Below are 81,943 nucleotides of genomic sequence, written 5' to 3' on the forward strand. Positions count from 1 at the left end.
CGGCGCCGAACACGACGCGGACCGCATGCGCCTCATGGATGAATGGTTGCGACGATTGCATGGCTTCCTTCAGGTCTTGGTACGGATCAGCAGAACGCTATCTTTCCGTGCGCAGAAAGGAAATAGTCCGTCCGGAAAACACTCTTCAACAATGCGGAAGAATTGCCTGGCAGAACGAAGCCGTGGCGGTTGAGCGTGTCTTCGGTCGACTTGGAGTTGTTGTGGCCCGGGGGCAGGCCCAGGTTAACCCTGGGTGCCGCCGCGCAGTCCGATGCGGATGTGAGCGCCGAGGTGGCGCCGCCGCTGGCCGATCTGCGCACCGCCGAGCACCTGGACGCCCGCGTGGCCGAAGTGGCGCAGCAACTGGTCGCCGGCCGGCGCGTGCTGGCGGAGCTGAAAGAAGCCGCCTAAGAAGCCTGCCAAAGGTGCCGTTTCCCGCATACGCCAAGGCTCACGAATATGAGCTCGCTCGGCCGCATCATTATTCCTATAGTCGTATGGGGCACCAGGCCGAGCCTTCGTGGCATCGGTTGATGCACGGGCCGCTCCGCCGAAGACCCACGGCGTGCCGCCATGATCGGCGAGCCGTATTCATCCACGAACAGGAGTCCAGGTCATGAGCAACAAGCCTACGGTTGTGTTGGTGCACGGGTTCTGGGGCGGCGCCGCGCATTGGCGCAACGTCATCATTGAGCTGGCACGCAAGGGCTATACGTCCCTGCGCGCCGTAGAGCTCCCGTTGACCTCGCTGGCTGACGATGCCGAGCGTACCCGCAAGATGATTGCCCAGCAGGCAGGCCCTGTCCTGCTGGTGGGGCATTCATACGGCGGCGCCGTGATTACCCAGGTGGGTGACCAGCCGAATGTGGTCGGGCTTGTGTATATCGCGGCCTTTGCTCCCGACGCGGGAGAGAGCCCCGGCGCAATCACGCAGCAGCATCTTCCTGCCGCAGCGCCGAACCTGGTGCCCGACAGCGATGGCTACCTGTGGCTCAACCCCGACAAGTTCCATGAGAGCTTCTGCCAGGATCTGTCGCCCGACGAAGCCCTGGTGATGGCGGTGACGCAGAAGGCGCCGCTTGCCAGCACCTTTGGCGATACCATCACCGCGCCGGCGTGGAAGAAGAAGCCGTCCTGGTACCAGGTCTCCAGCGAAGACAGAATGATCGCCCCGGAGAACCAGCAGAAGATGGCGGCCCGGCTCAATGCCAGGAAAGTCATGACCCTGGCGGCAAGCCATGCTTCGCTGGCGTCAAAGGCAGCAGAAGTCGCGGCCTTGATCGACGAGGCTGCAAGCGAGACCATCAAGGCGTAGCCACTGCCGACTCTCCTTGTGCACGTATGGGGCGCTTGCCGCCCCTTCAGTCGCTACAGAGAAGAGGTTTCCCGTACAATCAAGGCTCACTTCGGAACACCGCGCCACCGATCCGGACCTACCCGATCCCGGCTACAAGGTATGTGTCCAATATGCTGCAAGGTCTACACCACAGCACTGCGCCGGACCTGGTTGCAGTCGACAAGTTTCTTCCCCCTCGCGGCCCGGCCCGCGTCCTCGCGCGTGAACGGCTGCTGACCCAACTGTTCGAATCACGGCACAAGCGTTGCCTGGTCTTGCAGGGTCCCGCCGGCTGCGGCAAGAGCACCACGCTGGTGGCCTGGCGGCAGGCGCTGCTGGGGCTGAATTTCGACGTTGCCTGGCTGACCCTCACCGAGGACGACAACGAGCCGGGGCGCTGGCTTGACAGCCTGCTGGCCAGCCTGGAACAGACCGATCCCGCCATCACGCGCGAAGCGGCCCTGCTGGCGGGGCGGGCCACCAATACCGAGGCCGTGGAATGCGCCGTGATTTCGCTGCTGCACGGCATTGCCGCCCATCAGCGCGATGTGACGCTGGTCCTGGACGACTTCCACCATTTGACCAGCGCCCGTATCCACGAAGCCTTGCAATGGCTGCTGGACTACGCCCCACCCAATTTCCACCTCGTGCTGCTGTCCCGTGCCGCGGTGCCGCTGTCCCTGGCCCGCCTGCGCGACCAGGGACTGGTGCTGGAACTGGACCAGCGCGACCTGCGCTTCACGCTGCCGGAGTCCGAGCAGTTCCTGAACGCCCAGCTCGACCACATCAGCCCGCGCGATGCCCGCACCCTGCATGAACTGACCGATGGCTGGGTGGCGGGCCTGCACCTCTTCGCCGCGCACTGGAAGCGCAGGAAGCAAGCCACCGGCGGGGCCTCGCTGGCTGACAGCATGGTGCGCGCGCATGTGCAGAACGCCGGGGCGTTCACGCAATACTTCGAGCGCGAGGTGCTGTCGCGCCTGTCACCGAGCGAAACCGCGCTGCTGATCCGCGTGGCGAGCAGCGACCGCTTCTGCACCGCGCTGTGCGCAGCGCTGACCGAGCCACCGCAGCCGCTGGCCGAGGTGGCAGCGCTGCTGGCGCGCCTGGAATGCGACAACCTCTTCATCGTGCCGGTCGAGGGCGCCGAACCCGGTTCGTGGTACCGGCTCCATCCCTTGCTGCGCGAGACCCTGCTCGAACGCTTCCATGCCTGGAGCGAGATCCAGCAGCGACAGGTCCACGTAGCCGCCTGGCATTGGTTCCGCGCGCATGGCCATATCGAAGAGGCCGTGCGCCACGCCGTGCTTGGCGGCGAAGCCGACGCGGCTGCCGACCTGGTGCTGCAAAGCGCCCGGAACCTGTTCAGCCGGGGCGAACTGCGCCGGGTGGTGCAGCTGGTGCGGCTGTTGCCGCCCGAGCAGATCCAGGCGCGCATCGGCCTGCGGCTCTGGAAGCTGCGCATGCAGCTCTACGCCCGCGAGTTCGATGCGGCCGCGGCCGCCATGGATCGCCTGCAGGCCGAGATCCCGTCCGACGATACCGAGTCGCGCGTCACGCTGACCGTGCTGCGCGGCGTGATGGCCTTGCAACGGGACGACACGGATGCGGCCATGTCGATCCTGCCGGAGCTGCTGCAGGCGTCCTCGCATGACGATGCCATCGTCACCGGCACGCGCCGTGCGCTGCTGTCCTGGCTCTATATGCATCGGGGCGAATACGAGCGCGCGCGCAGCTTCCAGTGCGACCAGCCGCCCCTGCTGCTCGACGGCACCCCACTTACCGGCTCCACCGCCGGCAGCCTGAGCGGGCGCAGCCTGATGGGCTTCAGCTACGCGCTGGAAGGCCAGATGCTGCAGGTCGAGCGCATCAGCCGCGATGTGCTGCGCGAGGCCGAACAGCAAAGCAAGCTGTGCTCGGAGGCCGCCTATTTCTCGGCAGCGCTGCTCGCCGACGTGCTGTACGAGCACAACGACGCCGCGGGCGCCATCCGGCTGCTGGAAGAGCGGGTCGATGTGCTCGAGCGCGTGTCGATCCCCGACTCCGTGCTGAAGGTCCTGGCGACCCTGTCGGCCGCGCACTGGGCCTGCGGCCACCCGTTGGACGCGTTCGCCTACCTCGATCGCCTCGAAGACTATGCCACGCAGCTGGGCCTGGACCGGCTGCTCGCGCATGCGCTGGCCGCGCGGGTCTCGCGCCATCTGTCAGGCGGCGAGCTGGATGCGGCCGACGCCTGCCTGGCCCGGCTCGATGCCATCGATGCGCGCTACGACCAGCCCGGCCCCAGTGCGCTGGACGAGATCCGCGCAGTCACGCAGCAGGCCCATATCCGCCGCTGCATCGCGCATGAGGACTTCCACGGCGCGCATATCCGGCTCACCTCCCTGATTACCCGCTGCGAGGCCCGCGGCTGGCAGCGGCAGGTGGCACAGTTGCGCTTGCAGAATGCCCTGGTCGAGAGCCGCCGCGAACGCCCGGACGCGGCGCGCGAAGAAGCCCTGGCCGCGCTGCGCCTGGGCCATCGGCTCGGCCTGGTGCGCAGCCTGCTCGATGCCGACCCGGCGGCCATGCCACTGATCGCCAGGCTCCTGCAGGACATGTCGCAGCAGCAGCAAGACCCGGTGCTCAGCTTCTATGTGGCGCGCCTGCAGGCCGCGCAGCAGGCCAGCTCAGCCGCGCTGGCAGCTGCCGGCGACCGCCAGGGCGCGCTGCGCCTGCCGGCGCTGGACCTGAGCGAGCGCGAAGCCGACGTGCTGCGGCTGCTGGCGCAAACCATGCCGAACAAGAAGATCGCGCGCGCGCTCGGCCTGTCGCCCGAGACGGTGAAATGGCACCTGAAGAAGATCTACGGCAAGCTGGGCGTCACCACGCGCGATGAAGCCGTGGCGCGCGCGCGCCACCTGGAGCTGGACCTCGGCTCGCCGGCCGGGGCACCGCAGCCGTAGCCGTGCCCGAGGCGCTCGCCTCGGGCGTTGCCGTCAGGCCGGCGTGAACATGGGAACCATGTGGCCGTCTTCGGCGGGCTTGAAGCAAACCCTGACCCGGTCGCCGATGCGCACCGCATCGAGGTCGGCATCGACGATATTGGTCAGCATCGTCACCCCCTCTTCCAGCCGGACATAGGCAATGGCATAGGCGATGGGCCCGGCCTTGCGCGTCACGCTGATGCTGTAGACCGTGCCGTGGCCACTGGCCTGCTGCCATTCGGTATCGCTCAGGCAATAGGGGCAAAGCGGACGGGGATACCAGTGGTGCTTGCCGCAGGCCGGGCAATGCCCGATCAGCAGGCTGCCTTGCGCCGCCGCGCGCCAGAAGGGCCCGTTGGCGGCATCGATGACGGGCGCCCCAAGCGGGCGGTCCTGATAGATCGTGGTCATGCCTTAACCCTCCCGTTCCAGGATCAGCGTCGCGCTGCCATGCCGCGACCCCAGCAGCCCGCCGGTTCCCTGCGCCAGTGCCAGGCGGCAGTCCGGCACCTGCACTTTCGGATGCGCTTCGCCGCGCAGCTGCCTGACTGCCTCGATGACCTTGGTGATGCCGCCCCGGTTGGCCGGGTGGTTGTTGCACAGCCCGCCCCCATCGGTGTTGAACGGCAGCTTGCCGACGCCGGAGATCAGGTTGCCGTCGGCAACGAAGCGACCGCCTTCGCCCTTCTTGCAGAAGCCCAGGTCCTCCAGCTGCATCAGCACGGTGATCGTGAAGCTGTCATAGATAGACGCGTACTGGATGTCGGCGGGCGTCACTCCCGCCTCGGCAAAGGCCAGCGGCCCGGACACCGCCGCGCCCGAATAGCTCAGGTCCACCTGCCCGTTGCTCTGGCCCTTGACGGTCTCGCCAGCGCCCAGGATGTTGACGACCGGGCGCCCGAGCGAGCGGGCGATCTCCGGGCGCACCACCAGCAGGGCCCCGCCGCCATCGCTGACCACGCAGCAGTCGAGGCGGTGCAGCGGGTCGGACACCATGGGCGACGCCAGCACATCGCTGACGGTCACCGGCTCGCGCAGCATGGCATTGACGTTGTGCTGGGCATGCGCGGCGGCGGCGACCTTGATCCAGGCCAGCTGCTCGCTGGTGGTACCGAACTCGTACATATGCCGTGCCGCGGCCAGCGCGTACATGTTGACGGTCAGCGGGCCGTAGGGCCTTTCGAAGGCAACGTCCGGCGTGGCCGTGCTGGCGGTGCGCGGGACCAGTCCGCTCGATCCTTCGCTCCTTGGCCGTCCGGCGAGCGTGATCAGGGCGACATTGCACTTGCCCGCCGCGATCGCCTGCGCAGCATGGGCAACGTGGATCAGATAGGACGACCCGCCGGTTTCACTGGAATCGACATGCCGCACGCGCAGGCCGAGATAGTCGACCATATTGAGCACGCCCAGGCCCGGCGCATCGCCCGCGCAGAAATAGCCGTCCACGTCCTGCAAGGTCAGGCCGGCATCCGCCAGCGCGCCCCTCGCGCATTCCGCGTGCAGCTGCGCCACGGTCTTGTCCGGCGCCTTGCGGGTCGGGTGTTCGAATGCGCCTGCGATGCAGGCACGTCGCTTGATGCTCATTCAGCAGTTCCTCCCGTCTGTTCCACAATGCCGCCTCAGATCGCGGTATCGCCGGCGAGCAGCCGGCCGGCCACCGTGCGGCGCTGGATCTCCGCCGTGCCATCCGGAATGCGCATGGTCCGCGCCAGCCGGAAGCCTGCCTCCAGCCGCAGCTCATTGGTCAGACCCATGGCGCCATGGATCTGGATGCAGCGGTCCATCACGCGATTGAGCATCTCGGTGGCGAATGCCTTGGTCATCGAGACCTCCTTGGTGGCAGGCTCGCCGGCATCGACACGGGCCGCGCAGTTCTGGGCCATGCATTTGGCGGCATAGATGTCCATGGCAGACTCCGCCAGCATGAACTGGATCGCCTGGTGGTCCGCGATCGGGCGCCCGAAGGTCTTGCGCACCTTGGCATACTCCAGCGCCTGGTCCAGCGCCCAGCGCGCCAGCCCGACGCAGGTTCCGGCCATCGACAGGCGGCCCACGCTGACGCCGCCCAGCGCCACGGCCAGGCCCTTGCCTACCTCTCCCAGGCGATGGCTGTCGGGCACGCGCACCTTGTCCAGCGTGACGATGCCGATCTCGGCGCCAAGGTGCCCCATGGTCGGGATCACGCTAGGCACGCTGAAGCCCGGCGTGCTGGTCGGCACCAGGAAGCCGGAGATGCCGCCCTTGCGCTCGCGCGCCAGGGCCTCGTCGGTGACCGCGAAGACCATGGCCAGGTCGGCATAGGGGGCATTGGTGATCCATTGCTTGGTCCCGGTCACCTCCCAGTGGTCGCCGTCCCGCACGGCACGCGTCTTCATGGCGAAGACGTCAGAGCCCGCGTCCGGTTCGCTCAGCCCGAAGCACATGGTCTGCTCGCCCCGCGCCAGGCCGTCGCGATACAACGCCAGCACCGCGGGATCGAGATGGCGCAGCACCGGCGACAGCCCGTTGGTGAACGAGGACGGCAGGATCACGTTCTGGATCAGCGTGCGTGCCGGTCCGTACCGGGCGTTCACCGCCTCCTGGATCGCCAGCGCGGCCTGGGCGCCAAGCCCGCCGCCGCCGAGTTCCTCCGGCGCGAACAGGTTGTAGAAGCCCAGCTCCGCCGAGCGCATGCGCACCTGCCGGCGCAGCGCCACCACGGGCGCGGTGAAGCGGCCGTCGGCACCGTAGATGGTGCGTTCGCTGGCCAGCAGTTCCTTGTGCTCGCGTTCGAGCGGCAGCACCTCGCGATCGATAAAGCGGATCAGCGAGTCGGCAACGACCAACGCCTCTTCTTGCAGTTCAGTATTCGTCATGTCGGTTTCCGATGGTCAGACCGGGTCCCAGGAGAAAACGTCGGACGAGCGGTCCAGCGGCGCAAACGAGGCCTTCAGCGCGGGCAGCATGTGGTCGGCCAGCGTCTCCGGCGTCCAGCCCTCGCCGCGGTGCATGGAGCGCACCGGCCGGGGATGGTTGATCAGGAACACTTCATTGCGGCGCACCGCGAAGATCTGCCCGGTCACGTCGCGTGCCGCGTCGCTGGCCAGGAACACCGCCACCGGGGCGATGGTTTCCGGCGACAGCTTCTGCGCCTTCTCCAGCCGCTTCTCCTGGTCGCCGGTATTGGGGATGCTGCCGACCATGCGGCTCCAGGCAAACGGCGAGATGCAGTTCGAGCGCACGTTGTAGCGGGCCATGTCGAGCGCGATCGACTTGGACAAACCCAAAATTCCCATCTTGGCCGCGGCATAGTTGGCCTGGCCGAAGTTGCCCACCAGCCCGGAGGTGGACGTCATATGCACGAAGCTGCCGCCCTTCTGCTCCTTGAAATGGTCGGCCGCGGCGCGGCTCATGTAGAAGCTGCCGAACAGGTGCACCTTGAGCACCGACTCCCAGTCGTCCTCGGTCATTTGGTGGAAGATGCGGTCGCGCAGGATGCCGGCGTTGTTGATGACGCAATCGATGCGCCCGAAGGTGTCCACCGCCGCCTCCACGATGTGCCGGGCACTGTCCGATTGCGCCACGCTGTCGCCGTTGGCCACGGCTTCGCCGCCGGCCTCGCGGATCAGGCCGACCACCTCGTCGGCGGGGTTCTCCGCACCGGCCTCGCCATTGACCGACACCCCGGCGTCATTGACCACCACCCTGGCGCCATGCGCCGCCATCAGCATGGCAATCGCGCGGCCGATGCCGCGGCCTGCGCCCGTCACGACGACGACCTTCCCTTCCATAGTCTTGCTGGTCACCTTGATGTCTCCCTCATGGATTGATGAATTGCCGGCAGGCGGGTCGTGGCGACCGGCTGCCGTGTGAATGCGTATCGCGCAGGCACGGCGATGCAGGGCGCCGCTATTTCTGCAGCTCCAGCTCCTGCAGCTCGCGCCACGCGATCTTCCCGGTCGCCGTGCGCGGCAGCGCGTCGACGATCTCGACGATGCGCGGTGCCTTGTAGGTGGCCATCCGTTCGCGGCACCAGGCCAGGATGTCGGCGTCGGTGGTGTCGCGCATGGCCGGCATCAGCACGACCACGGCCTTGACGGTTTCGCCCCGGCGCTCATCGCGGCTGGCGATCACGCAGGCTTCGCGGATGGCCGGGTGGCCGTGCAGCATGGCTTCGACCTCGGCGGGCCAGACCTTGTAGCCGGAGGCGTTGATCATGCGTTTGAGCCGGTCGCGCATGACGAAGTAACCGTCCTCGTCGACATAGGCCAGGTCGCCGGTGCGGAAGAAGCGCTTGCCGTCGATCACCACGAAGCTCTCTTCGTTGGCGCGCGGCTTGTTCCAGTAGCCCAGCATGATCTGCGCGCCATGGGCGACGATCTCGCCGGTCTCGCCCTGCGGCAGCTCCTGCAGCGTGGCGGGGTCGACAATGCGGGCATCAACGCCAAAGGTGCGTACCCCCAGGCAGCCGGGCTTGAGCCGGTGCAGCGGGTTGGCCAGCAGGAACGCCGCAGTCTCGGTCAGGCCATAGCCCTCCGCGTACTCCAGGCCGTACTGCTCGCGCATCAGCCGGGCCGTACCCTCCGGCATGGCCGCGCCGCCGCCGGCCACCAGGGTCAGGCTGCTCAGGTCGCGCTGCGCCAGGTCCGGTTGCGAGAAGAAGTCGACCATCATCGGCGGCGGCCCGCCGAACAGCGTCACCCGGTAGCGTTCGATCAGCTGCGCGGCGGTCACCTTGTCCCAGCGGGGCAGGATAACGACCGTGCCGCCGGCATAGAACACGCCGTTGATGCTCCCCTGCAGTCCGAGCAGGTGAAAGAACGGCGCGGAAGCCAGGGCGGTCGATTCGGCGTTGATGTGCCGCCACAGGCGCGAACCCGCCACCGAAGACATGACCGTCCGGTGGGTGTGCATGCAAGCTTTCGGCGCCCCGGTCGTGCCGGAGGTATAGGGCAGCAGGCACAGGTCGTCCGGCTGCGCCTGCGGCGCGGCCGGCACTTGCCCCTGCGCCAGCGCGTCGTGCCAGCGCGTGCCGGGCAAGGTGCCCGCGGCCGGCAGGCGTTCGCGCACGGCGTCGGGAATGTTAAAGCCCCCGGCATCGTCCGGCAGCGCATCGCCATAGGCGTGCACGATCAGGTGCCTGAGCGTGGTCTCGCCGACCAGCGGTGCGATCTCCCCGGCCAGTTCATGCGCACAGAAGGCCGCCACCGCGCCGCTGTCCGTCGCGATATGCCGCACTTCCTCGCGCCGCAGCATGGCATTGACCGGCACCACCACCGCGTCGGCGCGCAGGATGGCGAAGTAGGCGGCAATGAACTGCGGGCAGTTCTGGCTGAACAGCAACACGCGGTCGCCGCGCTGCACGCCGCAACTGCGTTGCAGGTAGCCCGCCATGCGCTCCACTTCCTGCAGCAAGGCGGCATAGCTGACCGCTGCGTTGTAGAAATAAATGGCCGTCTTGTCGGGAAAGCGCCGCGCCGACATCTCGAGGTTGTCGAACAGGGTCGTCTGCGGCACGTGCAGGTACTCGGGCACGCCGTTGCGGGCATATTGCCTGTCGAGCCTGAGCGGGCTCTGCGGCCGTTCGACCACGCCAGCGTTCGTCGGGAAACCTGACTCCATCGTCTACCTCCTGGTCTGCTTGTTATCGGCGCCGCTCCGGACCATGGCCTGGCGGGAGCCTGCTGCGCTCCGGGGCGCCGGTGTCGTTTGACTGAAGTAAAGCAGCCACCGGTGGGCGCAGACGCCACCCGTCTCGGGTAGCGCCCCCCACGCCTGGCCTGCCATCGGGTCGGCGCCACCCGCCGCGGGTGGCTCGACGCGCGCACCGGATGGCTACCTTTGACAGCATGCAGCGCCTGACCGCTGCCGACGCCATACAGGAACAGACCCCATCCTATCCGGAGCCTTCCATGCAAATCACCCGCAGCATCTTCCGCGACGATCACGAGATGTACCGCACCACCGTACGCCGCTTCCTGGAGCGTGAATGCGTACACAAGCAGGCCGAATGGGACAAGGCCGGCAAGGTCGACCGCGAGACCTGGCTCAAGGCCGGCCGCGAGGGCCTGCTCTGCGTCACCCTGCCGACCCGCTACGGCGGCGGCGGCGGTGACTTCGGCCATGCCGCGGTCTTTGCCGAGGAGTTCGCCCGCACCGGCGTCAGCGGCCCGGGCTTCCGGGTCCACTCGGACATCATCGCGCCGTACATCAACCGGATCGGCAACGAAGAGCAGAAGCAGCGCTGGCTGCCCAAGGTCTGCTCCGGCGAATACATCCTGGCGATTGCCATGACCGAACCCGGCACCGGCAGCGACCTGAAGGCCATCCGCACCACCGCCGTACGCGAAGGCGACGAATACGTCATCAACGGCAGCAAGACCTTTATCAGCAACGGACTCAACGCCGACCTGATCATCGTGGCCTGCAAGACCGACCCCGGCGCCGGCGCCAAGGGCGTGAGCCTGATCGTGGTGGAAGGCGACCGCCCGGGCTTCCGCCGCGGACGCAACCTGGACAAGGTCGGGTGCGCGGCACAGGACACCTCCGAGCTGTTCTTCGACGACGTGCGCGTGCCGGTGGCCAACCGTCTCGGCGAGGAAGGCATGGGCTTCTCCTACCTGATGGGAGAGCTGCCGCAGGAGCGATTTGCCATCGCGGTCACGGCCGCCGCCAAGCTGGAGGTCTGCCTGGAGCACACGCTGAAGTACGTGAAGGAGCGCAAGGCCTTCAACCAGACCGTATGGGACTTCCAGAACACCAAGTTCAAGCTGGCCGACATCAAGGCGCAGGCGATCGCGGTGCGGCTGATGATCGACCACTACCTCGGCGAACACATGCGCCGCCGCCTCACGCTGGAAGAGGCCGCGGTCGCCAAGCTCTTCGCCACCGAGACGCTGGGCAAGGCGCTCGACGAGATGGTGCAGCTGCATGGCGGCTACGGCTACATGCTGGAGTACCCGGTGGCCCGCGCGTTTGCGGACTCGCGCGTGTCGCGGATCTACGGCGGCACCAGCGAAGTGATGCGCGACCTGATCTCACGCAAGCTCTGATGCGACCTGGCGCGCCGTGCGCTCATGTGCCGGCGCCCCCGTCGAAACCCGAACTTCATCTCTATCTCAAGAAGGAAAACTGACATGACAAGTCGCGTCTTCGTTGCCGGCGTCGGCATGATCCCGTTCCGCAAGCCAGGCACCAGCGAGCATTACGACGTGATGGGCGCCCAGGCGGTCGGGCAGGCGCTGGCCGATGCCGGCCTGGACTACGCCGAGGTGCAGCAGGCCTATGCCGGCTACGTATACGGCGATTCCACCTGCGGCCAGAAGGCCCTGTATCACGTCGGCATGACCGGCATCCCGGTCATGAACGTGAACAACAACTGCGCCACCGGCTCGTCGGCGCTCTTCCTCGCGCGCCAGGCAGTGCAGAGCGGCGCCGTGGACTGCGCGCTGGCGGTGGGCTTCGAAGAGATGGGCGCGGGCGCGCTGAAGTCGGTCTGGACCGACCGCCCCCGCGCCACCGAGCGCGCCGGCAAGCTTTCCAATGAGCTGATCGGCCGCCCTGACCTGCCCGGCGCCATCCGCCAGTTTGCCGGCGCCGGCCAGGCCCATATGCAGAAGTACGGCACCCGGCTCGAGACCTTCGCCAGCATCCGTGCCAAGGCGAGCCGCCACGCCGCCAACAACCCGCTGGCCGTGTTCCGCAACGTGCTCACCACCGAGGATGTGATGGCCGCGCCGATGCTGTGGGATGGCGTGATGACCCGCCTGATGGCCTGCCCGCCCACCTGCGGCGCCGCCGCGGCGATCGTGGTGTCCGAGCGCTTCGCGCGCAAGCACGGGCTGCGCACCGACGTGCTGATTGCCGGTCAGTCCGTCACCACCGACACGCCGAGCAGCTTTGAGACCCGGGACATGATCCGCGTGGTGGGCTTCGACATGACCCGCGCGGCGGCGGCCCAGGCCTATAAGCAGGCGGGCGTCGGCCCCGCCGACGTGGATGTGATCGAGCTGCACGACTGCTTCGCCCAGAACGAGTTGCTGAGCTACGAGGGCCTGGGCCTGTGCGACGAAGGCGGCGCCGAGAAGCTGGTCAACGATGGCGACAACACCTATGGCGGCAAGTGGGTGGTCAACCCTTCGGGCGGCCTGCTGTCCAAAGGACATCCGCTTGGCGCGACCGGCCTTGCCCAGTGCTACGAGCTGACCCAGCAGTTGCGCGGCACCGCGGCGCAGCGCCAGGTCGACGGCGCCAGGGTTGCGCTGGCGCACAACGTCGGCCTGGGCGGCGCGTGCGTGGTGACCATCTACCAGGCGGCCTGAGCCTGGGCCAGCGCCTGACGGCATACACACCGGACACAGACATGATCGACAAGAAATACATTGGCATGGAGCTTCCCGCGTTCCAGGCCACGGCGGAGGCGGGGCAGCTGCGCTTCTTCGCCAAGGCGACCGGCGAAAGCAACCCCGTCTACTTCGACGAAGCCGCGGCGCTTGCCGCCGGACACCCCGGCATCCCGCTGCCGCCCACCTTCCTGTTCTCGCTCGAGATCCAGCAACCGGCGCGGAGCTGGCGTGCCGAGATCGGGATCCAGCCGGCGCGGGTGCTGCACGGCGAGCAATCCTTCACCTACCACCGCATGGCCTATGCCGGCGACGTGCTGCGCTTCGAAAGCCGCATCGCCGATATCTATGCGCGCAAGAACGGCGCGCTGGATTTCGTGGTGCGCGAGACGCGCGTGACCAACCAGCGTGGCGAGCACGTCGCGGACCTGCGCGGCGTGCTGGTGCATCGCAACTGAGCAAGAGAGAACAAGCATGCACCCACTGAACTTCAACGACATCGAGGTTGGCCAGACCCTGCCGGCCCTGACGCTGGCACCGGTCAACCGCACCACGCTCGCCCTGTTCGCCGGCGCCTCCGGTGACCATAACGCGATCCATATCGACCTGGACTACGCGCGCCGCGCGGGCATGCCCGATGTGTTCGCGCACGGCATGCTGTCGATGGCCTGGCTGGGCCGCCTACTGACCCAGTGGGTCGACCAGCGGCAGTTGCGCCAGTTCGGCGTGCGCTTTGCCGGCATCACGCATCTCGGGCACCAGATCACCTGCAGCGGGCGCGTCGTCCGCAAGTATGAGCAGGACGGCGAGCAGCGCGTCGCCCTGGAAGTCCTGAGCGCGAACCAGTATGGCGAAACCCGGGTCCTTGGGGACGCTGTGGTCGCGTTTTGAATCCAATTACATCCACGGAGGAAGACATGGGAAAGCTTGACGGCAAGGTTGCCCTGGTAACCGGCTCGGGCCGCGGCATCGGCCAGGCCATTGCAATGAAACTCGCCAGCGAAGGCGCACGGCTGGTCATCAACGACCTCGATGCCGAACCGGCGCATGAGACGGTGGAACTGCTGAGAAAGGAAGGGACCGAGGCCGTTGCCTGCGTCGGCAACGTGACCGCGCCCGACTTCGCCGAGCGCTTCATCGGCACGGCGATGCGCACCTTCGAGGGCATCGACATCATCGTCAACAACGCCGGCTATACCTGGGACGATGTCATCCACAAGATGACCGACGAGCAGTGGCACGCCATCGTCGATTGCCATATGACCGCGCCGTTCCGCATCCTGCGCGCCGCCCACCCACATATCAAGGCGCTGCACCAGGCGGATGTTGAGGCCGGGCGCGAGGTGTATCGCAAGATCGTCAATATCTCGTCCACCTCGGGGCTGAACGGCAATGCCGGCCAGGTGAACTACTCGTCGGCGAAAGCCGGCGTGATCGGCATGACGCGCGCGCTGAGCCGCGAGTGGGGCCGCTTCAATGTCAATGTCAACTGCGTCGCATTCGGCCTGATCCATACCCGCATGACGGCCGCCGACGCGCACGCCGGCGCTACCATCAACATCGAAGGCCGCGATATCCGCGTCGGCCTGAACCCGGAGCGGCTCAAGACCGTGGCCCAGCGCAATCCGCTCGGACGCGGCGGCACCACCGCCGAAGCCGCCGGTGGGGTCTACCTGTTCTGCTCGCCCGAGTCGAACTACATCACCGGCCAGATCATCGCCGTGTCCGGCGCGCCGCAATAAGCAGGCCGCCCGGCCCGCCGGCCGGGCGCACCGCCCCATACCAGTAGAGGCCATCTTCATGCTTACCCGAAGCCTGATTGCCGTCGCCGCACTCGCCGTCCATGCCTCGTGTTTCGCCCAGGCATACCCGGCGCGGCCCATTACCTTCGTCGTCCCGGCGCCGCCGGGCGGCGCGCTGGACAGCCTTTCCCGCACCCTTGCCGAGGAGATGGGCAAGCGGCTGGGACAGCCCATCGTTGTCGACAACAAGCCCGGCGCAGCCGGGATCCTGGCCGTGCAGACCGTCACCCGCGCCGCCCCCGATGGCTACACCGTGCTGGTGACGCATGCCGCGCCGATCATCAACACCCCCCATCTGTCGCCGAAGGTGCCCTATGACGTGCGCCGCGACCTGGCCTTCGTGTCGCAGGTTGCGGTCGGGCCGGTCATGCTGGCCGTCAGCCGGGACGTGCCGGCCAGGAACATGAAGGAGTTCCTGGCGTGGGCGGCGCAGAACAAGGGCAAGGTCAGCTACGGCTCCTATGGTGTCGGCACCTTCGGGCACCTGGTGGGCGTCCAGCTCAACAAGACGCGCGGGCTCGACATGGTCCACGTTGCCTACAAGGGTGAGGCTCAGGTGGCCCAGGACGTGCTCGCCGGCAATATCGCCTGGGGCGTGATCTCGCTCGGCACGCTCAAGCCGCAGATCGAGAGCGGGCGGATACGTCCGCTGGCCGTGTTCGGAGACCGCCGCGCGCAGGCCATGCCCGATGTTCCCACCATGGCCGAGGCCGGACTGGACGATCCCGCCTACCGCCCCGCAGGGTGGATCGGGCTGCTGGTCCGCTCCGGTACGCCGGCAGCCGTGGTCGGCCGGCTGGAGCAGGAGGCGCGCGCAGCGGCCTACTCGGCGCCGATGACGAAACGTCTCCAGCTTTCTTCGTCGGAGCCGGTCGGCGGCACCTCCGCGCAGTTCCGGCAGGAATTCGAAAAGACCGAACCCGTAGTCAGGCACCTGATCGAGACCTCTGGTGTGAAGGCGGAGTAAGGCAACCCGGCCAGTTGGCCGGCGCATGCCAGCCAGCATGGCCTTCATCAGTCAGAACAAAAAAAGAGGAGACATAGTGAAGTTTGCAGATCGCATCAAGGCGCACCCCTGCGCGCTCGCCGTCGCCGGGGTCATGGCCACCGGCACCGCATGCGCGCAGTCGTCTGTCACGCTCTATGGCGTGGTGGACGTGAACATGGAGTACGTCAACAACATGTCCTCCACCGGCGCCACCGTCCCGCCCGGTGCGCCCACGCACCGCTTTGCGATGCTGTCGGGCGGCGCCGGCGGCTCGCGCTGGGGCCTGCGCGGGGTGGAGCCGCTCGGCGGCGGGCTTGACGCCGTGTTCGTGCTGGAAAGCGGCTTCGCTGCCGATGACGGCAAGATCGCCAATGCTGGCCGCATGTTCGGCCGCCAGGCCTACGTGGGCCTGGACGGCGCCTACGGCAAGGTCAGCTTCGGGCGGCAGTACACGTCCCTGTTCGATGTCTTCGCCAACTTCCAGGCTGCTGCCTACCAGCCGCAGTATGAGCCGGTGGTGGCATTCCTCGGCCGCTTCTACCGCGAAGACAACATGCTCAAGTACACCGGCAAGTTCGGGCCGCTGACCGCGGTCACGCACTGGTCTACCGGCGCAGATACGGCCACCACCGGAAGCGCCGGCGAGGTGCCCGGCAACTTCCGCTCGGGAACGGCCTGGGGCGCCGCGACCAGCTATGTGACCGGCCCGTTCGGCGTGGCGCTGGGCTATGACGAGGTCCGCCCGGCCGCCACGGCGCTGGGCGCTCCCGGCAAGAACCAGCGCGCCAGCGCCGCGGCCATGTACGCCGCCGGCAAGGTCAAGCTGGTGGCAGGCTACCGCTGGGGCCGCACCACCAACGCAGCGGACGTCGAGACGCTGCGCGACAACTACTACTGGATCGGCGGCAGCTACAAGTTCAATGCGGCCATCGAATCGACGCTGGCCTACTACTATGACGATGTCACCCAGGTCACCAATCCGGTGAACGGCAGCCGGCTGGGCAACATCAGCAATCCGTGGCAAGTCCTGTTCGTCACCAAGTACTTCCTGTCGAAGCGAACCAGCCTCTACCTCACCACCGCGTTCTCGAAGAACGCCGGGCTCAACTTCGACACCTCGGTGGGCGGCCTGGGCACCGGCTACTACCTTGGTGCGGGGAAGGATCGCCAGATCGGCGCGGCGCTGGGCATCCGGCATATCTTCTGACGATCGGTGCGGCGTGACGGAGCACGCTTGCATGTCTCCGTCACGCCAGTCGACTACGGCAGTTCACTCCACCGTCAGCCCGATCGAACGGGTCATGGCCTGAAACGTGGGCCAGGTCCGATTGATGAAACTCTGCAGGGCGGCGCCCGTCAACGGCACGTCTTCGCTGCCCAGCTGTTCGCGCACCGTCCGCACCCGTTCCGACTGGGACACCGAATCCGTCACCAGCATGGCCAGCCGCGAGACGATCGGCGCAGGCAGGCCGGCGGGGCCGAGCAGCATATTGCACTCAGTCAGGTTTTCGAAGGCCGGGCCCTTGATGCCTTCTTCCGCCCAGGTCGGGATGCCGGGCAGCTTGGCCGACCGCACGCCATTGATCACCAGCAGCGGCCGCATCCCGCCGCTGGCAATGCCGCCCGCCAGCCCCAGCAGGGACCCCGCCCCGATATCGATATGGCCGGCCAGCAGGTCGCCGACCATGGCACCGGTGCCCTTGTAGTTGATGATGTCGAACTGCGCGCCGGTGTCCCGGGCCAGCTGCGTCACCATCAGCTGCCAGCCAGACCCGATGCCGTAGTTGCCCACGCTGACCGGCCGCTTGCGCGCCAGCGCCAGCAGTTCCTTGAAGTTGCGCGCGGGCAGGCCCTTGGTGGCCACCATCACGCCGACGCCGGTACTGGTCGCCGCGATCGGCACCAGGTCCCGGGACGGCGAAATGGGGGGCTTCTTGAGCAGGACCGGCGCCTGGGCCAGCTGGCTCTGCAGGGTGAACAGCAGCGTATAGCCGTCGGGCGCGGAACGGGCCACGGCTTCGGCCGCGATCATGCCGACCCCGCCGGGCTTGTTCTCCACCACCACCGAGACGTTCAGTTTGTTGGCGAAGTACTCGGCCAGGGCACGCGCGGTGGAGTCATTGGAAGAGCCGGGCGCCTGCGCCGCGACGATGCGGATCGGGCGGTCAGGCCATGCTGACGCACGCGCCGCGCCGGGCAGCCAGGGCAGCACGGCAAGGCCGGCGCCGGCCGCCAGCAGGCGGCGGCGCCGTGGGTCGATGTGAGCGATGGGGGATTGCTGCGGTGTATCCATGATGGCGTCTCCAGCCGTGTCGGCGCCCTGTGGATTGCAGCGGCGGGCGCGCTTGTGAGAGGTGTGCCGGGCAGTTGTCCCGCTGCGGCATTGCCCGCCTTCCAACGTCTTACATGCCGATCTGCGTGGCGCGCTCGACCAGGTTCCGGACAATGCGGACCGAGGCGATGTCGATCATCTTGCCGTTGTACTGGACGGCTCCGAGACCCTGCGCCAGGGCTTCGTCGTAGGCACGGATCATCTCGCGCGCCTGCGCGACGTCAGCCGCGGCCGGCGAGAAGGTCTGCTGCGCAAGTTCCACCTGCGCCGGATGGATCGCCCATTTGCCCACCATGCCCAGGATCATCGCGCGACGGGCTTCTTCCGCATACGCCTGCGGATTGCGGAAGTCCGCGAACGGCCCATCCACGGCATCGAGCCGGTTGGCCCGCGCGGCAATGGTCAGCCGGTGGCGCTGGTAGTTCCAGATGTCGCCCGGATAGCCACCCGTTCCACCGATGTCGCGGATCGAAACCCCCTGGCTCGCGGAGTAATCGCCCATGCCGAAAATCAGGCATTCCAGCCGCGGCGTGGACGCGGCGATCTCCTCGACATGCATCATCGCCTCCACCTCCTCGATCAGCACGTCGATGCCGATGCGGCGGCCCAAGCCAAGCTTCTTCTCCATCATGCCCAGCAGCTTGTCGACAAACAGCACGTCGGCGGCACTCATGGCCTTGGGCAGCATGATGACGTCCAGATTGGCGCCGGCGCCTTCGACCACTTCGATGATGTCTTCGTAGGCGTATTCGGTAGTCAGGTCGTTGATGCGCACGCATCGCGTGGTCTTGCCCCAGTCGTGCCCGTTCAGGGCTTCGATGATCTTGCGCCGCGCAGGGCGCTTCTCGGCCGGGGCGACGGCATCCTCCAGGTCGAGGAACACGAAGTCCACGTCCATGGCCGCGGCCTTCGCCATCATCTTCTCGCTGGAGCCGGGCACGGAAAGCTGGCAGCGTCGCAGTCTCTTCACTCGTTCTTGCATGATCTGGATCTCCTCCTGGGATTGGGTGTACTTACTGAATGACGCAATCGGTGCGCAGCGCCGCGATCTCGCGCTCGTCAAAGCCGAAATCGGCAAGCGTGCTGTCGGTATGCTCGCCGGTCATCGGCGCGCGGCGCCGCACGCCGCCCGGGGTGTCGCTCATGCGCACCGGGCTGCCGGCGATCGTCAGGGGGCGGGCGGCGCCCGGCTGGTCGACATCGACCAGCATTTCCCTGACACGGAAGTGCGTGTCGCTGAAGATCTCGTTGGCGCCAAAGACCGGGCCGAACGGGATCTCGCCGCCGAGCATCCCGGCAAGCTCGCGCTTGGTATGACGTGCGGTCCAGGCACCGACTGCGGCTTCGACTTCTTCGCGATGCGCGACCCGTGCCTCGTTGGTGGCAAAACGCGGATCGGCCGCCAGTACCGGGTCGCCCATCTGCGCCACCAGCAAGCGCCAGAAGCGGTCGTTGGGCACCCCCAGGCTGACAAAGCCGTCGCGGGCCGGGAACAGGCCGAACGGGCACAGCAACGGATGGCCGTTGCCTTCGGTGCCCGGCACCTGCGCCGTGGCGCTGTACTGGAACACCACCCGCTCGCAAACGGCCAGGATCGCATCGACCATGGCCACGTCGACAAACTGCCCGCGGCCGGTGCGCTGCGCCTGCCAGCACGCGGCCGCGACGCCATAGGCCAGGAACATGGCCGGCACGATGTCGCCCACGCCCGGCCCGATCTTGGTCGGGGGGCCGCCCCGGCTGCCGCCGGTGATGCCCATGATGCCGCCCATCGCCTGCGCGACCGGGTCATAAGCGGGCCACGACGCATAGGGGCTCTCGCCGCTGCGCGGATCGCCAAACCCCCGCAGCGCCGCGTACACCAGCCTGGGGTTCTCGGCCGCCAGGGTCTCGTAGCCCAGGCCGAGCCGGTCCATGACGCCGGCGCGGTAGTTCTCCACCAGCACATCCGCGCCCTGCACCAGGCGCAGCAGCACGGCGCGGCCGGCGGGCTGCTTCAGGTCCAGGACCACCGACTCCTTGTTGCGGTTGATCGAGCCGAAGTAGCTGCCAAAGCCGCCCTCCGCCATCTTCACCGAGCCATCCAGGTGCGGCCCGGTGCGCCGCGTCTGGTCGCCGCCCGGCGGTTCGACCTTGATGACGCGCGCGCCCTGGTCCGCCAGCATCATCGACGTATAGGGCCCGGCCAGCATCTGCGTGAGGTCCAGCACGACCAGGCCGTCGAGCGCACCCGCCACGCGTTCCGTGGAACTCATGGCGCGCTCCGCTTCGGCCGGCGGCGGATCAGCGCGGTGCGCTCGGCCTGCACGCACAGCTTGTCGTCCTGGTTCAGGCCATAGTGCCGGAAGCAGACGATGCCGGCGTCGTCCTGTTCGGCGTCGCGCTTCTCCAGCACCTCGGTATAGGCGTAGAGCGTGTCGCCGTGGAAGACGGGATGCGACAGCCGGATCTTGTCCAGCGTCAGCTCGCGCAGGCACTGCTCGGCCGTGTCCTGCGCGGCCAGCCCGAGCACCATCGACAGGTTGATGCCGCCAAAGACCACGCGTTGAGAGAAGATGCCGCCCGGGCTCTGGCGCATCACGTCCTCGTTGAAATGGCCCTCCGCGGTGTTCATCACCATGTTGGTGATCAGCACGTTGTCCATTTCCGTCACGGTCTTGCCGCGCGCATGGCGGATCAGCATGCCGACCTCGAAGTCCTCGAAGTACCCGTCCGGGCTGGTCAGCGTGGCGATGTCGGTAGTCATGCCGCCTCCCGTTGCTTGCCCGCCTGGCCGGCAAAGGCGCGTTCCGCGATCATCGCTTCGACTTCGGAGCGGCCCAGCAGGCTGGTGGCAATGACACGCTGCTGGATCTCGGAAGTGCCTTCGAAGATCTTGGTCAGCCGCGCATCGCGCCAGTAGCGTTCAATCGGGAACAGGGTGGTGTAGCCCGCCCCGCCGAAGATCTGCAGCGCGGTGGAGGTCACGCGCTCGGCCATCTCCGAGGCAAAGTACTTGACCATCGACGCTTCCTTGTCGCAGCGCCGGCCGCTGTCGATCTCGTTGCAGACGTAGTAGAGCAACTGCCGTGCCGCCTCGATCTCGGTGGCCATGGTCGCGATCTTGAAGCGGATGGCCTGGTACTCGGCGATCGGCATGCCGAACTGCTTGCGCTCCGTGGCATAGGCAATCGCGTCTTCCAGCGCGCCCTGTGCCAGGCCGATGGCGCGGGCCGCAGTGTGTGCGCGTGCACCTTCCAGTCCCTTGCTCATCAGCAAGAAGGCCTTGCCCTCTTCGCCCATCAGGTTGCGCTTCGGCACTCGCACGCCGTCCAGCGCCAGCTCAAAGGTCTTCCAGCCGAAGTAGCCGATCTTGGGAATCGGCTTGCCGATCATCCCGGGCGGAAACTTGCCCCGCTCCTTCTCGATCAGGAAGCTCGATATCCCCTGCCACCGCTTCTCAGGGCTGGGCGGCGCCGAGGTGCGCGCGAATACGGTCAGGTAGTCCGCGCCGTCGGCAAACGTGCACCAGTACTTGTTGCCGGTCAGCACCCATTCATCGCCTTCCAGCACGGCGCGGCACGAGATCGACGCCAGGTCCGATCCGGTATCGGGCTCGGACAGCGCGCTGGCGCCGAGAAACTCGCCGCGCACCACCCGTGGCAGGTACTCCCTGCGCATCTCCTCGGGCATGGACTTCTGGATCCACCCGCCCTGCGCACGCGCCACGATCGACGCCACCGACATCCAGCCGCGCGAGAGCTGCTCGCAGATCAGGCAGTACTCGAAGATGCCCAGCCCGAGTCCGCCGTAGGCCTCGGGGATGGTGATGCCGAAGTAGCCCATCTCGGCCAGCTTCTCGCGCAGCGCCATCGGGATCTCGCCGTCCGGGCCATCGAGCGCGTTGGCGACCGGCAGCACTTCCTTCATCGTGAACTCGCGCGCGGCGTCGCGAATCATGCGCCGCTGCTCCGTCATGTAACCCAGTCCGTCTTGCGACATGCTTGTCCCCTTGTTTGGTCTCTGTTACTGGTTCCTGGTCCTGACCAGGTTCGAGCGCTTGAACGTGATCACCTCGTCGCCCTGCTGGTTGGTGCCGCGCGTGTGCCACGTGACGATGCCGTAGCCGGCCCGGTTGGTGGCCGGCCTGGCCGACACCACGACCGAGCTTGCGTACAGCGTGTCGCCCGGATAGACGGGCTTCAGGTAGGTCAGCTCATCCACGCCGAGGAACGGGCCGCCGCCTTCCGACAGGTCCTCGACCGACAGTCCGAAGACCGTGTTGAAGACCAGCAGTGGATTGACCGGCGTGTCCGGGTGCCCCTGCGCCGTGGCCAGCGCGGCGTTGGTGTACTGCGGGTTGTAGTGCAGCGTGAGCACGCAGAACAGCGTGTTGTCCGCCGCGGTCACGGTGCGTCCCCAGTGGTGGGTGTACGACTGCCCCGCCTCGAAATCCTCGAAGCGGTGGCCGCGCGCGCGCAGCTTTGCCTCGGACTTGAGCCGGGCAACGGTCATGGCATCTGATGTCATTGCATTGCCTCGAACAAGGAATTGACGGAGGGCGAACGGTCCAGCGCTTCCACCGCCGCCATGAGTTTTCCGAAACGGCCCGGCCCGATCACCGGCGTGACGATGGCGCGCGACTTGGCCACCAGCCGCTCCCATTGCGCGCCGAGATCCGTGGCCGGGATGGCCACATTGGCCTGCTCGCTAAGCTCGCGCCCGTCACGGGTGCGGATGGTCACCGTGGCGGCATTGCGGTCCCCGCCCGGTTCGACCACCAGCGCGATGCGCTGGCGCGCACGCACGTAGCGCGGGTCCAGCGCGGTGCTGTCGGCATAGAGTGCAAGCGATGAGGTCGCTGCACCGTCGAGCGCGAGCGCGGCAAGGTGCTGCACGGCAAACTTCACCGCCAGGCCGGTTTGCGGGTTCGGGTTGTCGCAGACCCCGCGGTGCTGGCCCGACACGACGATGGTCACCGACTCCATGTCATCCAGGCCCACGCCGTGATTGCGGCGGGCCTGGCCGATCGCCTCGATGGTCGAATGCGTGAGATAGCAGGAGGCGTGATATTTGAAGAGGGTGCGCTCGATCGCCATGCCGCGCCCGGTGTCCAGCGTCGTGGGAAATGCATTGGGCGCCGGGGCCTGCGTGCGCGCAAAGCCTTGCTCGCACTCGATGGCGTCCGCGTGCGCCGTGAAGCCGCGCGCCGCAAGCTGGGCCGCCATCAGCCCGTTCATGGCCGCCTTGCCGGCGTGCAGCGGCTTGGCCATGGTGCCGAACATGCATTTCAGGCCGGCCGCCTGCGTGGCCGCAAGACCCAGTGCATGCGAGGTCGCGGTGGCGTCAAGCTGGCGCAGCGCCGCACACGCCGCGGCGGCGCCGAGCGTGCCGACGGTGCCGGTGACGTGGAATCCCTGCTGGTAGTGGCTGGCGCCAAGCACTTCGCCGACCCGGCTTTCAATCTCATGGCCGACGATCAGCGCGCGCAGCAGCGCCCGTCCGCTGGCGTTCTGCACCTGGCTCTGGGCCAGCGCAGCCGGCGCCACCGGCACCGTCGGGTGCCCGTACATGGACGAGGCGACATCATCGAAATCCAGCGCATGGCCCGCCGCGCCGTTGATCAACGCGGCCTCGAGCGGGTTCGCGCGCGCAGTCCTGCCCAGCAGGCTGCAGGGCAAGTCGCGCGAGCCGGCATACTCCGCCGCCAGCATCTCCACCAGCGGCTCGTTGGCGGCGGCCAGGCTGACTGAAATCCAGTCGAGCATGACGTGCCTGGCCCAGATGAAGGCATCGGGACCGATGGCTTCGTCGTCCACCGCGCTGATCCACTGCGCCAGCATTTGCGTGAAGCCGGCGGCCTCACTCCCACCCTGATTCCTGTTTTCCACTCGGTTTTCCGCCTGGCTTTCCCCGGCGGTCCTCGGTTCCTGTGAACCAAGTATCGGGCAGGCTTCCGGGCCATGGCATCACATATGTGATTATTCCGGACACGGCGGATCCATCACGTACGTGATTTAAACCAGGGCGCGGACAGCGGAGACTGCTGACGTGCGCTGCGCTACCGGCATGCCGGGCATCCCGCGCCAGATACCCCCACCTATCCATCAGATGCCATGACAGAAAAGCAGAGACCCCCACGCCGTTCCGTCCTCTACGTGCCGGCGAGCAATGCGCGCGCCCTCGGCAAGGCGCGCAGCCTGCCGTGCGACGCCATCGTGTTCGACCTGGAGGAGGCGGTGGCACCGGCCATGAAAGACGCGGCCAGGCGCAACCTGATCGAAGCGTTCGCCGCCGGGGCGTTCGCGGGCCAGGAGGCCGTGATTCGCCTCAACGCCCTTGGCACCCGCGAGTTCGCATCCGACCTGGAAGTCGCCGCCCGTTGCGGCCCGGATGCCGTGTTGCTGCCCAAGGTCAACCGCGGTGCAGACATGGAACGCCTGCGCACGGCGTGCAGCGCGCACACCTGGACGCGCGCTTGCGGCCTGTGGGCCATGATCGAAACGGCCGACGCGATCCATCATATCGACGACATCCTCTGCGCCGGCCGTGCGGCGAAGCCTGCACTGGATTGCCTGGTGATCGGCACCAACGACCTTGCCAAGGAGACCGGCGTCTTTCCGGGCGACCAGCGCCAGTACCTGCTGCCGTGGCTGATGTCGGTCGTGCTGGCGGCCAGGCGCCACGGCGTCGCCGTGCTGGATGGCGTGTGGAACGACTTCGCCGACCAGGCGGGTTTCGGCCGGGAAGTGGAACAGTCCGTGAAGATGGCGTTTGACGGCAAGACGCTGATTCACCCGTCGCAGGTGGAACCGGCCAACCAGGCCTTCGCGCCGTCGGCGCTCGCGGTGGAAGCTGCGAGGCAGATCGTGGGCGCCTTTGCAGCACCGGAGCATGCCGGCGCGGGTGTGATCAACCTGAACGGCCGCATGGTAGAGCGGCTGCACTTGGAGCAGGCCACGCGCCTGCTGGCACTGCACGACGCCATCCAGGCGCGCAACGCATCGCGCGCCGCATAGGCCACGCAGCAGGGACTCAGTGGTCCTTGCCGACCGCCAGCACCGCCGTCACCAGCTTCTTGCGACGCTCATGCAGGCGGGCCACCGGCCCGCCGACGCCGATGCCCATCCATTGGCCGCGAATCGGGGTCGCCAGCAGTGTGGCGATCACGCCGGCCCCTGCCGTCGCAAGACTGGCCGATTCATAGTAACCCCGCTCGCGCGCCGACTCGACGGCGCGCATGACTTCGGCAGGCTTGGCCGGCGGCGCCCCGTCCTTTGCGTGCTCGGCGTTGTAGCGGCGCAGCAGCCGGCCGATGTCGTCATCATCCATCTTGCTCAGCAGCATGATGCCGATCGCCGCCCGGTGCATCGGCCGCAGCGTGCCGGAAGACACCGCCAGCCGCAGCGCATATTGCGACTCGACCACGGAAAGGTATTGCAGCATGATGCCGCTGCGCCGCCCCAGCAGCACGGTCTCGCCGGTCTCGCCAGACAGGCGCCGCATGGCATCGCGCACGGTATTGCCCGGGCCCTGCCTGCGCGTGGCCCATTCGTTGAGGAAAGAAACGCGGACCGACGGACAGTACTCGCGCGTTTCTGCGTCGAATTCCATATAGCCGCGCGCGACCAGCGTCTGCAGCAGCATGGATACGCTCGATTGCGGCAGGCGCAGCATGGCGACGATTTCCACGGCCCGCAGCGGCCGGCGCTCCTTTTCAAAGAGCTCGAGCAAATCAAAGACCCGGGTCGCCGACTTCACCATGCCGCGCTCCATCTGCCTGCCTCCTGTCTGGCGCAAATCCTGTCTGGGGAGCATACAGGATCTGGCCGCCTACCTTGAGTCCGGCGCGGAAACCGGCAGCACCAGCGCATCCAGCGCGATCGCGCCTTGCCCTTGCGGCATCAATAGCAGCGGGTTGATATCCACCTCGCCGACGACATCGCGCTGGCTGTCAGCGAAGGCGGACAAGCACACCAGAACGCCAACCAGGGCTTCCACATCGGCCGGCGGGGCACCACGTACCCCGTTGAAGATGGCCTTGCCACGGAGTTCCTGCACCATCGAACGCGCCTCATCCCGATCCAGCGGCACCAGGCGCATCGCGACATCCTTCAGCACTTCCACGTGCACGCCGCCCAGGCCAAACATGAGTACCGGCCCGAACACCGGATCACGGAACACGCCGCAGAGGGTCTCTATGCCGCCCCGCCGCATCGGCGAAACCAGCACGCCGTCCACCCGCGCCGCGGGCAGTTGGCCGCGCACCCGCGCCAGCATGTCGCGCGCGGCTGCCACGGCCAGTTCCGGTGTGGGAATATCCAGGACGACGCCGCCCACCTCGGTCTTGTGCGTGATGTCCGGCGACACCACCTTCAAGGCAACCGGGCAGCCGATGCGCGCGGCGGCCTCTCCGGCGGCTTCGGCACTAGCGGCAAGCACCTCGTCCAGTACGGGAATGCCGGCCGCTGCCAGCAGCGCCTTGGCGCCTTGCTCGTTCAACCCTTCGATGTCGCCCCGCGACAGCGCGTATGTCCTGTCGGCGGATGCCGGGGCATCGACAGGGCTGGTGGCTCCGCGCCGGAAGCTGCGTGCGAAAGCGGCCAACGCGCCGATCGCGCGCACCGCCCGGTTCGAATCCTCGAACACCAGGTAGCCCGCTGCCTCGAACGCCCTCACCACTGCCTGCGGTGCGACAAAGGACAGCACGACCAGACGCCCTGGATGGCGCTGGCGCATCTCACCGAGCACGACCAGCAGCCGCTGCGCGAAGTCGGGATCGGCCGGCGCGCTGGTGACAAAGAGCACAACCGCACCGAAGCTGCCCTCGGTCATCACCACTTCCAGGCATCGACCTAGCAGGCTCTTGTCGTTGGCGGCCTGCGCCGTCACGTCGATCGGGTTGGTCACGCCCGCAAACGGGATCATCGCCTTGATGCTGGCCTGGGCGTCGGGCGGAAGCAGCGGCGTTTCCAAGCCGTACTCGGCCGCGGCATCGGCCATCTGCACGCCGACCCCGCCTGAGACGGTCACAATGCCCAGGCTGCGATCCGCCGGATAGACGCCGTGTGCGCAGACATAGGCGATATCCAGGAGTTCCTCGACGCTGCCTGCACGATAGACGCCATACTGCCTGAACACTGCATCGTAGACCGCGTCCTCCCCCGCCAGGGCCCCGGTATGCGACGCTGCCGCGCGCGCCCCTGCAGCCGAGCGCCCGACCTTCAACACGACGACGGCCTTGCCATGCGAGCGCGCCAGCTTCAATGCCTTGACGAAGCTCTCGCCATCGCGAATGGCCTCGGCATAAGCCACGATCACCCGTACGGTCGGGTGTTGCGCGAGCCACGTAATGCACTCAGGCAAGCCAATATCCGCCTCGTTGCCGGTGGTGATCCAGTAGCCCACGCCGATCCCGCGCTGCCTGCAGAGGTAGGCCAGATGCCCGCCGCACGCGCCGCTCTGGCTGGCGATCGCGACGCCGCCGGGTGCCAGGAAGCCATGCTTCAGCGCCTGGGTGAAGGTGCCCATGAACCCGGTATGCGCATTGAATGCCCCAAGGCAGTTAGGTCCCAGGACACGCAATCCCAGGCGCCACGCCATCGCGAGCATGTCGGCCTGAAGGGACGCGCCGGCCTCATCCGTTTCCGCGAATCCCGCCGAGAAGATGATGGCCGCCTTGACGCCCTGCTCGGCACAGGAAGGCAGTACCGACAGCACCTGGTCGGCTGGCAATGCGATGATGGCCAGGTCCACTTGCACGGGAACCGCGCGGATATCCGGATAGGCTGGTATGCCCTGGACCTGCTCCCGGTTGGGGTTGACTGGATAAATGCCCCCTGCGAAGCCGGCGTCCAGCAGGTAGCGCAGCGGGCGCCCGCCAATCCGGGTGCTATCGTCGGAAGCCCCGATGATAGCAACCGACTCAGGCTCGAAGAGCGCGCTCAGTGTTTCGCTTGGCTTGCCATCTTCCTCAGGCTTGTGCATGTCTCTTCCGTCAGTGAACAGGATCGGGGCGCGGCCGGTCAATCGATCCGGGCGTTGCTTTGTTTGACGACCTCGCCGAACTTCTGCAGGTCGCGGCGAATCAGCGCATCCACGATGTCCGGACTACCGTACCTGGGCGTTGCGCCCTGCGCCCGCAGCCGCTCGCCCCCGTCCGGGGATTGGATGATCGCCTGCAGGGCAGTGCTGACACGCTGCACGATGTCTCGCGGCGTACCCGCCGGAGCAACAATGGCGCTCCACCCCTCAAAAGCAAAGCCGGGAATCGTCTCCGCCACCGTGGGCACGTCCGGGTATTCCGGCGACCGTTTCTTCCCGGTCATGGCCAGTGCCTTGAGCTTGCCCGTGCGGATGGGCTCGCGCGAAGTGTTCATGACATCGAACATGAAATCCACATTGCCCGACATCACACCGAGCATCGCAGCAGCACTGCCCTTGTAGGGGATGTGGTTGAAGCTCAGCCCGCCCATGCTAGACAGCATGGCCCCGGTGAGATGATTGGACGACCCGTTCCCCGCCGAGCCATAGCTGACCACGCCAGGCTGCGCGCGCGCGGCGGCCAGCAAGTCGCCAAGGGAGCGATAAGGGGACTTGCTGTTGACCACCAGGACATTCTCGTACTCACTGATCTGTGCGACCGGTGTGAAGTCCTTGAGCGGATCGTAGCCAACACTCGCGTAGAGATGGGGGCTGATGGCCAGCACTCCGACGTGGGCAAGCCCGATCGTATAGCCGTCTGCCGGCGCATGCGCGAGACGCCGCAATGACAGCACGCCCCCCATGCCCGGCACGTTCTCCACCACCACGGCCTGGTTCAGGCGCTTTGCCAGCCCGTTGCCGAGATAGCGCGCCATCATGTCGGCGGCACCACCAGGCGGAAACGGCACCAGCAGCCGGATCGGGCGAGCCGGCCAGCCTGTGCCCTGCGCCCAACCCGGTGCGGATACGGTCATGGCAATGACGGCAAGCAACAACGCAAGCCTGCGCCCATAGCGAACAGTTGACATCCAGCTCCCCCAAACGGCCTTCCATTTTCGATATGCCTCACTGGCAGGCATCGCGCGGTACTCGGCGAGTGCTGTCCAATTTGCCATACGCGGTGGTCGTGATGAAACCTGTGCCGGCAAATATCACGTATGCGATAGGGCTCGGGACGTGTCGGTTATTTGGCAGGCATTGCGGATTGAGGCGGCGCGAATGTCCGTAGTGTTGCAATTTACTCAACGATTTCTCTTCACCGCTGTCATGGCTTCGGCAAGCGCTTGCGTGGGAAAATTCCGCGGCCGACTTCGTTCGGCTACAGCCAGGCCCCGGCCCATCCTCAGCAATCGGCGGGCACCGCAGCAGGCCGTTGTCACAGCATCCTTGCGCGGGATGCAGCAGGAAATGAAAGGAAACGTCTTTACCCGGGATCAGCTCGATGCCTATTTTTCTTCTTATGTGGGCATGGACGGGGGAAACCCGGCCGCAGCGGTCTGGATATGCGATCCTGCACCCGCCACGGCGGGTTCGCCGCTAGCGGCGCCGCTGGCCCCAGCGCATGTGCCGCAAGCCTGGGACGCCAACTTTCGTGCCGTTCATGCACGAGACATGGCAAGGTGGCAGACACACCAGCGCATTGCTCGCATCATGTCTGCAGCCAGGGAAATGGTGCTGTCGGGCCAGCACGATCAAGGCGACTGGCAGCGCTATCTTGCCGAGTATCTCTACCGTGCGCGCGGATGGGAATTCAAACTGAGCTTGTTCCCGCTGCCGATGCGCCCGGACCGGGGACCGCCCTGGAAGCAGCTGTATGGCATGCAGCCTGAACTCAAACGCAAGGACAACTACCTGGCACTGTGCCGCGACGGCGGGCGCTTCCGCTTCATTGAGACCTTGCGCAAATGCCACCGCCCCAAGGTGGTGGTCTGCCTGGGCGAGCGCCACGAGGCTGACTATCTGCACGCCTTCGGCATGCGCGGCCTGCCATGCACCGAGCATGTTCTGAAGCCGGCCGATCAGACGCGGATGCTCCGCGTCTATCAGGACCAGGGCACGCACCTGGTGGTTTGCCCTGCGGTGGCGGGGGCCGCCGGCCTGGCATCGGACGTCCTGCTGAATGCAATGGGGAGGTTCATCAGCCAGTGGCTGACGATGGCTGACTTTCCGATGCTGCCGGAAGAGCCGGATCGACATCCGCGGAATCGCCCGAAGTCATGGTTTGATGGCGATCATGCGCCGCGGCAGAATCTTCCTCACGCGATATTCGCAGTCCAGAGCGAAGGCACTTCAGCGCTGCGGTTCGAGTGGACGGCTGCCGCGCTTACATGACTTTGTTGCAGAAGGACGTTCGACTTTATTGCGGATGCACGGATGTCATGCGGAAGCAGAATCCTGCAAAGAATGGTATCCCAGCGGATCGCTGGTTCAGAATCCCAGTATTGACGCGGCTTTCCGGACGAAGGGGCGCAACACACCCCCTCTTGAAGAGGGTGAGTTGGCGCAAGAATTTTCGTCTGGAGGCAAACCTCTCGTTGGCGGAACATAATTCTGCAAACGCTTGTCGGCCGCTTTTGGCGCCCGGGCGCGCGGGCTGACGCCCGCCATAGCCAATTCCTGTGAGTGTTAATTCGCCCCTGTTCATAGGGCGGCCAGGTACTTGAACACCGCTCACAGACGGCCCGCAGTTTTCCCCTTACGGGTCTTGTATGACTGCGCGCTACCCGGCCTTAACGAAAGCTATGGACGCAAACCACGGACTGTCGAGCGTGGCTGAGCCGCTGTGAGAGGTGTGTTCAGCACCATTGACTAGGCTAGGCAACAACTCTTCCGCCAGCGACCACCGATAAGTGCACGCACCATCGCGACAACCAATGGCTCTTTGTTGGCCAGGGGGAAAAGGGACAGATCCAGGCTCTGCCTGATGTGCGGTTCTATGTTTTCGCCAATGCGAGTTCCCGCGCCGCGCGTGAGTTGATCGCCGCGGTGGGAGCATCCGGCAAACAACGCAGGTTTCATGCGCCGACACGTGGGTGGGCTGAACCGCTAGCCGGCACTCGTCTATCATTGACCAGCCTGTTTACCGTTGACCGCGAGCTGTGTGGCGGTTCGCCAGCAATCACGAGATAGCCATGTCCCGATACGTTGCCTTTCTTCGCGGCGTCAGCCCGATGAACGCCCGGATGCCCGAACTCAAGCGCTGCTTCGAGGCGGCCGGCTTCTCCGAAGTGAAAACCTTGCTCTCCAGCGGCAATGTCATGTTCGACGCGCGATCGTCGTCACTGGCCAGCCTGGAACGGCGCGCCGAGAAGGCGATGCAGTCTGAACTGGGCCACAGCTTCGACACCTTCGTCCGGCCGGCCCGCTATCTCCAGGACATCATCGACTCGGACCCTTTCGCCGAGTTCGGCCTTGCGCCTTCGGCCAAGCGGGTTGTCACCTTTCTCCGCAGCCCGGTGCCGCCAGACGTGAAGCTCCCCATAGAGCGCGACGGCGCAAGCATCGTCAAGGCCAATGCCACGGAGGTCTTCAGCGCCTACGTGCCCGACCCGAAGAAAGGCCCGGTGTTCATGCGCCTGCTCGAACGCTCGTTCGGGAAGGACATCACCACTCGCACGCTGGATACAGTCATCAAGTGTGCCAGGGCGTAGGCTTCATGCGTAAGGTGATCGGCCGAACACTCGCACCGACTGGCTGAATCCGCAGTCGAAAGACCTCTTTCGTCCACGCTGCTACTCCAGGGGCGGTTTAGTCCGTACCACCAGTTCCATGAATCCTGTGCTCTGGTCGTACTCCCGGGCGAAACGATGTTCGGGAAGCAGCGCCAGCAATACCTCCGCAGTGGTACGGACCGTGCAACCGCGTGCCACGTGACCACCGAACACTCGACCGCGCGAGTCCGCAACCGACATGTGCAGGTGCGCTCCATCCGATGACAGGGATCCGGCGAGGGTCAGGATTTCCAGGTTGTCACGCAGTTCGGTAGGGTCTTCGGCCCCGGCAAATCGCAATTGGGCAACGCTGAGGCTCCCGATGCCCTGGATGACGAAGGCCGCGTGCAACTTGAGCTGACTCAGCACGTCTTCGAGTGCGACACGCAGATCGTCGCCGGGAGAGAGGCGTAAGGGATGTGCTTGCATCGCGCGGTTCCAGGTTGGGGCTCCTTGACAGGTTAAGGCGAATTGAGATCGATCGCAATTGAGCACCAGCTTTCGCTCATTAGCGTCTTGCTCTGCACGGCACCATGGTTTCGACAGCCTCCGACTTCCGGCCGGGCTAGGCCCAGGAACACGTTACGTTACACGTAACACCTCCCCGCGGCTGCCGGCCGTCCGCAAAGGCCGCGTCAACCTCCCGGAAACCCGCAGCGGGCCTGGCTCCCGCGCTTGCGTGCGATGGCACGAGGCTGCCTTGCCAGAGCTGGCATTGCCCTTGCTGGTTCTGGTGCAAGGCGCTGGCCACGCAGCCAACGCCGGCAAACCGGAGGAGATAAGGATGAGCTGGACGAACCGTGGAGCGGCCGCCTGGGAGCAAGTCCTGGGACGCAGCCGCGAGGCACATACCGTGGTGATCGACGACTGCCGGTGTACCGGCACGGGGTCATGCGCCTGCTCGGCGAAATGCCGGGCATTGGCCGGGTGGAACTCGTGGAAACGGACGCCCTGGCGGCACGCAATGCGCGCCTGCCGGCTCCGGCATTGCTCGTGTTCGGCATGCCGCCGGATCTTGCCGACGGCTGGCACCTGCTGCGCCTGGCCAGCCTGGTGCTGAAGCCAAGGCGCCTGCTGCTGGTCTCGGGCAATATGTGGCTGCGTCTGCCGCCAGGCCTCGACAGCCGGTTTGCCCGCTCCCTGTCCAGGTCCGCTTCGCTCGCAACGGTCGAACGGGACGTGCGCGCGCTGCTGGACCTTCCGCCCTCTGCGGAAGCCCCGCCCGAGCAAGACGCCGGGTCCGTAGCCTTCCAACGCCCGTTCCACGTGCTAGCGTAAGCGCTTCACGCGGCCAAGGACTACCGGGGTTCTCCTCCGGAGACCGCGGCTAACTTCGTCGTTGCCCCCGCTTTGGCACGCTGTCTCCAACAACGGCTATTTGTCGCACCTTCCCCTGTCTGCTGGTTTAGTGTTGCGCCACCGCGTCGGCGTCATCCCGAACTGCGCCGTGAACCAACGGACGAACGAGCCATAAGAGGAGTATCCGAGCGACTCGGCAATGCGGCCCAGCGAGAGGCTTCCGTTGTCCATATAGTGGATGACAAGGTCGCGCCGTACGCTATTGACCATGTCGGAGAAGACCTCTCCGGTGCTTTCGAGCTGGCGCTGCAGCGTGCGCACGTTCATTCCCACGCCTTGAGCAACTTGCTCGATGGTGGCGCGCCCTATCGGAAGCATCAGATAGATCGCCTTGCGCACCTCGAGCACAACTGACGGCTCGTTAGCCCCCGGCAACCCTTCAAGCAAGCGTTGGGCATGGCGTGCCATGACGGGGTCGGCAATAGGGTTGGGAATCTCCAGGTCGGCAGCTCGGCAAACCAGACCGTTGAACGAGCTTGCGAACTCCAGCTTCCCCCCGAAGATACGGCGGTGCAGCCGCAGATCAGGTGGGGCGTCATGGGTGAAATTGACGCTAAGAGGGCACCAGGAGGTGCCCAGAAGCGTGCTACACATGCGTGACAGTGTGCCCAGTGCCAGCTCAACTGACTGTATGGATGGGCCGGCGTCATCCGCGACGACGTCCTCCCGGACGAAAACCTTCTTGCCGACCTCCTCGATCCGGATGACCAGGAACTCATTCATCAGGTGCCGAAACTGAATCAACGTTCCAACAGCGTCGCGCAGGGTCCTTTGATGCGTGAGCAAAACGCTGACGACACCGAGATCAGACAGTTGCCACAGGTCCGCCATACGCAGCCCGAATGTCGGACATTGCGTGATCCGCGCTGACTCTTCCAGCAAGGTAACGGCACCACTCCCGGAAATCCAGTGGTCCGGGTCCGCAAGCATCTCGCTGCTCAACCGCAATTTCCGTAGCAACGGCTGCGGTTCCAGGCCCAATTGCTGCGCAACCTTGAAGTAGTTCCTTAGCACGCCAGTGCGAATCAATGTGCCCATCGTTTCTCCTTTACCCGGGGAGTCACCCGGATCCGTTCGTTCAGGGGAAACCCGGGTATTCCAAATATTCTGTCATGAAATGAGACATGAATGTCATGAAATGAGAGAAAGCGACCGCCCCGGGATTACTAGACTAATCCCGGTTCGACCTCAACAATTCGTTGCGGCGCCGATAGCTAAACCCCCTATCAAGGAGAACGAAATGCAATTTCTGGATGATTCGCTACACCCGGAGAACATGGACAAGGTCGTGATCACGGTGGCCCCCTACGGTCCGGAGTGGATGCCGGAAGATTTCCCCGAAGACATCCCTGTGACCATGGAAGCGCAAATCCAGAAGGCCGTCGATTGCTATGAGGCCGGCGCCAGCGTGCTGCACCTGCATGTGCGCGAACCGGATGGCAAGGGCTCCAAGCGTCTGTCCATGTTCAACGAACTGATCGCCGGCGTGCGCAAGGCGGTGCCGGACATGATCATTCAGGTCGGCGGCTCGATTTCGTTTGCACCGGAAGACGATGGCCAGGCTGCCAAGTGGCTGTCGGACGACACCCGACACGCACTGGCCGAACTGGACCCGAAACCGGACCAGGTGACGGTAGCGCTCAACACCATCCAGATGAACATCATGGAGTTGATCTATCCCGAATTCTACGAAGGCACGTCCCTCGCCAATCCGGCTACGTACGATGCCTACCGTGAAATGATCGTTCCGGCAGGCCCGACCTGGGCGGAAGAACACTTGCGCCGCCTGCAGAATGCCGGCATCCAGCCGCACTTTCAGTTGGTTGGCATGCACGCGCTCGAAACGCTGGACCGCATGGTGCGCAAGGGGGTCTACAAGGGCCCGCTGAACCTGACCTGCATCGGCATCGGTGGCGGCCACCATGGACCGCATCCGTACAACCTGCTCGACTTCATCCAACGTGCACCGGATGGCTGCACCGTTACCGCCGAGTCGTTGTTCAAGAACGTACTTCCGTGGAACACGATGGCGTTGGCGATGGGTATGCATGTGCGCTGCGGCATTGAGGACACCCTCATCGATCAGCATGGCAAGCGCTTCACCTCGGTGCAGCAGGTTCAGCAGCTCGTGCGAATCGCCAAGGAGTTGGGCCGCGAGATCGCCGATGGCAAGGAAGCGCGGGAAATCTACCGTATTGGCACCTGGTACAACGATGTCGATGAAACCCTGGCCGCCAACGGCATGACCCCGAACCGCAAGCCTGGTGTCAAGAACGTGCCGCTGCGCCGCGCAGCCTGAGTCGACTACGGCACAGACGAGAAGTCGGTCCAGTTGATGTGTGCACTCCAGCCTGGATCGCGACAACTGGATCGATCTGCTTTGTCTTGTTCGCTCCTGCTGACGTCAGTCATGAGGAGCAAGTCTGAGCGCCCCTGCTCATGCCAGACACACCTGTCATTCGCACAGCCACCGCATACGACGCCGTAACAACACATACGCAAAGGGCCAAATGACCTCGAACATCATCCGACTTGCACGCCGTACCTGCCTTGCAACGCTGTTGTCCGCCCTGCCCCTCTCCAGCGCGCTGGCGGAAGGGGATTGGCCCAATCGCCCCATTCGCATCCTCGTTCCAGCTCCGGCGGGAGGCGCAACCGACATGATCGCACGTACGATTGCGGAGAGCATGCGCCAGAACCTCAGACAATCCGTGGTGGTTGAAAACAAGCCCGGCGCGGGCGGCATCATTGCCACGGAGGCAATGCTCGCCGCGCCACGCGATGGCTACACATTCGTGCTGTCTCCCAACTCGCTAGTGACGGAGAACCCGTACAGCTACAAATTCCGCTTCGATCCGTTCAAGGATGTGGTACCGGTCGCTGAAGTGGCCAGCGTGCCGCTGGTGCTGGTCGCCGACCCTCGTCTGCCGGTCACCAATGTCAGCGAGATGGTGGCCTACGTGAAGGCACATCCGGGAAAGGTCTCCTACGCGTCCTACAGCCCGGGTACGCTTTCTCACATCAAAGGCATGCAGTTCAACAAGGCGGCCGCGCTGGACATGGAGCACGTCGGCTACAAAGGCTCACCCCCTGCGCTCACCGATCTGATGGGCGGCCAGATTCAGTTCATGTTTGACGGCATGGGCACCGCGCTTGCGCTCGTGAAACCCGGCAAGGTCCGGGCGCTGGCGGTGACATCGGCCGAGCGTTCGCCGTTCCTGCCCGATGTGCCGACAATGGCGGAAGCGGGCTACCCAAATCTCAGCCAGATCATGGGTACCAGCGTCTGGTCCACGCCCGACGTGCCGGCTGCCATCCGCAGCAAGCTGCAGCGGGAGCTACTCAAGGCCGTCTCATCCCCTTCGGTGAAGAGCCAGCTTGCGGCACTTGGAATGAACGCAGGGAGTCCCACGCAGACGACTGCCGATCTGGAGAAGACGCTCAAGCGGGAGAACGAGCGGACAGGTCAGGCACTACGTGCCATCAACTACAAGCCCTCCTTGAACTGACCGCCATGCACGACGACAAGTACACCGGTACAAGCACCCTGCCAGCCACGCCCATCAGCGACAGCTTGCGCGCGAGCGGCTATTGGAATCCGGAGTGGAACAGCTTCACGGAGCTCGACCCCATCTGGACCGAGAAATTCCTCGACATGGCCATGCATCCGATGACCAAGGGGCTGATAGAGCCAAAGGTCTGGGAGTTCATCTCCATAGCCGTCGATGTATCCTGCACGCACATGTACGGTCCTGGTACGCGGCGCCATATCCGCCGCGCGCTCGAGCTCGGCGCCACCAAGGAAGAGATCGCCGCTGTCCTTCAAGGCGTTAGCGTTCTAGGCTTGCACGCGAACAGCATGGGTGCGCCAATGCTGCTCGAAGAAGTCGCGCGCTTTGACGCGCATTCTCAAAGCAAGAAGATGGAATGAACGCGCCCCGCCCCCCCGTCAATGGCGCGGAACTCGGCAAGCATGGTGGGACGCATCACAGGAAGGGGCGGGGCCCCCATCGCGAAACGGCATGGATGTGCCAGAGTGGGAGTGTTGTCAAGCGCTTTCCCTGGCTTTCCTGCTCCAGTCTCCCCCTAGCGCCAACAATAGCGCAATACGCTGGTTGAGATGATCGCCCCGCACGTTGATCAGATCCATCTCGGCAGCCAGCAGTGTCTGCCGAGCCTTCAGGACGCCGCGCGGGTCGGAAGCACCAATGCTCACGCGTGCCTCCTCGCGCAGTACCAATACCTGGCTCTCGTTCACCCGATCCTGCAGTTGCCTGGTGCGATCTGCAAAATTCGATTCAGCACGCAACCCCGCATCGACTTCGCCCAGTGCCTGCAGGGCACTATTGCCATAGGCAATCATGGCGGCCTTCTGCTCGGCGCTGTAGTAGTCCGCCCTGGCCTTGAGCTCTCCTCCCGTGAACAGCGGCGCGAAGATCGCGCCATTCAGTCCCTTGATCGGAGTGCCGGACTGGTTGAGCAGCAGCACGTCGCTACGGATTCCGGTAATGGCCGCGCTGATTGAAATGCTTGGCAGCCGTGCGGCCTCGGCGGACTGCCTCAGGTCGAAGGCCACGGCGACGCGGTGTGCCGCGGCCGTCAAGTCCGGGCGGCGATCGAGCAGGCTTGCAGGCAGGCCTGCCTGCGGGGCTGCGGGCATCGCCGGCAGTTCCAGCTTCGCCACACTATCCCCGATTTCCCCGGCAGGGTAGCGGCCCAGCAGCAGCTCCAGGGCTTGCGCGGCCTGGCTCCTGGCCAGTTCAGCCTTCCGGAGCGCATCCACCTGCGTGCGCAGCGCATTTTTCGCTTCCACCGGTTCAGTATCCGGCGCCGCACCGATGGCAACCCGCCGCTCGGTGATCTGCACCAGCTGCTCCTGTACGACAACGGCTTGCCGCTGCCGGTCCTCCAGCTTTGCGGACCGGATCAGTGTGAACCATGCTTTGGCAGTGGCTGCTGCGACGACGCGCTGCGCCCAGAGATAATCGTCCACGGTAGCGGCATACTGGGATTTTGCCGCGCGCGATTGTGCGCGGATGCGGCCCCAGAGATCGATCTCCCAGCTCGCACCAATCGAGAGGAACTGGGTTTCCGAATGGCCGGCCCTGCCCTTCACGCCCGCGCTCGGTAACAGGCCGCTGCTTTGGATGGTAGCGAGCGCCTGCGCCTGCTCGACGCGCACCGCTGCGAGCCTGAGATCGCCGTTGTGCGCGATCGCTTCCCGGGCCAGTCGCTGCAGCTCGGCATCGTCGAAGCTTGCAAGCCAGTCGTCCGCGGGCTCGCCTGCTTCGGCCGTGTTTGCCCAGCTGCGCTGCCCTTCAAGCGCCGGGACGGCCTGGTCTCGAAGGCTGGCGCTATCCGGCTGCGCCTGCAAGGCGCAGCCGAAGAGCATGGCGAGCGGCAGCGCCAGCAGTACCGGAATGGTCTTGTTGAGAGATGACGACACAGGCTTGCCTTTAATGGAGCTTGAATACCAGATAGTTCAGCTTGGAACTGACGCGCAGGAAGACCATCCGAACGATATGGAACATCTTCATATGCGTGGTATAGATGGCACCCGCGCCGACAGCCCCGACCGGAAGCATCTGGCCCTTCGATTCGTCGCGCAAGTCCAGCTTGACCGCGAACCGGTTCGGCACGGCTTCCGTGGCACCAGTGTTCGGGATCATTCCACCCTGCGCGAACTGGCCTTGTGATTGCGCCCAGACGATCGAGTCCACCTTTGCCTTGATGATTTCACCCGGATGCGTCGGCAGGTAGATCTCGGCGACGTCACCCGCCTTGACGTTGTAAAGCTCGTTCTGCTTGTAGAAGGCGACCACCTCCTGCTCATCCTCAACGAAGCTGAATGCCGGCGAGAACGGAAACGGGACCAGCATCGTGCCCACGCGCACCTGCAGGTTCACGACCTTGCCGTCGGCGGGCGCCCGGTACTCGGTTTGGCCAAGTTCCCATCGGGCGTTCTCGAGCATGACTTCGGTTTCCGCGCGCTTGGCGCGCGCCGTGGCGATGGCGGCGAATTCCCCCTGGCTCCTGGCCGACAGCTTCTGCCTCGCCTCGTCCTCGACAGCTTGCGCACTGACCAGTTCGCCTTCCAACTCGTGCTGCCGGGCCAGGGCATCTTCCCGGTCGAACTTCGAACCGGCCCCCGCTGCAAGCAGGGCCTCATGTTCCTTGAGGCGCTGGCGGGCGAGCGATAGCTTGGCTTGCACCGTGGCAATCTTGCCGGCCGCACCGCGCACGGATTCGCTGAGTTGGCGCGCCGCTGCCTGCGCTTCAGCCAACCCGGCATCGTCCGCCATCAACCTGCCCTCGAGTTGCTTGACCGAGGCCTGATACGGCGTCGGGTCGATGCGCAGCAGGACATCACCTTTCTTGTAGCGCCGGTTACCCTCGGCCGGAAGTTCGACAATGCGCCCCCTCACCTGCGGCACCACCTGGAGCACCTTGCCGACCACCCTGACATCATGGGACGAAGGTGCCACCACGTTCAGCGTCAGGACCAGCAGCGTCAGGGCAACCACCGGAATCGTGACCACGATGACCATGGACGTCGTGTTCCATGGCAGCCATTTGAACTTGAAGAAGATCAGCCAGACGGCCAGCGCGTAGATAGCAAGCAGCAGCGCATCCATTCAGCTCTGCTCCCCTGCGCCGGACGTAGCGCTGCGTGCCGGCGCCCGCAGGGACGCGACGTTCCCGGGCCGGCCGATGGGCGCATGTCCCGCGCCTCGCGCCGCTTCGTCTTCCGGCAGTTTGTCGGTGCCATAGGCCGCCCGGTAGAACACCGGCTTGGTGTGTGCCCAGAGCCAGGCCATCGGCCACAGCAGTCCGCCGAAGAACAGCGAAAGCAGGCATAGCGCATGGATGGCTTCCCTTTGCGGATGCTGCTTCCGGTGGGCGACCTTATCCGGCCAGATATGCAGCATCCAGAACAGGTAGATGGCTGCAAGCGGCACGAATATCATCACCACCCAGGAGATGGCATTGGCGGCGCTCTCCAGGGCCTTTCCGCTGAGGAAGGAGGCGAACGCTGGTTCATGCATTGCCAGCAGGCCAAGGCCCGCCAGCAGATATTGATGCAGTTTCATCGGGGAAATAGAGAGATCGGGCACCAGGGCCCGGTGTTTGACTTGCCAGGTACTCGGTTGCGTTGAGAACTACAGTGTGCTGGTCGGCGTAGTACCCGTTGATTCGCTGCGGCTGTTCCTGGCGGTGCTGTCCGGCATGCGCCCGGCTTGCTGGCCGGATTGCGCATCCGTCGGGCAGCTCCGGCACGGGCTGGCTGAAACCGGCCCGGTTGACCTTTCGCTGTTGCCGGCTGGCACATCGTCCGCGTACAGGAGGTTGTACTTGCTCTGGCCGGGATTGCTGGCGGCACGGCAGGCCGCGGATTGCAGGCCGGCGCCGGTACCGGAGCAGGCTTCCGGCCGCGCGGCGGTGTCTCGCTGCCCGTGAGCGGGCAGGATCTGCGCGTACGATGGCGCGGCGCCGGCAATCAGCAGGGCCATGACAAGGTTGGGCACCCCACGACCGCGCGCGCCGGCGCCCGCTATCGAGACAGCCGAAAGGCAGTGCTTGATCATTCCTGTAGTTTCCTTCGAAGTGGATCAGATACCGTCGACGCAAACCGGCGCGGCCAGTCACATCTCCGTGAATGTGCACACCTTATGCCGGTGGCGCGGGCAGGGCTATCAAAGAAATTAGAAAGTGAGGGCGCGTCGAATCGATGCGCCCCAAGCGTCGCCCGGTATTTCGAATTCCTTTGATAGCCGCCACGGCGAGGCCGGCTTACCCTGTGCGCCGTCGTATGCCCTCCCAGGTGAATATCAGGTTCACCTGAATTGACTATCCAATGAATGCTGTTTCCTCGATTTCTGCCTGTGTCATTGCCATTGCCACAGCAAGCGCCATCTCCGGATGTGCAATCCCTACCTCTGAGACGTGGAGTCCGTTCCAGGAGCCCTGGCCGTGGACAAAGATCGTCACCGTCAATCAGACCGATCATGACGTGCTGGCATTACGCGCCGGCCCTTGCGAGACCGGACCCGCGCCGCGGCACTCGCTGTCGGCGCCGTCTTTCTGCTTCCTTGGCACCAAGCCGGACGCGCCCTTCGCGATAACCTGGAGCGATGCCATAGCCGGCACGGAATCCGATGCCGCGTCCGAACGGGGCGAGCTGCATGCCTCGACGGCACCCCTGCCACACCTGTGGCGGGAAGATCCTCACGCTGGCAAACCCATCGGCAACTTCCTCTGCGTGGTCTTGCGCAATGATGCGCGGGTAGATCTTGCCGTTACCGCCAGCGCAGAAGCCTGCGCCGTACTCTAGGACGCCTCCGACGTGTTGCTTCCCGGGGTGGACCGGCTGACGCCAGCCCGCTCCACCTTCCGGGGTCCTTACTGCACTGAATAGCCACGGCCCGCCATGCAGGCACGCCAGGCTTGCCAGTACGACGTCATGGCCCAGTCGTTGCTGGCCTGCGCCTGTACGCTGATGGCTGCAGCCTGCCGGCGGTGCTGGCGATGGGCGGCGCCACCAGCGACCGTGCCGACCGCCGCGCCCGCAGCAGCCCCCCTGCCCGCGTCACCGCCAATCGCACCCACCACTGCCCCGGCAGCCGCCCCGCCCGCTGCGCCCCGTATCCTCTCGCCGCCGGGCAGGATGACCGGCGCTGGCGTGCTCGCTATTCGGGCCGGATCGACGCCGGTCTCCCGCCGGGCCCAGCCATAGCAGGCCCCATCGTCGTTGGCCTGCTGGTAGGCCGACTGTCCTCTCAGCGGATAGGCAACGGGCTTCAGCAACAAGGCTTGAGCCTGCGCCGTATTGGCCGCACCCGAGATCAGAACCAATGCCGTGCACGCGGCAAGAGCAAGACTTCTACGATTGCTCATGAACTCTCCTGAGGAGGTGCCATTCCGGGGCATTGCGCCATCTGTCCCCGGTGGCAGGGATTCGCGCCTCGGTGTGGCGGCAATCAGCGCTAGCCGATGCGCCCGGCCGGGGCACAGAAGAAAAATGCCCGCCGTACAGGCGGGCAAACTAAGGGCCTCGCAAGAGGGCAGTACTCAAGACGGGTGGTGCCTTAAGCAGGCGTCCAGCCGTCCCCTCAATGCTGACCGCGCGCAGGAGTGTTCACAATCATAGAAGTTAGAAAGCCAGCGGACGGGAACCGCAGGCGACCCCGGTCTCATCACGCCCGCGCTCGCATACGCTCTTCAGGCCTTGCCTGATGAAGGCGGACTGCAGTTCGATCTCATCGTCCCAGCGTTTGGCTTCGGCCACGTGGCCGTGCAGGTCAGCACAGAGTTCCGACAGTCCTGAGCGCCCGACGACCCCGAGAGTCCCCGCGATACGATGCAGCAGCCGTTCCAGGTGGCGGATGTCCCGCGCTGCCCGGATCGCCTCGAATTCGTTCAGGTCAACCATGGTCTGCGCCAGGAACGCTTCGGCGTATTCTTCGGCGACCGACGGCAGTTCAGGGAAATCGTCATCGGTTAGCTGCACTGCCGCCGCTACATCATCCGTGTGTGGCAGGTCGGCCGGGGCGGCAACAGCATTGAGCATCGAAGCCAGCGTCGCCAGCGACACCGGTTTCGTGAGATAGCCGGTAAACCCGCTTGCCAGCCCCTCGGTAACATCCTTCGGTCTTGCGCTTGCGCTTACGGCATAGACGGGTATCTCCGGCCCGCACCGCCTGATTTCACGAAGCAGGTCGAATCCATTCATTACGGGCATGTCCACATCCGTCAGCACTGCATGCACGCCCTGCTCCGACAACACTGCCAAGGCCTCGTTGCCGTTGCCTGCTTCGATAACGCGCGCACCTAGCAGGTGAAGCTGGTCGCGCAGCAGTTTCCTGTTCAGCAGATTGTCTTCCGCGACCAACACGGAAAGGCCCGCGAACGGAGCTGCAGACTGATCGTGTATGGCAACCACGACACGGTCTTCGTCGACATGCTTAGTCTCCGGAGCTTTATTGAGGACCGCCTGTGCAGCGGCATGGATACCGGCCAGGCTGTAGGCAGACACCTCCCGGCTGCCATCCGGCCGTATGGTCGGGACGAGCGGGCCCAGTTGCTTGAGCCATACGATCGTGGCGGGGTTCCGCCACCACGCTATGACTTGGGCCGGATCCAAGGACTCGGTCACGAGCAGGCAGTCGAATCTGTCCCCGTCAATGCGCTCGTCGATGCTGGACCGAAAAGATGGCTGGCATGATCCCCAGTCGAAATGGTTCAGCATTCCTTCTAGGCACTCTGGCTCACGGGACAGGACCAGCGCGCGGTGCGGCGCCAAGCGCCATTGCGCCGGGGTCTGATGCCCACCCGGCGGGCTGAGCGGCAGGCGAACCGTGACGCGCGTGCCAACGCCTAGTACGCTGTCCAGCGTGATACGTCCGTTCATCCGCTCCACCAACCGCATGCAGATTGACAGTCCAAGCCCGGTCCCGCCGGCCTGCGCGAGACGATTGTTGCCGACCTGGGAGAATGGCTGGAAGAGCCGTTCCTTGTACGCCTCCGGTATGCCAACGCCGGTATCGGTGATGACGATCTCAAGGTTTGCATCCACCCATTGCGCGCGCAGGACAATCTTCCCCGCCTCGGTGAATTTGAACGCGTTGCCAAGCAGGTTGTTGATGATCTGGGTCAGGCGCACCGGGTCAAGATTGAGCCGCGCCGGAATCTCCTTGCCATATACCGCGAAGAAGCTCAGCCCACGCCGCGCCGCAAGCGGCGCGTGCGAGATTGCAATGCGACCCAGGAGTTCCGTGACGACGACGGGCTCCTCCGCCAGGCGCATCGCTCCCACGTCGAGCTTCGAAAAATCGAGCACGTCATTGACGATCTGCAGCAACCCCTCGGCCGACACCTGCATGGCGCTTACCCGCGCCCGCTGCTCCGGCTCCAGCGTACCGAGGGCCACGAGCTCCATGTTCCCCAGCAGCGAGGAAAGCGGCGTCCGTATCTCGTGGCTCATCGACGCAAAGAACGCCACCTTGGCCTTGGCCGCAGCCTCGCTGGCGAGTCTCGCTTCGTGCAATAGCTGCTGTGCGCGTGCCGCTTCGGCATATGTGCCGGTCAGGAAGCGATAGTTCCAGTATCGATACATCGCAAACAGCAAGGCGAGAAGCGCGGCCGTCATCAGGCCGGTAACAAGCAGTTCCTCCCGCATTTCCCGGAACTGCTGCCCTAGCGGCAGTGCGAAGACCAGGTGGCCGAAATCCGCAACGAGCGGCGGACGTCGCAGGGCCCATCCATAGTCCTGGACCCAGTGAAACAGCCCCTCCGGAAGTCCCTCCAGCCTGGCGTCCAGGCGCCGTGCGTTGGCCCCTGCACCTGAAGCAACCAGTGGCGTGCCTAGGCGATCGACGACAATTGGCTCCGGGATCGACAAGTTCGGCCAGGCTGGCCGAAGCAAGTCTTGCAGCGGGATCCGCGTCAACACGATGGCGTAGAGTGCGTCGCCTTTCGCGACCAGCGATGCGCCAACCATCTCCGGACTCCCTCCGGCCGCATTCGCCGGGATGCCCAGCCATACGACACGCTTCTCCCGCGCTGCCTGCAAGAGATCCATGTCGCGGCTCTGGAACCGTTCAAGAATCATCGTAGTGATGCTTGATGACGACAGCGGCGGAAGGGTCGCACCCACGCCGGATCCCGATGCGTCAGGCGCTTCATACCGATACGTCGCCCCGTTCGCAATCGAGATCATCTCGATCGAAGGCTTCTGGCTTGCGGCAGTCAGCGTCCGGACAGCCTGGTCGCAACTCTGCTCCAACACCGGATCGGGAGGCGCAGACGGAGACACCTGCGTGCATAGACTGCCGGCATGCCCGCGGTACGCCACGGGGACTTTGCCATTGCCGCGCAACTCAAGGATCAAGTTCGTCGCCGTCAGGGTGCTGCGGCGTTCGAGCACCGCATCGACGACGCCTTGCTCGTACAGGCGCGCGACCTGCTCCTGGGCACGCAGGGATCCATTCAGGCGGGCAAGCATGGCTGCCGAAGCGATCGCGATGGCGACCAGCCCCAGCAGCAGGATCACCATCGAGAACACACGGCGCTCCCGCTGCAGATTCCGCTTAACCGAGTGTTCGGTGTGTAGTGGCGATTGCTGCGAGCGCTCGCGTTCGTCCTGCATCAGGTAAGACCGTTGTCGCGTGCGTACGTGACAAGATCCGCATTACTGGTGATATTCAGCTTGCGCATTGCCGAGCGCTTCTGCGTCGCAATGGTAGCGAGCGATCGATGGAGATATCCCGCGATTTCCGTGAGAGTGCTGCCAGTCGCGAACATCCGCACAACTTCGATCTCCCGCGGGGACAGCGGGCTTGCGGTGCCGTTGACCAACGCCCCCGCACTTGACATCCTGGCCGCTATGCCCGGTGACAGGCGCTGGCCAGTACCTGTTATTGCATCGACACAGATTTGCCTCAGGATGCCCGGCTCCTCGTTCTTCCCGACGATGGCCTCAACGCCCATCTCCTTGATGCGCGTGAGCAGTCCACCATTGGTCAACATCGTGAAAACCACGATCGGTGTATGTGGACGCGACTGCCTGAGACGGTGGATCAGTCGAAGACCGTCATCATTGACCTGGGAACGCTCCATCGTGAAATCGGTGACGATAAGGTCAGGTTGTTGCGTTTGTAGCGCCGCAAAGAGCTCTTTTCCTGACGAGCATATTGCGGAAATCCGGACATTCGGAATCTCGCTCAAGGTAGCCTTGACTGCGAGCTGAATTACCGGGTGATCGTCGGCGATCACGACGGAGATGATAGGTGGCGGCATGCGCGTTAACTCAGACCGGCAGCACGCTTGGGTGGATCGGGGCGGCGTGACCAGCCGGCGGAACTGGCTACATAGGGCGCTGGATTCTACCAAAGGGCTCTCGCCTTCATTTGACAAAACGGGACATATATTTGGCTGATCGTCCCACGCTGGATGTTATGCCTTGATTTCATTGGTCATCGCCTGGCCTGACTCGAATTCCGTCATGCTGCGCACGGTCGTCTGGCAAATAGTCGTCATGGCTTCACGCGTGAAAAAGGCCTGATGTCCGGTCACGATGACGTTTGGAAAGGAGACCAGGCGCTGGAGCACGTCGTCGGTGACAATGGTGCTGGAGAGATCGCGAAAAAACAGGTCCGCTTCCTGCTCGTACACATCGATGGCGAGGCCGCCCAATTGCCGGCTCTTCAGCGCATCAATCGCGGCCTCGGTATCGACCAGCCCGCCACGGCTGGTGTTCACCAACAACCCCCCCCGCTTCGCGCGGGCCAGCGTGTCGGCATTGATGATGTGGTGCGTCTGCGGGGTCAGCGGACAGTGCAGTGAAATAATGTCCGCGCTGGCACCAATTTCGCCCTCCCGCGCGTAGCGGGCGCCCAGGGCCTCAAACTCGGGCGAGGGATATGCGTCGTAGCCAATGACATCGCACCCGAAGCCAAGCATGATCCGGGCGAACACGCGCCCGATTTTTCCGGTGCCGACTACGGCGACAGTCTTGCCGTAGAAGTCGAATCCCATCAAACCCGTCAAGGGAAAAGTTGAAGTCCCGGGTACGGTTGTAGGCACGAGGCACCGACCAATTTCAGTGATTCAGTGGACTAGTCTAGTGGCACTCGTACCTGCGCGCTGACGGTGGCGTGACAGCCTTCTTCATCGAACACTCACACTACAAGGCGGACAAAGATGCGGCATCAACGGCGCGCTTTCATGAAGCGGGCAGCGCTCGCACTGGCCAGTGGCGCAATGCTGCCTGGCTTGGGCATGCGTGGGGCCCTGGGGCAGTCGGCGGCCGGCTATCCGGCGCGACCTGTCCGTATCGTCTATCCCTTCTCTGCGGGCGGCTCCGGGGATGTCGTGATCCGTATCATCGCCGACGGCCTGGGCAAGGCCTGGGGCCGGCCGGTGCTGGTAGACAATCGCCCGGGCGCGGGCGGCATGCTCGGCGCGGACATCGTGGCCAAGTCGGCGCCGGACGGTTATACGCTGCTGTGCACGCTGACCAATCTCGTGCAGGCGCCGGCACTGTTCGGCAAGGCCCCATACGATGCCTCGCGCGACTTCGTGCCGGTGGCGGAACTGGCAACCAGTACGCTGGTGCTGGTGGTGCAGGCCAGCGTCGGCATACGGGACATCAAAGGCTTGCTTGCGTATATCGCTGCGCAGGGCAATCCGTTTCCCTATGGCACCTATGCGGTGGGTGGCACGGGGCACCTGCTGATGGAGAGCTTTGCCCGGAACACGCGTGCTTCCCTGGTCCATGTGCCATACAAGGGCGAGGCACCGTTGCTCAATGACCTGCTCGGCGGACAAGTGCCAGCGGGCATCATCTCCCCCGGCAATGCGCGCCAGCACGCCGGCAAGCTGCGTGCCATCGCGGTGACCGGAACGCGGCGGACTGCGTTCCTGCCTGAGGTCCCGACCTTCCAGGAGGCGGGTGTCGCCGGCCTGGAGCGGCGCGGCTGGATGGGGTTGTTCGCACCGGCGGGAATCCCGGCCGAAATCGTCAGGAAGATCGAAGCCGATGTGAACCGCGTGATGACCGACAGCGCGCGCGCACGGGTGCGGGAAACCGGGCTGGAGCTGACCGGAAGCACGACGGCCGCATTTGCTGCCACCTATCGCGACGACCTGAAGTACTGGACGGAGCTGATCGCTGCATCAGGCATCCGCCTGGACTGAAGCGAAAGCCGTGGCAATGTCAACCTGCTGAGAGCGGGTCAAGGCAGTGGCACGCGGGACAACGGCTCAGTAAGCAGTTGACGGATTTCGGGCTGCTTCGGTGAATTCGTGCCAGGCAGCTACCAGGATGCCGACGGCAACTGGTATCGCGGCCTGCGCCCAACCGCCCGCTGGTCGGCATCGCCACTCCAGGCGGGACGAATCGCCCCGCGGCTGGGCGAGCACTCCGACGAAATACTTCAGGAACTCGGCCTGGACTGCTGAAGCCACCGGAAGAGGCCGTGCGCAGGGCGTAAAGGCTGTCTGTGCTCACGCGCGGCCGAAAGGCGACTCGGCAGCGCCCCTCCGTCTTCATGTCCGACAGCACCGGCGCCGGACTGCCACTGGCCAACCTGCTGCTCGTGCTGACGATAATGATTGAAATTGGCGGTGGCCTCACTCTGATCACCGGTTGGCAATCCCGATGGGGGCGTTGGCCCTGGCGGTGTTCCTCGTGCCCGTGACGCTAATCTTTCATGGCTTCTGGAGCGCGGACGCTGCAAACTTCCAGAATCAACTCAATCACTTCCCATAGAAGAACATTTCGATTCTGGGTGGCATGGTGGTCGTGTTCTCACTGGAATCGTTGTGAATCGGGTTCCGTGGCGTGCCTGATGGAAGAAATGTGGCGCAAGGCAGACACGCGAACCGGTAAGGCGTCCACGTGGCAAAATTGCTTCGCTCGGCCGCCGTGACCAGCTCACCGGTACGACAGTTGCGGAGACATTGGTTCGATGCATCCGGTCCAGAAACACCAAAGGCAGTTATCGACTTGAGAGCGGAACACGGCAGATGAACTCATTGTTTTCCTTCGGCACTGAGACGGGCGTCGGCTTCCAGGTCGCATGGGAGGACGGCGATCGCGTTGTCGGTCGAGGCTGGCTCCTCGGTCCGGATGGCGAGCCGAAGGCTGTGCTGGCTGTGTGGCCCGCAGCCGAGCACCCGCCCCCCTCCAGCCTCGCTCGCCTCGCACACGAATACGGCTTGAAGGGTGAGCTGGACGGCAGTTGGGCAGTGCGGCCGCTAGAGCTTGTGGGGGAACATGGTCGGACTGTTTTGCTGCTTGAGGACCCCGGCGGCGAGCCGCTTGCCGGGCTACTGGGTGCCCCCATGGAAGTGGGCCGTTTCTTGCGCCATGCCGTCAGCATCGCCGCGGCCTTGGACCAGCTCCACCAGCGGGGTCTTATTCACAAGGACCTCAAGCCGGCCCATATCCTGGTGAATGATGCCCTTGGCGAGGCGCGGCTGACAGGCTTCGGCATTGCCACGCGCCTGTCGCGCGAGCGCCAGGGACTGGCGCCACCGGAAGAGATCGCCGGCACGCTGGCCTACATGGCCCCCGAGCAGACCGGACGCATGAACCGGCCAATCGACGCGCGCAGCGACCTCTATTCGCTTGGCGTCACACTCTACCAAATGCTCACCGGCGTGCTGCCGTTTGCCACCGACGACCCGATGGATCTGCTGCACAGTCATCTCGCCCGGCTGCCAGTACCGCCGGCGGAGCGGGTACCGTCGATCCCGGCCTTGCTCTCCGCCATCGTGATGAAGCTGCTCGCCAAGACGGCGGAGGAGCGCTACCAGACGGCAGCCGGACTGGAAGCCGATCTACGGCGCAGCCTGACCGCATGGGAAAGCCTGGGACGCGTTGACACCTTCCCGCTTGGCGAGCATGACCTGCCTGATCGGCCGTTGATTCCGGAACGGCTCTACGGACGGGAGCGCGAGATTGAGACCTTGCTCGCTGCCTTCGATAGGGTAGTAACCCAGGGCACGCCGGAGATTGTGCTGGTCTCCGGCTACGCCGGTATCGGGAAGACCTCGGCCGTGCTTGCGTTGCGCAGCGCACTGGCTCTCAGGAACGGCCTCTTTGCCTCGGGCAAGTTCGATCAGTACAAGCGAGACATCCCGTATGCGACGTTGGCACAGGCTTTCCAGAATCTGATCCGCCCACTACTGGGCAAGAGCGAGGCCGACTTGGCGCCCTGGCGCGCCGCACTGGCGGAGGCGCTGGGCCCGAATGGCGGGCTCATGGTGCCGCTCATACCCGAGCTCGGGCTGATTCTGGGGCCGCAGGCGCCGGTTCCGGAGCTGCCGCCGCGCGACGAACAGCACCGATTCCAGATGGTTTTCCAGCGCCTGCTTGCCGTCTTTGCCCAACCCGCGCATCCGCTGGCACTCTTTCTCGACGACCTGCAGTGGCTGGACGCGGCAACACTTGATCTGCTCGAGTATCTGGCGACCGAGCCGGAGGTACGCCACGTGCTGCTGATCGGAGCCTATCGGAATGACGACGTCAAGCCCGGACATCCGTTGCTACTGCGATTGCCGGCAATCCGCCAGGCCGGGGGGCGGGTAAATGACATCGCACTTTCCCCCCTTGGGTTCGACGATGTAAGCAGACTCATCGTCGATGCCTTGCATTGCGCACCTGGGGACGCCGCACCTCTGGCCCGCCTGGTGCAGGAGAAGACTGGCGGTAACCCATTTTTCGCGATCCAGTTCCTCACCGCCCTGACCGAAGAGGGGCTGCTCGTTTTCGATCATCGTGGCGCGCGCTGGTCTTGGGACCTTGAGCAGATTCGGGCCAAGGGCTTCACCGACAATGTGGTCGATCTCATGCTCGCCAAGCTGAGGCGCCTTCCCGCGGCAACCCGTAAGGCCCTGAAGCAGTTGGCGTGTCTCGGCAATGACGCGGCGATCGCTGTCCTGGCCATGGTCCAGGATGCCAGCGAGGCGGAGCTGGACGCGGCTCTGTGGCCGGCGGTACGCGCCGGACTTGTGTTGCGTTTGGGAAATACCTACCGATTCCTGCACGATCGTATCCAGGAGGCGGCCTACGCGCTGATTCCTGAAGGCGCGCGGCCGGCAGCGCACCTCGCGATTGGCAGACGGCTCGCTGCGGGCACGCCGCCTGAGGCAATAGCGGAGCGTGTCTTCGAGATCGTCGGCCAGTTCAACCGTGGCGCCGACCTCATCACCGCGGCCGAGGAGCGGGAGCAAGTGGCCGAGCTGAATCTGCTCGCCGGCCAGCGCGCCAAGGCGTCCACGGCCTACGCCTCGGCGCTGACCTATCTCACCGCCGGTGCAGCGCTCATGCAGGGGGACGCCTGGAAGCGCCGGCCCAAGTTTGCTTTCGCGCTCGAGTTCCACCTCGCCGAATGCGAATTTCTGACCGGCGCGCCGGCCGCGGCGGACGCGCGCCTGGCCGAGCTTGCGTGCCGTACCGCCAGCCTCCCCGATCTGGCCTCCGTCACCCAGCTGCGGCTGGAGCTGTTTCTGGCCCTCGGCCAGCGCGAGCGCGCCGTCGAGGTGGGCCTCGACTACCTGTACCGCGCCGGCGTCCAGTGTTCGGCACACCCGACAGATGAGGAGGTTCTGCAGGAATACGACCGGATGTGGCGGCAACTTGGCGATCGCCCGATCGAGGCGCTGCTCGACCTGCCGATGATGACCAATGCGGTCGCGTGCGAGACCATGGATGTCCTGACCGCGCTAATGCTGCCGGCCTGGTACACCGACGTGAACCTGGGCTCGCTCATCATCGGACGGATGGCAAACCTCAGCCTCGAGCATGGCAACAGCGACGCGTCGTGCCTCGCCTATACCTGGCTCGGCATGCTCCTGGGGCCTCGGTCCGGCGACTACAAGGCGGCATTCCGCTTCGGCCAGCTCGGCCTGAACCTGGTCGAGCAGCGCGGGCTGGACCGCTTCAGGGCCCGCGTCTACCAGGCTTTCGGCGGCCACGTGATGCAATGGACGCAACCCATCCGTGCCGCGCGCAGCCTGGTGCGGCGCGCTTTCGACGTGGCCAGCAAGCTTGGTGACCTTACCTACGCATCCTTCGCGCGCAACAACCTCATTACGCAGTTGCTCGCCTGCGGCGATCCGCTTGCCGAGGTGCAGAACGAAGCCGAGGCCACGATCGGCTTCGCGCGCCGGGCGAGCTTCGGTCTCGCCGTCGACCGGGTTACCCCCCAGCTCCAGCTGGCGCGAACTCTGCGCGGACTGACCCCGGTGTTCGGCGTCTTCGATGATGATGATTTCAACGAGGAGCAGTTTGAGCGGTATCTGGATGAGGCTCCGGGCCCCGCCCTCGCCACCTGCTGGTACTGGATCCGAAAACTGCAGGCACGCTTCCTCGCCGACGACCACGCAGCCGCCATAACGGCGGCGGACAGGGCAGAAAGTCTCCTCTGGACATCGCCATCGTTCTTCGAGCAGGCGGAATACCACTTCTACGCAGCGTTGGCGCGGGCCGCATGCTGCGGCACGGCCGCCGCGCCAGAACGGACCCGGCACCTGGAGGCATTGGCCGCACATCATCGCCAGCTCCTTGTCTGGTCCGAGCATTGTCCGGAGAATTTCGAGAACAGAGCCGCATTGGTTGGCGCGGAAATCGCCCGCCTCGATGGGCGCGAAGTTGATGCAATGCGCCTCTACGAGCAGGCCATCCGCTCCGCGCAGGACAATGATTTCATCCATAACCAGGCACTCGCCAACGAGTTGGCCGCGCGATTCTATGCTGCGCGTGGCTTTGAAAAGGTTGCCCGCGTGTATTTGCAGGATGCCCGCCATGGCTATCTCCGCTGGGGCGCAGGCGGCAAGGTGCGGCAACTCGATGCGTTGTATCCGCACCTCTGGGGGGAAGAGCGAGCACCCGCACCGACGACGACGATCGGGGCGCCGGTCGAACACCTCGACCTCGCCACCGTGATTGCCGTGTCGCAAGCTGTGTCCGGCGAGATCGTCCTGGACAAATTACTCGACACACTCATGCGCACCGCGATTGAACAGGCCGGCGCGGAGCGCGGACTGCTGATCCTGCCCCGAGGGGCCGAGCAGCGCATCGCAGCAGAGGCTACGACCGGTGGCGATATTGTCACGGTGCAGCTCCGCGACGAGAGCGTGACTGCGACTGCGCTGCCGGCATCGGTGCTCCACTATGTCCTGCGCACCCGCGAGAACATCATTCTCGACAATGCCGCGACACAGAACCCGTTTTCGGCCGATCCATACATTCTGCAGCATCATGCCCGATCGATTCTCTGCCTGCCATTGCTCACACAGGCCAAGCTCATCGGGGTGCTCTACCTCGAGAACAACCTCTCGCCACGCGTCTTCGCGCCAAGCCGAACCGCCGTACTGAAGATGCTCGCCTCGCAGGCCGCGATCGCCCTGGAGATTACTTGTTTGTATCGGGATCTCGCACAACGCGAAGCGAAGATCCAGCGCCTGGTCGAGGCCAACATCATCGGGATCTGCATCTGGCACCTGGACGGCCGAATCCTCGAGGCCAATGACGCGTTCCTCCGCATGCTGGGCTACGACCGCGAGGACCTCGCCTCGGGCCCCTTGCGCTGGACGGACCTGACGCCCCCGGACTGGCGCGAGCGTGACGCACGGTTGCTCCAGGACCTTCGGATCAGCGGGACCTTGCCGCCGTTCGAAAAAGAGTTCTTCCGCAAGGATGGAAGCCGCGTGCTCGTCCTGCTAGGGTGCGCGACATTCGAAGAGGGTGGGGACCAAGGTGTCTCCTACATACTTGATCTAACCGAACGCAAGCGCGCCGAGGAGGCGCTGCACCAGGCACAGGCCGAACTGGCGCACGTTACCCGCGTGACGACGTTGAACGCGCTGACCGCCTCGATCGCTCACGAGGTCAACCAGCCGTTGGCCGCCATCGTCACCAACGCCAATGCGGCCCTGCGCTGGCTCGCTCGCCAGCCGCCCGATCTCGCCGAGGTGCGAGAGACGTTGGGGCGCATCGTTCAGGATGGCCATCGGGCTGGCGCAGTGATTGGAGGAATGCGTGCGCTGCTTAAGAAGAAGGCCGCCGTCATGGCGCGCCTTGACATGAACACCCTTATCGAAGACACGATTGCCCTCATCCAGGGAGAGGTAGGCCGCCATCAAGTCCTGCTCCGGACGGAGCTTGCGCCTGACCTGCCGCCGGTTGTGGGTGACCGGGTGAAGTTGCAGCAGGTGCTCCTGAACCTGATGATGAATAGCATCGAGGCAATGAAAGAGGTGGCAGAGCGGCCGCGGGAACTGCTGATTCGGTCGCGCCTCGACGCATCGGGGGCTGTGCTGGTTGCCGTTCAGGATGCCGGCATCGGGCTGGAGCCGCAAGATCTGGAGCGGGTTTTCCAGACCTTCTTCACTACCAAGGCGGAGGGTCTGGGCATGGGCCTGGCGATCTGCCGGTTGATCGTCAAGGCACACGGAGGGCGGCTGTGGGCGAGCCCCAATGTGCCTTGCGGGGCCGTGTTTCAGTTCACCCTGCCGCCTCGGGACTAGATGCCTCCCGCCGACCGCGGGAGGCTACAGGGACTCAATGCGGCGCCTCGCAAATGCCGAGTTGCTGTGCCATCAATACAAGCTCGGCAAAGGTGCGCGCCTTCATCTTGCGCATGGCCTGGCCGCGATGAATTTTCACGGTGACCTCGCTGATACTTAGCTCGCTGGCGATCTGCTTGTTCAGCAGACCCACCACCACCATGCGCATGACCTCGGCCTCGCGCGGCGTCAGGCTCTGGTAGCTGGCTCGCAGTTCATCCAGCTTACGCATGCCATGGCGGCGATGCTGATCCTTTTGCAAGGCGGCCGCCACGGCATCGAGCAGGTCCTGCTCACGGAATGGCTTCGCCAAGAAATCCTCAGCACCAGCCTTCATGGCGGCAACGGTCATGGGGATGTCGCCGTGACCAGTCATAAAAATGATTGGGACCTGGATGCCCATTTGGGACAGCCGAGTCTGCAGGTCCAGGCCACTCTGCCCGCGGAGCCTGACATCGAGCAGAAGGCAAGTGGGCGCGTCCGGGAACGCGAATGCTAGCAGTTCGGCAGCGGATGCGAACAGTGCGACGCGCATCCCGACTGATCGGAAGAGGTTCTCCAACGCACCGCGAAGCATCGCGTCGTCATCGACGATCAGCACCATCGCTTCATCACTCGCACTGGTGTCCGCGGTTACGAAGCTGTTGATTGTCAAAGTCTATCTCCAGTGCACCCATCGGTGCGCGAGGTCTGGGCAGGCCCACTCCCGCCACCATGACCTGACCCCGCAAAACTCTCCATTACATCACACAACCGGGATCATGGACTACTTATACCATGGGGTTAGTTCAGTGTGACTGCTGGCGGCTGCCCCAGCCGGCCAGTTTGCAGGCTAACGCACATCGAGCCCGCACGCAGCCCCAATGCCTTCCTACGCCGCAAGGGTTGGCGAAGCCACTCCCTATTTGCTGTAGCACAGCCTGGCGGCTTCGCGATGAAACCAAGGCAGCGGACGGCTAATACGAATCGACAATAGCGACGGCCGACAGCGCCGACTATTCTTCCCTCAGGTTGCGTTCCGGACACAAACGCCGGTCGCGGCCCTTATGCCAAGCCGCCCCGACGCGGCTCTGCCCCGGCGGTGATGCCACGGCAGCCTTACTCTCGCCCCCCCCAACAGGAGCAACGCAATGTCGAACCCCAAGCTTGAAGTCCTCACCCCGCAGAACAGCCAGCTGATCTTCATCGACCACCAACCGCAGATGGCGTTCGGCGTCCAGTCGATGGACCGCCAGGCGATGAAGAACAACGTCGTCGGCCTGGCCAAGGCGGCAAAGATCTTCAATATCCCGACGACGATCACCACCGTCGAGAGCGAGTCGTTCTCGGGCTTCACCTATCCGGAACTGCTCGACGTGTTCCCGGACCAGAAGACGCTGGAGCGCACCTCGATGAACTCGTGGGACGACCAGAAGGTGCGCGATGCGCTCAAGGCCAACGGCCGCAACAAGGTGGTCGTCGCCGGCCTGTGGACCGAGGTCTGCAACACTACGTTCGCGCTGTGCGCCATGCTCGAAGGCAACTACGAGATCTACATGGTCGCCGACGCCTCGGGCGGCACCACCAAGGAAGCGCACGACTACGCCATGCAGCGCATGGTCCAGGCCGGCGTGGTGCCGGTGACCTGGCAGCAGGTGCTGCTCGAATGGCAGCGCGACTGGAAGAACCGCGACACGTACGACGCGGTAATGAAGGTGGCCAAGGAACACTCGGGCGCCTATGGCATGGGTGTCGACTACGCCTACACGATGGTCCACAAGGCCGCCCAGCGCACGGCTACGGGGCACGAATCCATCGCCCCGGTGCCCGCACGCTAAACAGCTAGCTGATCAAGAAGAAGATGGTCATCGGCCTACGCACGAATTCCGTGCATAGGCCGATGCAACCAGCGATCTCATTCATCCAGGATTTCGAGCCAACTTTCGGCTAGCCCTAATCATGCAAACAGAACACACCCAGGAACAAGGCCACAACATCGATGCATCGCGCCGGCAACTGCTGGTAGGCAGCACTGTTGGCGCCGCGGCCGCATCGGTGGCGTCGCTTGCCGCACTGACGCCCACGGCCGCGGAAGCCGCGCCGGCCAGCGGCCGCGCGACGAAGCAGGGCCACTACGTCACGACCAAAGACGGCACGCGCCTCTTCTACAAGGACTGGGGCACGGGCAGCCCGGTGGTGTTCTCGCACGGCTGGCCGCTCAATGCCGACGCCTGGGACGCCCAGATGCTCTTTCTGGTCCAGAAGGGATTCCGGGTGATCGCCCATGACCGTCGCGGCCATGGCCGTTCGGACCAGCCCGCGCAGGGCAACAACATGGACACCTACGCCGACGACCTGGCCGCGCTGCTGGACGCCCTCGACATCAAGGGCGCGACGCTGGTCGGCCACTCCACCGGCGGCGGCGAAGTGGCGCACTACATCGGCCGTCATGGCACGAAGCGCGTGGCCAAGGCGGTGCTGATCGGCGCGGTGCCGCCTATCATGCTCAAGACCGCGGCCAATCCGAACGGCCTGCCGATGGAAGTGTTCGACGGCATCCGCAAGGGCGTGGCGGAAAACCGCTCGCAATTCTACAAGGACCTGACCACGCCGTTCTTCGGCTTCAACCGGCCCGGCGCCAAGGTTTCGCAAGGCACCATCGATGCGTTCTGGGCACAGGGCATGACCGGTGGCCTCCTGGGCCAGTACGCCTGCATCAAGGAGTTCTCGGAAGTGGATTACACCGGGGACCTGAAGAAAATCACCGTGCCGACGCTGATCCTGCATGGTGACGACGACCAGATCGTGCCCATCGACAATTCGGCCCGCCTGTCGGCCAAGATCGTCAAGAACGCCACGCTCAAGGTATATCCGGGTGCATCGCATGGCATGTGCGTGATCAATGCCGACCAGGTCAATGCCGACCTGCTGGCCTTCCTGAACGCATAAGCCGAGATGTCCAATACCCGCCGGCACTTTATCGCCTCGGCTGCCGCCCTCAGTGCGGCAGCCTCTTCGGAACTATTCGCCATGTCACCGAACCCGACTCCCGACCTCATTCTCGTCAACGGCAAGTTCGCCACGCTCGACCGTGCCAATCCGCAGGCCGACGCCGTGGCCATCCAGGACGGCCGCTTCGTCGGGGTGGGTACGCGCCAGGACATCATGAAGCTGGCGGGAACGCAGACCAGGGTGATCGACCTGAACGGCCGGCGGGCCATTCCCGGGCTGATTGACAGCCACATGCACATCATCCGCGGCGGCCTGAACTACAACATGGAGTTGCGCTGGGATGGCGTGCGTTCGCTCGCCGACGCGATGCGCATGCTCAAGGATCAAGTGGCACGCACCCCCGCACCGCAATGGGTGCGCGTGGTGGGCGGCTTCACTGAGCACCAGTTCGTGGAAAAGCGCCTGCCGACCATCGACGAACTGAACGCCGTGGCACCCGACACCCCCGTGTTCATCCTGCACCTCTACGACCGCGCCATTCTGAACGGCGCCGCGCTGCGTGCCGTTGGCTACACCAAGGACACGCCGAATCCGCCGGGTGGCGAGATCGTGCGCGATGCACGCGGCAATCCCACCGGCCTGCTACTGGCCAAGCCCAACGCGACCATCCTCTACGCCACGCTGGCCAAGGGCCCGAAGCTACCGCCTGAATACCAGAAGAACTCGACGCGCCACTTCATGCGCGAAGTGAACCGCCTAGGCGTGACCGGCGTGATCGACGCCGGCGGCGGCTACCAGAACTACCCCGAGGACTACAACATCATCGAGGAGTTGCACAAGGAAGGCCACCTCACGGTGCGCCTGGCCTACAACCTGTTCACGCAGAAGCCCAAGGAAGAGCTGAGCGACTTCAAGACCTGGACGTCGACCGTCAAGCCAGGCCAGGGCGATGACCTCTATCGCCACAATGGCGCCGGCGAAATGCTGGTCTACACGGCGGCCGACTTCGAGGACTTCCGTGTCGAGCGCCCCGACCTGGCGCCGTCGATGGAAGCCGAACTGGAGCCGGTGATCCGCCTGCTGGCCGAAAAGCGCTGGCCGTGGCGCCTGCATGCGACCTATGACCAGACCATCACGCGCGCGCTCGACGTCTACGAGAAGGTCGCCAAGGACGTCCCGTTCAACGGCCTGAACTGGTTCTTCGACCACGCCGAGACGATTTCCGACCGCAATATCGACCGCATCGCCGCGCTCGGTGGCGGTATCGCGGTGCAGCACCGCATGGCCTACCAGGGCGAGTACTTTGTCGAGCGCTATGGCGCACGCGCTGCCGAAGCCACGCCGCCGGTCAAGAAGATGCTGGAAAGAGGCGTGAAGGTCGGCGCCGGCACCGACGCCACACGCGTGGCCTCGTACAACCCGTGGGTCTCGCTGTACTGGCTGACCACGGGCAAGACCGTCGGCGGCATGTCGATGTATCCACAGGCCAACCTGCTCGATCGCGAAACGGCGCTGCGCCTGTGGACCGAGGCCAACACGTGGTTCTCATCCGAAGTGGGCAAGAAGGGCCAGATCAAGGTGGGCCAGCTGGCCGACCTGGCCGTGTTGTCGGCCGACTACTACTCGGTGCCGGGCGACGACATCCAGGACATCACGTCGGTGCTCACCGTGCTCGGCGGCAAGGTGGTCTATGGCGACAGCGAATTCGGCAAGCATTCGCCCGACATCCCGCCCGCGATGCCCGACTGGTCACCGGCTCGCCACGGCAGCCAGTACCAGCCGCGCCCGCAGGCCCAGGCGCGCGCACTGGCGCTGAACACCGCGTGCGGCTGCGCCAGTTCGTGCGGCGTGCATGGCCATGCACATGCCAATGCGTGGACCTCGAGCGTGCCGACGTCGGACGAAAGCACGTTCTGGGGCGCGCTGGGCTGCTCGTGCTGGGCATTCTGATCTACGTTGACCACATCGGAGAGCGGCCATGAGCATCTCGACGCCCCCGCTAGCCACGGCCGGCAACAACACGCACCGGCTGCCTCGCTGGCTGCGCTGGATCGCCCTGCTTTTGCTGTGCGCAGCCTACCTGCAGGGCGGATTGGTCAAGCTCTTCGACTTCTCCAGCGCAGTGACAGAGATGCAGCACTTCGGCCTGTCGCCCGCCGTGCCGCTGGCTGCGGCGACGATTGCGCTGGAGCTTGGTGCGTCGGCAATGATCCTGACCGGCTTCTGGCGCTGGCTAGGCGCACTGGCCCTGGCGGCGTTCACGCTGATGGCCACGTTCCTGGCCAACCGGTTTTGGAGCGCACCGCCCGAGGCGCAGTTCATGATGGCTAACGCGTTCTTCGAACATCTGGGCCTGGTGGGTGGGTTCCTGCTCGTGGCGTGGGATGACCTTCGCACGCGGAGACAACCATGACGCAATCTGCCGTCTCGGCGGCCAAGCCTGCATCGGGAGGCACGTTTGCCCCGCTGGCCCAACCCACGTTTGCGGTACTGTGGGTGGCCACGATCCTCGGTAACATCGGCAGCTTCATGCGCGATGTGGCCAGCGCATGGCTGGCAACCGATCTTTCCACTTCACCGGCAGCGGTCGCCACGATCCAGGCGGCTGCCACGCTGCCAGTATTCCTGCTAGCGATTCCGGCCGGTGTGCTCTCCGACATCCTCGACCGCCGCCGCTTCCTGATCGTGATCCAGATCGGACTGGCCATGGTCAGCGGCACGCTGATGCTGCTGGCGTGGCGCCAGGCACTGACGATCGAAATCCTGATTGCCCTGGCGTTCGTCGGCGGTGTGGGTGCGGCGATGATGGGGCCGACGTGGCAGTCGATCGTGCCCGAGCTCGTGCCGCCGAGCACGCTGCGACAGGCCGTGGCACTGAACTCGCTGGGCGTGAACGTCGCCCGTGCGATTGGGCCGGCTACCGGGGGTCTGCTGCTCGCGGCATTCGGCGCGGCTGCCACGTATGGCGCAGACGTGCTCAGCTATGTGTTCGTCATCGCTGCGCTGATCTGGTGGAAGCGTCCCGAAAAGCCAAGCGATCCGCTGCGCGAACACTTCTTCAGCGCTTTCCGAGCAGGCTTACGCTTCACGCGCGCGCACAGCAAGCTGCACGTAGTATTGGCGCGCGCCGCCGTGCATTTTGCCTTCGGCAGCGGCGTATGGGCGTTGTTGCCGCTGGTAGCCCGTCAGCTGTTGCATGGCGGTGCCGGCCTCTATGGCGTGTTGCTGGGCGCAGTGGGTGCTGGCGCGATCCTTGGCGCGCTGACGATGTCCAGACTGCAACAGCGGCTCGATGCAGATGGCATGGTGCTGTTGTCCGCGATCGTCACGGCGGTCGTCATGGCGGCGCTGTCGAGCGCACCACCCATATGGCTGGCATTGCCGCTGCTATTGCTGCTTGGCGCGGCATGGATCATGGCGCTGACCACGCTCGGCGGCGCGGCGCAGGCGATCCTGCCGAACTGGGTGCGCGGCCGCGCGCTGGCGGTCTACCAGATGGTGTTCAACGGCGCGCTGGCCGGTGGCAGCCTGGTCTGGGGCTTTGTGGCGCAGGCACTGGGCACACCGCATGCGCTGCTGATCGCCGCGGCGGGGCTGGTCGTTACCGCGCTGATCCTGCACCGCATGCGGCTGCCGCGCGGCGAAGAAGACCTCGGTCCCGCACGTCACTGGCCCGAACCGGAGATGGCCGACGAGATCGCGCACGACCGTGGTCCGGTGATGATCCTGATCGAATACTGCATCCCGCCCGCCAACCGCGATGCGTTCCTGCATGCGGTGCACAAGCTGTCGGAAGAGCGTCTGCGTGACGGTGCGTTCAGCTGGGGCGTGATGGAAGATCCGGCCGACCCCGAACTGCTGACCGAGTGGTTCCTGGTTGAGTCGTGGGCCGAGCACCTGCGCCAGCACCAGCGCGTACCGCACGCCGATGCCGATGTGCAGCGCGACGTGGCCAGCTTCCACGTGGGCGCCGAGCCGCCCCACGTAAGACACCTGCTCGGCCTGGGCTTGCCGCCGGCGTGACGCCGCACCGATTTCCCCCACTCCAACCTTGTCACATATGAAGCTCTATCTCATCTCCCTTGGCGCCGGCATCCTGGTCGGCATTATCTATGCACTGATGCAGGTCCGCTCGCCTGCGCCGCCCGCAATTGCTTTGATCGGGCTGCTGGGCATGCTGATTGGCGAGCAGGTTGTGCCGCCGGTCAAGCGCATGCTGGCCGGCGAGCCCGTCACCATTGCATGGTTCCGCGGCGAATGCGTCCCGAAGATTACGGGTACACCGCCCAATGCGGACGTGGCCGTTGAACCGTCGGCATCCCTCCCCGCGCGTAGCAAGGAAGGGAACCAATAACAGCATGAGCCGCTCCCGAAAGCAGCCCGAAGCACCTGCCAGCCGCACTAACGCAATCGCGCCCCGGCGCATTCACGTCGCCCTGGCTGCGTCTTTGTCCGCCGCCGCGGCACCTGCCGTGGCGGACAACAACGTCGCGATCTATGGCCGGCTGAACACGGCAATCGAGTATGTGACCGTGACCACCGCAACCGACGGCACCAGATTGGGTAATACGGCGCGGCTCACGAATAACCGCTCTGTGTTCGGCATGCGGGGCGAGGAACAGTTGGCCGATGGGATCAAGGCGATCTGGCAAATCGAAAGCGCCCTGTCGATTGACAACGGCGCTGGGCAAATCGCCGCGCGGGATACCCGGCTCGGCCTTCAGAGCCCGTACGGCACTCTCTTCATGGGCAACTGGGACACGCCATACACAAGTGCAACCAAGAGCTACGACCCGTATTACCCCACCACTGCGGGTTACATGGCGCTGATAGGCAATGGCGCTGCCTCTAGCAGCGACAATGTCCAGAACACCAGCTCATTTGATCGACGGCAGAAGAACTCGTTGCACTACCAGTCGCCGACGTGGCACGGCTTGAGCGGCGCCATCGCCTGGGGATTGCCGGAAGAAAAGACCACGGTGCCGCGCAATCCAGCGTTGTATTCCTTTGCCACGGCCTATGGCCACGGCAACCTGAACCTGACGCTTGCCTATGAAATCCACCAGCACTATCAGACCAGCGGACGCAACGACGACGCAATCAAGGCGGGAATTTCCTACCAGTTCCCCTCGACGCGCATCAGTGCCCTGTATGAACGCCTGCACTATCGTACCGCCACTGGAGACCTTACGCGCAATGGCTACTATGTCTCGCTGATACAGGAGCTTGGCCCCGGCAGCATACGCGCCGGCTTCGCCTTTGTCGGCAATGGCACCGGCACAGCTATGGAAACGATTGGATCCGTCCGAAGTGGTTCGGATACCGGCGCATTTCAGGTAACCGTCGGCTATGACTACCCCCTTTCCAAGCGAACCGCGCTATACGCCTACTACAGTCGCATCAACAACCGCAGCAACGCGACCTATGACTTCGCCATCAACAACCTCGGTATCAAGGCTGGCGCAGACCCGCAGACATTCGCCATTGCGATGCGGCACAGCTTCTGACCGTCCGCTGGCCAACCATCGTGAGAGACCGCATTGACACCCACACAGCTTCCTGACGCCGGTCGCCGCGCCGATCTTTCAGGACCGGCGCTCGGCTGCATCCTGGCCTTCGTCGCCGGCTATGTAGACGTGGTCGGGTTCATTTCACTATTCGGCCTATTTACGGCGCACGTGACAGGAAACTTCGTGATGATCGGCGTCGACATCGCCGGTGATTCTGCGGGCCTGCTCGCCAAACTGCTTGCGCTGCCGACTTTTGCCTTGGCGGTTGCGGCCGCCAGGCTGACCGAGTCACGCATCGTACGGGACAAACAATCGGCACCCTCGCTGTTGCTGTTTGCCGAGGCCGTGGCGCTGGTTCTCTTCATAGTTGCCGGGGTCCACGCCTCTCCCATTTCCGATCCAAGTACGCCTGCAGCCGTCGGCGCCGGCATGCTTGCCGTAGTGGCCATGGGTATTCAGAACTCACTGTCCAGGACGTCTTTGTCAGACCTTGGCCCCACTACGATCATGACCGGAAATACGACGCAAATTGTCATTGACCTGGTGGACCTGCCATCCGCATCTGAGGCGGAAGGCAAAGCCATACGCGCTCGGCTCAAAAAGATGGTACCGGCGCTCGCGGGTTTCGCATCGGGCGCCGCTCTCGGCGCCCTTGGCTATTCGATGCTTTCGCTCTGGTGTGTAATGCTGCCAGCCGTCTTGCTGGCGGCGCTCAGTTTCCTGACTTGGCGCAATGGCGTAAATAGCCAACAGAAGTGAATTGGCAGACGAATGAAATCGAGACGCCCTCGCCCAGCCAGCTAATACGAACAGACAATGGCCACAGCCTGCATCGCCAATTAATCTCTCCTGGTTTTGCAGGATCACGACACGCTGCAACTGACGTTGACCTGAATCGGCGTTTGGAAGCCTGTCCGGTCACCTTGCTGTACGGGCCCGGAGTTCGCCACCAAACAAGTGGTTGGCCATAGCGAGGTCCCTTGTAGCCGGAGCAGTGCACTGTGCGAAGGACAGTCCTGCGCGGGGAAGGGTGACTCATCGGCTGCCTCCTCTGGTTTCGCATACGTGTACTGATCTCCGGCACGAAGCCCCCCAATCTCCTTCACCAACAAGAAGAATCACGATGAACAGAGACACTCTCACCACGGCTGCGGGCGCACCGGTCACCGACAATCAGAAGTCCCAGAGCGGCGCCATTTCGACGCAGCTATGCATGTAATACCTTGGTATGAGTCGGACAGAATAGCTGGCTGGCTCACTATCGCGGGGGGACTGATTTTCCTGGCCAGCGTGACTTCATCGCAACGTAGCGTGGCACGTGCACCCGAAGAATCGGCAATACCATCGTATGATAGGGTGTGCACCGGTTCGGCGTTACTCTTCCAGCAGAGCATTGCCAGCGCTCAGCGCGTATACAAGGAGTCAGTGTGGTAGCTCGCCCCACGATCGCAATAGTTGACGATGACGTCGCCGTCCGAAATGCCATGGGGGGGCTGCTGCGTTCGCTCGATCTTGGCGTGCAACTGTTCGGAGGCGGTCAAGAGCTACTGCGGTGCACTTCGCTGCCTTGCATGTCCTGCGTGATCACAGACGCGCAAATGCCCGGCATGGACGGCTTCGCTTTGATAGAGGCGCTGCGCGCGCGCAATCTCGATATGCCTGTCATTTTCATGACAGCATTTGCGCATGAGGGATTCGATCAGCGTGCCATGGCATTGGGTGCAACGTGCGTTCTTTACAAGCCATTTCAGGACACGGACATGATCCAATGCATTGAAAAAGCATTACGTCCTCGCAAGACGGACTCTCCTCCATCGTGAGTGTGTCGTGCAGTGGATCGATGAGACGTACTTACATGACCTTCGTCCTCTGCACGCTGCCCGATGCCGTCCCTACGCTACGGTTGCGGTGCTAAGCTGTCGAGGCTGCAGCCGGATGGCAGGCTGCTCGTCAGCTTCGGACTCAGAGGGAAGCAGCACGAGACCGAGAGTTTGCGCAAGAAGCACCAGATCGGCGAAACTCCGAGCCCTCATTTTTCGCATTGCCTGGCATCGATGAACTTTGACAGTCACCACGCTGATGCACATGGCGGCGGCAATCTCCTTGTTTGTCAAACCTGATGCGGCATGCGCCATGACCTCACTCTCCCGCGGCGTCAGGGAACGGAAGCAGTCGCGCACCGCAGCCAATCGGCACAAGCGCTCACGTCGCGAGCCCTCTTTCTGTAGTGCCTCCGTGACGGCATCGAGCAGTTCCTGTTCACGGAACGGCTTGCAAAGAAAGTGTTCTGCCCCCGCCTTCATGGCAGCAACCGTCATCGGAATGTCCCCGTAGCCGGTCATGAAGATGATGGGAATATGAATGCCGAGCTCTGCCATGCGGGCTTGCACATCCAAGCCACTTTGCCCCTTCAGGCGCACATCGAGAACCAGGCAACAAGGCGCATCCGGGAAGCCGATGGCAAAAAGCTCGGCCGCGGAGTCGAGCAGCACGGCTTGGATGCCGACTGAGCGAAATAGGCTTCCCAGCGCGTTTCGCATCTGCAAGTCATCATCGACAATAAGGACCACCGCGTCGTCCTGCGGCGCGGATTCGGCGCGCATCGGTAATACAGCAGTCACGGTAGGGCCCTCCACGTAGCATCGACATCAGAGGCGCGAATCACCCCATGGCTCCATGAGGTGAGATACGACGCGCCCGACAGCAATGTAGTGTTACGCCAGCCCTTTGGCTTGAACGCGTGTGCGCTCCATTGTCTTCTTGTGCTCAGCGCGCGCCAGATAATGGCTGCAAGTGCTGGCACCCAGGCGTGCCTAGTCCTGCCGACCGCTCCGCCAGTCACCCGGCGTCAGGCCAAGCTTCTTAGAGAAGCTGCGTGTGAGATGGCTCTGATCCGCAAAGCCGCACGACGCAGCAATCCCAGCTATCGGCAAGTCCGTGGTGCGCAGCAGTGCCGCCGCGCGCTCGAGGCGACGCTCCAGCAGCCATTCGTGTGGTGTTTTGCCAGTACTCTGCCGAAATGCCCGGGAAAAATGACTTCGGGACAATTGACACGCATCAGCAACCTCGGCAATGGACACGTTTCCGTCGTCCAGCCGTGCCGTGAGGAACTCCTGCGCCCGCGCAAGTATGCGAGGCGAAAGTCGGCCCATGGAGTGAATGCGTCCCCGACTGACACCTCCATAGTGTTCGACCAGGTATGTGCCGATCACGTGTCCGAGTTGATCGATAAACAACCTGCTGGCGCCTTCAGGCCGCGCGAGCGCGGGTAAGAGTGCCTGGGCGAGATGGGCCAGCACGGCGTCCGTCTGCGCCGCGGCATGCCGCAGTTCAAGACCTGCGGGGCAGCCGAGTTCCAGGGCTGTACGCTCCATGAAGGGGCGCGGCAGTTCGATGAGTACGAAATCAAACGTCCCATACATATCCGCCTTGTAGTCATCCTGGAAGTTCCGCAGATAGATGGAACCTGCCTCGAAGGCATGCATGTTCGCCTGATTCGGACGAAAAATGCGTCGACGATGGCCTTCCATCAGAGAGACGCCAACCAGAAACCCTCGTGCTGAAGCTGGGGTCACTACCTGACTCATCCGCTCAATCACGGAACTCTTGCGGTAGAAATTGAGATCGCCGGCGGCAAGCGCCTGATCGTATCGCAATGCCTCCGACAAGCACCCCAATGAGTCGCGCTGAATGGCCGGCTTGGCAGATTCGTGAGTAGATGTGGAGAGTCGCATGGCCAGGTAGTCATGATCGTCGCGCCAAGCCAGACACGACCGGGCGACCTTGCGTTACTGAAAATACCATTGACGCTGGCAGCTCGAAAAGCGCCCGCCTTCCTGCAGTCAAACGACTGCCTGGAGAACATACTATCATCGCCAACCCCGAAGGAATTAAGGCTGCTGATATCTTCAAGCAGATCGCGACATGCTTGCCCGCCTGGATGCCGAATGCGTTACAGACGCGCCAAGCGTGTAGGCCAGTCATACCAGAAGACGATGGAAACGGTGGACTCATCCGAATAAAGTGCACAAGCCCCAAGTCAACATTTGGCTGCGCTAGGCCGGCACTTGAGACAGATACGGGATGAGCAAACACGGAGATTCCATGAATGGCAACATCTGCTTAAAGATGGCCCAGCTCCAGGCAGCGGCCCATGCCAATGAACAAGACGCGACGTTGTGGCGCTGGTTCTCAGATCAGATGGAGGACCAGATGATGAGCTGCGAACGCAAAAGGGGAGACTGGATCATTTGCGTGGCCGGTCGCGAGCTGGCGCGTGACCCGTCCTTCGACCTGGCGGTTCGCGCCGCTCACTTCCTTTGCCGGGCACTGAGAGCCTTGTAGACGAGCCGGTGGGACGATGTACGCCCTGCGGCTCACAGGGGGCGCTCTTGCCGCTGCCGCCACCCATTAACGCCATCGCCTGGTACAACGAGGCAGTACTTTACGGCTCGTTGTTCGAGATCGCCGCCGCCGACACCCGGCACACCATCGCCGCCGACCCGAAGCACATCCGGCGCAGATCGGCGCCACGCGGGTGTTGCAAATAGGGACAAGCACTCCCACCCCGTTCGCACGGTATTGCCCCCAGCGGGGGTCTGTCGCCTGACGGCGACCGATGGGCAACATGCCGCCGCGGCCTCTTCCCGCGGCACGGGGCCTTCGCACTGCTCTGCCGCCGCTACTTCGACGCTCTCGACGTGGCGCATCGCCGGTGGCCGGTTGCACTTCTTCGGCGGCTACTCTGGCCATCCTCCCGTCTTCACGCAGTGCCTTGCATACGCACATGTGATTGGGCGGTCTACGCCGGTCGTCCATTCGTGGGGACCTGAAGGAGTGCTCCCTATTTGTCGCGCTATATCGGTCGCGCGGCGATTTTCAACAAACGGCTGGTCACCCAGCGACCTGAACAAGTACGCACTTGCAAGACGATGACGCTCGAGGCCGCGGAACTCATGTTGCGCTTCTTCCAAGGGCGATGGACCCACTAGGACAGAGTTCTCTCGCGTCTCGACGAACTTAATTCAATTTTTTTGAATAACTATTGCGGAGATAGGCCGATCTCTGGGATGTGGCGGTCGGTATAGTTCTGCACATAGACAGCGCAGCAACGCAATGGAGCGAATTTGCGCCGCCAAACAAAACTCGAATCATTGAATCAAATTTTTTGGAGAGAAATCATGTCGAACGCCAAACTGCAGGTCCTGACCCCGCACAACAGCCAACTGATCATCATCGACCATCAGCCCCAGATGGCCTTTGGCGTGCAGTCGATGGACCGCCAGACCATGAAGAACAACGTCGTGGGCCTGGCCAAAGCGGCCAAGATCTTCGACGTGCCGACCACCATCACCACCGTGGAGAGCGAGTCGTTCTCCGGCTATACCTACCCAGAGATCCTGGACGTGTTCCCCGGCAAGGAAACGCTGGAGCGCACCTCGATGAATTCCTGGGATGACCAGAAGGTGCGCGACGCGCTGGCCGCTAATGGCCGCAAGAAAATCGTCGTGGCAGGCCTGTGGACCGAAGTCTGCAATACCACCTTCGCCCTGAGTGCGATGCTCGAAGGCGACTATGAAATCTACATGGTGGCCGATGCCTCGGGCGGCACGACCAAAGAAGCCCACGACTACGCGATGCAGCGCATGATCCAGGCTGGCGTGGTACCGGTGACTTGGCAGCAGGTGCTGCTCGAATGGCAGCGTGACTGGGCACACCGCGATACCTATGACGCCGTGATGAAGCTCGTCAAGGAACACTCTGGCGCCTACGGCATGGGCGTGGACTACGCCTACACGATGGTCCACAAGGCCGCGCAACGTACTGCAACCACGCACGAGTCGATCGCGCCCGTGCATGCGCCGGTGATCGAGAACTAAACAACTCCAGTCCGCGCCGAAAGCTCCGTGTAGTTTTCGGCGCCATACAACCTTCGGCTGCAACGCCACCACGGCTCACTGAAAAATGACACACGACAAGAAGATCGCCACAAAGTGGGAAATGGCGGCGTTTGCATTCCTTACCGGCTTTAATGCACACGCCCACACGTCTTCGTCACTGGGCGCTGTCTCAGGCACGCTCGCCGTTTGCGCGCTGATTGCGCGGGCCATGCATAGCTGGGCAGAACAGCCCTTTAACGCGAGCGCCGCTCCCTTGTAAGAAAAGCGCAGTCCTACGGCCACACTTTCATTTCATCCGCCAAAATCCTGCTTCCCGGACGTTTCCCATGGACACCCCATTTCACCAGTTTTCTGACCTGTTCGCCCAGCTCGGCTTGCCATCCAGCAAAGCGGACATCCTTGCATTCATTGCGAAGCATTCGCCGCTGCCGCAAGACATCAATCTTTGGGAAGCACCATTCTGGACGCCGGCCCAGGCAGCCTTGTTGCGCGACGATTTTGACGAGGATGCAGACTGGGCACAGGCCGTGGACCAATTGAATCTTGCGTTGCGCACACCTGCTTGATGGAACGCTGCCGGAGAGCTGCTCCAATTCCTGACCGAGGCCAATCCTGTGGCTGCACGGAACCGGTGTACTGACATCGAATACTGCTCCGGTCGCCGCATTTGATGGAAGGCTTTTTCGGTCCCTTACGCACCGATCTTGCGGTCCGCGAAAGCGCCCCGCATGGCCGTCGAGTTGCGCCGGCAGTCTCAAGCGATCTATCGGCATCACCGGGGAAAGCTCGGCGGCGCGCGTGTCTTCCGCGTGCACCCCTGGAGCCGGGGGGGCGCCTCGGCGTCATCGCATACCAAGGCGACCAATGGCCCCAGCGTATCGGCGTGCGCTGCGACAAAGCGCGCCAGCGCCGTGGCCTTGGCCACGCCGACGCCGGATAGGTCCTGCCACCACCGGCCGCCGCTGGCAATGTATAGCGCCCCGAGTGTCGCAATACCGGCCGCACGCAGCCGTTGGGCCAGCGGCTCGACCAACTAGGCCTCGCAGCCGTCGGCGGGCAACACCGGCCGGGCATAGTGCGCCTCCAGTGCGTGAATCGCCAACAATTGCCGCCGCACTAGCGCGGTGCGGCGTCGCTCCCGATCCAGCCTATCGCCGTAGCGCGCGTTGTAATGCGCCAGCTGCTCGGTTTCGGTGAAGTCCTCGAGCCCCGCGGCCGCGACGAATTCCTCCAGCGTTGGCATGTCCCCGTCGTTGTCGGCTTCCAGGTCCAGCCGCAGCAAGCACTATTCTGTGCATTGAGGTGAGGCGCCATGCAGTCATGCATGGACCATCGAAACCATCGCCCGATCACCACTTCGAGTTCGAACGGTGCATCTTACTGCGCCCTATTCGGTCCTTAGATCGCTTCACGGCTCAAAACAACGCCATGCGGCACTTCCGGCCAGCTATGCATGGTTTGCTTAACGGGCGCTACAACGTTTAGCGCCATCCCAATCAGCTGCATGGGTCGAATTACGTCCCTCTCGACATTTTCCAGTGCTGCTACTGTGCGGAAGGTGGATAGCCGGCCCGGGATACGTTCGTCAAATTCGTCCACGATCAATTGGTAATCGCCCGTCGCCGGTGACTCACCAGCGGTGTTCACTATTTCAAGGCGCCCCAAGAGTCGGCTACGCCCTTCATCACCGTCCGGGACTAGCTCAACTGTTACACGCAGCATCTCCAAAGCTCCCTATTAATTTCGCTTGGCCATTTCTTGCAGTCGCAGTCGCAACTGTGCTTGTGCGGTTGCACTAGACAGTCCAATCATTCCATTGGTCTCAACCAGGTAGCGACGAAGATCAGGGTGCCAACCCTCGCCGTCATCGTCGATCGCAATCCAGCGCTCCGCCCTTTGCCCCGCCCGCGAGACGTACCGCGCTATCTGCTCATAACCCGATAGTTCGTTGAACCAACTGACATCTACCAGTGCGGCCACTGGACGAGCATTGAGCCAAAGTAAGTCAGAGCGGCTGCCTAGGGATGGTGTTCAAAACTCGCAGCAATGGTATGGCCTCTCCGACGTGGCGATGGAGGAAGCGCTGTACGACACGCCGCTGTATCGGGAATTCGCGGGCCTGGGAGGCATGAACCGCCTGCCGGCACCTGCTCGAGCAGCACCAGCGCGCTGAGCAGTTTCTCAAGACGGGTCAACTCCCTCTGTTATTGGGCGCGGAAACAGTTTCATAAATGAAACCTCGCCGCAGCGTGGGCTCAGTCTTCAGCCGGCAAGGCTGGTTTCAATATTGAAACACCGCCGACGCAAACGTGACAATCGAAGACTATTTTGTATCAAAACCGGAGCATCCTAAAATAAGAGCCAGGCGCTGAGCGCGCTGTGGACTCCGGGAAACGGCCTGGCAATAGTTGCTCTGGTCATTTCAAGTATCTATACTTTTACGTGCGAATTCTCCGGGTAAGTCGGACTCCACTTCGCAAGAGCGACGCCTACTACGTCCCTTTAGGCAGTCATGCGCATTGCCAAAAAGGAGGATATTTAATGGATGAGATCTGAATATTAAAAAATAAATCGATACTGGAGAATACTAACTTAATCTTCCGGGGTGATGGCAAGTTGAGGTGGAAGATGAAGAAGTCAATATTGGCGGCGGCTCTTGCCGTTGTCGCAGGTACGGCTTTGGCTGCTTTTTTCTTTAGTGCCGAGTCCAGTGTCGATGCCAATGGCGCGCTTGTTGTAGCTTTCGATGAGCGTGGGTTGGGTAACAATGACGTTAGCTATCATTTGACGGCAAGTGCAACTGCGGTGTATGCCTGTATCAACAATGGTGGAAAACATCCTCAGAGCTTAAACAAAGTGGGCCCCTCCACTCTCGCTGCGGATATAACAAATCTAAAGCCAAAGAATGGGCGTATCAGGGCTAGTATCACGGTAGGGCCACCGGATGCCGGAAGCTTTTCTTGCCCTTCCGGACAGGACCTCGAGCTGGCTTGCGTGAGTTACACTGACGTGCTGCTTCAAGACCTGACTAATCATATCGACATTAGTCCGACGGGAACAACAAACAGGACATTTATAAACGCCAAGGGAGTGAACTGCTAAAGGATGCAGATGTAAAGCGCCGCACGCGTCTTTCGGAATTGCAGCGACATGAGCCAGCATGGGCGTGGATGAAAATCGAAATGCGCGCGTTTGCTAGCAGCCCTGGCCGGCGCAGTTCCGTGCCAGGGCTTCCAAGTCGTCTGATGTCGTGAAAAGTAGATTTGGTAGGCCCTCCGGCTTGCTTCCCGGGATAACAAAACAAAACGGCCTGCGTTGCAGCCGGTCGTTTTGCTTTCTGACTTGGTGCCCGGAAGACAGAGCGTGATTGCCCAGTGCGCCCATTGCGAGCAGGACGTCGGCAGCAATCAGTAGAAGATTCAGTCTTGCCCTCGTCAGAGCACGGTTGCCGCGCCGAGCGCCCTTCACTTGCATCGGCGCTGGCACAGCCTCAGCCTCGCGCAAGGCATCAGGCATATGCAGTCGCCCGGTGGCCTCGGATAACCCCCAGTCGTCGGCCTGCGAAGCATAAGCGGATTCACCTAAGAAGAACCCCCTACGCGCGAGAGCGCGACGGCGACGGCGACGACGGCGACGACAGTAGGATGCAAGGACGAGCGTGGCACGAAGGAGAATCTCATGCGTCCCCACTATGCAACCAGAGCGGACCTGCCTGAGGTCGAGGCACTCCTGCGTTCATGCGCCCTAGAAGTCGAAGGGCTCCATGAGCATATCGAACAATACTTTGTGGTCCGGGATAACTCAGGCCTTCTCGGCTGCGTGAGTGTCGAACAATACGGGACCATCGGTCTCCTGAGGGGATTGGCAGTCGCGCCGCAAGCGAGGTCCGCAGGGCTTGGAGAGCTGCTGATGTCCGCCGCTGTGGCGGACGCCCGCCAAAAGGGTGTTGAATCAGTGGTCTTGCGTACCGCAACCGCTGCCACCTATTTCTCGCGCTTTGGGTTCGCGCCAATTGGCACGTCAGAAGTACCCAATGCTGTGCTTTACTCGCAGGAACGTTGGACCGCTACGACGGCGACTTCACATCCTACATCGAAGAAAGAATCCCTCTTGGGACTGTCAGTCTCCCGCCTAGAATCCAGATAGCTACCACATTGAGATTAGCAATGCTGCGCAGATATTCCGACCAGTCTGCCTTGCTGGAGACGATTCAAGAAGACAAACGCGGCCCCTCTGAGTCCGGCCAAATGCCATAACCGTCACCATCACCATCAGCCATCATCCTGACGGCCAGGCTGGCCATCATGTGGGCCGGCGGTACTGGTTCCGAGTTCATGCAGCGCATTGCCGCCCTGTGGTCGGCGGCACGGTTACGGCACCATTGCTTTCCTCGTTCCATATTCCTGCTGCCCTACCAAGGACTCGCGCTCAGCGTGGACAAAGCGTCTACATAGGCTCGACGTCTCCAATGGCGACTACGTTATGAACAAGATATTGTTGAATGTTGCGCTGGTTGCCTTGATGGCAGTGTATTACCCCGTTTGCCTAGGCCAGAATGTCAGGGACAAACCACAACATCGGCCACGCGACCAGCAAAGCTCCGCGTCAACCTCTGGACCAACTGACGATTCCGATAAACGAAAAGTGGAGGCTGCGGCGAGAACCGATAGAGAGAAAAGCAGTGGTGCCAGCACGGCGGGCGGGGCGACGAGGGCTCCGACCTTGGAAGGAGCTAAGCGATATCTGGTGCCAGAGAGCAAGTAGGCTTAGGCAACCTCTCGGTGCTGTACGTTACGTCCTTTGCGTGACGTGGACTCACTACCTCCAACCGTGGAAGGCCAGAGGCGAAGTCCGGTGAATCGATGTTTGCGAAGCACCTTGTGACGAGGACCTGTCATGCCTGCCTCATCGAGAGGCGGCCCGAAGCCAACAACCCCCTCCAGTAGCACGCCCAAAAGCCTTCATCAAGGTATACCCGTGAACGGTAACGACAAGTCGACTGCAACTTGGACTGGGCCGTTCGACGGCAGAGCTGCTTGGCCAAGAACTCGTAGGTCTTTGTCATCCCGCACGCACCCTGTGCAGATACGCCCTGCACTCAAGCGAGATTGACACGGCAACCGTCCAGCGAATTTATTCCTCTGCATGCTTGCGTCCGCCCCCGTTGACTTCCTAAGCTGTAGGCGAATTGTTCCTTCGCGAGGGGGTGCACTATGAAACCAAGCTCGTATGTACTAGGCCACTTGGTGGCGTCGGCGATGCTGGTTCTGTTGCTCGCATCATCGAATGTCACATGGGCACATGGCAGCCTAAATGTCGTCTGCCTTTCCGGCGTCGAGGTCTTCCTGGGCACGGAGTCCAATGGCGGCGCCAAGGGTGTGACGTTCGCCGGAACTGACAACCCGCTGCTTGAACCGTGCCAGTGGACAACCAACGGCCTTGGCGGCACCTGGATTGCCAGCATCAACCGCACCGGACCGGCCGGACTCGGCCATCAGGTATCCGTTCAGGGCGGCAGATGGCTCTGGGAGCAAGATGACGGAACCCTCCACCGTGGCAAAGTGACCGGAGGTTGGGTAATGTGGCCAAGCAACTTGAGCGAAGACATCGGCTGCGGCCAAGGCGTCGCAAAATTCAGCATCACGCTCTCGGTCGTCGGACATCCCCTTGGCGGCGCCTTTGAGGGCTGTCTGGATGACACGCACCTGCCGTTTGTCTTTCCGTTCCGGATTTGGGGGAAGCTGACCATAAGTTCCCCATAGCGAACTGGCGCGCATCGAACGTATCTGTCCCCAGGGACTTGTCAGACTGCGGCAACGCTCCGTATCAGCTCCTTGCCCTGATTCAGCACGTTGCCGACTGCCACGCCGACTTCCCACCACTGGAAGGCTTCGGCGGGGAGGCATTGCTGGTGCATCAACACTGACGCTCCCCGGGGCGTTAACTCTGGGTCTACCCATGCTGCGGCATTCACGCCGGACAGCACCACTGGCCGGCTGTCATTGACATCGGTTAGGCCTCCTTTGGCATCGTCGGTAATGAGGACAAAACCCGCCCCCTCACGCTGAACGGATACGCCAGGTTCCCAATATGCCAAGGCCGCGAGGAAACAAGGCCCATCTTTGCGACTTATATACTGAGGCCGCTTGATGCCTTGAATCATGGGCCATTCGTACCACCCATCCGCAGGGACAATTACCCTCCGCCGCCTCCGCCACAGTAGTTTGAAGTACTCGCTCTTCGCGACTCTATCGATTCGAGCATTGATGACAAAACAGGCGGGAAAAGGTCCACTCGGCCTCCAGCCCCAGCGGACATACTCGGCGCTCGGTGCCTCCTCCTCGCCCAGCCTATGCAGCACAAGGGGACTATGGTTCGGTGAGACGTTGTAACTCGGAAAAATTGCTCCTGGACGAGCGCATCGCCAGCCCAATCCATTTTCCCATACCTCAAACTGGCTATATTGGGCAATGCGTCCGCACATGGTTATCTCTTGTAGTTTTACGGGACAGAATATGTCCCGTGGACGCACCTTGGAATGCGACTATGTGAGCTAGCAGACAGGGGCTCTCCTATCGCGCTCTAGTTACCAACTGGCCAACTGGTTATCTGGAATCCGTTGCAACCGGCGGACCCCGGGCATCGACAAGACAAGCGCAATAACGCCTGGTACTGTGGCCCCGATTTCCTTCGTTGCCCAACCCGCTACTCCAGTTTCGTCGCCGAAAGAGAAAGAGAAGAAGACCGGCAAGTAGCAGGGGGCGCCCTTACTTGGGCCGCGTCATACCGCGTACGTAATTTGTCTTGCCCCTGCACCGCGAATCCCATAGCAGAGGGAAAGCTCAGTCTTGCAGAGTTCGCAGTTTCTCTCGAACGTCGTGGAGATGACGAAGGTCGGTGCCGAGGCGGCTCCTAGCAATTAAAAAATGCTCATTTGTTTACGGCTTGAGGCGAGGCTGCCTGGCGCATAACTTCGCCATTGGGGACGTTATGCAAGGGCAAAAAGAAGGCCCGTGAGGTGCGAACTCAGCGGGCGCCATCAATTGGTCTTCCGACCATGATAAGAAGGAGATTGCCGCTCATGCAAAGACACCCACTACTGAAGCTCTTCAAGCGTAGGATAAGCCGAAACACATTGCCAGGCAGTCGGGTGATTCATCCGTGAAACGCAAACCGAACTCAGCCGGGCTGGCAGGTAGGTACTCATATCTTCTGGTGACACCCAGTGCCCCCAGGGTTGCCTCAGCCCGGGATGCGAAGCGTGTTCGGTCTGGCCAGCTAGGGCCGCGTCTTATTCAACTCACCTGGAGAACTCCGACAAGCGGCCGGCTCACATCAATTTTGCTGTCGGCTGTCGGCATCGGCCTGGCCCGTTCGCTGCCCGAGCTGACAGAAATTTGCTGGACCTAGGCTTGCGCGAATCAAAACTCCTCATCACGCAGGGGATACTCGCGCAAGCCGGTCAGACTAGGTATGTCTACTCAAACACTCAGTGTTTCTGCGCGTGTTTGCTGTTGCGATGCATGCGATTTGTCTGAGCCTTCTCATGACTAGACCCTTGCGAACTTCTCCGGTCCCCAGCACGCTGCAAGCCTTTGTCACGGTCGCCGGCAAATGAGCCATTGGAATTCATTACAGCCTCGTTGCTTGCATGGCCTGACGCTGCGCCGCCGAAATTTCCACCGTTACCAAAACCACCACCCCCTGCGCCACCACCACGCGCCGAGGCCGAAAAACTCAAACCAATCAGCAGACTTCCAACTGCAACTACCAGTGCTCTCTTGAACATTACGTCCCCTTATAGATATCGAAGATTATCAATGGTTAATATATTCCGACTGGAATTAGACGTGCGTAACAAACGGTAAGGTTCTGTAAAACGCAATTCTATTGGAAAATACCCCAGAAACCTTACCATATTGATAAAGGCAAGCATCGGCTCCCGACCGAACCGGTGGTGTTCACAAGTTTTCTCGCCCCTTTAATTGGTGACTTAAGTGGGCGTTTCATGCTTACCCATTCGCCCTCGTTAGTAGGCCTCATTTCCGGCCGTCATGCGCTACCGGCGCACATAGCCTATCGCAGCATGGAAACAATCTCAGCTGCGACAATCTCGGAGAGCCGTTGACCCCGCCGCTTATGGAATCGAATGTGCTGGAACAAGCGGTCGCGATGCTTGGATAGCTTTTCGGCACTGAAACGCAATAGGACAAGCGCGTAGTGTTCGGCTAGAAGCTTATAGGTACGGTGGCGCACCTGCCACAGGTCAATCTCCGCCCGCAGGCACGCCATCTCTTCCGCATGGTGCTTCTCGAGTTGACGCAGGGAAGATACTCTATCGGAGACTGAGAACATAGAGTCTCGGCGGCAACACTATCCGGCAGGCCGCTCGTGCCCCAGACCAGTGAATTCCCAACACGGCCGCGTGTCGTACAGCGCGCGCCGGGTCAACCTTCTGCAAATTTCAGCCGTTTACTATCGTCCGGCAGGGCTTCCATAAAATGTGCCCGAACGACGATTCGACACGATGTACGCTTGCCAACACGAGCGGCGGCCTCACTATCGTGAGTTGCGTGGTGTAGCGCCGCGTTATTTGCCTTCGCCGCCAGCTGTCCTCGGCCGACGTTTACGCTCGACCACAGTAGGCCTCGTGGACTCAATGTCATTGGCCAGACGGGAGCCAGACTGACGTACCCCCGCTTGGACTTGAATGGTTGATATCGCGCTCTTGTAAATAGTCTGCATTCCGCCGGGGCTGCTGAGCATCACCACGAACTGGTCGAATGACGCGATTGAACCGGTCAGCTTGATGCCGTTGACTAGGTACACCTCGACACGCTTCCGCTCTTTGCGCGCTGTGTTCAAGAATTCGTTTTGCGGAGAGGATTGCTCAGGCTGCATAAATGTCTCGACAGACCCAGTCGTTTGCCCCACCCGGCTTTCACTGCTCGACTTCCCTGCGGGCCAAACAGGACGACGGTTATAGACGGGGGAGAGGCTTTCGCCTCGGCCGCTGCACCTCACTACCGGTGCCTCGACCGCGACGAAAGGGGAGTCCCCCAGGTTGGGAAAATATAGAAGCACTTCCAGATTGCAAAGAACTTTCTTGCTCCGAGTACCGTCAAGCAGAACGCCTTACAATCACTTACAAGATGCGGCGCCCTGCAGTGATAGCCTTGTCGAACAAATAGCTGCAGCGTTCAAGAGCAAGAAGCGGCGACACAGGGGCTTGCCAATTCTGAAGCAGGTGGCGAACAGCACCGGCTCGCTGGCACCCCATTGGCTGAGCTCAACGGACTCGATGTAGCAGCTGCAACCTTAGTGACTCGAACTGCTGCGTTCCCGTCTTGAGCTCGCACGAAACACGGGAGTTGCCGCAATGGTAAAGAGCGTGCAGGTTCGGGCAGCAGAGGCAACTGATTGGCCTTCAATCGTTGATATTTTAGAAAGCTGTGGCTTGCCAACTGATTTCGTCGGCGATTCGTCACACTTCTTTCAAGTCGCGGTATTGGACGAGCAGGTGGTCGGATGTGCTTGTACAGAGCAATACGACGAAACCGTTGTTGTGCGGTCTGTGGCCGTGACTCCTGAGCATCATGGCCAACACATCACCACCCACCTTGTTGGCACCGCTCTAACGCGAGCCAAAGCGGAGGGCTATACAAAGGCCGTGCTTATTGCTGCAGGGGGCGATGATTTCTCACCCCCTGAGCTCGAATTGCCCGAAGAGGTAAGTCTGTCTGCTGATTTCGTGCGGAGGTTTGGTTTTAATCGAAGGTCGAAGCATCCCGTCGACTAGCTCCCAAGTCCCGTCCGCACGCAGCCGTACACTCCCTCTCAGGCTTCTGGAATCAGAAACTTCGTCCTATTCTTGCCGAGCCACGCCGGCGCGCGCCCGCGTCCCGACCAGGTCGCACCAGTCTTCGGGTCCATAAATTTCGGCGGCAGTTCGGACTTAGCCTTCGTCACAGCCTTGGCCTTGCCGCCGCCAGCAGGACGGCCACGGCGGCGCTTCGCGGCAATGTCGTGCACTTTTCCTGGCGCTTGCGACTTCTCCGATGTGAAACCCTGGTTCGGCTTTCGGCCCTCCACCCCAGATGGCCTTCCCATCATCGGAAGCACCCACATCAAGAGCGTATGGCTGAACATTGGGCACGGCACGCTAGGCCTCACACTATCCGCAGGTAGTGCCGTACTTCTCTCAGAACAAATGAACGGACTTCCGGCCCGAAGCGGATTCGGCGGACTCCAGCGGCACATCCCGCCCAACGCTAAGGAGTCCAGCGTGTGCTAGATGGTCGCTACAGCGCGCGCCGGATACTAGCAAGGTCATGCCTTACGAGCGATTCCCCACAACTGTCAAGCGCTAGCGCTGAAGATGCAGAGGAGTACAAGATTGCCCACAGTCACGGCCGATGGTGAGTCGGGCCTGTCCGCCGATGCCATTACCAACACGCTGCGGAACCTGATATTCTCGGGTTCGCTCGGCATAGGAATTCAGCTCAAACAACAAGCCCTCGCGAAGCGCTTCGGTGTCAGCCGGATACCTGTCCGTGAAGCACTAAAGCGTCTCGAAGCCGAAGGTCTCGTCGAGCATACCCCGCATCAAGGCTCGATTGTCGCGCCCAGGTCGATTCCTGAAGTCATCGAAGCCCTGGACATACGTATTGCGCTAGAAACGCGTGCCCTTTCCCTCGCCATTCCCAATATTTCGGTACGCGACTATGAGGAAGCGAGCGAAATCATCGACAAGTACGATGGGAGCGGATCACCTGCGGAGTGGGCAGAACTCAACCTTCAGTTTCACATGGCGCTCTACCGCCCCTGCCAGCGTCCTCGCCTACTTCGCATGATTGAAGAGACTGAGCGAGGCATTGGCCTCCACCTTCGGGCGATTCAATCTCTACGGCTCGGGAGAGAATCCTCTCAGGAGGAGCACCGCCTCATCCTGGACGCCTGCATGACAAGGGATGTATCCAAGGCGGTTGAACTCCTCGCACGGCATATCGAACATACCCAGCTTTTGCTTAGAGAGAGCTATGTTCCGAAAAATCTCGCCTATGCGTAGGCACTCCCATGCGTTGCCGGTAAAAGGATGCCGCCCTACGTGGCTGGCTCATGCTGCCGCATAACAAATTAAATGTGAGCACAAACTTATTTCTCTTGGAATTGCCCCAGTACCGTAGAGGCTGCGTTCCGCGGTGCCCAGCTCAAAGGAGGGAACGTGTTTCCCACAAGTCAGCATCAGGTACGAAGATGTATCCGCCAAGGGCGTCCCCGAAGGCTCGCGTTTTCCCTCGGAGCAAAAGCTGTGCTGTCAGTGCACAGAGCGCAGCATCCACGGCATCAATAGAGGTTAGAGACCTGGAATCGATGCCCGCATCTTCCAGCAACTTGCGTCGCTGAACGCGCTTCAGTTTGGCCGAGGCGACCTCCTTGCCGAGAAGCGAACAAGTAATAGCGTGCGGGAACGTCTCGAAGGTGACCCTTCCTCCGAGGTAGAGCTTCTCGGTCAGCAGCGGGTAACTCGGGGCGAAAGTCTGGAAGACCCTCTCGCCGCTGAACATCCAACCATAGAATCCGCTGGTGCTTGCCAGGGCTCGCTCCTGTGTCGGAGTCGAAAAGCAATATATTCTCTCTCTGGCGAGTTCCTTTTCCGCAAGCCTCCCCGCCCCATCCAGACTCCAGCGGCATGGTGAGTCGATGCCAACGGCTGCAACCTCGTGCTGAAGACATTGCTGGCACAAATCTACCGGATTGCTGCTTTTCACAACGCAGACAACGTCGCGGCCTCGCAAGATGACAAGGTGACATCCCTTCCTTGCGCCCCCGATGTCTACGCCGGCCACAGCCACTATGTCTGAAGCGCTCGCCTTCATTGACGACTCCTGGTCTCGCAGGCCGATTTGATTTGACTAAAGTGTGCTTATGGCGCCGTTGTGGCTGTAGAAGAAGAAGCCGGCTTCCCGGCATCTGCTTGAAATGCATACTGAACTGGAGGGTTGCCATGAGCCGTCGGTCACCCGCCGAAGCAGCCGCCCATGCGGAGCTTGCGGAGGCACTCCCCGAACTTTGGCATAAAGGCTTGTGGCTCGTATTGTCCACGAACATACGTCTACCAGGCGGCGACCCGGCCTTTCTGCATGTGCTGATTGATGTTCCCGCTGGCGTGTGCCTGGTAATCGCCATAGACGACGCCCCGCTCGGGGCACGGGTCGGTAGCTGGCTCGACGCAGCAGTGAAGGACGGCGACCGACCGGTTCGGGTCTTTACCGATAATGAGCGAACCATTCATTTGGGCACGCTGGCGAGCTGGGGCGCTGCCCGGGGCGTATCGACAGTGTGCCATCCAGGCGCTTCAGCTCCCACCAGTGTGAGCATGGTCATGCAATCACTGCCAGACGCCCTCAACGGCTTGCTCATGGTCAACCCGACCTACAAGGATGCCGACCTGGCACTCTCACATGGGCTTGAGGACTGGCGACTGCGATACAACATTTCCTTGGCCGGCCCGCCTGCGGCGAGGCCATGAAGCCGCACCTGAGGCGCTAAAGCTCATTCTGCGTTAGCCAGAAGGCGACGTCGGCCTGGCGCCAGCGAAGCGGGAAGTTGGGGCCAAGAGGAGCGGGAAGCGGCAGGGTGTGGGGCTTGGTCCTAAAGCGCAGAAGGATGGTCGCGGGGGTAACCTTGAAGATGGTGGCAAGGTCGTGGGCGTCGAGGTAGTCGGCTGGCGGCAGGTTCATGACCTGTATAGCAACCTCTTTCTCGAAGCAAGTCATGAATGTACACGCGAGCCAAACTGCTAAATTTAAAACCGACTATTTGTACTGTTTAGCTGATACCAGCTTCCGGAAACCGCCACTCCATAAAGTTAGTAATCACCAACCAATATCTTCGACCCAAAAACCGCGGGTGATGCTCCGGAACGTCTAGTGCGCATCATCGCAAAAATATAGCTGCCAGCCTTACTGGACAAGGGATGCAGCCTGATTGAGATGTGCTGGGCAGCTATTTATTTGTGGTTTTCGCAGTTATGTATTTTTCATTGCCACTTCCTGCGTCTGTGCAACATAGTGAGTCACGGAATGAGTGTCAAATCCGCCTTTGCGCCGCTATGGGTCGTTTTTGGCGGTTCCAATGGGCGTTGTTGCATAACCCCTGGTGCCGGGCGGCGAGCCGAATGACGTTTACGCACAACAGTCATGGAGGCGCCCCTGTTAACTTTGCGTGGACCTGCGTAGATTCTCGACTTTTTCGTGCGAGAAGATGCGCAAGGACGAGCACAAGACGCGTGAACCCAAGGGGATCTATCGCGTCAGGAATTGGTCGACATACAACGCCGGACTGATCGCCAGAGGTGACGTGACGATATGGATCGACAGGGGCGTGCTGAAGCAGGAACCCGCGGCTGGATCGCTCAATCGTGGCCGCCCGCGCGTCTACTCGGACGCTGTGATTCAGATGCTGCTCGGACTCAAGCAGGTGTTTCGCCTGCCGCTGCGCGCCCTTCAGGGCTTTGCTCACAGCGTTCGCGCGCTTGCCTTCGCTGATTTGCCTGTGCCGAATTACACGACACTGAGTCGCCGCGCACAGGAACTGGAGGTGGTGCTGCCAGTGCGGCGCGCAGGTGAGTCGCTGCATCTGGTCGTCGACAGCACGGGCCTGAAGGTATTTGGCGTATGCGCAAGCCAGGAACGATTTCTTGATACTCGCACGTTGTGTTAATGAGGACGACCACTCAAACACAGCATGA

At 63.2% G+C, this 81,943-nt stretch carries 79 protein-coding genes and 5 pseudogenes (1 of these 84 only partly in view); 45 read left to right on the forward strand and 39 right to left on the reverse strand.

Annotation, left to right across the window (positions count from 1 at the left end):
* A protein-coding gene (locus ACW4E8_RS19815) for a maleylacetate reductase (RefSeq protein WP_456806078.1) crosses the window boundary here: on the reverse strand, nucleotides 1–61 show its 5' end (the start). The gene continues 1,013 nt to the left of window position 1, outside the view; only the first 61 of its 1,074 coding nucleotides appear in the window; it begins with the start codon at nucleotides 59–61; its stop codon lies beyond the left edge, outside the window.
* A gap of 134 nt (nucleotides 62–195) precedes the next feature.
* On the opposite strand from ACW4E8_RS19815, the gene ACW4E8_RS19820 reads away from it, so the two are divergent.
* The 3 genes from ACW4E8_RS19820 (at nucleotide 196) to ACW4E8_RS19830 (ending at nucleotide 4,281) form a co-directional block, all read left to right on the forward strand.
* Nucleotides 196–411, forward strand: coding sequence for a hypothetical protein (locus ACW4E8_RS19820; RefSeq protein WP_456806079.1), 216 nt, complete (start codon nucleotides 196–198; stop codon nucleotides 409–411).
* A 205-nt stretch (nucleotides 412–616) separates the two neighbouring features.
* The gene (locus ACW4E8_RS19825; protein WP_456806080.1) at nucleotides 617–1,315 is read left to right on the forward strand and encodes an alpha/beta hydrolase; all 699 of its coding nucleotides are present in this window, start codon (nucleotides 617–619) and stop codon (nucleotides 1,313–1,315) included.
* 152 nt (nucleotides 1,316–1,467) lie between these two features.
* Entirely contained in the window at nucleotides 1,468–4,281 is a 2,814-nt protein-coding gene (locus ACW4E8_RS19830; RefSeq protein ID WP_456806081.1) for a LuxR C-terminal-related transcriptional regulator, read from the forward strand.
* 33 nt (nucleotides 4,282–4,314) lie between these two features.
* Here the strand turns inward: ACW4E8_RS19830 and ACW4E8_RS19835 are convergent, their stop codons facing one another.
* The 5 genes from ACW4E8_RS19835 to ACW4E8_RS19855 all read right to left on the reverse strand — a co-directional run bounded on the left by ACW4E8_RS19835 (nucleotide 4,315) and on the right by ACW4E8_RS19855 (nucleotide 9,903).
* The gene (locus ACW4E8_RS19835) at nucleotides 4,315–4,713 is read right to left on the reverse strand and encodes a Zn-ribbon domain-containing OB-fold protein (RefSeq protein WP_456806082.1); all 399 of its coding nucleotides are present in this window, start codon (nucleotides 4,711–4,713) and stop codon (nucleotides 4,315–4,317) included.
* Between the two features lie 3 nt (nucleotides 4,714–4,716).
* Nucleotides 4,717–5,886 carry a thiolase domain-containing protein gene (locus ACW4E8_RS19840; protein ID WP_456806083.1) on the reverse strand — a complete coding sequence of 390 codons (1,170 nt, stop codon included), beginning with the start codon at nucleotides 5,884–5,886 and terminating at the stop codon, nucleotides 4,717–4,719.
* Nucleotides 5,887–5,921: 35 nt separating this feature from the next.
* On the reverse strand, nucleotides 5,922–7,157 hold the full coding sequence (locus ACW4E8_RS19845) for an acyl-CoA dehydrogenase family protein (RefSeq protein ID WP_456806084.1): 1,236 nt from the start codon (nucleotides 7,155–7,157) through the stop codon (nucleotides 5,922–5,924).
* Nucleotides 7,158–7,172: 15 nt separating this feature from the next.
* Nucleotides 7,173–8,072, reverse strand: coding sequence for an SDR family oxidoreductase (locus ACW4E8_RS19850; protein ID WP_456806155.1), 900 nt, complete (start codon nucleotides 8,070–8,072; stop codon nucleotides 7,173–7,175).
* A 118-nt stretch (nucleotides 8,073–8,190) separates the two neighbouring features.
* Nucleotides 8,191–9,903: a long-chain fatty acid--CoA ligase gene (locus tag ACW4E8_RS19855; protein ID WP_456806085.1), complete on the reverse strand. Its 1,713-nt coding sequence runs from the start codon at nucleotides 9,901–9,903 to the stop codon at nucleotides 8,191–8,193.
* Between the two features lie 290 nt (nucleotides 9,904–10,193).
* Between ACW4E8_RS19855 and ACW4E8_RS19860 the strand changes: the two genes are divergently transcribed.
* The 7 genes from ACW4E8_RS19860 (at nucleotide 10,194) to ACW4E8_RS19890 (ending at nucleotide 16,620) form a co-directional block, all read left to right on the forward strand.
* Complete coding sequence (locus ACW4E8_RS19860; RefSeq protein ID WP_456806086.1) at nucleotides 10,194–11,333, forward strand: acyl-CoA dehydrogenase family protein; 1,140 nt, start codon at nucleotides 10,194–10,196, stop codon at nucleotides 11,331–11,333.
* Nucleotides 11,334–11,417: 84 nt separating this feature from the next.
* Nucleotides 11,418–12,602, forward strand: coding sequence for a lipid-transfer protein (locus ACW4E8_RS19865; RefSeq protein WP_456806087.1), 1,185 nt, complete (start codon nucleotides 11,418–11,420; stop codon nucleotides 12,600–12,602).
* Between the two features lie 41 nt (nucleotides 12,603–12,643).
* The gene (locus tag ACW4E8_RS19870) at nucleotides 12,644–13,081 is read left to right on the forward strand and encodes a MaoC family dehydratase N-terminal domain-containing protein (RefSeq protein ID WP_456806088.1); all 438 of its coding nucleotides are present in this window, start codon (nucleotides 12,644–12,646) and stop codon (nucleotides 13,079–13,081) included.
* A gap of 16 nt (nucleotides 13,082–13,097) precedes the next feature.
* On the forward strand, nucleotides 13,098–13,514 hold the full coding sequence (locus ACW4E8_RS19875) for a MaoC family dehydratase (protein WP_456806089.1): 417 nt from the start codon (nucleotides 13,098–13,100) through the stop codon (nucleotides 13,512–13,514).
* A gap of 26 nt (nucleotides 13,515–13,540) precedes the next feature.
* Nucleotides 13,541–14,365, forward strand: a complete 825-nt coding sequence (locus ACW4E8_RS19880; protein ID WP_456806090.1) for an SDR family NAD(P)-dependent oxidoreductase — start codon at nucleotides 13,541–13,543, stop codon at nucleotides 14,363–14,365.
* A 58-nt stretch (nucleotides 14,366–14,423) separates the two neighbouring features.
* Nucleotides 14,424–15,392: a Bug family tripartite tricarboxylate transporter substrate binding protein gene (locus tag ACW4E8_RS19885; protein ID WP_456806091.1), complete on the forward strand. Its 969-nt coding sequence runs from the start codon at nucleotides 14,424–14,426 to the stop codon at nucleotides 15,390–15,392.
* Nucleotides 15,393–15,468: 76 nt separating this feature from the next.
* Nucleotides 15,469–16,620, forward strand: coding sequence for a porin (locus tag ACW4E8_RS19890; RefSeq protein WP_456806092.1), 1,152 nt, complete (start codon nucleotides 15,469–15,471; stop codon nucleotides 16,618–16,620).
* A 63-nt stretch (nucleotides 16,621–16,683) separates the two neighbouring features.
* Here ACW4E8_RS19890 and ACW4E8_RS19895 read toward each other — a convergent pair whose 3' ends face one another.
* The 7 genes from ACW4E8_RS19895 to ACW4E8_RS19925 form a co-directional block, all read right to left on the reverse strand.
* Nucleotides 16,684–17,706, reverse strand: coding sequence for a Bug family tripartite tricarboxylate transporter substrate binding protein (locus ACW4E8_RS19895; RefSeq protein WP_456806093.1), 1,023 nt, complete (start codon nucleotides 17,704–17,706; stop codon nucleotides 16,684–16,686).
* 109 nt (nucleotides 17,707–17,815) lie between these two features.
* On the reverse strand, nucleotides 17,816–18,727 hold the full coding sequence (locus tag ACW4E8_RS19900; protein WP_456806094.1) for an HpcH/HpaI aldolase/citrate lyase family protein: 912 nt from the start codon (nucleotides 18,725–18,727) through the stop codon (nucleotides 17,816–17,818).
* Nucleotides 18,728–18,758: 31 nt separating this feature from the next.
* Nucleotides 18,759–20,000 carry a CaiB/BaiF CoA transferase family protein gene (locus ACW4E8_RS19905; protein ID WP_456806095.1) on the reverse strand — a complete coding sequence of 414 codons (1,242 nt, stop codon included), beginning with the start codon at nucleotides 19,998–20,000 and terminating at the stop codon, nucleotides 18,759–18,761.
* On the reverse strand, nucleotides 19,997–20,491 hold the full coding sequence (locus ACW4E8_RS19910; RefSeq protein WP_456806096.1) for a MaoC family dehydratase: 495 nt from the start codon (nucleotides 20,489–20,491) through the stop codon (nucleotides 19,997–19,999). Before ACW4E8_RS19910 ends, ACW4E8_RS19905 begins: the two co-directional genes overlap by 4 nt.
* On the reverse strand, nucleotides 20,488–21,726 hold the full coding sequence (locus tag ACW4E8_RS19915; protein ID WP_456806097.1) for an acyl-CoA dehydrogenase family protein: 1,239 nt from the start codon (nucleotides 21,724–21,726) through the stop codon (nucleotides 20,488–20,490). Before ACW4E8_RS19915 ends, ACW4E8_RS19910 begins: the two co-directional genes overlap by 4 nt.
* Before the next feature lie 24 nt (nucleotides 21,727–21,750).
* Nucleotides 21,751–22,254: a MaoC family dehydratase gene (locus ACW4E8_RS19920; protein WP_456806098.1), complete on the reverse strand. Its 504-nt coding sequence runs from the start codon at nucleotides 22,252–22,254 to the stop codon at nucleotides 21,751–21,753.
* Nucleotides 22,251–23,615 carry an MmgE/PrpD family protein gene (locus ACW4E8_RS19925; protein ID WP_456806099.1) on the reverse strand — a complete coding sequence of 455 codons (1,365 nt, stop codon included), beginning with the start codon at nucleotides 23,613–23,615 and terminating at the stop codon, nucleotides 22,251–22,253. Before ACW4E8_RS19925 ends, ACW4E8_RS19920 begins: the two co-directional genes overlap by 4 nt.
* Before the next feature lie 225 nt (nucleotides 23,616–23,840).
* On the opposite strand from ACW4E8_RS19925, the gene ACW4E8_RS19930 reads away from it, so the two are divergent.
* A complete protein-coding gene (locus ACW4E8_RS19930; protein ID WP_456806100.1) occupies nucleotides 23,841–24,743 on the forward strand; it encodes an HpcH/HpaI aldolase/citrate lyase family protein in 903 nt (300 codons plus the stop codon).
* Between the two features lie 16 nt (nucleotides 24,744–24,759).
* Here the strand turns inward: ACW4E8_RS19930 and ACW4E8_RS19935 are convergent, their stop codons facing one another.
* From ACW4E8_RS19935 to ACW4E8_RS19945, 3 genes are all read right to left on the reverse strand, one after another.
* Nucleotides 24,760–25,488, reverse strand: a complete 729-nt coding sequence (locus tag ACW4E8_RS19935; protein ID WP_456806101.1) for an IclR family transcriptional regulator — start codon at nucleotides 25,486–25,488, stop codon at nucleotides 24,760–24,762.
* Between the two features lie 69 nt (nucleotides 25,489–25,557).
* Nucleotides 25,558–27,711 (reverse strand): acetate--CoA ligase family protein, encoded by a 2,154-nt coding sequence (locus tag ACW4E8_RS19940; RefSeq protein WP_456806102.1) that lies wholly within the window; start codon nucleotides 27,709–27,711, stop codon nucleotides 25,558–25,560.
* A gap of 38 nt (nucleotides 27,712–27,749) precedes the next feature.
* Nucleotides 27,750–28,787, reverse strand: a complete 1,038-nt coding sequence (locus tag ACW4E8_RS19945) for a Bug family tripartite tricarboxylate transporter substrate binding protein (RefSeq protein ID WP_456806103.1) — start codon at nucleotides 28,785–28,787, stop codon at nucleotides 27,750–27,752.
* Nucleotides 28,788–28,926: 139 nt separating this feature from the next.
* Here ACW4E8_RS19945 and ACW4E8_RS19950 point away from each other — a divergent pair, with 139 nt between their 5' ends.
* Nucleotides 28,927–30,039, forward strand: a complete 1,113-nt coding sequence (locus ACW4E8_RS19950; protein WP_456806104.1) for a transcriptional regulator — start codon at nucleotides 28,927–28,929, stop codon at nucleotides 30,037–30,039.
* Nucleotides 30,040–30,839: 800 nt separating this feature from the next.
* Nucleotides 30,840–31,358, forward strand: a complete 519-nt coding sequence (locus ACW4E8_RS19955) for a DUF1697 domain-containing protein (protein WP_456806105.1) — start codon at nucleotides 30,840–30,842, stop codon at nucleotides 31,356–31,358.
* 81 nt (nucleotides 31,359–31,439) lie between these two features.
* On the opposite strand, the gene ACW4E8_RS19960 is transcribed toward ACW4E8_RS19955, so the two are convergent.
* Nucleotides 31,440–31,847, reverse strand: a complete 408-nt coding sequence (locus ACW4E8_RS19960) for a PPC domain-containing DNA-binding protein (RefSeq protein WP_456806106.1) — start codon at nucleotides 31,845–31,847, stop codon at nucleotides 31,440–31,442.
* Nucleotides 31,848–32,309: 462 nt separating this feature from the next.
* Here ACW4E8_RS19960 and ACW4E8_RS19965 point away from each other — a divergent pair, with 462 nt between their 5' ends.
* Nucleotides 32,310–32,696, forward strand: a complete 387-nt coding sequence (locus ACW4E8_RS19965; protein ID WP_456806107.1) for a DNA-binding response regulator — start codon at nucleotides 32,310–32,312, stop codon at nucleotides 32,694–32,696.
* 96 nt (nucleotides 32,697–32,792) lie between these two features.
* Here the strand turns inward: ACW4E8_RS19965 and ACW4E8_RS19970 are convergent, their stop codons facing one another.
* Complete coding sequence (locus tag ACW4E8_RS19970) at nucleotides 32,793–33,815, reverse strand: AraC family transcriptional regulator (RefSeq protein ID WP_456806108.1); 1,023 nt, start codon at nucleotides 33,813–33,815, stop codon at nucleotides 32,793–32,795.
* A gap of 202 nt (nucleotides 33,816–34,017) precedes the next feature.
* Between ACW4E8_RS19970 and ACW4E8_RS19975 the strand changes: the two genes are divergently transcribed.
* The 3 genes from ACW4E8_RS19975 (at nucleotide 34,018) to ACW4E8_RS19985 (ending at nucleotide 36,708) form a co-directional block, all read left to right on the forward strand.
* Nucleotides 34,018–35,076, forward strand: a complete 1,059-nt coding sequence (locus ACW4E8_RS19975; RefSeq protein ID WP_456806156.1) for a 3-keto-5-aminohexanoate cleavage protein — start codon at nucleotides 34,018–34,020, stop codon at nucleotides 35,074–35,076.
* 211 nt (nucleotides 35,077–35,287) lie between these two features.
* Nucleotides 35,288–36,286, forward strand: coding sequence for a Bug family tripartite tricarboxylate transporter substrate binding protein (locus tag ACW4E8_RS19980; RefSeq protein ID WP_456806109.1), 999 nt, complete (start codon nucleotides 35,288–35,290; stop codon nucleotides 36,284–36,286).
* A 5-nt stretch (nucleotides 36,287–36,291) separates the two neighbouring features.
* On the forward strand, nucleotides 36,292–36,708 hold the full coding sequence (locus ACW4E8_RS19985) for a carboxymuconolactone decarboxylase family protein (protein ID WP_456806110.1): 417 nt from the start codon (nucleotides 36,292–36,294) through the stop codon (nucleotides 36,706–36,708).
* Between the two features lie 117 nt (nucleotides 36,709–36,825).
* Here ACW4E8_RS19985 and ACW4E8_RS19990 read toward each other — a convergent pair whose 3' ends face one another.
* The 4 genes from ACW4E8_RS19990 to ACW4E8_RS20005 are packed head-to-tail and all read right to left on the reverse strand — an operon-like array spanning nucleotide 36,826 to nucleotide 40,363.
* Nucleotides 36,826–38,223, reverse strand: coding sequence for an efflux transporter outer membrane subunit (locus ACW4E8_RS19990; RefSeq protein WP_456806111.1), 1,398 nt, complete (start codon nucleotides 38,221–38,223; stop codon nucleotides 36,826–36,828).
* 10 nt (nucleotides 38,224–38,233) lie between these two features.
* Nucleotides 38,234–39,412, reverse strand: coding sequence for an HlyD family secretion protein (locus ACW4E8_RS19995; protein ID WP_456806112.1), 1,179 nt, complete (start codon nucleotides 39,410–39,412; stop codon nucleotides 38,234–38,236).
* Nucleotides 39,413–39,892 (reverse strand): DUF3302 domain-containing protein, encoded by a 480-nt coding sequence (locus ACW4E8_RS20000; protein WP_456806113.1) that lies wholly within the window; start codon nucleotides 39,890–39,892, stop codon nucleotides 39,413–39,415.
* 45 nt (nucleotides 39,893–39,937) lie between these two features.
* Complete coding sequence (locus ACW4E8_RS20005) at nucleotides 39,938–40,363, reverse strand: hypothetical protein (RefSeq protein WP_456806114.1); 426 nt, start codon at nucleotides 40,361–40,363, stop codon at nucleotides 39,938–39,940.
* 269 nt (nucleotides 40,364–40,632) lie between these two features.
* On the opposite strand from ACW4E8_RS20005, the gene ACW4E8_RS20010 reads away from it, so the two are divergent.
* Nucleotides 40,633–41,109 (forward strand): hypothetical protein, encoded by a 477-nt coding sequence (locus ACW4E8_RS20010; protein ID WP_456806115.1) that lies wholly within the window; start codon nucleotides 40,633–40,635, stop codon nucleotides 41,107–41,109.
* Nucleotides 41,110–41,177: 68 nt separating this feature from the next.
* Here the strand turns inward: ACW4E8_RS20010 and ACW4E8_RS20015 are convergent, their stop codons facing one another.
* The 4 genes and pseudogenes from ACW4E8_RS20015 to ACW4E8_RS20030 form a co-directional block, all read right to left on the reverse strand.
* Nucleotides 41,178–41,672 (reverse strand): glycine zipper family protein, encoded by a 495-nt coding sequence (locus ACW4E8_RS20015; RefSeq protein WP_456806116.1) that lies wholly within the window; start codon nucleotides 41,670–41,672, stop codon nucleotides 41,178–41,180.
* Between the two features lie 256 nt (nucleotides 41,673–41,928).
* Complete coding sequence (locus ACW4E8_RS20020) at nucleotides 41,929–44,922, reverse strand: ATP-binding protein (protein ID WP_456806117.1); 2,994 nt, start codon at nucleotides 44,920–44,922, stop codon at nucleotides 41,929–41,931.
* Nucleotides 44,922–45,572, reverse strand: coding sequence for a response regulator (locus ACW4E8_RS20025; RefSeq protein ID WP_456806118.1), 651 nt, complete (start codon nucleotides 45,570–45,572; stop codon nucleotides 44,922–44,924). Before ACW4E8_RS20025 ends, ACW4E8_RS20020 begins: the two co-directional genes overlap by 1 nt.
* Before the next feature lie 156 nt (nucleotides 45,573–45,728).
* Nucleotides 45,729–46,374: pseudogene (locus ACW4E8_RS20030) on the reverse strand (NAD(P)-dependent oxidoreductase); the annotation flags it as partial.
* Nucleotides 46,375–46,499: 125 nt separating this feature from the next.
* Between ACW4E8_RS20030 and ACW4E8_RS20035 the strand changes: the two are divergent.
* From ACW4E8_RS20035 to ACW4E8_RS20050, 4 genes are all read left to right on the forward strand, one after another.
* A complete protein-coding gene (locus ACW4E8_RS20035; RefSeq protein WP_456806119.1) occupies nucleotides 46,500–47,471 on the forward strand; it encodes a Bug family tripartite tricarboxylate transporter substrate binding protein in 972 nt (323 codons plus the stop codon).
* A 108-nt stretch (nucleotides 47,472–47,579) separates the two neighbouring features.
* On the forward strand, nucleotides 47,580–47,735 hold the full coding sequence (locus ACW4E8_RS20040; protein WP_456806120.1) for a hypothetical protein: 156 nt from the start codon (nucleotides 47,580–47,582) through the stop codon (nucleotides 47,733–47,735).
* 149 nt (nucleotides 47,736–47,884) lie between these two features.
* Nucleotides 47,885–47,974: a hypothetical protein gene (locus tag ACW4E8_RS20045; RefSeq protein ID WP_456806157.1), complete on the forward strand. Its 90-nt coding sequence runs from the start codon at nucleotides 47,885–47,887 to the stop codon at nucleotides 47,972–47,974.
* A gap of 328 nt (nucleotides 47,975–48,302) precedes the next feature.
* Nucleotides 48,303–53,810, forward strand: a complete 5,508-nt coding sequence (locus tag ACW4E8_RS20050; protein WP_456806121.1) for a trifunctional serine/threonine-protein kinase/ATP-binding protein/sensor histidine kinase — start codon at nucleotides 48,303–48,305, stop codon at nucleotides 53,808–53,810.
* A gap of 34 nt (nucleotides 53,811–53,844) precedes the next feature.
* Here ACW4E8_RS20050 and ACW4E8_RS20055 read toward each other — a convergent pair whose 3' ends face one another.
* Nucleotides 53,845–54,453, reverse strand: coding sequence for a response regulator transcription factor (locus ACW4E8_RS20055; protein ID WP_456806158.1), 609 nt, complete (start codon nucleotides 54,451–54,453; stop codon nucleotides 53,845–53,847).
* Between the two features lie 526 nt (nucleotides 54,454–54,979).
* Between ACW4E8_RS20055 and ACW4E8_RS20060 the strand changes: the two genes are divergently transcribed.
* The 9 genes from ACW4E8_RS20060 to ACW4E8_RS20100 all read left to right on the forward strand — a co-directional run bounded on the left by ACW4E8_RS20060 (nucleotide 54,980) and on the right by ACW4E8_RS20100 (nucleotide 64,110).
* Nucleotides 54,980–55,666: a hydrolase gene (locus ACW4E8_RS20060; RefSeq protein ID WP_456806122.1), complete on the forward strand. Its 687-nt coding sequence runs from the start codon at nucleotides 54,980–54,982 to the stop codon at nucleotides 55,664–55,666.
* Between the two features lie 121 nt (nucleotides 55,667–55,787).
* On the forward strand, nucleotides 55,788–56,777 hold the full coding sequence (locus tag ACW4E8_RS20065; protein WP_456806123.1) for an alpha/beta fold hydrolase: 990 nt from the start codon (nucleotides 55,788–55,790) through the stop codon (nucleotides 56,775–56,777).
* A gap of 6 nt (nucleotides 56,778–56,783) precedes the next feature.
* A complete protein-coding gene (locus tag ACW4E8_RS20070) occupies nucleotides 56,784–58,730 on the forward strand; it encodes an amidohydrolase (protein WP_456806124.1) in 1,947 nt (648 codons plus the stop codon).
* A 28-nt stretch (nucleotides 58,731–58,758) separates the two neighbouring features.
* Nucleotides 58,759–59,193 (forward strand): DoxX family protein, encoded by a 435-nt coding sequence (locus ACW4E8_RS20075; RefSeq protein ID WP_456806125.1) that lies wholly within the window; start codon nucleotides 58,759–58,761, stop codon nucleotides 59,191–59,193.
* Entirely contained in the window at nucleotides 59,190–60,803 is a 1,614-nt protein-coding gene (locus tag ACW4E8_RS20080) for an MFS transporter (RefSeq protein WP_456806126.1), read from the forward strand. The genes ACW4E8_RS20075 and ACW4E8_RS20080 overlap by 4 nt, the downstream gene beginning before the upstream one ends.
* Nucleotides 60,804–60,840: 37 nt before the next feature.
* On the forward strand, nucleotides 60,841–61,134 hold the full coding sequence (locus tag ACW4E8_RS20085; protein WP_456806127.1) for a XapX domain-containing protein: 294 nt from the start codon (nucleotides 60,841–60,843) through the stop codon (nucleotides 61,132–61,134).
* 4 nt (nucleotides 61,135–61,138) lie between these two features.
* Nucleotides 61,139–62,287 carry a porin gene (locus tag ACW4E8_RS20090; protein ID WP_456806128.1) on the forward strand — a complete coding sequence of 383 codons (1,149 nt, stop codon included), beginning with the start codon at nucleotides 61,139–61,141 and terminating at the stop codon, nucleotides 62,285–62,287.
* A 33-nt stretch (nucleotides 62,288–62,320) separates the two neighbouring features.
* Nucleotides 62,321–63,049 (forward strand): YoaK family protein, encoded by a 729-nt coding sequence (locus ACW4E8_RS20095; RefSeq protein ID WP_456806129.1) that lies wholly within the window; start codon nucleotides 62,321–62,323, stop codon nucleotides 63,047–63,049.
* 668 nt (nucleotides 63,050–63,717) lie between these two features.
* The gene (locus ACW4E8_RS20100; RefSeq protein ID WP_456806130.1) at nucleotides 63,718–64,110 is read left to right on the forward strand and encodes a response regulator transcription factor; all 393 of its coding nucleotides are present in this window, start codon (nucleotides 63,718–63,720) and stop codon (nucleotides 64,108–64,110) included.
* Between the two features lie 72 nt (nucleotides 64,111–64,182).
* Here the strand turns inward: ACW4E8_RS20100 and ACW4E8_RS20105 are convergent, their stop codons facing one another.
* Together ACW4E8_RS20105 and ACW4E8_RS20110 are read right to left on the reverse strand one after the other, a co-directional pair.
* Nucleotides 64,183–64,893, reverse strand: coding sequence for a response regulator transcription factor (locus ACW4E8_RS20105; protein WP_456806159.1), 711 nt, complete (start codon nucleotides 64,891–64,893; stop codon nucleotides 64,183–64,185).
* Between the two features lie 210 nt (nucleotides 64,894–65,103).
* Nucleotides 65,104–66,024, reverse strand: coding sequence for a helix-turn-helix domain-containing protein (locus ACW4E8_RS20110; protein WP_456806131.1), 921 nt, complete (start codon nucleotides 66,022–66,024; stop codon nucleotides 65,104–65,106).
* A 370-nt stretch (nucleotides 66,025–66,394) separates the two neighbouring features.
* Here ACW4E8_RS20110 and ACW4E8_RS20115 point away from each other — a divergent pair, with 370 nt between their 5' ends.
* The 4 genes from ACW4E8_RS20115 (at nucleotide 66,395) to ACW4E8_RS20130 (ending at nucleotide 68,756) form a co-directional block, all read left to right on the forward strand.
* The gene (locus ACW4E8_RS20115; RefSeq protein WP_035825109.1) at nucleotides 66,395–66,634 is read left to right on the forward strand and encodes a hypothetical protein; all 240 of its coding nucleotides are present in this window, start codon (nucleotides 66,395–66,397) and stop codon (nucleotides 66,632–66,634) included.
* 503 nt (nucleotides 66,635–67,137) lie between these two features.
* Nucleotides 67,138–67,281: a hypothetical protein gene (locus ACW4E8_RS20120; protein WP_456806132.1), complete on the forward strand. Its 144-nt coding sequence runs from the start codon at nucleotides 67,138–67,140 to the stop codon at nucleotides 67,279–67,281.
* A 189-nt stretch (nucleotides 67,282–67,470) separates the two neighbouring features.
* Nucleotides 67,471–68,169 carry a hydrolase gene (locus ACW4E8_RS20125; RefSeq protein WP_456806133.1) on the forward strand — a complete coding sequence of 233 codons (699 nt, stop codon included), beginning with the start codon at nucleotides 67,471–67,473 and terminating at the stop codon, nucleotides 68,167–68,169.
* Nucleotides 68,170–68,516: 347 nt separating this feature from the next.
* Nucleotides 68,517–68,756, forward strand: a complete 240-nt coding sequence (locus ACW4E8_RS20130; protein WP_456806134.1) for a DUF2789 domain-containing protein — start codon at nucleotides 68,517–68,519, stop codon at nucleotides 68,754–68,756.
* Nucleotides 68,757–68,962: 206 nt separating this feature from the next.
* On the opposite strand, the gene ACW4E8_RS20135 is transcribed toward ACW4E8_RS20130, so the two are convergent.
* The 4 genes from ACW4E8_RS20135 to ACW4E8_RS20150 form a co-directional block, all read right to left on the reverse strand.
* Nucleotides 68,963–69,223 carry a phage integrase family protein gene (locus tag ACW4E8_RS20135; protein ID WP_456806135.1) on the reverse strand — a complete coding sequence of 87 codons (261 nt, stop codon included), beginning with the start codon at nucleotides 69,221–69,223 and terminating at the stop codon, nucleotides 68,963–68,965.
* Nucleotides 69,224–69,472: a hypothetical protein gene (locus ACW4E8_RS20140; RefSeq protein ID WP_456806136.1), complete on the reverse strand. Its 249-nt coding sequence runs from the start codon at nucleotides 69,470–69,472 to the stop codon at nucleotides 69,224–69,226.
* A gap of 116 nt (nucleotides 69,473–69,588) precedes the next feature.
* Nucleotides 69,589–69,912 (reverse strand): hypothetical protein, encoded by a 324-nt coding sequence (locus ACW4E8_RS20145; RefSeq protein WP_456806137.1) that lies wholly within the window; start codon nucleotides 69,910–69,912, stop codon nucleotides 69,589–69,591.
* 15 nt (nucleotides 69,913–69,927) lie between these two features.
* Nucleotides 69,928–70,170: an HAD domain-containing protein gene (locus ACW4E8_RS20150; RefSeq protein WP_456806138.1), complete on the reverse strand. Its 243-nt coding sequence runs from the start codon at nucleotides 70,168–70,170 to the stop codon at nucleotides 69,928–69,930.
* A gap of 61 nt (nucleotides 70,171–70,231) precedes the next feature.
* Here ACW4E8_RS20150 and ACW4E8_RS20155 point away from each other — a divergent pair.
* From ACW4E8_RS20155 to ACW4E8_RS20175, 5 genes and pseudogenes are all read left to right on the forward strand, one after another.
* Nucleotides 70,232–70,373, forward strand: a pseudogene (locus ACW4E8_RS20155) (transposase); the annotation flags it as partial.
* 445 nt (nucleotides 70,374–70,818) lie between these two features.
* Nucleotides 70,819–71,292, forward strand: a complete 474-nt coding sequence (locus tag ACW4E8_RS20160; RefSeq protein WP_456806139.1) for a hypothetical protein — start codon at nucleotides 70,819–70,821, stop codon at nucleotides 71,290–71,292.
* 576 nt (nucleotides 71,293–71,868) lie between these two features.
* Nucleotides 71,869–72,336 (forward strand): GNAT family N-acetyltransferase, encoded by a 468-nt coding sequence (locus ACW4E8_RS20165; protein WP_456806140.1) that lies wholly within the window; start codon nucleotides 71,869–71,871, stop codon nucleotides 72,334–72,336.
* A 152-nt stretch (nucleotides 72,337–72,488) separates the two neighbouring features.
* Nucleotides 72,489–72,676 (forward strand): annotated as a pseudogene (locus tag ACW4E8_RS20170) (hypothetical protein); the annotation flags it as partial.
* Nucleotides 72,677–73,448: 772 nt separating this feature from the next.
* Nucleotides 73,449–73,952, forward strand: coding sequence for a hypothetical protein (locus tag ACW4E8_RS20175; protein WP_456806141.1), 504 nt, complete (start codon nucleotides 73,449–73,451; stop codon nucleotides 73,950–73,952).
* Between the two features lie 41 nt (nucleotides 73,953–73,993).
* On the opposite strand, the gene ACW4E8_RS20180 is transcribed toward ACW4E8_RS20175, so the two are convergent.
* The 3 genes and pseudogenes from ACW4E8_RS20180 to hfq all read right to left on the reverse strand — a co-directional run.
* Entirely contained in the window at nucleotides 73,994–74,674 is a 681-nt protein-coding gene (locus ACW4E8_RS20180) for an SOS response-associated peptidase (protein ID WP_456806142.1), read from the reverse strand.
* 1,005 nt (nucleotides 74,675–75,679) lie between these two features.
* Nucleotides 75,680–75,979 carry a hypothetical protein gene (locus tag ACW4E8_RS20185; RefSeq protein WP_456806143.1) on the reverse strand — a complete coding sequence of 100 codons (300 nt, stop codon included), beginning with the start codon at nucleotides 75,977–75,979 and terminating at the stop codon, nucleotides 75,680–75,682.
* Between the two features lie 884 nt (nucleotides 75,980–76,863).
* Nucleotides 76,864–77,091: pseudogene (hfq, locus tag ACW4E8_RS20190) on the reverse strand (RNA chaperone Hfq); the annotation flags it as partial.
* A 478-nt stretch (nucleotides 77,092–77,569) separates the two neighbouring features.
* Here hfq and ACW4E8_RS20195 point away from each other — a divergent pair.
* Nucleotides 77,570–77,989 (forward strand): GNAT family N-acetyltransferase, encoded by a 420-nt coding sequence (locus ACW4E8_RS20195; protein WP_456806144.1) that lies wholly within the window; start codon nucleotides 77,570–77,572, stop codon nucleotides 77,987–77,989.
* Nucleotides 77,990–78,027: 38 nt separating this feature from the next.
* On the opposite strand, the gene ACW4E8_RS20200 is transcribed toward ACW4E8_RS20195, so the two are convergent.
* Nucleotides 78,028–78,282: an H-NS family nucleoid-associated regulatory protein gene (locus ACW4E8_RS20200; protein WP_456806145.1), complete on the reverse strand. Its 255-nt coding sequence runs from the start codon at nucleotides 78,280–78,282 to the stop codon at nucleotides 78,028–78,030.
* On the opposite strand from ACW4E8_RS20200, the gene ACW4E8_RS20205 reads away from it, so the two are divergent.
* A complete protein-coding gene (locus ACW4E8_RS20205; protein WP_456806146.1) occupies nucleotides 78,164–78,484 on the forward strand; it encodes an FAD-dependent oxidoreductase in 321 nt (106 codons plus the stop codon). The two genes, ACW4E8_RS20200 and ACW4E8_RS20205, sit on opposite strands and share 119 nt — an antisense overlap.
* 102 nt (nucleotides 78,485–78,586) lie before the next feature.
* Entirely contained in the window at nucleotides 78,587–79,258 is a 672-nt protein-coding gene (locus ACW4E8_RS20210) for a GntR family transcriptional regulator (protein WP_456806147.1), read from the forward strand.
* A 142-nt stretch (nucleotides 79,259–79,400) separates the two neighbouring features.
* On the opposite strand, the gene ACW4E8_RS20215 is transcribed toward ACW4E8_RS20210, so the two are convergent.
* A complete protein-coding gene (locus tag ACW4E8_RS20215) occupies nucleotides 79,401–80,069 on the reverse strand; it encodes a DUF429 domain-containing protein (protein WP_456806148.1) in 669 nt (222 codons plus the stop codon).
* 128 nt (nucleotides 80,070–80,197) lie between these two features.
* Here ACW4E8_RS20215 and ACW4E8_RS20220 point away from each other — a divergent pair, with 128 nt between their 5' ends.
* Nucleotides 80,198–80,722: a hypothetical protein gene (locus ACW4E8_RS20220; RefSeq protein ID WP_456806149.1), complete on the forward strand. Its 525-nt coding sequence runs from the start codon at nucleotides 80,198–80,200 to the stop codon at nucleotides 80,720–80,722.
* Nucleotides 80,723–80,738: 16 nt separating this feature from the next.
* On the opposite strand, the gene ACW4E8_RS20225 is transcribed toward ACW4E8_RS20220, so the two are convergent.
* Complete coding sequence (locus ACW4E8_RS20225; protein ID WP_456806150.1) at nucleotides 80,739–80,933, reverse strand: helix-turn-helix transcriptional regulator; 195 nt, start codon at nucleotides 80,931–80,933, stop codon at nucleotides 80,739–80,741.
* Between the two features lie 523 nt (nucleotides 80,934–81,456).
* On the opposite strand from ACW4E8_RS20225, the pseudogene ACW4E8_RS20230 reads away from it, so the two are divergent.
* Nucleotides 81,457–81,867: pseudogene (locus ACW4E8_RS20230) on the forward strand (transposase); the annotation flags it as partial.
* Nucleotides 81,868–81,943: the final 76 nt, after the last annotated feature.

Source organism: Cupriavidus sp. CP313, assembly GCF_054072015.1.

Bases quoted from the DNA above. Each gene is read 5' to 3' on its own strand.
- ACW4E8_RS19825 (WP_456806080.1), top strand. From the start codon at position 617: ATGAGCAACAAGCCTACGGTTGTGTTGGTGCACGGGTTCTGGGGCGGC.
- ACW4E8_RS19830 (WP_456806081.1), top strand. From the start codon at position 1,468: ATGCTGCAAGGTCTACACCACAGCACTGCGCCGGACCTGGTTGCAGTC.
- ACW4E8_RS19835 (WP_456806082.1), bottom strand. From the start codon at position 4,713: ATGACCACGATCTATCAGGACCGCCCGCTTGGGGCGCCCGTCATCGAT.
- ACW4E8_RS19840 (WP_456806083.1), bottom strand. From the start codon at position 5,886: ATGAGCATCAAGCGACGTGCCTGCATCGCAGGCGCATTCGAACACCCG.
- ACW4E8_RS19845 (WP_456806084.1), bottom strand. From the start codon at position 7,157: ATGACGAATACTGAACTGCAAGAAGAGGCGTTGGTCGTTGCCGACTCG.
- ACW4E8_RS19850 (WP_456806155.1), bottom strand. From the start codon at position 8,072: ATGGAAGGGAAGGTCGTCGTCGTGACGGGCGCAGGCCGCGGCATCGGC.
- ACW4E8_RS19855 (WP_456806085.1), bottom strand. From the start codon at position 9,903: ATGGAGTCAGGTTTCCCGACGAACGCTGGCGTGGTCGAACGGCCGCAG.
- ACW4E8_RS19860 (WP_456806086.1), top strand. From the start codon at position 10,194: ATGCAAATCACCCGCAGCATCTTCCGCGACGATCACGAGATGTACCGC.
- ACW4E8_RS19865 (WP_456806087.1), top strand. From the start codon at position 11,418: ATGACAAGTCGCGTCTTCGTTGCCGGCGTCGGCATGATCCCGTTCCGC.
- ACW4E8_RS19870 (WP_456806088.1), top strand. From the start codon at position 12,644: ATGATCGACAAGAAATACATTGGCATGGAGCTTCCCGCGTTCCAGGCC.
- ACW4E8_RS19875 (WP_456806089.1), top strand. From the start codon at position 13,098: ATGCACCCACTGAACTTCAACGACATCGAGGTTGGCCAGACCCTGCCG.
- ACW4E8_RS19880 (WP_456806090.1), top strand. From the start codon at position 13,541: ATGGGAAAGCTTGACGGCAAGGTTGCCCTGGTAACCGGCTCGGGCCGC.
- ACW4E8_RS19885 (WP_456806091.1), top strand. From the start codon at position 14,424: ATGCTTACCCGAAGCCTGATTGCCGTCGCCGCACTCGCCGTCCATGCC.
- ACW4E8_RS19895 (WP_456806093.1), bottom strand. From the start codon at position 17,706: ATGGATACACCGCAGCAATCCCCCATCGCTCACATCGACCCACGGCGC.
- ACW4E8_RS19900 (WP_456806094.1), bottom strand. From the start codon at position 18,727: ATGCAAGAACGAGTGAAGAGACTGCGACGCTGCCAGCTTTCCGTGCCC.
- ACW4E8_RS19905 (WP_456806095.1), bottom strand. From the start codon at position 20,000: ATGAGTTCCACGGAACGCGTGGCGGGTGCGCTCGACGGCCTGGTCGTG.
- ACW4E8_RS19910 (WP_456806096.1), bottom strand. From the start codon at position 20,491: ATGACTACCGACATCGCCACGCTGACCAGCCCGGACGGGTACTTCGAG.
- ACW4E8_RS19915 (WP_456806097.1), bottom strand. From the start codon at position 21,726: ATGTCGCAAGACGGACTGGGTTACATGACGGAGCAGCGGCGCATGATT.
- ACW4E8_RS19920 (WP_456806098.1), bottom strand. From the start codon at position 22,254: ATGACATCAGATGCCATGACCGTTGCCCGGCTCAAGTCCGAGGCAAAG.
- ACW4E8_RS19930 (WP_456806100.1), top strand. From the start codon at position 23,841: ATGACAGAAAAGCAGAGACCCCCACGCCGTTCCGTCCTCTACGTGCCG.
- ACW4E8_RS19935 (WP_456806101.1), bottom strand. From the start codon at position 25,488: ATGGTGAAGTCGGCGACCCGGGTCTTTGATTTGCTCGAGCTCTTTGAA.
- ACW4E8_RS19940 (WP_456806102.1), bottom strand. From the start codon at position 27,711: ATGCACAAGCCTGAGGAAGATGGCAAGCCAAGCGAAACACTGAGCGCG.
- ACW4E8_RS19945 (WP_456806103.1), bottom strand. From the start codon at position 28,787: ATGCCTGCCAGTGAGGCATATCGAAAATGGAAGGCCGTTTGGGGGAGC.
- ACW4E8_RS19950 (WP_456806104.1), top strand. From the start codon at position 28,927: ATGTCCGTAGTGTTGCAATTTACTCAACGATTTCTCTTCACCGCTGTC.
- ACW4E8_RS19955 (WP_456806105.1), top strand. From the start codon at position 30,840: ATGTCCCGATACGTTGCCTTTCTTCGCGGCGTCAGCCCGATGAACGCC.
- ACW4E8_RS19960 (WP_456806106.1), bottom strand. From the start codon at position 31,847: ATGCAAGCACATCCCTTACGCCTCTCTCCCGGCGACGATCTGCGTGTC.
- ACW4E8_RS19965 (WP_456806107.1), top strand. From the start codon at position 32,310: ATGCGCCTGCTCGGCGAAATGCCGGGCATTGGCCGGGTGGAACTCGTG.
- ACW4E8_RS19970 (WP_456806108.1), bottom strand. From the start codon at position 33,815: ATGGGCACATTGATTCGCACTGGCGTGCTAAGGAACTACTTCAAGGTT.
- ACW4E8_RS19975 (WP_456806156.1), top strand. From the start codon at position 34,018: ATGCAATTTCTGGATGATTCGCTACACCCGGAGAACATGGACAAGGTC.
- ACW4E8_RS19980 (WP_456806109.1), top strand. From the start codon at position 35,288: ATGACCTCGAACATCATCCGACTTGCACGCCGTACCTGCCTTGCAACG.
- ACW4E8_RS19985 (WP_456806110.1), top strand. From the start codon at position 36,292: ATGCACGACGACAAGTACACCGGTACAAGCACCCTGCCAGCCACGCCC.
- ACW4E8_RS19995 (WP_456806112.1), bottom strand. From the start codon at position 39,412: ATGGATGCGCTGCTGCTTGCTATCTACGCGCTGGCCGTCTGGCTGATC.
- ACW4E8_RS20005 (WP_456806114.1), bottom strand. From the start codon at position 40,363: ATGATCAAGCACTGCCTTTCGGCTGTCTCGATAGCGGGCGCCGGCGCG.
- ACW4E8_RS20010 (WP_456806115.1), top strand. From the start codon at position 40,633: ATGAATGCTGTTTCCTCGATTTCTGCCTGTGTCATTGCCATTGCCACA.
- ACW4E8_RS20015 (WP_456806116.1), bottom strand. From the start codon at position 41,672: ATGAGCAATCGTAGAAGTCTTGCTCTTGCCGCGTGCACGGCATTGGTT.
- ACW4E8_RS20020 (WP_456806117.1), bottom strand. From the start codon at position 44,922: ATGCAGGACGAACGCGAGCGCTCGCAGCAATCGCCACTACACACCGAA.
- ACW4E8_RS20025 (WP_456806118.1), bottom strand. From the start codon at position 45,572: ATGCCGCCACCTATCATCTCCGTCGTGATCGCCGACGATCACCCGGTA.
- ACW4E8_RS20035 (WP_456806119.1), top strand. From the start codon at position 46,500: ATGAAGCGGGCAGCGCTCGCACTGGCCAGTGGCGCAATGCTGCCTGGC.
- ACW4E8_RS20045 (WP_456806157.1), top strand. From the start codon at position 47,885: ATGATTGAAATTGGCGGTGGCCTCACTCTGATCACCGGTTGGCAATCC.
- ACW4E8_RS20050 (WP_456806121.1), top strand. From the start codon at position 48,303: ATGAACTCATTGTTTTCCTTCGGCACTGAGACGGGCGTCGGCTTCCAG.
- ACW4E8_RS20055 (WP_456806158.1), bottom strand. From the start codon at position 54,453: ATGGTGCTGATCGTCGATGACGACGCGATGCTTCGCGGTGCGTTGGAG.
- ACW4E8_RS20060 (WP_456806122.1), top strand. From the start codon at position 54,980: ATGTCGAACCCCAAGCTTGAAGTCCTCACCCCGCAGAACAGCCAGCTG.
- ACW4E8_RS20065 (WP_456806123.1), top strand. From the start codon at position 55,788: ATGCAAACAGAACACACCCAGGAACAAGGCCACAACATCGATGCATCG.
- ACW4E8_RS20070 (WP_456806124.1), top strand. From the start codon at position 56,784: ATGTCCAATACCCGCCGGCACTTTATCGCCTCGGCTGCCGCCCTCAGT.
- ACW4E8_RS20075 (WP_456806125.1), top strand. From the start codon at position 58,759: ATGAGCATCTCGACGCCCCCGCTAGCCACGGCCGGCAACAACACGCAC.
- ACW4E8_RS20080 (WP_456806126.1), top strand. From the start codon at position 59,190: ATGACGCAATCTGCCGTCTCGGCGGCCAAGCCTGCATCGGGAGGCACG.
- ACW4E8_RS20085 (WP_456806127.1), top strand. From the start codon at position 60,841: ATGAAGCTCTATCTCATCTCCCTTGGCGCCGGCATCCTGGTCGGCATT.
- ACW4E8_RS20090 (WP_456806128.1), top strand. From the start codon at position 61,139: ATGAGCCGCTCCCGAAAGCAGCCCGAAGCACCTGCCAGCCGCACTAAC.
- ACW4E8_RS20105 (WP_456806159.1), bottom strand. From the start codon at position 64,893: ATGCGCGCCGAATCCGCGCCGCAGGACGACGCGGTGGTCCTTATTGTC.
- ACW4E8_RS20110 (WP_456806131.1), bottom strand. From the start codon at position 66,024: ATGCGACTCTCCACATCTACTCACGAATCTGCCAAGCCGGCCATTCAG.
- ACW4E8_RS20115 (WP_035825109.1), top strand. From the start codon at position 66,395: ATGAATGGCAACATCTGCTTAAAGATGGCCCAGCTCCAGGCAGCGGCC.
- ACW4E8_RS20125 (WP_456806133.1), top strand. From the start codon at position 67,471: ATGTCGAACGCCAAACTGCAGGTCCTGACCCCGCACAACAGCCAACTG.
- ACW4E8_RS20130 (WP_456806134.1), top strand. From the start codon at position 68,517: ATGGACACCCCATTTCACCAGTTTTCTGACCTGTTCGCCCAGCTCGGC.
- ACW4E8_RS20145 (WP_456806137.1), bottom strand. From the start codon at position 69,912: ATGCTGCGTGTAACAGTTGAGCTAGTCCCGGACGGTGATGAAGGGCGT.
- ACW4E8_RS20160 (WP_456806139.1), top strand. From the start codon at position 70,819: ATGAAGAAGTCAATATTGGCGGCGGCTCTTGCCGTTGTCGCAGGTACG.
- ACW4E8_RS20165 (WP_456806140.1), top strand. From the start codon at position 71,869: ATGCGTCCCCACTATGCAACCAGAGCGGACCTGCCTGAGGTCGAGGCA.
- ACW4E8_RS20175 (WP_456806141.1), top strand. From the start codon at position 73,449: ATGCTGGTTCTGTTGCTCGCATCATCGAATGTCACATGGGCACATGGC.
- ACW4E8_RS20180 (WP_456806142.1), bottom strand. From the start codon at position 74,674: ATGTGCGGACGCATTGCCCAATATAGCCAGTTTGAGGTATGGGAAAAT.
- ACW4E8_RS20185 (WP_456806143.1), bottom strand. From the start codon at position 75,979: ATGTTCAAGAGAGCACTGGTAGTTGCAGTTGGAAGTCTGCTGATTGGT.
- ACW4E8_RS20195 (WP_456806144.1), top strand. From the start codon at position 77,570: ATGGTAAAGAGCGTGCAGGTTCGGGCAGCAGAGGCAACTGATTGGCCT.
- ACW4E8_RS20215 (WP_456806148.1), bottom strand. From the start codon at position 80,069: ATGAAGGCGAGCGCTTCAGACATAGTGGCTGTGGCCGGCGTAGACATC.
- ACW4E8_RS20220 (WP_456806149.1), top strand. From the start codon at position 80,198: ATGAGCCGTCGGTCACCCGCCGAAGCAGCCGCCCATGCGGAGCTTGCG.
- ACW4E8_RS20225 (WP_456806150.1), bottom strand. From the start codon at position 80,933: ATGAACCTGCCGCCAGCCGACTACCTCGACGCCCACGACCTTGCCACC.